Below are 115,343 nucleotides of genomic sequence, written 5' to 3' on the forward strand. Positions count from 1 at the left end.
AAAAGGAAACTCTAAAGGCTTACAAAGCAGAGCATTGGAAAGATCTTTTCCCTAAGGAAGAGGAATTCCAGCCAAGAGCTTACGGTGCAGCTTACACCATGCCACTGGCAAACGATGATCCTGCTGTTATACTAGGAGCCAAAATGAAGGATATTACTTGGAAACGCATCCCGGAAGCGGTTATGTCCAAGCCGGAGCAATTCGATAAGATTTGGGACGCCTATATGGCGGAGCTGGATAAGGCAGGAGTTAAAGAAATGGAAGAGTCCTATACCAAGCACATCCAAGACCGGATTAAGCTCTGGTCCACTAACTAGGAGTATCGATCAATGAATAAGCTTATTAACCCGGCACCCTGCAATCATAAAGCGAGTGATGAAGTAAAAGCCGTTCTTCGCTATTTAAGCGAACTGTCCGGCAAGGGGATGATTACCGGACAACATACGCAAACCACCGTACAGAAGGAACTGCGATATATCGAAGAGGTAACTGGCAAACTCCCTGCCTTATGCGGCTTTGAGCTTCTCGCGTATTCCCCTAACATCAACTACGGCGATGCCAGTGAAGCTTGTTTAATAGAGGTAGAGGAAAATAAAAATACGTTAGACAATGCATGGGAGTGGGCGTTATACATGCGGGGGCTAATTACATTCACCTGGCACTGGTTCTCACCGTTCGGCAGCCGGGACAAAGGATTCTACAATGAGCACACCACTTTTGATGCCTCCCTGGCAATTATAGGAGGGACGGAAGAGAACAAGCGGCTAATTGCCGATATGGATCATATGGCGGAATTGCTTAAACCTTTTTGCGAGAAGTCTATCCCGATTTTGTGGCGTCCATTCCACGAATCCGAAGGTGACTGGTTCTGGTGGGGAGCTAAAGGGCCGGAAGTTGCCAAACAGCTGTATCGCATGATGTATGAGCGGTATACGGTTTATCATGGCTTGAACAACTTAATTTGGGTCTGGAATTCACCTAACCCGGAAGGTTATGTCGGAGACGATTACTGCGATGTGATCTCGCTGGATGTGTATCCTCCTAAGCATACCCATACTGACTTAGAGAAAGAATATAAGGAGTTGGTGGCGATTACGCCGGCCAATAAGCTCACTGCACTGGGTGAAATTGGTGTGGTCCCGAGCCTCCCTATGCTATCTGAGACACGTATTCCGTGGGTTTGGTATATGACGTGGTCCAATGATTTCGGCGCTTCCGAGGAATGGACAACGAAAGAGGAGCTTCGGCGTGCTTATGACCATCCCTATGCAGTTACATTAGACAAGCTGCCCCGACTTTATTAAGGTGAATGAAAAATTGTCCAATCCATTCTACTAGGGGCATCTTAACCCCAATAATATCAGCAGATGAGCATTCAGCAGCTTCAGCTTGTAGACGCGAGTCTACAAGCTTTTTTTTGTTAAATTTTTTCAAGGGGACAAGCTTGCGATAGAGGAATCTGTGAAGTACACTTTCTGTATCCAGTAAAAAAGGAAGTGTTAAACAATGAATGCAGAGATGGTCATGCAGGAGCTTGAGGCGCTAGGCAAGGAACGAACTAAGAAAATATACAGCTCGAATGGCGCGCAGGAACCGCTTTTTGGCGTGGCCACCGGAGAAATGAAGCCTATCTTTAAGAAAACCAAAATAAATCAGCCGCTGGCTGAGCAGCTATACGCGACAGGGAACTACGATGCTATGTATTTTGCCGGCATCATTGCCGACCCTAATGCAATGACGGAAGCCGATTATGACCGGTGGATGGATGCGGCTTATTTTTATATGTTGTCCGATTTTGTAGTTGCAGTAACATTGGCAGAAGCGGATATTGCGCAAGAGGTTGCCGATAAATGGATCGCGAGCGGTGAGGAGCTGAGAATGTCAGGGGGCTGGAACTGTTATTGCTGGCTGCTCGGCAACCGGCCGGACGATGAATTTTCCGAAAGTAAAATTGCCGGCATGCTTGAGCTTGTGAAAAAAACGATTCATAAATCTCCGGAACGCACCAAATACGCGATGAACAACTTTTTATACACCGTGGCGGTATCCTATCTGCCGCTTCATGATCAGGCGTGTGAGACAGCAAAGGCTGTAGGCCCGATAGAAGTCAATAAGGATAAGGCCAAAAGCAAATTTATTCACGCTTATGAAAATATTCAAAAGGCAGTCGGCAAAGGTCGGGTTGGGTTTAAACGCAAGCATGTAAGATGCTGACGTTAAAAGCGACTTGTCTGCGGATGAGTTGCTTTTTTTTGTGTTCAGCATTGTTCACAAAAAAGCGGCCAAAGCGGCCGCCTCAATATGCTCATCTGACGATATTATAGTTTAGGAATGACCGTTCAATCGACGTGTCCGCGGCACATGTTGCCTGAACCTTCTTCTTCTCCGGCTATTTCAGTGAGGCGGGCAGTTTAATCCCGTGCAGCTTGCCGCCGGATTGAATCAGCAGCATGCCGCCGGTCTTCAGCAGGGAGCCGAATTCACGTGATCCGGTATGGACGGTGAATACGGGTTTCGAGCTTATAAGGTCATAGGCATGCAGCAGTCCGTCGGACTGTCCGACATAAACCCCCTTGCCGAATATAGCGGCTTGTACCGTAGCGTTCTCTCCTTGATCGAAGTGTATATATTGTCCGGTATTCAGTTTCATGGCAATCAGACCATGGCTGTTGTTATCGGTGAAATAGATCCGCTCCTTATGCACCAGACCCAGCGGCGATCGCTGATCATAACTCTCCTGTGCCCATTTCTTCACCGGCTCTGCGCCGGGTACATAGTTATTGAAATCGTATAGAGCGAGGCGCTGCCCTTGGTGAATGTACAGATCGTTCCCGTTAAGAAATGCGGAGCCATAAGAGCCGCCCCCGTGATATATTCCGTCCGTTACGGCATGGTCCGTCCAGCTGTAGGTCCGCTCTCCCTTGAGTGCTCCGGTTCGGAGATTGAAGGCGGCGATTTTGATTTTGCGGTTCACCGGGTCATCATCCAGCATGAATAATTCACACACTGAATAAAGAATGCCATCCTTTATGGCCAGCGGGGAGAACTGCCTGGAAGCCTCCCATAGCTTGGTGCCGGTCAATTTATCGTATACGGCGATCAGAGGCATGGTGAGTGCGCCGGATACGGAATAGTTTCTAACAACAACCCCCTCCGCCTCCAGGACTTTTAAATCATCATTGTAATAGTTCGAATCTTCGGCAATCTGCCATTTGGTTTTGCCGGTTGCGGCATCTACGGCCGCCATTTTTTGCCCCTGGATTACATACACCGTTCCTCCGGTTACCGTAAGGCTGTCAGCAGCCGAGTAGCCGAGTGTGGCGGACCAAACTTTGCCTCCATTTTCTTCTTTCACCTTATAAAGCGTCCCCGCTTGGGTCATTCCGTAAATGGCGCCATTGTTGTACACCATTCGCTGAGCCAACTGGCTGCCATATTCCCATAGCTTGCTGCCGGTTGCTGCCTTCAATGCGGCCAGCTTGCCGTTTGGTTGCAGCATAAATACCTTGCCGTTCTCTGCGATGGCTGTCACCGGGTCAGGGTTATCTGCCACTTTGGGCTTTGCGATCGACAGGGACCAAGCAGGTTGTACCGCCGGTGCCTCAATTTGCTGGTAATAGATGTTGCTTGTGCTTACTGCCGCCTTTTCTGCCTGAGCTGTTCCACCACCCGCTCCGAGTGGCAGCATCAGTGCAGCACAGATGGCACAGCTGAGTTTCTTGAAATATTGTTCCTTACTCATTGTGAATCCTCCATCCTCAAGTGTATTGTAACCGATGCATATTCTGGAACTTCTATTATATAGACTTATTATTTGTGAAAAAGTTACATTGAAATAGAGGGGAATTGAATTTGAATTCTGCAGGGAGCAGAGATCCAATTGGAACAACGGACCGAAAAAAAAGCTTATTTTTCAAATATTAAAATATTCATATATATGTACAGGAACTTTAAATACATATATACTTGAGTCAGCTAAAATGAAGCTCTTGAGATCATTTTTAAAAAAGAAATAGAATCTTGTCTTCATATAATTATTAAGATAGGAGGCAAGTTTGTTTGAGTACTGTAAGCATCCTTGTACAGACATATCTGGGGATCGAAAAACGTTATGAAGAACTTGTTAACCAATACTCGGGATTAACTTTTCTTGAAGGTTCAACTGCAGTTGTTGAAGGAGGAGCTTATTCTTGGAGTCCCCTAAGTGCAGATGCAGCATCCATCCGAGAGCGCCTATATGCTGATTACATAGACTTAATTGAAATGGCACGAGAGACCCTGCAAAGTAAGGATAGTCCTTATTTTATAACGTATGAAGAGAGCATAAAAGTAACACTAGCTTATTTCGCTCAAGAAGATTTAGTGTTTGTCTCATCGCTGGAAGAAGTTTTTAAGATTGTAAAAAGAGAATTAGACCTTCAACGTTCTATCATCTGCTCTTTGATGTATGATAGTTGATTTTATTTTATCGGATATAAAAAATAAAACCAGCGCGCACGGATCGCATCCGTGCGCGCTGGTTGTTTATATTCTACCCTACACAAATACCTCAGCCCACTCTGCTGCCTGTTCTCTAGCGAGAATGGTAAACTGCTTGGTCAGTAGATTCGCTGTAAGCTTTGCCTCACTAGCTTGATGTTTCCACGTGATTTCCAGCTCATGACTGCTTTTCTCTTGAACTGCAATATCGCCACTGAAGGCAGGGCAGCTGTTTCTGAATTTCAGCAACTGGAACAACTTTTGCACAACGGGGCGTTTGGTCTCAGCCTCAATTTCCTCTTTGGTATAATAGTGCCGGTTAATATTGCGTCCTTCCTTCGTGCTCTCCAGCAGTTCAATATCATTCTCTCCGGCCAATAAGCCTACATAATAGATTTGCGGGATACCCGGTGCAAAACACTGAAGAGCCCTCGCCAGTAGATAGGCCTGATCGTCGTTTCCGAGTGCAGAATAATAAGTGCAATTAATCTGATAAATATCGAGATTGTTGTATGCTTCCGTACTGTAAATCTTCTTAACATTGGCGCCTTGACTGTAGAGATGTTCACGGGTCATTTCCGCTTCCTCATCTGATAATAAGTCCTTCACATCAACGACTCCGATGCCGTCATGAGTATCCAGGGTGGTGAATTGTTTGCGCGGACAAATCTGCAGCCAGTGGGCCAGTCGATGGGCCTTCCCGCTGAACAGCGCATGCAGCACAAGCATCGGGAGCGCAAAATCGTAGACATAATAACCCTGCTCGGCAATCTTCAGCTGAATGCTGTAATGTTCGTGAATTTCCGGCAGCACGGTGATACCGGTAGGATTTACAATATCTTCGGAATACTTGAGCATTTCCCAGATCTCCGGCTCTACAAAAAAGCAGTTCGTTCCAATCTTTTTGTTAGCATAAGCAAAAGCATCCAGGCGGATAATCGAGGCTCCCTTTCCGGCGAGAAAAGTCAGATTGTCCCGGACAAACTTCTTCGTGGTTTCTGTTGTCACATCCAGGTCAATTTGCTGCTCATCAAAGGTACACCAGACTTTCTCCGTAGTGCCGTCTTTAAATGTAACTTCAACGTACGGAGCACGGGGTTTGCGTTTATAGATCAGATCGACATCCGCATCTGTGGGTTCGCCGCCGGGCCAGAAGTCCTTATAGCGGATGAACAGATCAGCATATTCCGAATCCTCCTTTTTATCCAGGAAATCCCGGAAATAAGGCGACTGTCTGGAAATGTGATTGATCATAAAGTCGTACATCATATAGAATTTCCTGCTCATCTCTTCAACCTCAGACCATGATCCAAAGGATTCATCCACTTGGGTATAATCCATGGGGGCAAATCCGCGGTCGCCGGACGAAGGATAGAAGGGCAGTAAATGGACCCCGCCGACCACTCCTTTTAAATGCTTGTCTAATATTTCATTCAATTCTTGTAAATTGCGTCCCAAGCTATCGGCATAGGTGATCAGCATGGCTTCATTTTTGATTTGCATAATAAAATGTTCCTCTCTGCCCTGTAGGTATTATTAGTGGGTGATGTCAGTTTCTCGTGTTAATTTCCACATGATGCTTTCATAATCGCCTTTCCATAGTGCAGGAACGGCAAGTCCGCTGTTCATCAATTCGTCCGCGCCATAGACGCCGCCTTTGTCGCAGGAGTAATCGCTGCCTTCATCCAGACCTTGCAGTCGAACCGAGCTCACCCGGCTGTTTGCCTCCGCTCCGGTTCTAAAATAAAAGACTAGCGCTTCGCTCTGGTCGGCGGAAACAAACATCCATGCGGTTTCATTACCTTCAAACGGGCTGAGCAGCCGGTAAAAACCGCCAAATTGGATTAACATCCGGTTTGTTTTATAAAGCTCAATCTGCCTCCGAATCTCAGCCTTTTCTTCTTCGCTTAACGCGGTTACGTCAAGCTCGTATCCGAAGTTCCCGCTCATGGCGACATGCCCGCGGATGTCCAGTGAAGTGCTGCGGTGCACTTGATGATTCGGAACAGCGGAGACATGGGCACCCATGGAGATGATCGGATAGACAAGGCTTGTTCCATATTGAATCTTCAAGCGGGACACGGCATCCGTGTTATCGCTTGTCCAGGTCTGAGGCATATAATACAGCATGCCTGGATCAAAACGCCCGCCTCCGCCTGAACAGCTTTCGAATAGGACATGCGGGAACGTTGTCGTCAGTTCCTCCATTACTCTATACAAGCCAAGGATATAGCGGTGAGCGGTTTCGCGTTGTCTCACCGGCGGAAGGGTCGCCGAGCCGATCTCTGTCATATGTCTATTCATGTCCCATTTGACATAGGTAATCGGGGCGGACGACAGGATGCCCGAAACCATGGAGATGATTTCGTCGCATACTTCCGTCCGCGAGAAGTCAAGAACCAGCTGGTTGCGTCCCTCGGAACGGTTGCGGCCGGGAACATGCAGACACCAATCAGGATGCTTGCGGTACAGCTCACTTTCCTGTGAGACCATCTCCGGCTCGAACCATAAGCCGAATTGCATCTCCTTGTCTACGATTCGCCCGGCCAGCCTGTTCAATCCGCCCTCCAGCTTGTTCTCATTGACAAACCAGTCTCCGAGCGAAGATTTATCATCATCGCGTTTGCCAAACCAGCCGTCATCCAAGACAAACAGCTCCATGCCAAGTGAACTGCCTGCTTCTGCGATCCGTTCGATACTGTCTGCATTAAAGTCAAAGTAGGTTCCTTCCCAGTTGTTAATCAGAATGGGGCGGACCTGGTCGCGGTATTCCCCGCGGCATAAACGTTCTCTGAACAATCCGTGAAACGTCCGGGACATTTCTCCCAACCCATTCGCCGAGTAGACAAGGATTGCTTCAGGACATTGAAGTACCCCGCCAGGCTCAAGACTCCAGCTGAAGTCAAAATCATTGATCCCCATAGAGACCCTCGTGGTCGAGAACTGATCCACTTCCGCTGAGGCTGTAAAGCTTCCGCTGTACACCAGGCTGAATGCAAAGATCTCACCGCATTCTTCTGTAGCTCCTTTTCGTGCCAAGGCAAGAAAGGGATTGTGCTGGTGGCTGCTGGCGCCTCTGCGGCTCTCGATAGACTGGATTCCCTTATGCAGCGGTTGGCGTTCAATATGCCGTTCTCTGGCCCAGGCGCCGGGAAGATGTACCATGTCAAAATTGTCATCGCGGAAATCGACATTGGCGCTGAAAGCCCGCAGGACCTGCAAGGGCTCGGCTCCTTTATTCAGCAGGCGGACGGAGCGGGCAATTACATTTCGTCTTTCGTAAACGGTATAAGACAACGTAACGGAGAGACCGAGGAGGGAATCCAATAGATGGATTTGCAGGGTCTGCGCTTCGTGTTCGTCTTCCACGTAAGTAGCGGGAAGATCGTCTATGGACGGTTTTCCCTGTACGATTTGATGGGAGACCACCCGCAGATCGGAGATAGTTGTTCCATCTGCGCGCTGGATTTGGTAGGCCGGATTGCGGAAATCAGTGCCTCCATAAGCCGGATATTCCTGCGGCAGTGTGTCAAGAGAGAACGTGCGGTCATCCGGGTTGGGGTTAGGGGAGAATCCCCGGTCCAAATATTGCAGCGGATTGCTGCCATCATATCGGCGGAGACGTTTGCCCCAATAGAGATGGGCCAGGTAACCCCCATCAATAATTCGCAGGATGTAGCTGGTCTCACCCGCTGTTAAATGGAACGTACGGGATTCGGCATCAAATTGTATACTCATCTGGGCTCATTCCTTTAACGGTTAATTGACAAGCTTCAGCTTTTTACAGCCCCGGCGGATAAACCGGCAATGAAAAAACGCTGGAGGAAAAGATACAACAGCGTAAGCGGCAGCATGGACATCAGAGATCCGGCGGCTACCCAGCTCAGATTGCTGGTAAACTGGGAGAAGAATGCGGATAAGGCAACTGTTAGCGTATGCATGCTGGACGATTGCAGGAAGAAAAGAGAGAACTGATAGTCATTCCAGATCGAAACCCCTGACAAAATAATCGCCGTCACCGTTACGGGCTGCAGCAGCGGCAAAATGATTTTGAAGAATAGTCCTACTCTGGAGGTTCCGTCAATCATCCCGGCTTCATCCAGTTCTTTGGGGATGGTGCTGATAAAACCGGTGTACAAGAAAATGGTCATCGGAAGATTGAAGGTTACATTAAGCAGGATCACACCCCAATACGTATTCAGACCGTTCAAGTCCACGATGAACTGGTATAACGGCACTAATACGGTCAAGGGGGGGACGATCAGCGCGGAAATGAACAGAATATAAACGAATTTATTCAAGCGTGTCTGAAAACGGGACAACGGATAGGAAGCAAGCGAACCGACGACCAGAATAAGGAGAACGGCAAAAAACGTGATGATTATATTATTAATAAAGGCACGGTCCAGATTGGCATATTGCCAAGCATTCTTGAAATTGTCCAGATTGAAATAACCCGGAAGAACCCACTTCGAACTTAAATCACTTTCCTTTTTGAACGCGGTGCTGACTAATAGGTACAGCGGAACAATATGAACTACGCCAATCAGCGCCATTAACGCGATTTGCCACTTATTTATTTTGGGGGTTGCCATTATGCATTCTCCTTTCTCCGCAGCAGAATCAATGCAGCTATGCCGATAATGCTAGTAATAAAGAACATTAGGTTACCCATAGATGCTGCGTATCCAGCGTCCTGTCTGGCAAAATACATTTGGTACATCATCGTCGACAGAGACTGTGAGGCGTAGCCGGGGCCTCCGTTGGTCAGAGCGATGATTACGTCAAACAGCTTCAGTCCGCCAATGATATTAATGACCACATTGATAGTGATTGACGGGGCTAGCAGAGGGAAGGTGACATTCTTGAAACGCTGCCAAGCGGATGCGCCATCCAATGAAGCTGCTTCATAATAATCGGGAGAAATGGACTGCAGGCCTGCCAAATAAATAATCATGGCCGTACCGACAAATTGAAAAGTGTTGACCAGCGTAATCAGCCAGACATTCAGCTGCGGATTGGCCAGGAAATTAACCGGATCTCCGCCAAACAGCTTAACCAGATCGTTCAAGGCGCCGCCGTTCATCTGGAAGATGAAATACCAAATGTAACCCATGATCAAAGGGCTGATAATAACCGGCAAATAGATGATTGTTCTAACAATTCCTCTGCCTTTAATGCTCTGGTTCAGCAAAAGCGCGTACAGCAAGCCAAACAAGTTTTGCAGAATTGTGCTGCCCAAACCGTAGGTTAATGTATTTTTGACAACCGTTCCTATATTCGGATCTGTAAACAAGCGTTTATAGTTGGCTAAGCCAACCCAGGCGGAATTTTGCGAATAGCCGTCCCAGTTTGTAAAAGAGATCCGTATGCCGTTCATAAACGGGTAAAAAATAAATGCGGCAAACAAAATCAGTGCCGGCACATACATCATATTGATTCCGAGTAATGATTTCTTCACACAATTCCCTCCTCTATGAGGAACAGAGAGCCCTCTCTTCAGTGAGGACTCTCTGTTCCTGCTCTATATCTATTTCTGCTGAGCTTTTAGCCGTTCTACTTCTGACTTCATATTCTCGCTGTATTTCTTAGCGGTAATATTTCCGGCCAACAATTCCTGGGCGTTCGTAATCATTACATCCCACATGCCGTTAGGAAGGTATATCCGGTCAAAATAAGGCAGTACTTTAGTATCCTTATATTGATCATAGTAATCACTGAAAGCGCCACCGCCGGATACATCCTTGAGGGCGGCTGGAGAAAGGGTTGCATCGGATACTTTCTTGACATTATCCGGCTGCGCCATATAATTCAGGAAATCTTTCGTTTGTTCAGGATAATTGGTGTCCTTCCATACTCCGAGTGCAAGCCGCTCGCCTCCGGCAAAGGTAGGCTCGTCGCCTGCAACAATAGCTGGCAGCGGAGCGATTCCCATTTTCACATCAGGATTGATCTTTTGGATATCTGCATAGGACGAAGGAGTATGGAACGCAAATGCCAGCTTGTCTTCAGCGAAAAGACGGGCTTCGTCCGCATATTTTGCCGTCAGCAAATCGTTGTTCGTATAGCCCTTATCATATATTTCCTTGAATTTCTCAGGCAGATAGGTCCATTTATTCCAGTCGAAGGTGCCATCAAGAAGTGCCTGTGCTTCATTCTGCGGCGGAGTAATCAGAAGCGGATTTGCCATCATATCAAAGAACTGGCCGATGGTCCAAGGATCAAGCCCGGAGAAGAACATCGGAATGACTTCGCCTTTGCTTTCTGTTTTGATTTTTTCGGCGGAAGCCAGCAGCTCATCCAGGGTAGCCGGCGGCGTCACACCGTATTTCTCAAGTACTTTAACATTATAGAAAAGGCCGTCTTTCGCTTCGTTGAGCGGCAGTGCGTAGACTTTACCGCTTTCATCAGTAAGCGTCGGTTTGATCGTGTCCGACATTTTTGCTGCCCAAGGTTCGTTTTTCAGATCCATGGTGTAATCACCGTAACGGAGCTTGGCCCAGCCATGGGTATCGAAAATATCCGGCAATTCGTTGGAGGCCATTTTCATTTTCATAATACTTTCATAGTTGGAGCCTGGAAACTGAACCTCAATTTGTGTCTCCGGATGTTCCGTTTGATAGTTCGCTACAATTTCCTGAATGACATCCCGCACTCCCTGTTCACCTACGGTCAGCATCATGGTCAGCTTGACGTTCTCTGCAGCACCTTCCACATTCTTGTTTTCGTTATTGTTGCTGCAGGCAGCAAGTCCAAGACAGAGACTGGCGGCCAGTACAGAACTTAGATATTTCTTTTTCATTTTGTCATCCCCCAATTATTAATTAACGCGCTTACATACAAAAGAATAGCATTTATAAAAGCGCTATCAAATGACACCATTCTACGATTTATGCGCTCATTTCTCGAATTGACTTCTGGGTGTACTTTCCTTATTCTTGTTGTAGTAAAGGAGGGGCTTCCAATGAAACTGCATACGCTGCGATCCAAACTTACCCTTTCTTACGCATTGATCATAGCCATACCCGTGGCGATTATTATGGTTTGCATGCCGGCTTATTATCAGTATCTTTTGGAACGGGAGACCGAAGCGCTGACCCGGAACACGCTTACCTCCATGACCGAACATATTGTGACCTATCTGGAACAGTTAGAGCAAATCACTTATCTTCCCTATTTTAGCCCGGAATTAATGCAAGCATTGATTACTAAGAATACTTCTGATTATTCTTCCAACACCGAATTCGTCAAATACCCGGTGGAGCTGTCCTTAAATACCTTCCTGCCGGCATTTCTGCTGACCTACGGCAACAATTTATCAGCCGCCTTGCTGCTGACTCAAAATGGTGACGTCTACAGTCAGACCAACGGCCTGTCGGATGTCGTTGAAGATTATCCGTTTTTTGATCAGCCGTGGTATCTTCAAACGGTACAGGCCGATGGCAAAGCAACCTTTATAAGCACCCACCATCAGGATTATTTTACAGCCCCGCTGACCAAACGTGTATTTTCCGTAGCCCGCGTTATTAAAGATCCTGAATCCCTTCGTCCGCTGGCTGTCATTATGGCTGATGCGGAGACAAGCTTGCTGGACGAGATTGTGATCAAGGATTTTGGCGTACGGTCCATTAGTGCGATCCTCAATGAAAAGGGAGAGGTCTTTTATTCCACGGCTCCTTTGTCAGAGCATATTCTCCAAGAGATCTCCAGTGCGGGGGTAACTCAGGTTAAAGATTCCGGAGAATCTTATGTCGTCATCTCCAAACCGATTCGCCAGGCCAATTGGAAAATGGTTGCCCTGCTTTCGAAATCAGAGCTGAGGGAAAAGGTAGAATGGATGTATATTGTAGGGCTGCTATTCGCCTTTATCGGCCTGCTGCTCACATTGCTGCTGTTGCGTTATGTTTCGCGCTGGATTGTGGGTCCCTTTCTTCAAATGAAACAGGCCATGAAGCAGGTGGAGAGAGGGAATTTCCAGGTCCGGCTGGAGCCCGTCGGCAAAGACGAAATCGCCAGTCTGGGATACTCCTTCAACCATATGATTGATACCATCAACGAGCTGATCCAAAAAGAATACGTCGCCGTCTTAAATGAAAAGGAGATGAGATTCCGGGCGTTGCAAGCCCAGATTGAGCCTCATTTTCTGTTCAATACGTTAAATGGATTTTTCGCGCTGAACAGGATCGGCGAAAAGAAAAAACTGGAGGAGGCCATCCTTTCTCTCAGCTCGCTGCTGCGATATACGCTTGTTCAGGAGAATTGGACTACCATAGGGGAAACCTTTACTTTTCTGCGCAAATATTGCGGTTTGCAGCAATTGCGTTTTGATGAACGTTTGGAGTTCAGCCTGCAGTTTGATCCCCGAATTTCAGAATTTAAAATTCCCAAGCTGCTGCTCCAGCCACTGGTCGAGAATGCGATTATTCACGGGATTGAACCTTCAGGAGTGCCCTGCCGTCTTGTTGTCAATGCGTTTCTTGAACAGAAGGGCGAAGATTGCTTAATCATAAAAATAGAAGATAGCGGAGTCGGGTTCCTGGAACCAGCCGCTGAATTAGAGGATAGCATTGGACTGCGTAATGTGCAGGAGCGATTGAAATTCGCTTATCCGTCCGCTGCCTTTGATATTCACAGCTCGCCCGGAATGGGGACCACCGTGACCATTCGAATACCGCTTAAGGATGTGGAGAAATGAGAGTGCTTGTTGCAGATGATGAGAAGCTATCCAGAGTCTCATTGATCAGCATGCTGGAGGAATCGGAGCGCGACATTTCAATTGCCGGTGAGGCAACCAACGGGGAGGACCTGCTGAATGCTTTGTCAAAAATGCAGCCCGATGTAGCATTTGTCGATATCCGAATGCCCAAAATGAACGGACTGGAAGCGATTGAACGCGGCCGCAAGCTTTCTCCCCATACCCAATGGGTCATTTTGTCGGGTTTTTCCGAGTTTGATTATGCCCGCAAGGCGCTTAGCCTGGGAGCCTTTATGTATTTATTAAAGCCTCTGGGGATGGAGGAGCTGGGATCGGTCCTGGATTCACTTTTTACTAAGCTTGATCAGACCTACCAAAGGCTTGACGACGAATTTGAGCATTACATACTGGCAGCTTTGAATAACGGGCAGTCCCCCGGCCTGGCAGAATTCGTCTCCGAAGCCCGTTATACGAAATATAAGGTATTACTGATTGCGACAGATACGCATGTATTCCCGGGACAAATGGAACAAGCCAAGCGCTGTTTATACAGGGCAATACAGGAAGCTGTCAGTGGAGGGTCCTCTTTAACTTGCCGTGTGGCAATATTTACGCTGACTAGCGGGGAAACAGCGGTGGCGATGTGTTGGCAGGAGGGGGAGCCGAAGGACGATCTGCAGATGGAAGTTATGACGGACAGCATATATCACCGAATAAACCGTCTGACAGACCAAAGGATTGCCTATACTCAGGTTGATAGCAGCATATATACAAATATTGGCGGCATGCTGGCAGGTCTGCAGGACATTCGCCGGTTGCTGCCGCTGCGTGCCGTTATAGGAATTAACCAGAGATTTTCGCTTGAAGAACTTCAGAAGCAGCCTCCTGCGGCAGCTCATATGGGACTTGTAATGACCAAGCTGGTCGATGATTACCATCACCATCTCTATATGGATTACTGCAGGGAGTTGGAAGAAATTACGACCCTGTTAAGGACGGAACAACACTCCAAGCAACAAATAAAGCATATGCGGAGTTTTATTCAATATGGAATGAATGATAGTGCTGAGCTTGAAACCGTTGAGCTGACGGTCCTACTTACCCGCCATGCGGATAAGCTGTTAACTGACAAGAAAAAACTGGAGGGCGAGCCTCCGGATATGATCTCAGAAGTGATCTATTCTATTGAACAACATTATGCCAGCAATATCTCCATTGCCCAGTTGGCGGAGAGGCTGAGAATCACACCTAATTATCTGAGCTCTACCTTCCACAAAAAAACAGGGACCACATTTACGAAATATTTAACTCGTCTGCGGATTCACCGGGCCAAGGAACTTTTAAGTACGACCAACCTTCCGGTAAAAGATATCGCCCTGCAAGTGGGATATTACAGCACCAGGCATTTCGTCAAATTATTTATAGAATCCGAAGGCTGCTATCCGACAGAATACAAGAAGCAGGCTCGTCTATAGGTTAGCATTACACACCATCACGCCGCTGAACTGAAATGAACAGGTAATGTTTTGTGCTTTCTGGGTAATAATTGATATGCATTTGGATAACCTATCCATAACCCGGAAGAAACGAGGCGATAAGCATGTCCAATTTGAACAACAGTCATCAGGAAGCAGTCGAGACGGTTAGAGATCTGATCAAAGGCATTGATACGGCCATGTTAACAACGATTTCGGCCGAAGGACTGGTATCCCGTCCCATGAAGACACAGGAAGTCGAGTTCGACGGAGATTTATGGTTTCTTACCAAGAAGGATACCAGCAAATTCGAGGAAATTCTTCATGACCCGAGGGTTAATGTCATATACGCTGATAAATCCTATGTCTCCATCCGTGGTACGGCCAAGCTCGTGCAGGATGTGGAGAAGAAAAAAGAATTTTGGAATCCCGGCTACGATGCTTTTCTGCAGACCAGCTATGATGACCCCGACGTGATTCTAATCCGGGTCCAAGCCGAAGCGGCGGAATATTGGAAAAGCGGCAACCTGGCCGAGAAAGTGACTTACCTGTTTAAACGGCTAACGAAGCAGGATACGGAGCAATCGAATCTTAATGAGACGATTGATTTGAAGTAGGAATCTGCAACGATAATTACACAATGCATAAATAGCCTGATCTGCAAGTAAAGCCGCCGGGAATTTCCCGGCGGCTTTTTGCCGGATTATTCGGCCTTTTCCTTTCCTTGAGCGAGAAGCTTGTCGGCCGCCTGCTGCTGCCGGTATTGTCCGGGAGTCAGCCCCGTCCGGGTCTTAAACATCTTATTGAAATAGCTTACGTTCGCATATCCGATTTCCCGGCAGATCTCCTCAATGGAAAGGTCTAGCTGCTTCAATAGCTCCATAGCCCGCTTCATGCGAAGCTGGATCAAATAATCGTTGACGGTCATCCCTGTGGACTCCTTGAAGATGCGGCTTAAGTAGGATGAGCTGCGCTGAACATATTCGGCTACCGTGTCCACAGAAATATTATTATTGAAGTTCGCATCCATATAGTCCGTCGCCAGCTGCAGGGTCACATCCGTCATCTTGGAACGTTTCTCCTTGTGGTAGGTGATGATCCTGCCGCACATGTCCAGCAGGCACTCTTCCATATCGGACAGGGTCTCGGCACGCGCCAGCACATCTGCGTAAGCCGGTCTGTCCCCGAACACTGCGGACATATCGCCCCGGGTCTGGACAAGCGTCTTCATAATTTCCCCGCTCAGCTGGAAGAACAGCTGCTGGATATTGGCCTTTCCCAGCTTCTTGTCAATCACAGTCCGGGTGATCTGGCGAATGGCATTGAAGCATTCCTCTCTATCCGTCTGCAGCAGCGCCTGCAGCAGTTTTGTTTCCAGCTCGTACGGATAATAATAAGCCTCCTCTTCTGATTTCCAGTCGGCGAGAATGTCATAGGACAGAATTTCTCCTTTGCCGATGTACATTTTCAGATTCAGAGCTTCCAAAGTATTCTCGTACGCCAAACGTACCTTTTCTTCCCCCTTGTAAATTGGACTGACTGCGAAGGTCGCGTTCATGCTGTACCGGGTCAGCAGAAGCTGCTTCAGCTTCTTGGCTTGCTCCAGCGGGAATTCGTCGTCGCCCGGAGGAACGGTCAGGAGAATCACCGTCCGCTTCTCATCCTTGGCGAAGATTTCACCATTGATATCGCCTCCCAGCTCTTCCATCAGTCCGTAGCGGAACAGGTGAAATTGGAGGTTGCCATCCGGTCCGTTCAACGGATAAGGCTCCTCCAGCTCAAGGGTCAGCACAGCAAACCGGGTAAAGTCCAGCCGGAGCCCCAGCAGCTCCGCTGCCTGATCTGTACTGCCGCCCTGGATGAGGTCGTTCAAATACTTCTCCTTGATCGCTGTCCGGTTATCGGTAAGAAGGGAATCAACCTTTCCCTTCTCCGTCATCAGCGTCTCCCAGTTGCGGGCCAGCTGATCGAAGATATGACGGATGAAGCCGGCTTCGTCACCGGCAGGCAGTTGGGAGGCTTCTCCGTCTTTCTGACCGGCTTGGGAGCCGCCAATATAGGAAATTACACTTTGGAGCGGCCGATACAATCTTCTGGACAGGAAAAAGGATAAGGTGAACGCGGCTATCAGATATGCCGCCGCAACCGTGATGACAATGACCTTGATGCGGTCCATTCCTTGCAGAAGAGCGGAACGTTTGGTAATGTCTACGAATCTCCAGCCGGTCAGCTCCGAGGTTGTATAGGAGACGATCCGGTCGGAATCATCAATGTAGAAGCCGCTGGCCCCGGTCAGCCGGCCGGGGTCCAGCTGTTGAAGGAGGGATTCCCCGGCAGCAGCATCAGAATAGAGCAGCTCAGAATCCGGCCCTAAGACAAGGGTATTGCCCTTTTTATTATGATAATGGCTTAAATAGTCGTCGAATAGCAGCTGAAGCTTCAAATTCATGACGATGGCACCGTCGACTTGACCGATTAAAGGCATTTTTTGAAGCAGACTGGCGGCAGGATGATCCGGTGAGAAACCGTCTTGCCGTCCGGTAACCCAGATTGTGCGGCTGTCAGAAGGCTGATTCCAGACCTCAATCCAGGAGGTGTCCACGAAGGTGGAGATGGGTGATGCCTTGATCTCGGGACGCGAGGTCAGGATAAGCTCCAAGGGGGCGTAATATAAATAGATGGAATCGATGTAGGGGCTGACCTTCTTCTGTTCTTCCACGAAGCCGGTGAGATCAATGAGGGAGCTGACGCTTAACTTGCTGCTGTTTGTATGATACAGGTAGGATTGGGTCGTAATCATGCCGGTGGCGGCATATTTGATGGCGGTCAGTTCCTTGTGGATGAGCTCCTGCTGCTGTGTCAATATGGATTCGTTGTACGCAATGGCGTTCTGAATGTTATTGTCCGCCGAAATGGAGTAAGTAATGGTGGAAATGAGAATGACGGTGATCACGGCAATGGCAGTGAAGGATAGAAGCAGCTTGACGAACATTGTATTATGTTTGATCGAGCGGTTTCTCAGCAAGGGACTCACTCCACTTCTCTAAGATGATTACGCTTACATATTTAACCAGCGACACAGCGAGGTACAGGGGGATTATATCACAGATGGGTTTTCCGGCAAGGGGAAGACCGAAAAACATATAAAAAAAAGAAAAACATAATCCGATTTCCGGGACAGAAATGGCCAAAAACATAAAAAGAAGCGAAAGAGAGGATTGTGTACTTGGTCAGAGCAGGCTATCTTAAATGTTGTAACCGCTACCACAACCCCGGCCGGGAGCTATCGTGAGGATGCGGTCTAATACAGTTTCGATTAGGGGGACATTCTTGTGCAGACTAAACTTAAGAAACTAGGCAATGCCATTATGCCGGTGATCGTTGTGGCAGGCCTGCTTGCCGGGTGCGGCAATGGCGGAGATAACGGGAACAACGCGAACAACGGAAAAAACGCGGCTTCGCCCGAAGCAAGCAAGAGCGCAAATACTGCAAACACTGAAAAGGCGGCAGCAAAGCCGGTGGAGATTACATGGGGTATTCACTTTCAGGCTCAGGGAGTTGTAGAGGACTCCGCCGTTCAGAAGTGGCTTGAAGAGAAATTCAATGTAAAGATCAAACCGGTGAAAGTGACCGATGCCAGCATCGCATCCGGAGAGATTCCTGACATCTTCATGCTGGGCGATCCCTCCAACGTGTCAGCGTATATGAATCAGGGTGTTCTGATGGATATTGATCCGAACATGCTGAAGGAAAAAATGCCGGAGTATTCCAAAGATATTGAAAAAAACAACGCGCTATTTCAAACCGTTACTGTAGACGACAAGTTATGGGCCATCCCCATGTTTATTGATCTGAAGCCATATGATCTGGCGATGCTCTGGCGCAAGGATTGGCTGGATAAGGTAGGTATCACAAAGGCACCGGAGACACTGGATGAGTTCGAGAAGGCAGTCTATGCATTTGCTGAGAAGGATCCGGACGGAAATGGCAAAAAAGATACCTACGGGTTGACCGGTACGGCGACGTCCACCTGGTCATCCGGCTTCTATTCCATCTTCGGTGCGTTCGGCGTGGAACCGACCATGTGGCACGAGAAGAACGGAGAACTGATGAACGGCTCCGTGATGCCGGAAACGAAGGAAGCGCTGGCCAAACTTCGGCAGTGGTATGCCGACGGGGTCATTGACCCTGAGTTTATCACGGATACACAGGATTCCTACCGCAAGAAGCTTTACAATAACCGGATTGGTGTCATTGAGGAGCAGATTGCCAAGGGTGCGCTCCCGACTTCGGGAACCGTGACGGAGATGAAGTCTTTGAATCCTAATTCGGAGCTGGTCTTTGCTAAGAATCCTAAGGGACCTGGTGGTGACGGCTCCTGGGACTGGGGAGTGAAGAGCAACTTTGTCGTCATCAGCAACAAAGTGAAGGATCAACCGGAAAAGCTTGAGAAGCTGTTCGAAATACTGAGAGCAGAAAGCAGTGACGAAGAAACCATCAACATGACGAGCCTCGGGGTGAAGGGCACTCATTGGGACTTCGTTGAGAGCGGAGCCACCTCTGGAGCCACTACGTTCCTGACTGGTTTCGAGAAGCAGGAAGCACGCGATCAGATCGGCGTTAGACTCTTCTCATTCGGTAACATCACGACGCAGGCCTACCGTGAGAAATACTCTAATCCGGATTTGAATGAAGCCATCAAAACCTATTCCTCCGCTCCAAATATGACCGATGCGCTGCTCTTCTCGGCGCTGCCTTCCGATGGCAAATACAAGAATGACCTGACTTCGCTGATGCAAAAATATTTCGCCCAAATCATCAGTGGTGAAATTCCACTCGATGATTTCGATAAGTTCGTTACAGAGTGGAAATCCAGAGGCGGCGATGAGTTGACCAAGGAAGCTAATGAGATGTACCAGGCTCAATTTAAAAAATAAATAAATCCGGTTACGGTGGTTCCGCAAGGGCAAAAAAGGGTTCTTGCGGAAATGAGCCGGTCGGGGTTTCAGGGGAGTGCAGTATGAAAACCATAAGAAAGCATGGAGAACTAATGGCGTTGTTTCTGTTTGCCTTTATCTTCTTCGTCATCTTTAAATATGGTCCGCTCTACGGCGTGATCATTGCCTTCAAGGATTTCCGGGTTGTGGATGGAATATGGGGAAGTCCCTGGGTGGGCTTCCATCACTTTCAGGAATTGTTTCATAGCAGCGATTTTTACCGTCTGCTTAAAAATACGCTCCTTCTGAACATGTACCAGCTGATCTTTGCTTTTCCTGCACCAATCATTCTGGCAATACTCCTGAACGAAGTCCGCTCCCGCGGCTTCCAGAGATTTGTTCAGACGACTATGTATCTGCCCCATTTCGTATCTTGGGTAATCATGTCGGGCCTTCTTATCTATTTTCTATCGCCAACTACCGGAGTTGTAGCTCAAATCGTAGGCTGGTTCGGAATGGAGCCCGTCTTCTTCATGGGCAAGAAGGAATACTTCCGGAGCATCATCGTAGGTTCCTCCATCCTGAAGGATCTGGGCTGGGGTTCAATCATTTATTTTGCAGCTTTATCGGGGATCAATCCCGAAATTCAGGAATCAGCCATTATTGACGGAGCGAACCGCTGGCAGCGGATCATCCGGATCAATATTCCTTCGATCATGCCTACCATTTCTATCATGTTCATCTTGAGTCTCGGCGGGTTCTTAAGTGCAAATTTCGAACAAATCATTAACCTGCTGAATCCGGTCACTTTCGAAACCGGCGATGTCATCGACACTTATGTCTATCGGGTGGGGCTGCAGCAGTTCCAATACAGCTACACGGCGGCTATCGGTCTGTTCAAATCATTTGTGGGGCTGCTGCTCATTCTGGGCGCCAATCTGACCGTGAGGAAAATGAGCCAAGGGGAGAACGGATTATGGTAGAAGCAGGAGGAAGTCAGTCATGAAGGTGAAAAAATGGCAGGATCTTATTGCCCCGGCAATTATCTACTTTGTATTATCACTACTCGCGCTTATCGTCGTTTACCCGTTCATCCATGTTATCGCAGTATCCTTCAGCGGCCGCGGGGAGGCACTCCGCAGCGGATTCCATTTCATCCCAAGGGACTTTGAATGGAGAGCTTATAAGGAATTGCTGGAGTATCCATTCATCTGGTCGGGCTATGCGAATACTATATTCCGCATGATCGTAGGCACCTTCCTGACGCTGCTGGTCACCGTCTGCGCTGCTTATCCGCTGTCGCGCCCGGATTTTCCGATGAAGCGTGTCCTGGTTATGCTCCTGCTGTTCACCATGATCTTCGACGGGGGTATTGTGCCGAATTATCTGCTCATTAAGGAGCTGCATCTGCTGAACTCACGCTGGGTGTATGTGCTGCCTTCGGCAGCTAACGCCTTTCAGGTTCTGGTCATGCTCTCGTTCTTCCGCTCCATTCCGGATGCGCTGATTGAAGCGGCCCGTATCGACGGAGCCAGAGACATTAGGATCTTGTTCCGTATCGTGCTGCCACTCTCCATTCCGTCCCTCGTGACGATCGGGCTGTGGTCGCTGGTTCATCATATCAACGCGTTCATGGACAATCTGCTATATGTTACCGACCAGTCGAAATTTGTCCTGCAGCAAGTCATAAGGCAAATCCTCATTGAGAATAAGCTCGATCCGTTCACTACGGCAACCAATCTGATGCCTCCTGCACCAGAGAGCCTGAAGATGGCGTCAGTAATCGTATGTTCTTTACCTGTGCTCATCATTTATCCTTTTTTGCTTAAGTACTTTGAGAAAGGAACAATGATCGGGTCGGTGAAAGGGTAAGCTCCGGGGAACCTCACGGTTCCCTTTCGAATTAAAACCGATAACAAGGAGGCCTGTACGGACATGAAGAGAAAAGCGGTCATTGTCTTTTGGATTATTGCCTTGATAATAGGTTTAACCCCGGGGTTTGTACGGGGTACGGAGATTCAAGCGGAGGAAGCCCCAAGTCCCGGAGCAGTCTATTTCGTAGCGGAAAATGGAAGCGATTCCAACTCAGGTGCGGAGGCGGCTCCTTTCCGTACCCTGGAGAAGGCCAGGGACACCATCCGCCAGCTGAAGCAGGGCACGGGTCTGCCTGACGGCGGCGTTACGGTTTATTTGAGAGGCGGCACATACAGCCGTACCGCAAGCTTCCTGCTGGAGGAGCAGGATTCGGGGACGGCAGACAAACCGGTCACCTACAAGGCATATCCGGGTGAATCCGTGCGGCTGAGCGGCGGCCGGCAATTGGAGAAGTCATGGTTCGCCCCGGTAACAGATCCGGCGGTTCTGAACCGGATCATCAGTCCCGATGCAAGATCCAAGGTTCTGCAGGTCGAGCTGCCGGGGCATGGCATTACCGATTACGGAGTCATGAGCCGTCATGGCTACTACAAAGCCAATGACGTAAGCCAGACTCCCCCCATGGAGCTGTACATTGAAGGCGAAGGGATGACTCTGGCGAGATGGCCCAATAAGGGCACGGTCCAAATGGGCAATATTCTTGATCCGGGACCCACCCGCAAGGATGCCGATCTGCAGACCCGGGGAGGCACGTTCACCTATACCTATGATCGGCCAGAGCTCTGGACCCAGGCGGATGATATATGGCTTGACGGGATTTTCGGCTACAGCTGGGAATGGTCGTACAATAAAATTGCTTCTATTGATACAGACAATAAGTCGATCACATTAGCTTACGGGGAAATGAGCGGCCTCTTTAAAAACTGGTATCCGGACTTCCATTTCGCCCAGAACCTGCTGGAAGAAATCGACATGCCAGGGGAGTACTACATTGACCGGAGCCAAGGCATCCTGTATTTCATGCCGACAGCCGCCTTCCAGGCGAACAATCCGGAGATCACTGTATCCATGCTGAAGACACCCATGATCAATACGGCCAATACGTCGTATGTAACCTTCGAGGACCTGATCCTGGAGATCGGCAGGGATTCCGGAGCGGTCATCATGGGCGGCAGCCATATCCGGCTGGTGCACTCTGAGATCCGCAATTTCACCGAAGGAGGCGTACGGATCAATACCCAGAGCCGCTGGTTGTACAATGACTTTGCCAAGGGCTCAGGGGTTAACCATGCCATCGTGAATACGCATATCCATCATGTGGGGGGAACTGGAGTCATTCTGAACGGCGGCGACAGGCTGACGCTTGAGCCGGGCAACAATGTGGTGGAGAACAGCCACATCCATGACTTTGCTTATTATCATAAAGCGTATAACCCTGCTGTAATTCTGACAGGAGCAGGGAACCGCATATCACACAGTGAAATTCATGATGCCCCGCATCCGGGGATTCTGATCTTCGGCAACGACCATGTCGTGGAATACAACAACATCTATGATGTGTGCAAGACGTTCTCGGATCTCGGAGCTATCTACATGAATCTGGGTGCTGCACCGCAGGAGCGGGGAACGGTCATCCGGAGGAATTATTTCCATAACATTGGAGAAGGCAAAGCCGGGGTTCAGGGGATCTATCCGGATAACTTCACCATGGGAATCACAATTGAAGAAAATCTCTTCTACAAGATGGGCAATTCAGCCATTCTGAACAACGGGGGCGCTCATGTCCGCACGAAGAACAACATTTTTGTCGACGCCAAGGTTCCGTATGATTATGCGGATCTGTATTTGGGCGACGGCCCGGAGCAGCAAATCTCCAAAAACTATATGCAGCCGTGGCACGCTTTGTTCGAAAAATACAATAACTTCGCCGGCATGCCGCATCTGGTCAAATACCCGGAGCTGGCGGACTTCTTCACAGAGAACCGGTATTATCCGGACACGAACACGTACCAGAACAATGTGATCTACAATCCGACAAAAACGATAAGCAGCACGACGAATGTGAATGGTGCTTATGATAAGTTCAATCTGGTCCAATACGCAAACAACTGGGTAACGAAACAGGATCCCGGCTTCGTGAATCTGGCGGGCGGCGATCTGAACCTGAAAGCGGATGCAGCGGTGTTTGAGCAGATACCGGGCTTCCAGGCGATCCCCTTCAGTGAGATGGGAATCTCAGGTAAGGCAGGCCCTTATCTCGCACCGGATAATATTCCCGTCCAAGCTGTCGTACTGTATGACGATAGCCTTACCCTCGGCATCGGGAAAACACATACCCTGTACTCGGCGGTTCTTCCCTGGAACGCCACCAACAATAAACTGCAGTATACCTCCAGTGATCCTTCCGTGGTGACCGTAGATGCCACCGGCAAGCTGAGAGGGGTCAACCTGGGGACCGCAGTTGTTACAGCGGTCTCCGCCGACAACCCGCTCTTAAAGGATGAGGTTCAGGTGATGGTCGAAGTCGGTGACGGGATTATAGATGATACGAATTTCGAGAACGGCCGGAATGGCTGGCCGGCCGATGCCAACCGGAGTATCGTGGAGGCCGACGGCGGCAATCACATGTATAAGCTGCTCAAAGGCGCGACCACGCTGAATGAGAACGACTTCAATAATTACGAGTTGAGCTTCAAGCTGAAGACGCCTCCAGTGATTCCGGAATCGGCCACATTCTATATATTCGACCGGCTGAATCCGGGCGGCAACGGAGGAAGAATCGGATACCGGAAGTATGCTGACGGAACTTCTTCCTGGATTCTCTACAATGCAGCCTGGGGAACCGTTAAGCAGAACGCACTGTCTGCCCCGGACCTGCTGCCGGATACCGTCTACAACATGAAGATCATCGTCAAGGGTTCGGAAATTAGCGTCTATGCTGACGGCAAGCTTAAGCTGAAGGCCACTGATCCGACCTTTAATCCTTCCGGCAAAGTCGGGTTCTACGCCGGCGGCTTTGACTATCTCTTGTTCGATGACATCAAATTTATGGTCCCGACAAAAAATGTCTCCGGGCTTATGCTCAACAAAAGCAGCGTCAATATGGTAATCGATGAACAGACGCCACTGCAGGTCCAGTTCGATCCGTCGGATGCCGAGAATCGTTCCGTCGTCTGGCAGTCTCTTAACCCGGAAATTGCCTCTGTCGATGAGAACGGAACAGTCACCGCCCACGCCAAAGGGGAGACTGTTGTCAAGGTAGCCTCCGTTGCCAAACCGGAGGCCACCGCCTCTGCCCGGATCATCGTGTCGGATATTCTTGACTACACAGATTACGATTCGGGAGCGAACGGGTGGCCGGTGGATCCGAACCGCAGCATGGTAACGGTGAACGGAAACAAGATGTACAAAATTCTGAAGGGCGCCTCTGCGCTTCATCCGAAGCTGTTCACGGATTATGACCTGACCTTCAAACTGAAAACGCCTGCTGTAATGCCGGATCTTGGGACCCTCTATGTGTATGACCGTTCTGTCGCCAGCAATTCAGGCAAGATCGCATACAAGAAATTGGCGGACGGCACTTCACAGTGGATTCTCTACGGTCCAACCTGGACAGTGCTTCAGACGAAGAATCTTCCAACCCAAGACTTGCAGCCGGATACCGGCTATAATCTTCGTATTCTGGTGGATGGCGCCAGCATCCGCGTCTATGTGAACGGAGAAGTGAGACTAGATGGTTCCGATCCCAAACATAATGCTTCGGGAACGGTAGGTTTCTATGTGGGCGGTTTCAGTGAAATGTGGTTCGACGACGTGAAATTTACGAGGATTGACAAGACCGCACCTGTTAGCACAGCCGTCTTGACTCCGGCGCTGCCTGATGGTGCGGACGGCTGGTATACTCAGCCCGTTACGGTCCAATTGAATACTGCAGATACGGGTACCAGTGTAACGGACACCGTATACAGCATAAATAGCGGAGACACATGGCTGCCTTACCAGGGACCGCTCACCTTTAGCCAAGACGGCCAGTATTCACTGCTTTACCGCTCGGTTGATTACGCCGGAAACAGCGAGGAATCAAAAACCTTGAGCTTTAAGCTGGATAGCAGTGCCCCTGAGTTAACTGTGGCAGAGCCGGCCCCGAAAGCCTATGCGGGAACAGAATCGCTGACCTTGTCTTGGGCGGCCATCGATGCGATGTCCGGGGTGGATTCCGCTAAGACCGTTGCACGGCTGGATGAGCAAGCCGTAGAGCCGGGAACGCAGGTTCCACTGTACACGCTGGATATCGGCCCGCACACGTTCGCGGTATCCGTCAGCGACAGCGCGGGGAACAGGCAGGAGAGCACGGTGACTTTCTCAACGTATGCCGACGTAAGCTCGCTGAAAGCACTCGTTGGCCTGTTCAAAGAGAAGTCTTGGATAGACAATCACGGGATTGCGAACAGTCTGCTCGTGAAACTGGTACAAGGTCAAGTGGAAGCGTTCGTTCATCAGGTTCAAGCCCAAAGCGGCAAGCATATCCAGGCTGAAGCGGCCTCCTATCTGCTGCGGGATGCCAACCATATCCTTCAAGGGATGGGAGCGCAAGATAAACTACAGGATGGGATTCCCGGCTAAAGGGAATTAAACAAAATAAAGCCTTGGACGAAGTTGTCCAAGGCTTTTGTTCGAATATAAGAATAATTATCCTTTTATTTCTCGCTATCTATTTCCCGGGAGCCGAGCGCTTGTACGGGGCGGTTGTCATGCGGGAAAATGCCTTCGAATTTGCCGATTTGCTCATCAGACCATTGAACGGGATTTTCCAGGACGATCCACTGTACCCCTTCGGTACATGGTGGTGTGGTGAGTGATCCTTGATAGCGGAACGAATCAAGGTCTGTTGGAAGCAGCTGGTTCATGTCGAAGACACCCTCAACCGGGACTTCCTGTTCGCTCTCCTCGGAGGGGAGCACGGACCAAAGCTTTTTCAGCTCAACATTTTCGGAGCCTTTAGTGATTAGGACACTCAGTACAGCAAGCGTCTCGTCTTCACTTTTATGGACAAAATGAAGCTCCATATCGGCATGTTTGCCATCTACCTCATGTTCGCTGGGCAGATGGAAATGAAACTGCTGCAAGATATACGTCTTTCCTTCAAGGGTGATACGGTTGTCCTGATTTTTTAGGTTAACCTGGATCGTGTGGCCGTTGTTAATGATAGACACCGGGGACGGCGCATACTCAACCTTGATAGGGGACAGGCTCTCATCATCCTGCACTTTCTCATGAAGAATGTTAATCGGCGACTGGGCCGTACCTGTACTGCAGGTTGTGAACAGTTTATCCAGTTCAGCCCAGTGTTCCGGGGATGTTTCACCTTCATAGGACCAATGCGTTGGGTGGGCGCTTACTGTGGTAGCGGGTTCCTTATTCGTGTCTGCCTCGTTCTTCTGTTCGTTGCTTCCGCATCCCGCCATCACAGACAAGACCATGATGGGAAACAGTATTCGGGACACCTTTTTGTTGATACGCATACGTCATCCTTCTTCCTTTTGGATAGTGGAACATTTTAATTTATATTGTAAATATTGGCACGTTCAGCATCAAGTGAAAAAAGGCTCAAAGTTTTCAAAATGGTTCTAACTATCTAGGCCGCCAGCGAATCCAAGAACTTGCTATCCGAATCGAATATAAATATAACCAGATATTCTAATCCAGTTCGAAGAGGTGGTTTTCAAGTGAGAAGGCAGGCAGGGACAGTTAAGAAACGGAACCTTTCACCCAGACCCCGACCCAAAGACAGCTTGAAGCTTAAGGTGCAGGCACAGATCATTAACTTTGCCGTGATCGGAGATAGTCATGTGGGGTATGGGAACAGCTCGGCCATTTTTAGAAAGCTTTTGCCAAAAGCAGTGAGCAGCGGGAGTAAGAAGTTTGTGATTTTTGGCGGGGATAATGCCCAGGCAGGAGCCAATCATGGAAATAATGCCGATGCCCTCTACAAGGACTTCAAGGATACGGTTACCAGCACACTCGGGAGCATTCCTTATAAAGCATCGATAGGAAATTGGGAGGCAAGTACTCAGTCCTTGTTCAAACAATATTTAGGTGCGGTTGCCGGGCAAATGAATTTTCCGGGGACGCAGGCAAAGGTGAAGTATGTATGGCTGGATTGTGCGCTAGGGGCGTTCACACCGGAAAGCCTAAATATTCTGAAAAATTTAGATGACCGCCATTATTATATTATTGATTTTCATTGGCCATTGAAAGTGAGCGGGATTACGGTTGCTCCCAGTCATGTGTTAAGCGGGGCGGAGACGAATAAGTTTTTTACGGCGATTCCAGCGAAAGTGAGAGATAAAGTGCTGGCCATATTTACACACCACGGGCATTTGTTTTATCGGAAGCTGGCCAATATTTATCCGGGGTTCCCTACAACTAAATTCTTCGTGTGCGGATGTTCAGGGGATTATAAATGCAAGCCAAACGGTGACCGGGGGTATTACAACGCCATATTGACCATTAATGGGTCTGCTGTCAATGTGAATGCTTATAAGGTGCCGGTTATGTAGCTTGCTTTGGTTTAAAATTCTAAAATCCGAACCCTCTCAAGTTCAGGTCGAGACGCATTCTATTGTACTTTCTACAACAGAATCTTTTTAAAATAGCCGGAAAGCAGATTCTATTGCACTCTATACAGCGGAATTTTGCGGGAAAGGTGGTTTTGACTAAAAACCAATAATTCTATTGCACGAAATACAGCAGAATGCGATTTACCGGAGAATAATGAGCATTCTGCTGTATAAAGTGCACTCATATGAAAAAAGTCCTCATGCAATTACTGCACACTCAGATTATCCCAATTGATCTGGAACTCCTTCAGCATGCCTTCTTTAGTCAGCTTGCCGCCGAGATAACCTTGAATGCTGCTGGATAACTCCTGCGGCATTCCGTTCGGCAGACGCGACCAGTTCCAAGTCAGCGCCTGATCCTTGTCAGTATAGTCCAGCACCTCAGCGCCAAGTGCCCCGAGATCCTTTTCGGTTCCCTTGATGCTGTCGAGCGCAGGGATGAACTGGAATTCCTTGGTGATATATTGCTTGCCGGTCTCCGAGGTAACGAGCCAATCCAGGAAGACCTTAGCTTCCTCTTTAACCGGGGAGAACTTGTTGACGACCCAGTTGCTTGGCACCCCTACATAGAGCTTATCGTTATCTTCCGGGGTATCTTCAATAGGCATTGGCAGGATGCCCAGGTTCAGATCCGGGTCAATCCCGTCAATCTGGCCTTGGGTCCAGTTGCCCTGCTGCATCATCGCGGCTTCCCCGCTGGCCACCATGGTGACCTGGGTATTATAGTCGGTCGAGAGCGGGTTCTTGTTCCCGTATTCCACCGTCAGGTCAAGCAGGTCGATCCACTTGGAGAAAACCGGGTCTCCGGCGAAGGACTTGGAGCCGTCCGTCAGACCGGCGATGAATGTTTCGGGATCGGGCTGCTGGGCGAAGGCTACGTTCACATTGTGGTTACCGAGCACGAACCATTCCTGATAGCCGTTGGCAAAAGGTGTGATCCCTGCGGCCTTCAGCTTTTCGGCAGCCTCGCGCAGAGCGGCCAGAGTCAGCGGCTTTCCGGTAATTCCGGCCTGCTTGAACAGATCCTTATTATAAATGAAGCCGTACCCTTCCAGATTCATGGGCATGCCGTAGAGCTTGCCATCTACAGTCATTTGTTCGGCAGCCAGCGGCTTCACATCCTTAGCCCAGGCTTCTCCGCTTAAGTCCTCCAGATATTCCAGCCACATGTCGCGCTCATTGTTGCCGCCGATAGTGAAGATGTCCGGCTCATCCCCGGATGAGAACTTCGCCCTTAGGGAAGCGCCATAGTCGCTGCCGCCGCCGACGCTCTGAATCTCCAGCCGGATGTCCGGGTGTTCCTTCTCGAATTCAGTCTTGAGCGAAGCTAGTGCTTCGGAGATTTCGACCTTGAACTGGTAGATATGCACAGTTTTGATTCCACCCGTATTGTCGCTGCCGCGTCCACAGCCGGCCGTTAGCAGGGCCAGCAGCAGGGAGCATGCGAGGAGAACTCCACGTTTTTTATTCATATTGATTCATCCTCTCTGCCTGAAAAGTCACATGTATCGTCAGCCCTTGACGGAGCCCTGGGCAATCCCTTCAATAATATACTTCTGCATAAGCAGGAAAAAGATGACCACAGGTGTAATCCCGAGCACGAGACCCGGAAGCGCCAAATCCCACTGCTTCGTGTATTGCCCGAAGAAGCTGTAAGTGGCGATGGGAATGGTGCGGAGGGATGGGGCCTGCAGAATGAGTGAAGGCATCAGGTAATCGTTCCAGATCCACAGGGTGTTCAGAATTATGACGGTGACGATGATCGGCTGCATCAGCGGCAGTACGATCCGGAAAAAGGTACCGTAGGGGCTGCTGCCATCCACCCGCGAAGCCTCTTCAATGTCGATGGGTACCGATTTGACGAAGCCGTGGAAAAGAAAAACGGTCATTGGCGCACCAAACCCCAAATACGCCAAAATCAGACCGGTCGTCGAATCCATTACGCCCAGGCCGCTGACGATCTGCACCAGCGGAATCATGATCGCCTGGAAAGGAATAACCATGGCCGCTACGAGCGCGATATAGAGGAATCGGTTGTATCTGCTGTTGTTGCGGACCATTTTATAGGCACACATGGAGCAGAGGAAAGCCAGCAGGATATTGCTGATCACCGTGACAACAAAAGAGTTCAGGAAAGCACGCGGGAAATCGGTAGCTTTCCACGCTTCGGCATAGTTGCTCCACTGGAACACGGAGGGGAGCGCAGCGGAATCCGAAAGAATCTCGCTGTAGCTTTTGACCGAATTGGCCAGCAGGAAGTAAAACGGAACCAGAAAAGCAAGCGCCAGCACAATCATCAGTAACTCGGCAAGCAGCAGGGGGACACTGAATTTTTTGGCGGTAGTCTCCATTACAGCTCCACCTCTCTTTTCTTGGTTGCACTAACCTGCAGCAGGGAGATGACGGCCACAATGACGAAGAAGACCATTGCTTTGGCCGATCCCATGCCGAACCGGCTGATCGTGTAGGCCTCATTGTAAATATTAAGCGCGACCGATTCGGTAGCCTTGAAAGGGCCGCCTTTGGTCAGCGACAGGTTCAGGTCGAACAGCTTGAAGGACCAGGAGATGGACAAGAATAAACAAACGGTTACCGCCGGCATCACCAGCGGAATGGTGACATGGCGCAAGGTTTGCATACGTCCGGCCCCGTCCACTTTGGACGCTTCGATCAGGCTCTGCGGCACGTTGTTGATGGCCGAAATGTAGATCACCATCAGATAACCCGCATTTTGCCACACGAAGACGATTACAATAGCCCAGAAGGCAGTGGCTTCCGTACCGAGCCAAGGCAGATTAAAGAAGGACCAGCCGGTGGCCTGTCCCATGGAGGCAAACCCTCTAACAAAAATAAACTGCCAGATAAATCCGAGCAGCAAACCGCCAATGACATGGGGGACAAAAAATACCGTTCTCAGCACATTACGCGTAAATATCTTGCGGGTCAGCACATAAGCGAGTGTGAATCCGAGCAGATTCGTCAGCACCAGTCCAAACAAAGTGAACTTCGCGGTGAACCAGAACGAATGCAGAAACGAAGGGTCTTTGGTGAAAATATGTAAATAGTTCCGCAGCCCGGTCCACTCGACATGCCGTGAGATTCCGTTCCAACTGGTAAACGAATAATAAAGGCCCAAAAAGAATGGAATCAGCACAATAACAAAGAAAAACAGGGAAGTTGGCCCGACAAAAATAAACTGCTGCATCAGGCGTGATCTTTTTTTATGGTCCATCGTTCCTCACCCCTCTGTATAAAGTAAATATTTCATTAAATAACCGGATCACCGATTAACCAAACAAGAAAAACTAGAATTTACCAGATTTTACTCGCTGGGGTGTCAGACAATGGCATTCATGATGGACGGGCTCAAGTGGATAAACAGGGGGAACAGCCGGTGTTTAGCGGGGGTGAATTAGCGAGAAAACTATAAGCTCTATAATCTAAAAAAACGGACGAAGAACGTCCCGTACTCCATGGCATATTGGGGTGCGGGATTTTTTTATGCAGAGGAGGAAGATAGGAATGGGTTTTGCTGAAGAACACCAAAAGTGGCTGGATTCTCATAAGAACCATAGAACAGGAGAACGACTTGACCGGTTGGTGCGAGGGCACGGGCATGGTGAGAAAATGTTTGGGGAGCGGGTCTGGTGGCCGATTTTTGGACATATGGATGATCTTCATCCGGAGTACGAGGTCTCGGATTGGCGGGGACGGCCTTATTTTGTTGATCTGGTCTGGAAACCGGGACAGGTTAAGTTTGCCATTGAGATCAAAGGGTACGGGCCACATGTGCAGCAGACCGATCGGACCAGGTACCGGCAGGAATTAAATAGAGAAACTTATCTGCAAATTGCAGGGTATCGTGTAGTCGCGGTTCCCTATGATGATTTGGAATCTGTACCGGAGCTGACAATTTCTCTATTTAAATCTTTATTGGCGCCAAGCTTGTTGAAGATTGCGGATGGGGAGAGTCGTCCGTACAGCAGGCTGGAGAGGGACATTCTACGGATGGCGACACGTTGGAATGGGTTCATCCGGCCTGTTGATCTAGTGAACGAGCTTGGAGTGAATCCACGTACAGTCAAGAAATCTCGTGGAGAGTACGGAGGTTTGTACGCGGATTCCCTCACCAGATACGATTTTAGCTCAGGCTTGACAGCCCTTTCATAGTGTGGGTATGGTAGATTGGTCACACTAGAAGGAGGTTGAGGCACATGTCAGGAGTTCTCGGCAATCATTTCGTTACGCAGATTGGAATTTTGGTGAATGATATAGAGAAGGTAAGCCGGGCGTATGCGGACTTTTTTGGACTGGCGGTGCCGGAAATCATCATTACCGATACGGCAGATATTGCCCAGACCCGGTATAACGGCGGGGCGACGGAGGCGCGGGCCAGGCTCGCTTTTTTTGACATGGGCTCCTTGCAGCTGGAACTGATTGAGCCGGATCATCAGCCGAGTACTTGGCGCGATTACTTGAATGAGCATGGAGAAGGGCCTCATCATATCGCTTTTGTAATCGAAGGAATGCAGGAAAAGATTATGCTGCTCGAAGGCAGAGGGTTCCCGCTGCAGCAGAAGGGCGAGTATGACGGTGGACGTTATGCTTATATGGATACGTTCAAGGAATTAAAGGTGCTCGTGGAGCTGCTGGAGAACGATAAGCAATAAATCAGCAACAGAGTGCATTAGCAGAATACCCCCATACAAATGGATATTCTCCCGCCGTGAATTCTGCCTATTCATGAACAGAACAGCGGCGCTTGAGGAAATTATGCAATAGAGGAGGAGCAAAAGATGAACATTCTAATTACCGGTGCGGGACGCGGGCTAGGCGTTGAGCTGGCGGCCGAAGCACTGAAACGCGGGCATGGAGTGATTGCCGGAGTTCGCCATCCCGATCAGGAACAGGCCGCGCTGTCGCAGCTTGCTGCAGCCTATGGAGCCAAGCTGACCGTGGTTGCGCTGGATGTGACGAACGAAGAGGGAATCGCGGAGCTGGCTGCTGGTCTGAAAGGGCAAGGGCGGACGCTCGGTGCCATCATCAACAATGCGGCGATCCTGACCGCCCGGAATACGCCGGTTGAAGAGCTGGATCTGAAGGACATGCTGACAACGATGGATATTAATTTGTACGGGCCGATACGGGTGGTCAAGCATTTCCTGCCGCTGCTCACCGGGCCGGACCGTTCAATCATTAACATCTCGTCGGAAGCGGGCAGCATTACCAATGCTTATCCGGGCGATTATCCTTATGCCATCTCCAAAACAGCACTCAATATGTTCTCGCAGCAGCTGCATGTGTATTTGCAAGAACGCGGCGTACAGGTGCTGAGCGTACATCCCGGCTGGATGCATACGGATATGGGCGGGGAAGAGGCGCCGACGAACCCGCGCAGCAGTGCCGAGGGCATTATCAGCCTGATCGAGCAACGCCGCGCTCCGGAAGGGCATTTCAGGTTCGTGGATTATACCGGCAAAGATATGAAGATATAATCAGCCGCAGCCAGGTGCCGCGGTCCCAGAAGTCTGTGCGGATGAGGCTGTATTTTTGAGTTTTATAAGGCGGAAGATAATTGAGGAAGGTAAAGCTGATTTTCCGGAAAATCCGGGATGTACTCCAGAAAACAGAGATGTTAATATATTCACATAGTACTTAACACATATATTAACGAGTGCTTAATGGAGGAATATCTATGGAAAAACTATCATTGGGTTCATTAGAACAGGCGGGGGTTTCAGCTTGCGGTGTTCAACGCATTCAGACAGCTGCAGCGCAAATGGTTGAGGACAACATTACGCCCGCACAAGTGATTGTGGCCGCGAGAAAGGGAATTGTAATTGTCCATCAAGCGAATGGAACCCTCGGACCTGAGCCAGACGCAGCCGAATTAGCTGTTGACGCGTTATTTCCACTCTGCTCCATAACGAAGCTGTTTACCGCAACAGCGGTTATGATGTTGATGGAACAAGGGAAGATAGGACTGAATAGACCTGTTTCGGATTATATCCCCGAGTTTACAGGAGAAGGAAAATCAAAGGTTTGCGTGCATCATTTGTTGACACACACCTCTGGTCTGGATGTTGAGGTGATCCGGTTGAATGGAACTGCGAAACTGGCGAAAGAAGAGTTCCCTGCAAGCGAACCCAATCAGGATCCGGAAATTCATCAATACTTGTACGGCGGATATGATGCACCGCTTAGCTTCGAGCCAGGGACTGTCATGTCTTATTGCGGGTATGGTTATGAGCTGTTGGGTGAAATTATCCGGCGTACCACAGGTCAAGCTTATGATGAGTTCGTAAAGGAAAGCATTTTTGAACCGCTTGGAATGGAAAATACATATTATCGGGTTCCGCAGGAAGCACGCAGCAGAGTCGTTAGACGTATACCGGAGGCAGCTTGTGCAGAGTGGATAGAAACCGAAAATCAATTAAATTCTGTATCGGCCGGGGGCGGTGCTTACTCCACTGCCCCCGATCTGGCTGTATTTGGGCAAATGTTTCTGAACGGCGGAATTTATAACGGGACAAGGCTGCTCAGTCCGGTAACTGTAAAAGAAATGACACGTAATCAAATTCCCGGTGTATCCTCGCAATATCGGGATGAAGTATTTCCTGAAGCGTATTGGGGATACGGCTGGGCGATTAACGGGACAAAACGTGATGGCGGAGACCTATTCTCACCGGAAGCCTATTCGCATTGGGGGGCAGCGGGTCCTTTTCTCTGCGTCGATCCGGTCTATCAGACAGTAACCGTTCATTTTTCTGTGGAGCTTGATCACCGGAAGCCATTTAAAAATATGTACGTTGATTACTTCAACAATACCGTTCTTGCGGCAATAACAGACCTGTAATGGTAGTCGTTTCGGCAACTCGTCAAATTGAAGCTTGTATGTAGCTTGTCTAAGGACAGGCTGCTTTTTTTGCGTGACCGGTAAAAAATTTCAATTTCAAAATATTGACAATGATCCCGGTACTGCGTAAGATGAGAATAACTAAAACGACAATGTGTCGTTATTTTGAGTGAGGGGGGACATTGTATTCCAAAGGTTAGCGAGGCATATACAGAGAATAGAATCAATGAAATTTTGGATGCAGCGCTGGAGGTTAGTGCGCGTAAACCGCTGCATAAAGTAACTATGAAGGATATCGTGAGGCAGACCGGACTAAGCCAAGGGGGCGTATATAAGTATTTTGCCAATATTGAAGAGGTGTGGTTTGCGTTGTCCGACCGTTTTGATCTTGAGATAGATTTCAAAGGTTTTTTAACGCAGCTTTTTGCGGCCAGCCTTTCACCTGACCAGACGCTTCGCGCAATCTTTACCTTCATCGGGCAAGAGATTACGGCTTCTATAGAGAGTGGCTACAGCAAATTGGCCTTTGAGCTAAATGCAATCTATGCCAGTCAGCCGGAGCTGGTTAAGAAGCAGCTTGCTGAGCAGGCTGCGGAAGCAGAAGCCGAGTCCGGGCACGGCTACAATTATTTCTTTCAGCAATTGATGAATTATTGTGCAGAAGGTGAAGCTAAAGGCCAGTTCCGGCCCCTTGTTCCCTTAACCGACATTCTGATGCTCATTCAGGTAACTGTGGATGGAATCATCCGCGATGCCACGCTGGAGCTGTGTTTTGCCGGTGATGAGCTCCCTGCTGAATTAAGTGTTCGGCAGAGTGTGGATCGGCTGATGGATAGCTTGTACATTTCTACAATGACCTTATTAGGAGGCTTTTAATTATGCGTAAACCAAGCGCGCTAAAGTCCTGGCTCCTGCTCATCCTGTCCCTTCCGAAGGGGATTGCAGCGTTTGTAATTGCCGTTACAGGCATATGTGCCGGCTTGCCGCTGCTTATTGTAGGGATTGGACTGCCTTTGCTGGCTGCAACATTTACCCTATGCCGCTGGATGATGGCCAAAGAAGAGCAGGCGGTTACAGGGTGGATGCAGGGAGAAGAGCAACCGCTCCAAACTGAGGACTCCCGATCCATTGTAGATTGGAAGGATTGGCGTTCCATGCTGTCTATCCTTATAAATCGTAAGAGCTGGCGGGGGATCCTCTACAGTATAGCCCAGCTTCCCGTAGGCATTGCCGGGTTTACCCTTGCTGTCACGCTTCCCGCCGTTGTTATTGCGATTATATTGTCACCGGCAGCTTACAAGTTAAGCAAGGTTTTATCCCTTTCTTTTGATCTGTATTCCTTTGACGGGACGATGAATCTGTTCTTGCCGTGGCTCAATGTATATCAGCGTTCCTGGGTAGCGGCTGCAATCGGCCTAGTGCTGGCCCTGTTGCTGCCTATGACCATAAGAGGGTTGGGGAGAGTATATTCCGTCTGGATTCGGGGGATAGCCGGTGATTTCACCTATGGAGTGAAACCGGCGTCTATTAACAAGGATGCAGGATCGAGAGTATAGCAGGCCAGTGTAATCTCTAATAAAAAGAGACACGATACCCTAGGGATATCCGTGTCTCTTTTAAATGCAACGGCTCCCCTCAAAGGGGGAGCTGCCGTTTCTTTTTGCACCCTCTGCTATTAGCGGAGTGACTTGGTAATCAGGAACGGAATGACGCTTCTTGCAACGCCTGTCGGGTTTTCAAGGATGATAACCCACTCCGAGTCGCTGTTCGGGAAGCTGTCAGTTGGCCAGGCGGAAGTCAAATTGGAAATTGTCCATCCCGCACTAACGACAGCTCTGCCTCTTCCAGCAGATAAAAAGAGGAAAAGAAAGTCGTTGGCTTCGATGGTTACAGCAGGAAACTCGATACGGCGGAAACCATTCCCAAGGTTTTGCGTGGAGCGGGCTCTGTTTGGCCGCAGGGTGACTCTTTTACCTTTACCTTTGGCCTTATTTCTAAGTGATAGTTTTTTTATTGCCATTTGCTGCTCGCCTCTTTCTTCGTAGGATAGATTATCTTACGAAAAGAGAGGGTTGTGAGCTTGTATGAATGTACATGGAAATTAATCCAAATTATTCTAGGGCTTCTTATTTAGACTTTGGCCGGATTACCTTAAGCATGGAAAGCTCTTTCGGAGTGAGGCGGCGGGTATAAGCAGCATTGCCGTTGTGGGTATCTACAACCTTTACCTTGCCCGCTCTTTGTCCCGCTGGACGTGCTACACGCACCCGGAGTGCCCGGAGTGCCCAATCGACGGGAAAGGCAACCGAAGTCTTTCCATCCTCTGTACCGGCGTAATTTACAGCCGCCGCGAAATTATCCGCGCTCCTTAGCCAGACAGAACCGGAGTCTCCAGGAAGTGATACCGGTGTCTCACCCAGAATTATCGATTGATTGCGGAAGGTTAGCACGCCTACATCCGGACCATAATCCACCTGTACATCCGTATTCACCGAATCGACTCTTCCCCTGGTCAGACCTGTTGTCCGCCCTACCTTTTTGAAACGCTCCCCTACACGGTAGGAAGTGACATGACCGGGAATGTTGCCTACCGTTGCATATTTCGGACTGAGAATGCTGTTTCTTACAGGGCGGGACAAGGCCGCATCTATGCGGTTAGTACCATTTGTCTTCAAAGTTACAAAACGCGATAAATACCCGACCCGATCCCTTACGGTCCGCCCTTCATCCGCACCGCCCGGCTGCAGCGTTTCCGCCCGGTTGTTGGAGTTGGTCGGATTGGTAAGCACGTGGTTATTGCTAAGCACATACAGCTGATTGCCGCTGCTGACAATTAAGCCTGCGGTTCCTGAGCCACCGGTAGTACCAATACTGTAGCCTGCTACGACTGGACGAATCCGGTCCCGATAACTTGCATTGCTGCGTATTTTTTTGGTCTTTACTACCCGGATGGGGACATTTATAGGTTTGCCTTTGACCTGCGAGGAGAATTTTGGGCCCAAACCCAGGGCGTTGCTGCTTACGGCATTGGCGTAGAGGATCACGGCTGCGCCTTTTTTGGGATGTTTGGGGTCGTAATACCCTATCCCGACTCCATGAATTTTCCGGTTCTTGAGCACGGTACTTGCTATGTTTTCCTTTATCACAAGAGCTTCAGCAAATGTTGCCACTGTTCATCACCTAACCTCATTAGAATAAGATAGTATATTATCCTGAGGTGTAAAAGGCATGGGCGATTATCCGCTCTTTTATGAAGTCCAGAGGCGATTTATTTATTTTGTCTTACATGCCGTACAATTACTGGAATGACAATATGCCCTATTTGTCTAATAATAAACTATTGTCCAGCCCCTTTATTCACTATTTTCATATGATGCAGGGTAAGGAAAAAAGTGAAGAAGGGAATGAAGACAATGGGGCTTAGATTTCGCAACAGTACAAGTGAGACGATATTTGTTGCCTATGCTTACCCGAATTTCAACTGTACTCCAATTAACTACGCCACAATTGGCTGGTACCGGATCCAACCTGGCCAGACGAGAGAAGTATGGAGAGGGCATGCCGGAGGCAACACATTCTTTTACTATGCAGAGAGTGACAGCTATACCTGGTCAGGGGGATACTATACAGAGATCCCTAATGAAGCCTTCCATCAGTGCTGGAACAGCGACTGTGACGACTGCAGAGAACTTGGCTTCCGTAGAATTCCTGTTGGATCCAGCGTCCGCAACTACACAGTTGTGTTAATCTCCAGCAGCAGCCGAAGCAAAAAAGGATTACCCCATCTTCGGACAGCATTGCCTACAAAGTCTGGAAAACCGATTGTGCGCAGAGTTCCGCTGAAGGCCAGAAAGCTGACCCCGGGAAGACCGGTTTCAGTCAACCGCAGAGCCGTGCCTAAAAAACGGAGAAGATAGTGGATGAATGCAATAAGAGTGCACCTATCATTGGATAGGGCACTCTTTTTTTCTAAATCAAAGATGTATTATCCGGTGACGGCAAAGGCTCTCATTAACGCGCCTTCCAGCTCGCCTGTATCAATAGGCTTCAACAGGGAAACAATGCCCCCTTTGCTGAAAGCTTCGAGGACAAACGGATGGCTGCTGGTGACAATAATTGTACTCTGCGGATATTGGGCAGTGGCAAGGCGTTCAGATAAAGGCGCTTCTCCGAGCAGCAGCAGTTTGGCATCGGTCACAATAATTTCCGGTTCATGTTCGGTAATCAGCCGAATGGCTTCCTGATCGCAATTAGCCTCAAGAATAACATCCTCTTTAAAATGAAGCTGTTTCAGTATCAGCTTCAGGTGACTGCGTACATGAGGTTTGTCGTCAACAAGCATAATTTTCATAATATGGCCTCCTGTCTGGTTGCGTTTAGGATTCATACACCTTTTGTGCGGAGTAGCGCTGGGGAAGCAACATAAGTGCAAGGGAGAATACAACAAGCAGCAAGCAGCCCCAGTAAGCATTCCGGTATCCGACCCACTCGGCAGCGGCCCCTCCGGCCAGACTTCCGGCCAGCCGTCCGATGGTAGTGGCATTGGTATATAACGTTGAAGCATATCCGGGCAGATCAGGGAGCAAATCCTGAATGTAGCTGATTCCGATGGCCGAAATCACGGCAACAAAGAAAGCCAGCAGCACCTGTCCGGCCAAGATATGCCACAATTGTGTCGAGGCAAGCACCAAAATATAATAAGCCGCTCCCAGTAGTATCCCCCAGAACATCAGTACCCGATTGGAGGTTTTGGCAGACAGTACCCCTAATATGAGCATGAATGGAATCTCCAGCAGCGCACAAATACTCGAGACTGTAGCTACATTCTGCGTACTGCCGCCCAAGGTGTTAATGATAAACAATGAGATATTCAGATTGTTAAGCCAGTGCCCGGCATATAACAGGGTCAGCACCAGAAACGGGATAAGCACTCTGGCGTTCTGATGCAGCTTCAGCTGCGTTGCTGCTTGGATACCGGCTGGCTTCTTTAATACAGGACGTTTCACGAAGAAGCAGACCAGCAAGGCATTAAGCAGGAAGATCAGTGAGGTGCTCATGAAAATGCCCTGAAACCCCAAGTGATTAAGGAGGATCGAGCCGATCAGCGGGCCGGTAATAAACCCCAGGGAGAACATCGAGCGCAGACTGGAATTGGCAAAGGCATGATCGGCGGACGGACTGGCATTTACCGCTTCCCGCGCACTGGCGAACAATTGCGGCATGGCCGGAGCGCCAATAGCAGTGAAGACCGTCATGTACAGCAGCAGCGCATAAAATTCGTGGATGAATAAATAACCGGCAAAAGCCAGCGCGTTGAACAGCATGGCTGTGACCATGAGTGTTTTACGGTTCAGTCCGGAATCGGAGCGTTTGGCAATGATCGAGCTGAGCCAGACCCCGCTGATTAAGGTCACTGCGGTAAAGATTCCGAAGGTTCCTGCGGAGACCCCCAGCTTTGTTGTGAAATAAACGGCCAAAAAGGGAGAGCTGATGGAAATGGCCATCCCCTGCAGCATCATGCAGATCATAAACAGGGAGTAGCTTGGAATTAGGAAAAGCTGGCGGGTTCGCGTCAACATGTACGTAAAGTTTCTCCTTCACTTTCTAGCCTTGCGGCTTTCTCTTTGATTTGGTTATAGTATAGATAATGGCTTGCGATTATTGAATGTTTAATCTGATTGAAAAGCTCTACTATTTGGCTGAGGCGGTGAACGATATGGACTTGAGGCTGCATGCCTGCGCCTATTCTTTTCATACACTTCCGTTTAAATCTTCCTTTACGCCGCCACCGTTTTTCCTGTTCCGGCTGCAGGTGGTGGGCAGCTGCAGGGCGCTTGTAGGCGGCAAAATGAGTCTTGTCCAGCCAGGTGACCTATTAATCTATCGTCCTGGAGAGCCTTATCATTTAGCGGTGGATACGATTGACGGAAAAATCGAAAGCGGCGACTATTATTTACTGTGTGAAGGTTCTTGGATCGAAGAGTGGTGGGAATCCCAGCCCCGGCTGACTCAGCAGAGAGTTCATCTGGATGAAGGCATGCTCTCGTTATGGCAGCAGCTCAGCATCGAGCAGCACCGTATTGCACAAGGCAACCCCGAGCTCATCCGGCATTTATTGTGTGCTTTATGCCTATCTTTTGACCGTTTGTCGGGTGAAGCTGTCTCGGGGCATAACCCGCAGGGACGCTCGAATGAACTGGTTTTGCGGATGAGACGCTATATTAACAAAAATGCGCTGAATCCGCTAAGAGTGGAGGAAGTTGCCAGGTTTGCCGGACTGAGTGTATCCAGAGCCGTACATCTTTTTAAAGAGCTGACGGGTTATACCATTATCCAGTATACACAGGAAATCCGTCTGTCCAACGCCCTGGAGCGGATCCGGTTTACCGACTTAAGTCTGGAGAATATTGCCGGGAGCTGCGGCTTCGGGACGTATTCCTATTTTCACAAGGTATTCAAAGCCAGGTACGGCCTTTCTCCCAAGGAAATCCGCAGCCGGCCGGCTTCGGCAGAGCTGAACTACCAGGACAGCAGGTTTGTTATCTATCACCCGGATGGTAATCTGTCAGGCATCTCCCCTGATGCCCGGCGTTTTCTCAGTTCATGATTAGAATCTCTAATTATGAACTGATTTTTATTATAATTGTTAAGGTGTTGCTGCTCACGGTAATCTTTTATGATGGTGAAGGAGAGTCCTGTGGAAGCGCCTTAATCAGCTATCCATGAGCTACGATGAAACCGTTATCACAAAGATTGAAGGAGTGAACTACTAATGGAAACAGCTACATACCCATATCAGCATACGGATTTACCTGTAAATGAACGCGTGCAAGATCTGATCTCCAGATTGACTCTGGATGAAAAGGTAAACCTGATGCCGCAATATCAAGCCGCTGTAGAGCGCTTGGGCGTAGGAGCCTATAAACATGGTACGGAAGGGGCTCACGGAATTTCGTGGCTGGGCAAGGCAACTGCTTTTCCTCAGGTCAGCGGATTGGCCTGTACCTGGAATCCGGAACTCTTGAAAAAGATCGGCTCAGCCATCGGTGACGAGGCGAGAGCGTTCTACAAGAAGAATCCGACGGTTAACGGCTTGACACTATGGGCACCTACGGTGGATATGGAACGTGATCCGCGCTGGGGCCGCACGGAAGAGGCATACGGCGAAGATCCGGAATTAACGGGACGCCTCAGTACCTCACTGGTGCAGGGGATCCAAGGCGATCATCCCAAGTATTTGAAAGCGGTAGCAACACTGAAGCATTTTCTTGGCAACAATAATGAGATTAACCGCGGCGTTGACTCGTCGAGCATTGATCCGAGAAATATGCGTGAATATTATCTGGAAGCCTTTAAGCCTGCCTTCAAGGAAGGCGGCGCCAAGTCCATGATGACCGCCTACAACTCGCTTAATGGCGTACCGGTCATCCTGCATCCTGCGGTGACGGATATTGTCAAAGGCGAATGGGAAATGGACGGCTTTATTGTAAGCGATGCCGGGGATTTGTTCGGTATTGTGAAGGATCATAAATATTATGAGTCATTCGCCCAGTCAATGGCTGAATCGATCAAAAACGGGATAGACAGCGTGACAGAAGAAACGGCGGAGACGATCAAGGTTATTCATGAAGCACTGGCTGAAGGGCTGCTTGCCGAGGAAGATCTGAACCGTGCGCTGTTCAACACATTCCGTGTCCGTTTCCTTCTGGGTGAGTTCGATCCTGAAGAAGGCAATCCGTATGCGGCAATCGACGATTCCGTCATCCTCAGCAAGGAGCATGGCGAGTTGTCGCTGGAAGCTGCGAAGCAGTCTATTGTACTGCTGAAGAATGAGAACAGTACGCTTCCGCTGAACCCGAAAGAGTTGTCCAAAGTTGCGGTCATCGGTCCGCTCGGGGACGAAGCTTTTAGAGACTGGTATTCCGGCACCCAGCCTTATGCTGTCACACCTCTGCAGGGAGTGACCAAGAAGCTTGCAGGCAAACAGGTATCGTTCGAAAGCGGCGATGACCGGATCATCCTGACTTCGGCGGCAACAGGCCAAGCCGTAGGAATCACCGGCGAGGACGGCAGACTGGCAGTGCAACATGAGACTAAGGAGCGCGGAGAATTGTTCCGCCATACGGCCTGGGGCTGGACGAGCAACACTCTTGAAGCTACAAGCCGGGGACAATATGTCACCCTTAGCGACGCCGATACATTGACGGCTTCCGCTGATGAAATCTATGGCTGGTATGTGAAGGAAGCGCTGAATATTGTACCGGAAGCCGAAGGTACAGTCAGCCTGCGGACCTGGAATGACAAGCCGATCTCAATCCATGCCGAAGACGGAACCCTCCGTGTAGCCGATCAGGATACTGTTGCGCTGGACAACACATTCCGTAAAAATATCGTGGTAAACGGTGTAGAAGCTGCGGTTGAAGCGGCGAAAGCCGCAGAAGTTGCTGTTGTATTCGTCGGCAATCATCCGCTCCTGAACGGCAAGGAAGAGATCGACAGACCGGATATCGTCCTGCCGGAAGAGCAGGAGAATCTGGTTAAGGCTGTGTATGAAGCCAACCCTAATACAGTGGTGGTTATTGTCGGAAGTTATCCGATCACCTCCACATGGATTGATGAGCATATCCCGGCGGTCCTCTACACTTCCCACAGCGGGCAAGAGCTAGGCAACGCGGTAGCCGATGTTCTATTTGGCGACTACAGCCCGTCCGGCAAGCTGAATATGACCTGGTACCGGTCGGTGGATCAGCTTCCTCCGCTGATGGATTACGACATTATTAAAGGCAAAAGAACGTACATGTACTTCGACGGTGAGCCGCTGTATCCGTTCGGCCATGGCCTGAGCTACGCACAGGTATCTTATAACAGCCTGTCGCTGGCTGCCGGGGAACTGGAGCAGGACGGAACGATCAGCCTGTCCGTTCAGCTTGAGAATACCGGTACCGTGGATGGCGACGAGGTCGTTCAATTATACGTGCAGTCCTTGTCTTCCCGAGTCAAACGTCCACTGAAGCAGCTGAAGGGGTTCCAAAAGATCCGGCTTGCCGCAGGACAACCGCAAACGGTGGAATTCACGTTGCCGGTTGCCGAGCTGGCTTTCTGGGATGTAACGCGTGAACAATATTGTGTTGAAAACGGCGATTATGCCGTGATGATCGGCCGCTCTTCAAGTGATATTCAATTGACCGCCCAGATCAAAGTGCATGGCGAAACGATTCCGGCCCGCAATCTCTATGCGACGGTCAAAGCCGAGAACTACGACGACTACGAAGCGGTATACCTGGATGAATGCAAGGCGGGCGGCGCTTCTGTCCATCCGGCAGGTGAAGGAGCATGGATCGCCTTCAAAGATGTGGAGTTCGGTCAAGGCACCGCAACGTTCCACGCGCTCGTATCCTCCGTGACCGGCGGCAGCATCGAGGTCAGAACAGAAGGCCCGGCAGGACAACTGGCGGCGACCCTTGAGGTTCCGGCGGGCGAAAGCCTGCAACAGTGGCAGACATTGTCTGTTCAAGCTGAAATTGAAGCTGGCGGAAAGAATGTATATCTGGTCTTTAAAGGCGAGACACTGCTCAGCCGCTTCCATTTTTCCGTGTAGCTCCAGCTAACTAACGCGTAATAAGGTATAATTTCATATCGAGTATGCAAAAGCCCCGTGTTTCTGGACGTAAGAAATACGGCCTCAAAGCAGCACGTCGCGCTCACAGTTCTCGAAACGTTAATATCCCTTGTATATCAAGGATTTTCAGCCCTTGGCCTTCATGGCCAGGGGCTTTAATTTTGCGAGTTGGCGGTTAAAACCAAGAGAATAAGTTGCATGCTATAAATTGTAAATATCGTCGAAAGTTGAGGACTTATCGTTAGAAATGAATATGGGGTATTATGGAGATTCAGATGGCATGTTATGAACCGAATATTATAACAAAATCATTTTGAAAGAAATTCAATTATCTTCAGATGTGGAGGAGATAGTGTGACCTTTTTTACTCCAAGGTCTTAAACTAGTTTTCTGTAATTACTTTAAGAATTAGAAGACATCCTCAAGATGTTAATTGTATTTTTTGTAAAATAATATCTATTTAATGTTAAATTTAGTAAAAAGTATTGCGAGGTGAGTTTTCTTGTTGTATGCTCATATGTTTACAAATTACATTTATGGGAGATAATTGAGCGAAAAAGCGTCGGGAATCTATGTTTGTTTTATCTTTAGTTTCAGCAGCAATGTTAGTAATTCCAGCAATCCGTGCATCTGCCGCCGTTAACTATGGTTCGTATGGTTTCAAATGGCCGACACCCAATACAACGGTCACGGGAGTTTATGCTGAGAGTAGAGATAGCGGATTGAATCTCATCTCCCGATACTTACATTTGAGTGCAAGAAATTATTCTATTGTAACCTATGTTTCTAAGGTTCTTTGATTGCTACTTCAGGAACCTCTGGAGGTGTGCCTCCTCATTTACACTTTGATATTAACGATGAAAAAGAAAAGCAACTAAATGATATTGAAATCGAGAATGCTAAACAGAAGTATAAAGATAATCCAAAAGCAATGTCCATTCTTAACGGTTTATTATAATTTATCAAAGTCGATTTATTTCAAAATCATCTTCGTTGTTCCCCAGAAGGAGAATGTTTTATGAAATTCCGGAAATATTGGTTCCTTGGCTGTTTTGGAGTGATAGCCGTAATGTTCTGTTTTTCACAGACTGTCACCCATGCCCAATCCAAGTCGGCAACAACTCTAGAGCGGAAAATTAAAATTTTAGAAAAAGTCCAAATCCAAGAGAGCTACACCCAAGTACTGATTGGGAAATTGGAATCTGATTGGCCTAAGCTGTTTACTGCAAAATCCGTTGATGATCTTTTCAATAAATATGCTTTTATCACTTGGTACATTGACGATGATGCACGGACACGTTTAAAGTCTCAACTTAAAAATCACACCTACTATCTTGAGTATGAACAGCTTCTTAAAAAAGGGTTGCTGCCAGCTAAAAAAGCGAATTTGAAGAATTTGAAGATCGACTCCTACTCTAGTGACATTATTGCAGTTTCAGGAATGTATGATGTAATACTTCGTGATGGAACCAGCAAATCATTTGATGTGACGTTAAAAGCTAAGAAGGAGTCCCTCAGTTATTTCTCACCAATGTTTAACATAGAAGAGGGAAGGGGAATCTCAACGGATTCAAAGGAAGAGGCATCGGAATAATCATTCCCGTTAGAATTCCTGTAAACTGTATAATTTGAAATTCAGAGGAACAACTCAAACTAAAATAAAACCTGCCTTTTTTCGACTACCGTAGATTTTGCCTGGCTAAAAGTTTAGTAGATATTCGCTTTTGGCGGAACATTGGTGTGGCACTCTTATCATTATCTTGATTATGACCGGATCGGATTTCAGCTAGCTTCCACAGTTTTATGGTTACATCGCCATGTGAGGTTGGGAAGTTGAGAAGGTGTATTTATATCCTGGTAGTCATACTCTCTATGTTTGTGGGGTCGAGTGTCAGTGTGCCAGATATAAAGGTTCAGGCTGCATCCAGTCAGGTCGCCGCCTCATCTGGAGGTCACTGGCTTCCGCAGGGCCTACACCTACAGCCTCCCCGCCAGTGGAGCGGGAGACGAACTGGTATATTCCCGATTGGGTAGATGACATGATTCAAAAAGTCGATGATATGATTCAATCGTTCAAAGACCTCATGTCACCGCTCTATGATGCCTTTGCCAAGAGCTACTTGTTTATTCCGCAGATTGCCGAAATCGATAAGGTTCGTTTTTTAGAAATATGGAGTGTAGAGAGTTTGGATAGTTGTCTTGGATTTGTGTCATGGTCACAATTAGAGTGGAATAATTCTAATCTTTCCTTTGACCACATGCATGATTAGAATTAGAATAAGATGCAAAGAGGTGATCCTATGATACATGTAAGACCATTGGAACAAAAGGAATATGATTTTCTTATGGATATGCATTATGAGTCCATAAATATTTTACAAGGGAAGCCACCCAAACATGAGCTTCTAAATTCTCCACATATCGTGAAGTATAGTGAGAATTGGGGAAGAAAAGGTGATATGGCTTTAATAGCTCTAATTGAGAATATACCTGTAGGTGCCGCATGGTATAGATTATTTGGCGAGATGAATAAAGGATATGGGTTTATTGATTGTGAAACCCCAGAACTAGGTATTGCTATACTAGCTAACTATAGACAACAGGGTTTAGGAATGAGACTCATGCAAGACATCATTCAACAAGCAATATCCGATGGTTATAAATCACTTTCTTTAAGCGTTGATCCAGAGAATCAAGCGGCAGTTCGGTTATATGAAAAACTTGGATTTGAGTATTTTGGGGTATCTGGAACCTCTTGGACTATGAAGTTAAACATCAGGATCGATTAAACTAACAGGAAACGTTAATTCAGCAACACAGCGGCAGTCTATGACTTTATTTTGTCGTTAAGATCTGCCGTCGATTAAAATTTTAAGGGCCAATGTTTTTTTAAGCACCTTTCTATTTAGCGAAAATGGTTTCGTTCGCAAAGTGCTACTGTCTCCATCCCAGCCCAATGAGCTCCTAAGTCAATAACGCCTATACCGGAGAATAGGCTGAGTTTTATCACCGTACAATCCCTCCCTTACTGCGCCGTTTGCGTCTACTACTTTTTACTTCTCAGCCTGTAAGTCAGACCGAGTAAACATCCTATAAAATAGCCGGGATAGCACAAGCTGCCTGTCAGCATCAAATCCTACTGACTGGTAGTAAACATATCCGTCTACCTTCGTATAAAGCAAACACTGTCTCACCTTCAGAATCATCGTAAAAACGCTCTATTCGCCGTTTGAGGTGGATGGTTGCCAAGCTCTGGTCGCCTCCTTATAAGGGCCTTGCCCTTAGGGTATGTATCTTCGTACTGTGCATCATCTAAATGGCAAGTTAGTACAATAACCTCATAATCAAAATGTAAAAACAATATGACATAAATGCTCAGGTGTTTTATCATTGAAAATGTAAATAGTATTTTACATTATAGAAAAGGTGATAACTTATTGAAGAATAAGATTAAGGATATTAGAAAAAATATGAAGCTTTTTCAAGGAGATCTTTCTACTAGATGTGGCGTCACAAGACAAACAATTAATGCTATAGAAAATGAAAAAATATGACCCTACCTTAACCTTAGTATTTAAATTATCAATTCAACTCGATACTACAATTGACCAATTATTTTCCTACGAGGAGGACTTAAAATGAAACTGCAGAGAGCTGATGAAATGGAACAATTTCAAAATGATAAATCTGCTAGAAACACTTACATATTTTTCACTTTAGCGTTGTTGGTTTGGTCATTAATCAACATGTTTTCAAAAGGTGAAACGGGCTGGGAGTTTACTATATTGCTGATAGGAAATGTAATTTTCTTTTGGTCAAGAATCTTCTACAGAAGAAAAATGAAATAAACAAGTAGATGGAGGATTCTAAGCTAACAGCAAACGATAGCTCAATAAAAACCAACAGTAGTCTAGGACTTTATTTTGAGTTTAAGACAGCTGTTGGTTTTTATATTGGAACCCTCAAAACGAGCTTCTATGGAATTCGCTAGTGAGCAGTATGCGTCTACAATTCTTCACACACAGTTTTATCGAAACATCTGTTTATAATCCTTGGAATCGAATTTCCCCCTGCTAAGAACCAAAGTGTCCATGGGTAGCGGTGAAATTCATTCATACGGGATTATGACGAGAAATTCTAAAAAAACAATTAGAAGTAACACAAGTATATTAAAAAAAAACGCGAGAAATCTTTCTCGGGCTTTTTTTAGTTTTTCAACGAAGTCGCTGCAGAACGATGCGCCGGCCGGGTACCGCTGCTGGCCGGCATCCAGAAGTGCGCCAACATGGGCGGTAGCAAGTCAGGATGCGCTCCCCGGAACACTTGACCAAGTAAGTTGGCTCAGGCGGACGCCCTGTAGCCTGGCTTTCTTCAGCGCATGGCTGTAGCAGGCTGCAGATCGATGCGCAAGCCTGGTGCCATAGTTAGCTGGCTTGGTTTTTATAACGAGCTGAAGGTAACGGCTAAATTCAAGCCCCTTCACATGTCGGAAGATTATTTTTAATGGTAAAAAAATGATAAAATCTAAAATCGTTACATTGTTTGAACGGGTTTTGGAAATAAATCTTATTTAGGATTTGTTGTTCCTTAATTTTTTTAACAGTCGATCTAAAATGAAACCAACAAGATACCAGAAAGCTAATGTGGTGAGATAAACTCCCGTTATTGGAATGTCTGCTTTTCGTACAAAATGAGATGATTCGTATATCCAGACCAACGGACTAGTTATGGCCAACAGTATGTTATAGTCGTCATTTCCTGAAACATTTACAGCAATAGCAACAAATGAAATTAAAACTAACCAAAATCGAAATGATTTCATTAAAGAACGAAATAGTTTCATTAACCACACCTCCAATTTTTACATTTGAAATAACATCCAATCGTCTGACTAGCTATACTCAATTAATTATACATCTACTTCTTGAATTGTATGAGTTATCTCCAATAAGAGCGAAATCGGTTAGGCCGGGACTATGACGGTATCATTGCGGAGTGGAAGCATATCACACGCGAGATTTGTGCGGACATTGTATGTCTGGGTAACGAAACATTGTTCGATTCCCGGAAGTTTAAGACGATGGGGGACTTTGGAAAAGTGATGGAGGATCAATTTCTAAGCCTGCTGGCATATGTAGCTGAGCAGGAACGGAAGAAGAATCATTCAAGGCAGGCTGAAGGCATTGAGGTGGCTCGGACTGAAGGGGTTACCTTTGGTCGACCCAAACATGAAATTGATAACACATTCATTGAAGTATATGAGGCGTGGAAATCTGGTGAGTTTACTGCAACGGAAGCCATGAGAAGGGGGGATGAAGAAGCTACTCAATGAAAGTATAATATAGCCTCCTTTGCGAAAAAATTGTTAAAAATCAACTTACCCAAACCATGTATAAGGTTTGTCCATCTCTATACTCTTTATCAGCATATATATTGTGAAAGCGTTGGTTTAGTGTGTTTTCTCTTACTAGGTTATAAAGTAATGCATATGCTAATTTAGGATCGCCAGTAGTATAGCCTTCAAATTCAGTCCCTATTTTATTAAAAGCATCGCCATTATAAACCCATTCTTCTGCTTCACGTAAAGTATCAAAATTCATCATTTCTCTGAACCAGCGTATATCTTTTTTGTGTGTTCTTTGATTTTCATCTTTGATGAAGTGAGAAGAGTATTCATCTGTGTTTTGTCCCTCGACCACGGCAATACCTCCCTTACTCAATGAAAAAGGCTAAAATTTATATTTGGTTATATCTTATGGACCAAGCATGAAACTAACACTATCCCTCCCGCGCGTGAGCTATCAATCTTAAAATTAACACCTACAATATCACCTGATTCTAGGTATGAATTTCCCCTAAAATTGGTACGGTAAGTCGATATACTCCCGTGAAATAAATAGTTAGAGGACATTGAGGGGCGTAAATATTTGCTCCATTTAAAAAATGTGTGAGCCCAGACGCTGTAGTAACAGTACCATTCGTTGCTGAGACTGTGACTTGCGGTCCAAAAGCAGCAATTCCTGCTGGTGTAAGTGTCAATCCCAAAGCTAAAACCCTATCAAATGAATAGCAAGTACCAGTGTCAAAAGTAGTGAAAGAAAATATTTTGTTCTTTTTATGTCATACCACCAATGTTTTTATTAATTTCTTTGTTATGGAAACACAATGGCATATAATATTCTAATTTTCAACTATTTTTGATATAAATAGGACATTTGTCACATGAGAATTCGCTAGTAAGTTTTTTTATAAAAAAGATATTACGGGAACATTTGTCCCCCCCTGATCCGTACATACATTTGGAACCAAATGCACCAAAGGGGGGCTTAAAATGTTATATTTGGATAGTTGTATAGAAGGTGCTCGTGGATTTATTCGCTGGAAGCGGTGTTGTTCCAAAGGCTGCAGAGAACTTAAACCGCAAATGGGATGCATTTGAACTTGATCCAGGTTGGGCTCAGGTCTCGTCGAAGCGATTGAACCGCGAATCTACATAAGGCATACTTTTTACGAACATTCATAGCACGTTTTAATTGCTTTGGAATGCCAATCTAATAAAGTACCTCTACTAGAGATGCCGTTTGGCGGCGCTTTTTCATTGATTGATAAGGAATTTATCGCCACTCTTTAAGCATATCGACATAATCTTTGTTTTTCTCCTATTGATAAAATTGCAACAAGTGTTGAGTTCGCACAAAAAAAGCCAATTTTCCTCGATCAAGAAATTGGCGTAGCTGCAGGAGAAATAAATTGGCTGTATTAAAAAGAACCCACAGGGCTAAAAATGCCTGTGAGTTCAAATTGCACTATATAAGTTGGAGGCAAGCTTAATCGCCCCCACCACCACCGCCGCCGGAATCGCCGCCCCCACCGCCGGAATCGCCACCGCTGCTATGGCCGCCGCCATCCCAGCCGCCATGCCCGCCATGATGACTGTCCCAGCTGCTGCCGCCATGACTTTGACCGTGATTACCGCCGTTCCCGCTGTTTCCGTCATGGTGATTGCGGGTGTGATTGTTGTTGTCGTTATCGCCCGTAAAGAGATTTGGATCCGCGCCGGGGAAGAAATAATTGTCAGCCGAGTTGTTTCGGTTCCGCAGCCGGTTGCTGCCGCCGTGTTTCCTGCCGTTATCACGGATAACCGCCTGGACGACGATATACACTAACACACCAATAAAAACAATGCCGATGCCCAAAGTAATCGCTCCTTCAAGGTTTCTTACCAAGATTGTACCATATTATTGCAGCTCTGCACCTTAATTGCACAGGAGAATGACGCATCTAGTAGATAATTCAGCGGTCATGCCGGAACTGCCTGGGTGTTACTCCGGTATATTTCTTAAAGACTTTCGTGAAATAGCTCTGGTCGTTGAAATGAAGCCGGGTGGCGATATCCGACAACGTGACCCCGGGCAGTTCGATCAGCCGCTTGGCCTCCTCAATCCGCTCCCGCTGGATATAATCGCTGACAGAAATTCCATTCTCCTTCTTGAACAGCTGAGAGAGATAGCTGGCATTCAGCCCGGCCACCTCAGCCAATTTGTTCAGAGTAAGCTCCTCGTACATGTGGTTGAAAATATAGTTCTGGCATAGTGCAGAAGTGCGGGACAGCTTTGATCGGCGATTGTCGCGCGCATGATCGGCAAAATCGCACAAAGCCGCGAGCTGGGCTTTGTCAACGGCGGGAATATCCTTCAGTTCTTCGATATGCTGAATGTGGAAGTCGCTCAGCGTATAGGCGATTTCCCAGAACAGGCCCCCGTCGATCGCGGCCCGGGTTGCCAGTGTGATGGAGGAGATGGCCAGATTCTTTTTGCTGCGCAGCTGGCTTTTCTTGGAGAGCCGCCCGAAGCTTTCCTCGGAGAAGGAGGCTTGGGACCGCAGGAGTCCTGCTTTGTCTCCGATTACGATATGGCGGAACATCTCCCGTTCGAGCATCGGCTCATGATGCAGCCAGGTGTTCTCGCGCCGGTAGGAGTGATCGAGATCCGAACGGCTTTCCGTATGCTGCACAGGCTCATGATGAGTGGAGGCAAGCAGCAGCTCCGTGACCGAAAGGGCTTGTCCGTTAACCAGTGAGTACAGCAGCAGGGCGGCATGGTACCATCTCGTCCGGCTCAGCACCGGCAGGCCGCAGTAATACTGAAGCCACTTTTCCACATGGCCAAGCGGGAGGTTGTGGTCATTTATCAGGCTGGCTACAGTAGTCTCGGTCATTGAAGCGGCCAGTGAAGGGCCGAGTATTATCGTTCCGCCAGTCCCAAGCTCTGCAGGCAGCTTGAGCATAATGAAATTTTCCAGAAAACCGGTAGTGTGCAGATACGGCAAAAAGGAAGTCCCTCCGGTGTTTCGGGGATGGTTGTTTTCAAGTCCAGAGACGAACTCCGCAATTTCGGCCAGCATCCCGGCGTGGGTGGGCGCAGCCGGCCGCTCTTCCATAGAAGGAGGGAGCGCCAGTTGAAGGTTGCCTGCAGTGTCCAGCCAGCAGACCGGAATCCGGTAAGCTTCGTAGATTAATTTGCAGATGTATTGCAATCCCTCTGTTTCCTCCATGTAGTCTAACATCTTCATCCATCCACCTCCTGATCCAATGAAAATACCAATAATACAATAGTAATACCATAAATGCAGGTTGAAGTATATTAGAATGAGAGTAGAAAAACCTATTTCGAGGAGGCATATGATGACAACTCACATTTCAAACCTCATTTCGCAAATGACACTGGAAGAAAAGGCCGGACTTTGCTCCGGGCTGGATTTTTGGCACACGAAAGGCATCGGGCGGCTGGGCATTCCCTCTTTGATGCTAACCGACGGTCCCCATGGACTGCGGAAGCAACAAGGGAGCGCCGACCATCTCGGACTCCATAATAGTGTACCGGCAACCTGTTTTCCATCCGCAGCCGGGCTTGCATCTTCCTGGGACCGTGAGCTGATTCATGAGGTCGGCAAGGCGCTCGGCGAGGAATGCCAGGCGGAGGATGTAGCGGTCCTGCTTGGACCGGGAACCAATATTAAACGTTCCCCGCTGAACGGGCGGAACTTCGAATACTTCTCGGAAGATCCTTATCTATCCTCGGAAATGGGCGCCAGCCACATCCAGGGGGTGCAAAGCCAGGGCGTGGGCACCTCGCTGAAGCATTTTGCCGCCAACAACCAGGAACACCGCAGAATGTCTACGAATGCTATCATTGATGAGCGGACGCTTCGGGAAATTTATCTGGCCAGCTTCGAAGGCGCAGTGACACAAAGCCAGCCCTGGAGTGTAATGTGCTCTTATAATCAGCTGAATGGTGAATACGCTTCCGAAAGTGAAACACTGCTGACGAAGGTGCTTAGAGAGGAATGGGGCTTTGAGGGCTTCGTCGTGTCCGATTGGGGAGCGGTCAATGAACGGGTGAAGGCGCTGCAGGCCGGGCTTGAGCTGGAGATGCCGTCAAGCGGAGGCATTGGTGATGCCAAAATCGTGGCCGCAGTGAACAGCGGTGAGCTGTCCATGGAAACGCTGGATAAAAATGTGGAGCGGCTGCTGTCCTTTATTTTCAAAAGAGTGGAGAACCGCAAGGAGAATGCAACGTTCGATCTGGAGCAGCATCATGCGCTGGCGCGGAAGGTGGCCCGGGAAAGTATGGTGCTGCTGAGAAACGAAGACAATATTCTGCCGCTTGCCAAGAGCGGAACGCTTGCCATTATCGGTGAATTCGCCAAAAAGCCGCGTTACCAGGGCGGAGGCAGCTCGCATGTCAATCCAACGAAGCTGGATGATGCTTTTGCCGAAATGCAGGCGGTGGCGGGCGATTCCGCAAGCTTCCTGTATGCACAGGGCTATGACTTGAACAGCGATGAAATCAACAGTGCGCTGCTCAAGGAAGCACAGGAAACAGCACAAGGCGCAGATGCTGCGGTGTTGTTCCTTGGACTGCCTGACAGCTATGAATCGGAGGGGTATGACCGCAGCCATCTGTCGCTGCCTGAGAGTCATAAGGCGCTGATCAAGGCGGTGGCTGAAGTTCAAGACCAAATTATCGTGGTGCTGAGCAACGGCTCCCCGATTGAGATGCCTTGGCTGAATCATACGAAGGCCGTTCTGGAAGGTTATCTGGGCGGTCAGGCTTTTGGCGGCGCGATTGCCGATCTGCTCTTTGGTGAAGTAAGCCCAAGCGGCAAACTGGCCGAGACCTTCCCGCAGAAGCTGAGTGACAATCCCTCCTTCCTCAATTTCCCCGGCGAAGGCGATATGGTGGAATATAAGGAAGGCCTGTTCGTCGGCTACCGCTATTATGATAAAAAAGAAATCGAGCCGCTGTTCCCGTTCGGCTTTGGACTCAGCTATACGCAATTCGAGTACAGCGGTCTGAAACTGGACAAGAGCAGTATCAGGGATACAGATGCTGTTCAGGTGACAGTGAATGTCAAAAATACCGGCAGCCGGACAGGCAAAGAGGTGGTTCAGCTCTACGTCAGTGACGAAGAGAGCAGTGTCATCCGGCCGCTGCAGGAGCTTAAAGGCTTCCAGAAGCTGGAGCTGCGGCCGGGGGAACAGCGTGAAGTCTCCTTTACCCTGAATAAGCGTGCTTTTGCTTACTACAACGTGAAGCTGGCGGACTGGCATGTGGAAAGCGGAACGTTCAACATTGCCGTAGGCTCTTCATCGCGGGATATCCGGCTATCCGCTCCACTTACGGTAACTTCGACAACGAAGATTGCGGTAAATTTCCACCGCAACACCACGGTAGGCGATTTGCTGGCAAATCCGTTGACTGCGGAAAAAGCAAAGAATTACAGCAGTATCTTTGGCCTGGAAGATGCAATGGATGATAATCCGGAAATGTTCCTTGCCATGATGAAATATATGCCGCTGCGTGCGATGATCGGCTTTGGCCAAGGGAAATATACTGAGGCCGATTTGGCCGAAGATTTGCGGGAATTGAACGCGCTGGTTGCAGAGCAATAATCGCCGTCTGCCGAATCACTGGCAGGAGGGCATAACTGTTAGGAATTAGGAAAGGCAGCGTCCCGTTATGAGGCCGCTGCCTTTTGACAGGTTAAAATAATCCAATCCGTGATTGCCGGATTATCCAATTCCATTATGAATGACCCGGGATATAATGAAAGCGCAAACATTAAAATCAAATACAGCTTCAAACTACACCTATGGAGGAACTTATAATATGGCTGATACAATTCAGAAATGGTTTGCCAGCACGGAAAAAGCACCTTGGATAGCCCAAAACATCCCTGGTCCAGAACAAGCCGGGACGGCCGCTAATCTGACCGTTACCGCAGAGACGTTCCAGACGCTGGAAGGCTTCGGCGGCTGCTTTAACGAATTGGGCTTTGTGGCGTTGGGCCACCTGCCGGAGGAAGAACGGGCGGGGCTGATGCATGAGCTGTTCCATCCCGAAGGGGAGCAGCGGTTCAGCATCTGCCGCCTGCCGATTGGAGCCAGCGATTATGCGCTGGAATGGTACAGCCTGAACGAGAATGACGGGGACTACGCCATGGAGCATTTCTCCATTGAGCGTGACCGGCAGATGCTGATTCCCTACATCAAGGAAGCCCTGCAGCTGAACCCGGACCTTAAGCTGTTCGCGTCCCCCTGGAGTCCGCCGACATGGATGAAGTTCCCCAAAGCGTATAACTATGGAACACTACGCTGGGAACCGCAAGTTCTTGAAGCATACGCCCTTTACTTCGTGAAGTTCGTGGAAGCCTACCGTGCAGAAGGTATAACGATTCATCAGGTGCATGTGCAGAATGAGGTGGTTGCCGACCAGAAGTTTCCTTCCTGCGTCTGGACCGGGGAGCAGCTGAGGATCTTCATCCGCGACTACCTTGGCCCGGCATTCGAGAAGCATGGGCTGGAGACGGAAATTTGGCTGGGGACGATCAATGCCCCGGAGCCATGGGATGAATGGCTTAAAGCTAAATCAAGCGATCATGATGCCTTCGCCGGGGTGGTGCTCGGGGATCCCGAAGCCTATAAATATATTAAGGGAGTAGGCTATCAATGGGCCGGCAAATATGCCATCCAACGCACCGTGCAGAGCTACCCGGAGCTGCGGTATATGCAGACCGAAAATGAATGCGGCGATGGCAAAAATACGTGGTTTTATGCGAGATATGTATTTAACCTGTATCAGCATTACTTCATGAATGGTGTGAACGCTTATATCTATTGGAACATGGTGCTTGAGCCCAAGGGAAGGAGCACTTGGGGCTGGGAGCAGAATTCCCTGCTGACCATTGACCCCGGCCAAAGACAAGCGACCGTGAATCCGGAGTATTACGTGATGAAGCATTTCTCCCGCTTTGCCGTCCCAGGTTCCGTAAGAGTAGGGCTTAAAGGTCCGTGGAGCGGCCATGCCGTTGCTTTCCGGACACCGCTGGGCGGGATCACGCTCGTTCTGGCCAATCCATTCAAGGAACGGCGGATGCTTCACTTGCATAGTGGTTCCTCGTCGTACTCCCTGGAGCTTGAACCGGAATCCTTCCATACGTTTGTCCTTAGTTAACAAGGCATTCTCCTTAAACTAACGTCCATTCTTCGCGGGGCGTTAGTTTTTTGTTAAGATAAAATAATTTAAAGCATTCCACACTTAACATGAATTGTTAAACCCAAGAAAATTCCATTCTGACTTGGGCAAACTATGGCAAGTGAAACTTGGAGGTTGGTGCAGCAATGAGGGTTGCCGGTTGGATTATGAAACTTACTGAGCCTTTCCGCCGCAGTATCCGCAATAAGCTTATTCTGACTATGATTATCCTCGCTGTTGTGCCAATTGTGACGATTACAGCACTGGCAGCCGAGAACAGCCGCCGGTCAATGGAGGCCGAGGTCATCAGCACGAATCTTTCCAATATGAAATGGACCGGTGTCTATCTGGGGGACCAGTTCGCCCAGCTTAATAATCTGATCTATACCGTGCTGATCAGCCCCCACCTGAGCGAATACCTCGCGAATGTAGAGGAGTCCAGCCTGTCCAGCCAATTTGCCGCACAGCGGAACATTATTGATACGCTGACGAATCTGTTCTACTCTGCGGGCAATCATGTGGTGGGGGTGGAATTGTATCTGAAAGAATATAACAAGCTGTTTACTATCAACGCCTCGCAGAGTGACATTGCCTCAACAGCCGGAATTCCTGCTCCGTATAAGCTGCTTTTTGAGCAAAACAAGGATTTCACAATAGCCGTTGGCGGCAACGACAACGGGAAATTCCAGCTGATCCGCAGCATTAACCGGTTTGAGAATCAGGAGAAGCTCGGAGGCATCTCCCTGGAAATCCGCTGGGGTGTACTGGATCAGACGCTGAATCTATTAGGCCGGGGCAACGATCATACGGTATTTATCGCTAGTAGCGACGGCAAGGTGCTGTACCAGCCCTGGGGAGTGACTCCTTCGGAAGCCATTCTGGACCGGGTTGCTGGTACCGGTGAGGCACAGAGTTATTTCCGCGGTGACCAGGCCTATGTGTTCTACAATACGATTGATCCAGTGGGTCTCAAGCTAGTCACCGTTATTCCGAACAGCTTTATTAACCAGAGTGCGCTGGCGACCATGAACTTCGGATTGATAGTAGGCGCCATTACCGTGGTCGTGGCGATATTGCTCGCCGTCATTCTGGCCTGGAGGCTGGCGACGCCAATCGTCAGCCTGGCCCGGTCCATCCAGGGCTTCGGCTTAATGAAGCAGCGTGAAGTGCGGCTCAGCAACCGGGTCGATGAAATTGGTCTTCTGGAGACGAAGCTGTATCAGATGTCGTACCGCATCCGCGAGCATATCCGGACGGAATATGTCATCGGCCTGGAGAAAAAGAGTGCCGAGCTTAAAGCACTGCAGGCGCAGATTAATCCGCATTTCCTGCAGAACACCTTGCAGATGATCGGCAGCATGCTGTTCAAGAACAGCCCGGCGGAAAGCTACGGGGTGCTGAGATCGCTCAGCGACATGTTCCGCTATATCATCCGCGAGCCGGAGGACTTGGCCCCGTTGCGGGCGGAGCTGAACCATCTGAACAATTATATGCAGATCCAGCAGCAGCGTTTCGCGGCCCGGCTCAGCTATGCAATCGAAGTGGATGAGCAGGCGACCGACAGTCTGATTCCGAAGCTGAGCCTGCAGCCGATTGTCGAGAATGCTTTTTTTCATGGGCTGGAACAGCAGTCGGGCCCTTGGGTGCTGGAGGTCAAGGTAACTTGTGAAGGGGAGGACACGGTCATTACCATCTGCGACAACGGGATCGGGCTGCAGCCGGATAAGCTGGCGGAGCTGCGGGGAAGACTGGAGCGGCGCAGCGGCGATTTATGGACGCATGGGGAGCGGATTGGCCTAAGCAATGTTGCTTCACGGATTCAGATGCATTTTGGCGGGAAATATGGGATTGGTCTAGATAGCATTCAGGGGCAAGGCACAAAGGTAACTGTAACAATACCACTGGAAAGGGACGGTGCAAACCATGCTTAAAGTGCTGCTGGTGGATGATGAAAGCTGGAACCGTGACATTGTGCGGACGTTTGGCTTGTGGGATGAACTGGGCATGGAGATTGCCGGAGAAGCAGAAGACGGGAGTGAGGCGCTGCGCCTGGCCGGTGAGCTGTCCCCGCAGATTGTCATCACCGACATGCGAATGCCTGGTGCGGACGGTGTTAAGCTGATGAATCAGCTTCATGAGAGTTATCCAGAGATTAAAGTGATTGTTGTGAGCGGCTACGACGATTTCAAATATGCCCAGAATGCCATCCGCTACGGTGCGGTGGATTATTTGCTGAAGCCGATTGATCCGGGGGAACTGAATGACGTGCTGCGCAAATGCCGGAAGGAGCTGGAGGAGAGCTCCCGTGCCCGGGAGCCGTTCGCCCTCGATATTGAGGTATCCTTCTCGCTGTCTTCGTACAAGCAGCTGATGAGGGTGCATTTCAATGAGCTGAATCCCGAAGGGGTCAATGCTGTTCTTGAAGGCATAGAGAAGGAACTGGTGCAGGGAGGCTCTGGCAGAACGGGAATGCTGCGGCAGGCGGCAAGTGAAATGCTGCTGCTGCTCAAGGAGCTCATGCGGAGCAACGCACTGGAGGAGGATGTCCTGAAAGCGGAGATCCCCCGTGAGGTATTGTCGTCCGGGAGCAGCACCGCCGCGTATCTGAAACAGCTCTACGGGACAAGTCTGGAACAGCTGATCGGACAGCGCAAGTTCAAGAATAAGCTGAATCTGGATGAGGTCCGGCAGTATATCAATCTCCACTTTGCCGAAGCGGTAACGCTGGAAGGGCTGGCCAGAGCTTTTTTCGTCAGCAAGGAATATCTAAGCAAGGTGTTCAAGCTGGAGTATGGCTGCAATGTTACAGATTATATCCTGCAGCTGCGGATGGAGAAGGCGAAGGAATGGCTGGCTGAGGAGAGCATTCCGATCAAGACGGTGGCAGAGCTGGCCGGATATGAGGATGTCGGCTATTTCTACAGAGTGTTCAAGAAGCATTACGGCGTTGCCCCCGGTGAAATGCGCAAGCAAGCAGCCGGTTTAAAAATGTCCAATCCGAAAGGGTAATTCCGTCCAATTAACCGCTTTCATAATAAAGATACAATGAAAGCGTAAACAAAACATAGACATTGGGAGGTCTTACAACATGAACAAGATGACCAAAGGTGTACTCTGTACATTCCTCACCGCCACACTGCTGGCCGGCTGCGGCAGCAATAACGGGACAAACAACAGCAATGCTGCAGAAGAAGGAAATACAGGCAGCGGTACAGCCAAAAGCGTTACCCTGAAGATGTTCATCGCGCAGCCGCGCTTTAAGGAACAATATGATAATTATATTGCCGAGTTCGTGAAGAAAGAGAAAGCGGACAAAAATATCGATGTTTCCGTACAGCTCGAAATGCCGACGGCGGACAATGCCTCGCAAATTCTGAAGACGCGCCTGGCCTCCAATGATGCACCGGATATATTCGCTATCCACGCTGTGAACGAAATTCCATCCTATTACAAGGCCGGATACCTTGAAGACCTGACAGATCAGCCCTTTGTCGGCAAGCTGCTGGACAGCGTGAAGCCCTCTGTAACCACTACGGACGGCAAGGTTGTGGCGCTGCCGCTGGAAACCCTGTCCTGGGGTTACCTCTATAACAAGACCATATTTGCCGAGAATGGCCTGACCCCGCCGACAACACTGACAGAGATGAAGGCCGTCACCGAGAAGCTGAAGGCGAAGAACGTGACGCCGTTCGTGCTCTCTTATAAAGAATCATGGATTCCACAGCTGGTGCTTCCGCTGGCTGTAGGGGGGATGATGAAAACTGCGGACCCTGAATTCGTGAACAAGATGAACAAGGATGAGGGCTCCTTTACCGAGATGAAATCCGCGATCTTTGATGTGTTTGATCTCATCAACGAAAACGGCACGGCGAAGGCCACCGAAGTCGGCGGCGATGACGGTGCGGCGGTATTTGCCGCTGGCAAGGGAGCCATGTGGCTGATGGGACCGTGGTATGCGGAAACCATCCTGAAGTCGAACCCGGATCTGGATTTCGGTGTTGCTCCGCTGCCGATCAGCGACAATGCGGATGCGACCCTGATCAACCTCAGCGCCTCGACTTCGCTCGCGGTATCGCCGACCAGCAAGAACAAGGAGGTTGCGCTTGATTTCCTGAATTATGTGCTGGATGATCAAGCCTCCAACGGCTTATTCCAGGCAATGAAATTCAATCCGGTGTCCACGGTGCACACCTATGAGAGTTATCCTTGGATCGCCGAAGCGACCACCTATGTCAAAGCTGGCAAGTCGGTGCAGGACCCGGCGATTCCGCAATCTGTCAAGGATGAGGTGGGCAAAGGACTGCAGGCATATTATGCCGGACAAATGAGTCAGGATGATGTGCTCAAGGCGCTCGACAAAGCCTGGAAATCCTACAACAAGGTAAACAAATAAGCAACAGCTTTACAGTCCGGGATGGAAGAAACTGGGGGCGCTGGCCCTCCTTCCTCCATCCTGTTTGCTTTGCACACCACAGAGGGAGAGGGGCGGATACTATGCCGGTCAAGCGCTATAAAAGTGTTGTTTCGCTGCTTGCTTTCGTTGCACCCGCATTTATCATTTATTCATTGTTTCTGCTGATTCCGACCATCGGCGGCATGTACTACAGCTTCACGGACTGGAACGGGCTGAACCGCGACTATTCTTTTATCGGCCTCGGCAATTTCATTGAAGCGCTGCGCGAGGACCCGGATTTCGTACACGCCTTGCTCTTTACACTGAAATACGTGCTGTTCATGATCGTATTGCAAAATGTATTCGCACTTGTGCTTGCCGTGTTCATTGAGACAAAAACAAGAACCAAAGGTTTTTTCCGGACGATCTTCTTCATGCCGAATATGATCAGCACCATCATCAGCGCTTTTATGTGGACCTTCGTGTTCTCCCAAGTGCTGCAACAGCTTGCCGAGAAGACGGCAGCGTCCTTCCTGGACCAGCTGTGGATCGGAGATCCCAGCGTTTCTTTCTATTCGATCATTATCGTATCGCTGTGGAATGGCGTCGGCTATATGATGATTATATATTTGGCCGCCCTGCAGGGGGTGCCGCAAAGCCTGAAGGAAGCTGCCGTCATTGACGGGGCCAGCCCGTTCCAGACGTTCCGCAAGGTGACGATGCCGATGATTACGCATGCGGTTACGATCTGTTTTTTCCTTACGCTGAACGGGGCATTCAAGGTATTTGAGGTAGTATACGGGCTTACCGGCGGCGGTCCGGGACGCAGTACACAGGTCATTACGATGAATATCTACGAAGAGGCGTTCTCCAACAACTTCCGTTACGGGTATGCCAGCGCCAAATCGGTGATTCTGTTCGTAATTATCCTGCTCTTCACCTTTATCCAGATCGGTGTCATGAAGAGAAAAGAGGTGGAAGCATGAGACTGAGAAAGGGAGCCAACCTATTCATCACGCTGTTTCTCGGTATCGGCGCTGTCATGTCCTTTTTCCCGATTTATCTGGCGATTATCAATTCCGTGAAAACCCAAGGCGAGATGTTCGCTTCCTTCACGGCGCTGCCGACCAAGCTGCACTTTGAGAACTACAGCCAGGCTTTTAGCAAAATCAACCTGCTGAGCAGCACCCTGAACTCGGTTATTGTCTCGGTCATCGGTATTGGAGGCATCATTTTCTGCGCTGCCCTGGCCGGCTACAAGCTGTCCCGGACCTCCGGCAGACTTAGCGCGGCGCTCTTCTCGCTATTCATTGCTTCCATGCTGGTACCGTTTCATTCGATTATGATTCCGCTTACACGGATGGCCAAAGCACTGCATGTCAGCGGCAGCACCTACGGCCTTGCTGTGATCTACATTGGTCTTGGAGTGAACATGGCGATCTTCCTGTACCACGGCTTTGTGAAGTCGATCCCCCGCGAGCTGGAGGAAGCGGCACGGATTGACGGCTGCGGCGAGTTCCAGACCTTCTTCCGCATCATCTTTCCGCTCTTGCTGCCGATTACGGTAACCATTGCGATTCTGGACTTCCTGTGGATCTGGAATGACTTCCTGCTGCCGCTGCTGATGCTCACCGACTCTACCAAATATACGCTGATTCTATCGACCAACACTCTGTTCGGAGAGTACAATAAGGAGTGGTCGCTGATTCTGGCGGCGCTGGTGCTGACTGCGCTTCCTGTGATCGTTATCTATGGATTCTTCCAAAAGTTTATTATGCAGGGCATTGCCGAAGGGGCAATAAAAGGCTAAAGCGAGAGGAGCAACAGAGTAATGAGTCAATTACGTTACGGCGTCGCCTACTACGATGAATATATGCCTTATGAGAGGCTGAATGAGGATATTGCTATGATGCTGGAGGCCGGGATCAATACCGTCCGCATCGCCGAATCGACCTGGAGCACGCATGAGCCGCAGAACGGGATATTCGACTTCACTTCCGTCGACCGGGTGCTGGATGCGATGCATGCCGCAGGAATCTCCGTGATTGTCGGGACCCCAACCTATGCCGTTCCCACATGGCTGGTCAAGGAGCATCCCGGAGTGCTGGCTGTAACGGCGGACGGTCCCGGCCGGTATGGCGCACGGCAGATCATGGATATAACGAACCCGGTCTACCTGTTCCATGCGGAGCGGATCATCCGCAAGCTGATCGGCAGGGTCAGCAAGCATCCGGCGGTGATTGGCTACCAGACGGACAACGAGACGAAGCACTACGGGACAGCCGGAGAGAATGTGCAGCTGCTGTTTGTTAAGCATATGCGGCAGAAGTATGGAACACTGGATGAGATCAATGACCGGTTCGGGCTGGATTACTGGAGCAACCGGATTAACAGCTGGGAGGACTTTCCGTCCGCTGTCGGTACGATCAACGGCAGCCTGGGTGCGGAATTCGCCCGTTTCCAGCGCGGTCTGGTGACGGCATTTCTTGCCTGGCAGGTGTCGCTGGTGAACGAGTACAAGCAGCCGGGACAATTCGTCACACAGAATTTTGATTTTGAATGGCGCGGCTATTCGTATGGCGTACAGCCATCCGTGGATCATTTTGCCGCAGCTGAAGCCTTCGACATCGCCGGAGTGGATATTTACCATCCCTCGCAGCAAGAGCTGACCGGAACGGAAATCTCCTTCGGAGGGGATATCGCCCGTTCCCTGAAGCGCAGCAATTATCTTGTGCTGGAGACACAGGCCCAAGCGTTTCCCCACTGGACACCCTATCCGGGCCAGCTGCAGCTCCAGGCCTTCAGCCATCTCGCCTCCGGGGCAAATATGGTGGCTTACTGGCATTGGCATTCCATTCATAATTCGTTTGAGACCTACTGGAAGGGGCTGCTCAGCCACGACTTCAAGCCGAATCCGGTATACAACGAGGCCAAGACTATCGGCCGGGATTTTGCCCGCTTAAGTCAGGCGCTGGTGGACCTGCGCAAGGATAACAAGGTCGCGGTAATGGTCAGCAATGAAGCCCTGACTGCGATGGAATGGTTCAAGCTGCCGGATGGCAGGAACTACAATGATGTGGTTCGCTGGCTTTACGATGAGCTGTACCGGATGAATATCGAATGCGACTTCATTCAGCCCGGCTGTACCGGGCTTTCAAGATATAGTCTCATCATTGTTCCCGCACTTTATGCCGTTCCGGATGAAGCGCTGCTGCGCTTAAATGAATATGTGCGCGAGGGAGGCCACGCCGTCTATTCCTTCAAATCCGGCTTCGCGGATGAAGATCTCAAAGTGCGCACGGCAGAGCAGCCCGGGATCATCAGCGAGGCCTGCGGAATCAGCTACAGCATGTTTGTGACTCCGCATGAGGTGACACTGCGCAGCGAAGCTCTGGATACCGGTGCGGCAGATCCTGCGGTGAATACATGGATGGAGCTGATTACACCGGATACGGCGGAGGTGCTGCTCCGCTATGAGCATCCCCATTGGGGCGAATATGCGGCCGTCACCCGCAACAGGTTCGGAAACGGTACGGCAACCTATATCGGCTGCATGACAAGCAGCGGGCTGGCGGGCAGCATCCTGAAATCCGCTGCCCAGGAGGCCGGATTATGGGGGCCCGATCAGGAGCTGGCTTTTCCGCTGATTGTGAAGACTGGAGTGAACCGGCAGCAGCAGAGGGTGCGCTATTATTTCAATTACAGCGATGAACCGGTATCTATGGTGTACCGGCATGGTGCGGCGGCAGAGCTTTTGTCGGGAAGAGAGGTTCAACCTGAGGGGAAACTTGAGCTTGAGCCTTGGGGTGTGCGCATCCTGCTGGAGCATTCAAGCGGACAATGAGACCGGAAGCGGCCCCGGGAATAATAGAGGGTTGCTTTTATCGGCGGTATTTGCTAACATACAATGTAACTTAATCAGTTGTTCTGTTTTCTAGGGTTCCGCAGCTGCTACAGGCTGGTCTGGTCCGAGGGAAAACGCATGTACTGCGATGTACATGTCTACACGGAGGGATAAAAGCCCGGGAGGTATCGTCAATTAGACGATGACCTTCCGGGCTTATTTTGTTTCCGCGGTCAAGAGGTTTGTACCATAACTTATTTAGGGGAAGAGGAGGGAATGGCAGTGAATAACAGTATGGCATGGGTTAAGATCGCAGGCGCTGCCTGCTTCGAGGTCGTGTGGGTCATCGGGCTCAAGCACGCTTCGGCTCCGTGGGAGTGGCTCGTTACGGTAGTGGCCATTATCATCAGTTTTTATACGATCATCTCGGCGAGCAGCAAGCTGCCCGTAGGTACGGTCTATTCTGTATTTGTGGGACTCGGCACAGCCGGGACCGTCCTGGCGGATATCCTCTGGTTCGGTGAGCCGTTCAAGCCGCTGAAGCTGGTGCTGGTCTTGATTCTGCTGGCGGGTGTTATCGGGCTGAAGCTTGTGAGCGGTGAATCTAAAGAGAAGGGAGTGTCCTAAAATGGCCTGGTTAATGCTGATTGCTGCCGGCTGCTGTGAAATGTTCGGGGTGGCGATGATAGGCAAGCTGCACCGGGACCGCAATTGGCAGGCGATTGCCCTGCTGGTCCTCGGATTCGGAGGCAGCTTTCTGCTGCTGTCGCTCGCCATGGAAAGTCTCCCGATGGGCACGGCCTATGCGGTATGGACAGGAATTGGTGCTTCCGGAGGTGCGATACTGGGCATGCTCCTGTATGGTGAAGCCCGGGATCTGCGGCGGATCATCTGTATTGTGGTGATTCTCGGAGCTGCCGTCGGTTTGAAAATGGTAGGCTGACGACGCTGAGATGTTAAAGAAATAGACACCTGTACGATGTTTCGAATGATGTAACATGGTAAGTATAGTAAGTAGTACTTAATCCATCGTATAAGGAGACTTCCACTATGAATGAAAATATCCCCGGGCGGATTAAACTTCCGGACGGAACAGACTTGCCGAGAATCGGACAGGGAACCTGGTGTATGGGTGATGATGCTTCCAGACGTTCCGAGGAGATAGCTGCCCTGAGGCATGGGGTAGAGTTGGGCCTTAGTGTGATAGATACGGCAGAAATGTACGGGGACGGCCGCTCGGAAGAGCTTGTCGGCGAAGCGATCCGGGGAATCCGCGACAGCGTATTTCTGGTCTCCAAGGTCTATCCGCAAAACGCAGGCAAGAATCAGCTGGCCCGCAGCTGTGAGGACAGTCTGAAGCGGCTCGGTACGGATCATCTGGATCTATATCTGCTGCACTGGCGCGGGAAGATTCCGCTGGAGGAGACGGTGGAAGGCATGGAGGAACTGGTGGCCGCCGGAAAAATAGCCCGCTGGGGCGTGTCCAATCTGGACACGGACGATATGCGGGAATTGCTGCGCATCCCCGGAGGCAACCGCTGCGCTGTTAATCAGGTCCTCTACCACCTGGGCTCCAGAGGTATTGAGCATGAGCTGCTGTCCTGGCAGCGGAGCCACAAAATACCCGTAATGGCCTACTCTCCGCTGGCACAGGCAGGCACCTTGAGAAAAGGGCTGACGGAGAATGCTGCAGTGCAGGAGGTTGCCCTTAGACATGGAGCGACACCGCTGCAAATTCTGCTGGCCTGGAGCATCCGGGAAGGCGACGTAATCGCTATTCCCAAAGCATCGACTCCGCGGCATGTGGCCGAGAACGCGGCAGCAGGGGAAATCAAGCTCAGTACCGATGAGCTGTGGCAGCTGGATGAGGCTTTTCCGCAGCCCGCCTGGAGAGTTCCGCTGGATATGATCTGAAACTTTTAAAGGTTAGAAATAACGGAGTGGAAATTTAAATAAAGCACACCCTAAACGGGAGTCTTGCAGCCAATGCAGACTTCCGTTTTTTTGTAAATATAAGGATGTTTAGGATTCGCGCCATAAATTATTTTTGTTTTTGCTAAAGAAACGGACCTCATCCCATAGGGATGGGAGGGCCGTTTTTTCTTGTGTCCATAAGCCGGATGCATGTCCAAAAGCCTGTGGCAACAGCTCTTAAATGTTGTCAACAACGTTCATGACGAAACCGTGTTTTCAATTTAATGACAAAGAAAGCGCTTTGATTTACGCTGTGTGCATAAGGGATATCCTTTAAAGAAAGCTTAAACAAAGGCATCCCATTTAATTTCATTAAGGGGGCATTTTAAATGGCCACAACGGCAACAACGCAAACTTCATCCGGGGGTACAAGGGTGAGAGTTCAACAATTCGGCCGCATGCTCAGCGGTATGGTTATGCCGAATATCGGCGCTTTTATCGCATGGGGTTTAATCACGGCTTTATTCATTCCAAAGGGCTGGTTTCCAAATGAAAGCCTTGCAGCTTTAGTAGATCCAATGATCAAATTTCTGCTTCCGCTGCTCATCGGGTATACAGGCGGACAGATGGTACACGGCAAACGCGGCGGTGTTATCGGGGCAGTAGTCACAATGGGGGTTATCGTCGGTTCTTCTATTCCGATGTTCCTCGGCGCCATGATTGTCGGACCGCTGGCCGGCTGGGTCCTGAAGCAATTCGACCGTGCGGTTGACGGCAAGATCAAAGCCGGGTTCGAAATGCTAGTCAACAACTTCTCGCTCGGCATCATCGGCGGCGGCTTGTCCATTGCTGCGCTGAAGGGAATCGGACCTCTGGTCGAAGGCTTGACCAACATCCTTTCGAGTGGTGTGGAGTTTCTGGTCAATCATAACCTGCTGCCGCTCGTCAACCTCATCATTGAGCCTGCAAAAGTATTGTTCCTGAACAATGCAATCAACCACGGCGTACTCGGACCGATTGCGCTGGAAGAATCACAGAGACTGGGACAATCGGTACTGTTCATGCTGGAATCGAATCCGGGACCAGGGCTGGGTATCCTGCTTGCTTACTGGCTGGTAGGACGCGGTTCGGCGAAGGCTTCCGCACCGGGAGCGGTTATCATTCACTTCCTGGGGGGTATTCATGAAATTTACTTCCCGTACATTCTGATGAATCCACGTCTGATCCTGGCTGTTATCGGTGGCGGCATGTCTGGAACGTTCACATTGCAATTGCTGGGCGCAGGTCTGGTAGCTTCTCCATCGCCAGGCAGTATCTTTGCTTACTTCGCCATGACACCTAAGGGTGGGTATGTGCCAATGCTTGCCGGTGTCATTGTTGCCACAGCCGTATCCTTCGTGCTGGCTACACTGCTCCTTAAGACCGTGAAGAAGAACAACGAAGAAGAGATGGATCTGGAAGAAGCTGCGGCAAAATTGAAAAACATGAAGTCGGCAGGGACTGCAGCGCAAACTGCTGCTGCTGCCGCAACTGTAACTACAGCGGCAAATGTCCGCGGCAAGGCTGATGTGAACAAAATCGTCTTCGCTTGTGATGCAGGTATGGGGTCCAGCGCGATGGGCGCATCCGTGCTAAGAAAAAAACTGCAGGCTGCCGGAGTCAATATTACGGTTGTCAATTCCGCAGTCAGCGAAATTCCTGCGGATGCTGATATCGTGGTTACCCAGAAAACGCTGACGGACCGGGCGATTGCCAGCAATCCGAAAGCAGAGCATATCTCCATCGACAATTTCCTGAAGAGCCCTAAATATGACGAGCTTGTGGAACGTTTAAAGTAAGTGGAACAAGCACAGAAAGGATGTATAACGCTAACTCAGGAGACGCTGGCCCGCAAAGCCGGCGTTTGTCTCCATTTAGGGCGGGGGTACACGGTTATGAGAAAAGTTACCGCGAGGCAGCGTCAAATCATCTGGCTTCTCTTAGGGGTCAGTGAAGAGATTACTGCCGCCGAAATCGCCGAGAGCACCGGTGTGAGTGTAAGAACGGTTCACCGGGAGATGGAGGACATCGAGATCACCCTGGCGGATTTCGGTCTGGATTTGATCCGGAAATCAGGAAAAGGGATTCAGCTGAGCGGCCCGGCGGCCGGTCTTGCCGAGCTGCGCCTGTTTTTGCGGGAAGAGAAGCCAGCGGAACATTCCAGCGAGGACCGCAAGGTGTATGAGCTCTGCTCCTTGCTGGAGGCAGAAGAGCCGGTGAAGCTGTTCACACTGGCCCACTGGCTCAAAGTTACGGTGGCTACTGTGAGTTATGACTTGGATGAACTGGAGCCCTGGGTCCGCAAGTTCGGCCTGCAGCTGGTCCGCAGGCGGGGTTACGGCGTTGAGATTACCGGCAGCGAGATTGACAAGCGCAGGGCGATTGGCCGGCTGGCCGCCGAGCATCTGGATCTTTCAGATCTAGTGGGGCATAATCCGCAGCCCGCGAGCAGTCCGGTCTTCCGGATTCTACTGGATACGGTAGGCAAAACCAATCTGATGGACGTGGAGAACACGCTATGGGATATGGAATGGAAATGGACGGCGGAGCTGCCGGAGATCGTTTATATGGAAATGCTGCTTGGCCTCGCTGTAACCACCAGACGGATTGAGATTAGCCGGAGTATCGACAACGGCGGTGAAGCGGGATATCCCCGTATGCCCAACCATCGCCATATTGCCGCCGCCGAGCAATTTGGGCAGCGGCTGGGTCAGGCGCTGGGAGCTGAGATTCCGCGGGCAGAGATTCTATATATAGCCGGTCTGTTCGACAGGGTCCAGGAATCATTCTCTTCAGCCGGATTCGCCTCCGGTGACATTGAGCTGATGGAGATTGTATATAAGCTGACGGAAAGCGTTGTCAAACGGACCGGAGTTCCGTTTCAAAGCGACCGCTCCCTGCGGGAAGGGTTGCTGGAGCATATGGATCCGGCCTTCAAGCGGCTCCGGGAGGGAACCCGTATCCGCAATCCGCTGCTGGGTCCCATCCGTAAGGATTATGAATATTTGTTCCAGATTGTGAGGGCCGCGGTGGAGGAGCTGGAGCTGGAACTGGACATCCCCGATGAGGAAATCGGATTTCTGGTCATGCATTTCGGCGCTTCTGTCGAACGTCTGAATCAGCTCAGGCGGGGCGTCCGGGCAATTCTGGTCTGCGCCAGCGGTCTCAGTTCTTCCCGGCTGCTGGCTACCCGGCTGGCCAAAGAAATGCCGCAGATTGAAATTCTCGGCAATATTTCCTGGTACGAAGCGGCGAGGCTGCCTGAGGTTGACTACGATCTGATTATTTCAACGATTGATCTGCCGCTCGACAAAGACCGCTATATCAAAATCAGTCCTCTGTTGACGGGGGAAGAAATAGAAAAACTGCTGAGTTATATCCAGAACACCACGCTGAGAGAACGGGAGGACGTTCCGCAAGGCGAATACGACAGAACAGCGCGTGAAGAGCATTCCCTGGAGCGGTTGAAAAGCTACCAGGGCATGCTGGATGAAACGGTCAGCCTGCTGGAGCGGTTCCGCTTCTATCCGCTTGATAACAGCGGGATAACGCTGCCCGCAACGATTTCGGCGATGCTCGATTTTCTGGATGGCAGCGGGGTGGTCGGCGATGCAGATATCCTGCTGGAGCGGCTGCTGGAACGGGAAAGGATGGCCAGCCAGGTCATTCCGGACACTGGGCTTGCGCTGTTTCATGCAAGAAGCAGCCACATCCTGATGTCTTCCCTGACACTGTACCGTCTGCGCCAGCCGGTTGTTCTGGATGGGGATACCGAGGTCAGGGTCATTCTGCTGATGCTTGCACCGCGCAAGCTGTCCAAGGAAAGCCTGGAAGTGCTGAGTGAAATCAGTGCAATGCTGCTTAATTCCGAGCTGGTGAAGCTGCTAGAGGAGCGTACGGAGTCCGAGATCAGGCGATATCTGTCGTCAGAGCTGCTGCGTTTTTTCGAAAATAAAATGTGAAAGCGAGAGAAACCATATGAGTATACTGTCAGAGAATAAAGTGATTATGAACGGTGCTGCCAAAGATAAATACGAGGCGATCACCATGGCCGGAAAGCTGCTTGTGGATGCCGGACATGTAACGGAAGAATATGTGCCGAAGATGCTGGAGCGCGAAGAGGTCGTTTCCACTTATATGGGCGAAGGACTGGCCATTCCCCACGGAACCAAAGAAGCCAGACCCTTCATTAAATCTACCGGATTATCCATTATCCGCTTTCCAGAGGGTGTTGATTTTGGCGGTGATGAGCCGGCCTTTGTTGTGATTGGCATTGCAGCGGCAGGTGACGGGCACATGGAGATATTGACGAATGTGGCAATGATCTTCTCGGAAGAGGATGCCATTGGGCGGGTCATGAATGCGCCAACCCCGGCCGATGTGATCGCCATCTTTGAAGGAGGCCTGGAATGATGAAGGCTGTTCATTTCGGTGCCGGCAATATCGGCAGAGGTTTTATCGGTCTGCTTCTGTCGCAGGCAGGTTATGAGGTCACCTTTGTCGATGTGAATGAAACCTTCGTCACACAGCTTCAAGAACGCGGGGAATATCCGGTGACGCTGGCAAGCGAGGGTCAGGAAACGGTGATCGTGAAGAACGTGACTGCATTAAGCAGTGTAACCCATGCCGAAGAAGTTGCGGCGGCCATTGCCGGAGCGGATCTTGTTACGACAGCGATCGGAGTATCCATCCTGAAGCATATTGCAGGGGTGCTGGCTGAGGGGATCGGCAGACGGCTTGCGGGTTCCACCGCTCCGCTGCATGTCATCGCCTGCGAGAATGCCATCGGCGGCAGTGCGCAATTGAAAGAGCTCGTATATGCCAAGCTGGATTCAGAAGTCCGGGTCAAAGCGGATATATCCGTAGCTTTTCCGAACGCGGCTGTAGACCGGATTGTTCCCTTGCAGCAGCATGAGGATATCCTCAAGGTAGTGGTAGAGCCATTCTATGAGTGGGTGGTAGACGCTTCTCAGATGCTTCCGGGTTACCGTCCGGTAGAAGGTATTCACTATGTAGATAATCTTGAACCTTATATTGAACGCAAATTGTTCACGGTGAATACCGGGCACTGCTCGGCAGCATATCTCGGGTACCTGCGCGGTTACGGGACGATCCAGCAAGCTATGGCGGATGAGGGTTTGACCGGGCTTGTCCGCGAAGTGCTGGAGGAGACAGGGACGGTGCTGGCTCAGAAGCACGGGTTCGACGCGGAGCAGCACAGCAAGTATATCGACAAAATACTGGAACGCTTCCGTAATCCGGCCCTGACGGATGAAGTTATCCGTGTAGGACGTTCACCGATCCGCAAGCTGTCGCCGAATGACCGGCTGGTATCGCCGGCGCTCCAGGCTTTTGACAGAGGGCTTGGATTCACGGCCCTGACCCGCTCTATGGCGGCAGCACTGCTGTTCAACGTGAGCGATGATCCGGAAGCGGTTGAGCTTCAGGCGGCTGTTATGGAGCTTGGTGCTGCAGCAGCCGTTACGAAATATACCGGCCTGGCTGCAGATCATGCGGTGCACCGGTCGGTGATGGCAGAGTATGACAAACTGAAATAACGATGCAGGGCATCATAAAGAGCCGCAGGGGAGATTCTATCCCCTGCGGCTCTTCGAGCATCATAGCTTAGCTGTTCTCAATAATGGTCTGCAGCGTCGTGCGGTCCAGTCCTTCTACGAGCTTGATCAGCAGCTCTTTGGCGGCATCATAATCATCACTGTGAATGATGGAAGAGGATGTGTGGATGTAGCGCGAGCAGATTCCAATTACTGTGGACGGCACGCCAATTCCGCTGACATGCACCTGCCCGGCATCGGTTCCGCCTTGGGAGACAAAATACTGGTATTTGATCCGGTGGGTATCTGCCGTATCCTGAACGTATTCGAGCAGGCCGCGGTGGGTAATCATCGTCGGATCGTAAATGCGCAGCAGCGCTCCTTGGCCCAACTGGCCGAAGGCCTGGCGGTCGCCGGTCATGTCGGCGGCGGCACTGGCATCCAGGCCGAAGAAGATGTCCGGCGACAGCAGGTTAGCTGCTGTGCGGGCACCGCGCAGGCCGACCTCTTCTTGAACTGTAGCGCCGGCAAATACGGTGTTTGGCAGTTTTTTGCCGTGCAGCGCTTTGACCAGCTCAATGGCAAGGCCTAAGCCATAGCGGTTGTCCCACGCTTTGGCCATGATTTTCTTCGGATTGGCCAGCGGGGTGAACGGGCAGATCGGCAGAATCTGCTGTCCCGGAGCTACGCCGTAGCTCTGTGCTTCTTCCCGGCTGTCCGCACCGATATCTATGTACATTCTGCGGATATCACCGGTTTTGTTACGTTCGTCTTCACTCAGCAGATGGATCGGCGTACTGCCGACAACACCCGTCAATGTACCCTTCGGGGTAATGATCTGCAGCCGCTGTGAGGCTACAGCGGAAGCCAGCCAGCCGCCGAGCGGCTGAAAGCGGATCATTCCGTTGTCGGTGATGCCGGTGACCATAAAGCCCACCTCGTCAAAATGACCGGCTACCATAATCTTGGGGCCGTTCTCTTCGCCGCGCAGCACACCGAACAGGCTGCCTAGCCGGTCCTGGACGAACTCTTCGGTATACGGTGTCATAGCATCCTGGACATAGGCACGCAACTCGCGCTCAAAGCCCGGAGCTGCGGGGAATTCAGTCAATGTTTTGAACAGATTAGTCGTTTCTTGATTCATATACATATCGCTCCTTTACTATTGTCTAGTATGAACATTGTCGCGCTACTTGTCCATGTCTGCAAAGGGGGAAATGAACACTGGGCGCCGCCTTTGCGAATATTATGCAGTAGTGGCTCTGCAGGCAGGAGCCGGGAAAGGAAGCGAGGAAGATGAGGGTGGCTGGGAGCAGGTCCGCGGACAACCCGCAGGGCTACTGCGGTAAAGTGAATGCCCGTGGGGTGCCGAAAAGATACCTCCGCCGGTATGGGCCGGAGCGTAATGCAGTGCTGATTTTGATTCTGTTTATACTGCTGATTGTAATACTGTTGTATTTTACCTGAGCTGGGGAGACATAACGAAGCCGCTTACGGCGAACAATAAGGAAAAACTTCTAAGCGAAGAAAAGTCCGAGGGGAAATGTCCGCACTCACTGGTCCAGCCCTCCCCTCGCATACATTCCAGGAGGTGTCCTCATTTGCCGGCCAAAACTAGAAAGTCCGGTGTCAAGCTTCGGCTTGACACCATGACCCCACAGGATTATGAGAAATTGTCCAAGCCGTATGTGCCCAGCCGCCCTGTGTTCAAAAACTGCATCCGGGCTTTTCTGTCCGGAGGGTTGATCTGCGTAATCGGACAAGGCATCCAGGAGGCTTTTATGGCGATATTCGATATGACCTCCAGGGAAGCCTCAAGCCCTACCGTTGCGGTTCTGATCCTTATCTCCGTCATCCTGACAAGCTTCGGTGTATATGACAAATTGGCCCAATGGTCAGGAGCAGGCACTGCTGTTCCCGTCACGGGTTTTGCCAACAGTATGTGCTCCGCAGCGCTTGAACACCGTGCCGAAGGTCTTGTGCTCGGAGTTGGCGGCAATATGTTCAAGCTGGCCGGTTCCGTCATTGTATTCGGTGTCGTCGCGGCCTTTGTGATCGGGGTAGTTTATGCCATTATGGGCTGGGGAGGTTCTCACTTATGAAGCAGCTTGGCAGCCAGACCTGGCAATTTACTACCCGTCCTGTCATTCTCGGTTCTTCCGCAGTAGTAGGGCCGGAAGAAGGGGAAGGCCCTTTGGTTTCCGATTTTGATTTTATCTATGACTCGCTCAAAATGGGCGAACAGACATGGGAGAAGGCAGAGCGAGCCCTTTTCGAAAAAGCATCCAAGCTGGCACTGATGCATGCGGGACTCGAGCAGGAGAAGCTGGAGTTTTTCGTCGGCGGGGATTTAATGAATCAGATTATCAGCAGCTCGTTTGCGGCGAGAAAGCTGGGTGTGCCTTATCTTGGCGTCTTTGGCGCATGTTCCACTTCCATGGAGAGTCTCGCCATCGCTTCGATGATTGTGGATTCCGGCGGGGGTAAATACGCGCTCGCGGGAACCTCCAGCCATAACTGTACCGTGGAGAAGCAATTCCGCTATCCAGTCGAATACGGCTCCCAAAAGCCGCCGACTGCCCAGTATACCGTAACCGGTTCGGGCTGTGCCATTGTCGGCCGCAATGACGGCTCCGCCGCAGGCCCCTATGTTGTGGCGGCAACCCTCGGACGCATTATGGATATGGGACTGACGGACCCTTTTAATATGGGCACAGCCATGGCTCCGGCCGCCGCGGATACGATAACTGCACATTTCCGCGATACGGGCTTGTCCCCCGGCCATTACGATTTAATTGTAACCGGCGATCTGGCTTCCGTCGGCCTGCCCATTGCCAAAGATCTCCTGGCCAAAGAAGGCATTCCCATGGAGCAGACGACATTTGATGACTGCGGGATGCTCATTTATAATCTCGACAAGCAGAAATATGTCATCGCCGGAGGGAGCGGTTGCGGCTGTTCGGCGGTTGTCACCTATGGACATATTCTCAAACGGATGAAAAAAGGCGAGCTGAAGCGGGTGCTGATTGTGGCAACCGGAGCGCTGCTTTCGCCGCTGTCCTATCAGCAGGGAGAAAGCATACCGTGCGTGGCTCATGCTGTAGCGCTGGAGAGCGGAGGTGAAGGAGCATGATGATTTATGTATGGGCATTTTTGATTGGAGGCGCCATCTGTGTCATCGGGCAGCTTATGTTCGATGTGCTGAAGCTGACACCCGCTCACACGATGAGTACGCTTGTCGTGTCTGGAGCGATCGCTGACGCGTTTGGACTGTATGACCCGCTGGTGAAATTTGCCGGAGCGGGGGCTAGCGTCCCTATTACCAGCTTTGGTAACTCGCTGGTGCACGGAGCACTAACGGAACTGGAGCGTGACGGCTGGATCGGCGTGGTGACGGGGATTTTCGATGTGACCAGTGCGGGGATTTCATCAGCTATTGTATTCTCATTTCTGGCAGCCGTGCTTGTACGGCCTAAGGGGACGCATTGATCAGCTGAAAACTATAGGTTTTCTTTTCAGGCCGCCACATTGGCGGTCTTTTTTTCGTCTGTCTGAATAGACAAACGGACTCGGTTTATAATCATTTCTATAGGAACAAAAATTTTCCTTCTATATAATAGAGAGATTTCCTTGTCCGTTGTTTGGTGTATCTTTAATTTCACGGGCTGCAATAATGTACTTTGGGACCCATAATCATGTAAAATATATGTATTACGCTTATTCTGACATAGGAGGTTTACTATATATGCCCGTACGTCAAGAATCAATTCACATCATGAAGGCTGTTCGCCATAATTTGGAATCCTGTATACTCGGCAAAACATTTGAAATAGAGCTGCTGCTTACGGCGCTGCTGGCCGGTGGGCATGTCCTGATCGAGGATGTTCCGGGAACGGGCAAAACCCAGCTCATTCGGGCGCTCTCCAGATCCATGTCCGGGGAGTACCGCCGGATTCAGTGCAATCCCGATATTCTCCCTAGTGATATAACGGGGGTATCGGTCTATCATCCGCGCGATGAGATGTTCCATTTCCGTCCTGGTCCCGTGATGACGAATATTCTGCTCGCCGACGAGATCAACCGTGCGACAACCAAGACGCAATCTGCGCTGCTTGAAGTAATGGAAGAACGGAATGTAACCGTCGACGGAGAGACGTATCCGCTGCCGCATCCGTTTATGCTCTGTGCGACTCAGAACCCGATTGATTTCGAAGGCACCTACACGCTGCCTGAAGCACAGCTTGACCGTTTCATGCTGCGTATCAGCCTTGGCTATCCCGATGCGGTTACCGAGAAGAATCTTCTGATGAGCCATCAGGAGGGACAGCCGGTGGACAGGCTTACCCCGGTAACAGGCATGGAACAAATTGCGGCTATCCAGGAAGAAATCCGCGAGATTTATATCAGCGATCCTGTCCTGAACTATTTGCTGGATATTGTCCGCCAGACCAGAGAGCATCCGCTAGTCCTGCTTGGTGCCAGCCCCCGTGCTTCGCTTTCATTCATGATGGCCTGCAAAGCCTATGCTTTCCTGCAGGAGCGCGATTATGTTCTTCCGGATGATGTGAAGATACTTGCCCCGTATGCGCTGGGACACCGCATTCTGCTGCGTCCGGAGTCGCGGCTGGACAATATCAGTGTAGATTCCTTGCTTCAGAAGCTGCTCCAGAGCATACATGTGCCTGTGACGATGAGGCAATAATGATGAAAAGGTATTTGTCCGGAGCGGCAGCTGTCATTCAGCCGGGGAAATTCGCCGGCATCCTTGCGATCTGGGGCATCACGCTGCTCTACGTACTGTTTCAGGGCGGCAAAACATCATTCATGCTGTTTATAATGGTATCTGTACTAATGATATATCTGATGATTGGAGGCTTAGGCGGAGTACGGCGGGCCAAAGGCACGCGCAGCCTGTATTCCGAACTGGACAAGCCTGATCTGCTCTATGCGGGCGGTTTTCTGCGGGTGAAACTGGACGTTACAATTCCGGGCTTTTTGCCTCTGCCGTATGTGGTGGTGAGAGAAATTCTGAAGCGCCATAACGGCGAATCCTGGGTATTTGAGGAGAGCATGGTTCCCAGCCTGAGAGGGCAGGGGGAACTGCTGTTTCAGACGCCGGCACTGGAGCGCGGCCGCTATACGTTCGAAGGAACGGATATCCTGAGTGAGGATATCTTTGGCCTGGTGGAGCATAAGGGCACCTTTATGGCCGAAGGGCAGTTCCGCGTATTGCCCCGTGCGGTATTCGTGCCGCGCTGGCAGCTCTATGAGCGGAAGTCACGGCTGGCGGGGCAGCAAGCCTCGCTGCTCCATTCCCGGAGAGAGACAACGCAGATCAACGGGGTTCGCGATTACGTCTATGGCGACCGGTTGACGAGAATCCACTGGAATGCCACCGCCAAGACGGGCAACTGGAAATCCAAGGAATTTGAGCATGAATCTGTACCCAAGACGATGATTGTGCTGGACGGCAGCGCCATGGTATATGCCGGCTCGAACCAGTTTGAGCTGGCGGTGTCCATTGCCGCCTCCCTGCTCGGCTTTGGGATCCGCGACCGGATCGGCATCGGGTTATGCTGTCTGGACAAGAACACCAAGATATTCATGCCTGCCGAGGGCGCTGCGGAGCGGCAGAAGATGATCCAATATTTGATTGACATTAATGCCGAAGGCCGGGGGCCGCTGGTTCCCAGGCTGGAAAAAGGACACCGTCTGTTTCCCAAAGGCTCCTATCTGGTGTTGATCAGTCCGCAGAGCGGACAGCCTGTACTGGATGTGATGCGCTGGGCGGAGAGCCGGGGAATGACGCCTTCCCATATTCATGTGCGCAATCCGGCAGCGGTCAACCGCGGCGGAGAATGGATAGATGTGCTGAAATCCCGCGGGGCAACCGGCTATAGCGTAAGTTCGCTTCATGAGCTGCCCTCAGTGCTCGGAGGTGATAAAGTATGATGAGACGCTGGTGGAGCGGGATGAAGTCCTCATGGCATTACTCCTTCAGCCTGCTGTGGCTGATGGTTATCGCCCTGCAATGGCTCACGTATACAGAACCCTTCTGGCTGAAGGCGACCACTGCCGCCGTACTGCTGACCTTGGCTGCGGCGGGGGTTATTGAAATTCTTTTACCTGTTAAACGGGGATACCGGCTGATTCTTGAAGTTTGCGCCATGCTATATTTCGTGTACAGGGTGATTCTGCGCTACGAACTCTATGTTCCTGATCCGTTGCTGCCTTCACTGCGCGACCGTCTGCCTGACATCGCCATAAATATGGTTCCATATCTATGGTTTGCTGCGGGTGCGCTGACCTTGCTGCTCCTGTCATCGTGGTGGGTCTCCTCCAAGACGCGGATTCTGCTGTTTATCACCACGAACATTGTAGCCTTTGCGGCACTGGATTCCTTCACTTCGGCCATACTCTGGCAGGAGGTCGCCTGGACGGTGTTCGCGGGGATGGGCTGGCTTGTTACCCAGCATTTGAGAAGCTTTCAATTGCATTATCCCCGCGGCTGGACCTATCTGCTGAAATGTCCTTTCAAGATCTTCATAAATATCGCCATTATTTTCTCCTTTGTCATTATTACAGGTGTGAACATGCCAGAGGTGCGGCCGACACTGACAGATCCTTATACCGCCTGGCATAAATGGAACGGCACCGGATTATCGGCAAGCTCCGGCACATCGGGAACAACAAATGCCGGAACCAGTGATGCTTCTGCAGGAAGGACTACTTCGGGTTATAGTATGAACGACGATAATCTGGGCGGGGGCTTTAACTATGATTATTCGCCAGTCATGACGGTGACCTCGGATATACGGTCCTACATGCGGGGGGAAACCCGCAGCGTATATTCCGGAAAAGGATGGAGTGATGACGACCGGCTTACACGCGGTCCGCTGTCCGGGGCAGCGGTAGGCAAAGAGCTGGACAGGGAACCCGGCTCCAAGGTGGAGACGCAGCCCCTGAAGCAGACGGTAAAGCTGCTTGGGAACATTGATTATCCGGTATTGTTCGGAGCCTATTCCATTGCGAAGGTTGATTCCATAGACGGCAAGGAACAGAGCAGCCGTTTATTATGGAGAAGCGCAGACAGCGAAATGCTGTGGGATACGGATGGGAACAGCGGAAACTATCCCCAGACTTACGTGCTTACTTCGGAGGTCCCTGTCGTATCCGTGCAGGAGCTGAGCAAACAGACCTTCGAGCAGCTGTACACCGGCCAGAATAATACGCAATACCTGCAACTGCCCGACAATTTTCCAGAGCGGGTCACAGAGCTGGCAGAGACAATAACCGCAAGCGCGAAGACCCCTTATGACAAAATTGTGCTGCTCCAGCAATATCTGCAGCAAACCTATCCATACTCGAATCAGCCGGATCTGTCACGCGGCAAAAGCAAGGATTTCGTGGAGAGCTTCCTGTTCGAGATTATGGAAGGCTACTGCGACTACTATTCCACCGCACTCGTGACCATGGCGCGTTCGCTGGATATTCCGGCACGCTGGGTCAAGGGATATGCACCCGGTGAACAGGCCCAGCTGCCGGACAGTCTGGCCCAGCAGGGATTATCCAATAATAATTATACGATTACGAATGCCGATGCCCATTCCTGGGCGGAAATCTATTACGGTGAATACGGCTGGATTCCGGTTGAAGCGACACCGGGCTTTAATGTGCCTCTTCTGACACAGAGCGAAGAGCCTGAGAGTAAGGAAGATATACAGCCGGAAGAGGATAAACCTGAGCCTGAACAAGAGGTGGCAGCTCCCGGCAAAACCGGTGGAAGCCTTCATGTAGGCGTCTGGGCCGTATCGGCCGCTGCGGCAGTGCTGCTGCTGTGGGGAGGTTATCTGCTCTGGCATTACCGCTTCAGTCTCCGGTTCCTGCTTGGGCGGCTGCGCAACGGCAAACCATTGTCTCCGGTGCAAAAAGTTGTGGCTGAAACCGAGCGGTGGGTAAAGTATGCCCGCAGAAAGGGCATGCTTAAAGAAGAGCACGAAACGCTTCGTGAATCGGTGGCCCGCTGGAGCCGTGAACGTCCGGCGGCTGCAGAAAGTCTGGCGTTGCTGCTGCAGATGTTTGAGAAGGCGAAGTACAGCCCGGATGTTATAGAAGACAAAGATTGGCGCAGCGTGTATACTGAAGCTTTGCGGCTGCACAGTCTCTTGAAATCAGATAAATAAACGTGGCAGTCCTAACATCGTCGCAGATTCATTTGCGAAGCGCAAAGAGTATGATATAGTTTTTCGTATGAAATCGAGGTGAACGTATTGTTTGAAAGGTTGGTTCCAAAACTCCGGGTGAATACGGTATTTGATATTGGGCTGGAAGAGCTGTACAGCCGGGGATACCGCGGTATCATTACGGATCTGGATAACACGCTAGTCGGCGCCAAAGCGCCTCTGGCCACTCCGGAGCTGCTGTTATGGTTCGAGAAGGTGAAAGAGCTGGGCTTCAAGCTGATCATTGTGTCGAACAATAACATGGACCGGGTGTCACGCTTTGCAACGCCGCTTAATATTGAATTTGTACATCAGGCCCGCAAGCCGATCAATACGCCTTTCGTGAAGGCGATGAAGCTGATGGATCTGAAGCCGGAACAGACGATCGTAGTTGGCGATCAGATGCTTACGGATGTATTCGGCGGCAACCGGCTCGGCCTGTATACGGTATTGGTGCTGCCCATCTCCGTGAAGGATGAAGGCATTGGAACAAGAATTAACCGCCGGATCGAGCAGATTGCCCTGACACGGCTTCGCAAGCAAGGATTGTGGCATGAGGAGGATAAACCCCAATGAATCAACAGAATGAAACACAGCGCCCTGTAAAATGCAGCGGCTGCGGTATTAAGCTGCAGACCGAAAAGAAGGATCTCCCGGGTTATATTCCGGAGGTTGCATTTGAACGGGAACCGGTTATCTGCCAGCGCTGTTTCCGCATCAAAAACTATAATGAAGCTTCTTCGGTATCCGTCGACCAGGATGAATTTCTTCACCTGCTCAGCGGAGTGGGCGAGAAGAACGCGCTTGTAGTGCATATTGTCGATCTCTTCGATTTCGAAGGCAGCCTGATTTCCGGCCTGCAGCGTTTCGTCGGCAATAATCCGGTTATTCTTGCAGTGAACAAATGTGATTTGCTGCCCAAGGTAACGAACTGGAACAAGCTGCGCAACTGGATGCAGCAGCGCTGCAAGGAGCATGGACTGCGGACTGCGGAGATTATACTCTGCAGCGCGAAGCGCAATCAAGGGTTCGAACGTCTGCTGGAAGCGGTGAATGAGCTTCGCGGACAGCGTGATGTCTATGTCGTAGGGGCAACCAACGTAGGTAAGTCTACGCTGATTAACCGGCTTATTTCCGATTACAGCGATCTCGAGCAGGAACTGACGACCTCGCGATATCCGGGAACGACTCTCGATACGGTCAAAATCCCGCTGGATGACGGTCACTATATCATTGATACTCCGGGAATTGTATATCCTTGGCGGTACAGTGAACTGGTGGAGCGCAAGGACCTCGGTGCCGTTATGCCGGAGAATCCGCTCAAACCTGCGGTATATCAGCTGAATGAAGGCCAGACGCTGTTCTTCGGCGGTCTGGGGCGTTTTGATTTCATTCAGGGTGCCCGGCAATCCTTCACCTGCTTCATCAGCACTACGCTCAAGATTCACCGTACGAAGCTGGAACGTGCGGATTCCCTGTATCAGGATCACCGCGGTGTGATGCTGGCTCCGCCGGTAACTGCCGACATGGACAAGCTGCCGCAGTGGCAGCGTCATGAATTCCGGATCAGCCGGGGCAGCCAGACCGATCTGTTCATCTCCGGCTTGGGCTGGATCAAGGTGAACGGAACCGAAGGTGCCGTTGTGGCAGTTCACGTTCCGCGCGGCGTGAAGGTGGTTACCCGCCCTTCGCTGATCTGACGAAGGGAGGGGCATTGCCTGTGACAATTGCAAACGGAAATGACAGAAATACGGATCTGCTGCTGGGGGTTATGGGTGATCCGATTGCCCAGTCCAAATCCCCGGTCATGCACGGGGCCGCGCTGAAAGCGCTGGGCATACAAGGGGCTTATGTCCCGCTGCATATTACCGGAGATCAGCTTGGCGATGCGGTGCAGGCCATCAAGACCCTCGGCTTTCGCGGAGTCAACGTAACCATACCGCATAAGGTTGCGGTGATGGAGTATCTGGACAAGCTGGATGAAAGTGCGGTTGCTGTCGGTGCAGTGAATACGATTGTTAATGACAACGGGGTGCTTACCGGATTCAATACGGACGGCATCGGTTATGTCCGTTCGCTGAAGGCGGAAGCGGTCCCTGATCTGTCCGGAACCCGTATTCTGGTAATCGGTGCCGGTGGTGCAGCGAGAGGAATTGTCAGCGCTTTGCTGGCAGAGAAGCCATATTCGGTTAAGATCGCTAACCGTACTGCCGGGAAGGCCGGGGAACTGGCGGCATTATTCCAGGGCCGGGGCAAGGTTGCCGGAGTGGGCATGGATGAAATCGCGGAAGCGGCTAAGGATGCGGGTATTATAATCAATACCACATCTGTCGGAATGTTTCCCCATCCGGATGACCTGCCGATGGATCCCGGACTGCTGCGTGAAGGAATGGTCGTAAGCGATCTTATCTACAATCCGCTGCGTACCCGGCTGCTGCTCGAGGGCTTGAAGCGGGGCTGCACAATCCATGGGGGTCTGGGAATGTTCGTATATCAGGGCGCCTATGCGCTGGAGTATTGGACAGGGCAGGCTGCACCTGTGGATATTATGCGGCAGACGATTATCGACTGCCTCGGCGGCAGTGCCAGTGAAATGGATCCGCAAGTTTAGGGTAATAATATATGTTAATTAAGGGGTTTGTTCATTTATGTTAACTGGAAAACAAAAACGCTATCTCCGCTCTTTGGCTCATCATCTTGACGCTGTCTTTCAGGTCGGCAAAGGCGGTGTGAACGACCACCTGGTCCGTCACATTGAAGAAGCTATTGAAAAACGCGAGCTGATGAAGATCAGCGTGCTTAACAATAATGCGGATGACCCGAAGGAAATCGGTGCAGCTCTGGCTGAGCAGTCCGGCTCTGAGCTGGTGCAGGTTATCGGCAAAACCATCGTTCTTTACAAAGAGTCACGCGACAACAAAACGATTGAGCTTCCACGCTAGAAAAGCTGCGCCTTGCGGCTGCCTTGCAGTCACATGGAGTCATTTCGCAGGAAGATAAGAGGAGGTAGGCCTCTCTTGAAAATTGGAATAATGGGAGGAACCTTTGATCCTCTTCACATAGGACATATGATGGCGGCGGAAGCTGCGAGGGACACCTATTTCCTGGAAGAGGTCTGGTTTATGCCTTCGCATATCCCGCCCCATAAACATGAAGCCGGAGCTTCGGGTACAGACCGGCTGGCGATGGTGCAGTGTGCGGTCGAGGACAATGAGTCTTTTCGCACGCTGGATTGGGAAGTCCTCAGAGGCGGCGTTTCCTATACATTGGAGACCGTGCGCAGCCTGCAGCAGGAATACCCGGACCATGAGTTTTATTTCATCATCGGTGCGGATATGGTGCAATATTTGCCGAAATGGCAGGGGATTGAAGAACTTGTGCAGCGTCTGACCTTTATCGGTGTGGGCCGTCCTGGCACTCCGCTGGATCTGGCAGCGCTGCCCGGCTATATCGCCGACAAGGTGCTGCTGGCGGACATGCCGCTGGTGGATATTTCGTCCACGATGCTCCGGGCGCGCTCCGCTGAAGGGAAATCAATCCGTTATATGGTACCGGACAAGGTTTTCGATTATGTGCAAAGGAGTGGATTGTATGGCCTACAGCCGGGAAGCGCTGATTGAAGCGGTCTCTTCGCAGATGCCTGATAAGCGCTGGCAGCATACCCTTGGCGTAATGGAGTCCTCAGTGAAGCTGGCTGAGCGTTATGGTGCCGATCCTGCCCGTGCGGAGACAGCGGCGATTCTGCATGATGTGGCCAAATATTGGCCTGTGGAGAGAATGAAGGAAATTATGGAGCAGAATGGTCTGCCCTCCGAGCTGTTATCCTACGATAAGCAGCTGTGGCATGCGGAAGTGGGGGCATTTGTAGCGGAACGGGATTATGAAATTACCGATGCAGAAGTGCTGGGAGCCATACGCTATCATACTTCGGGCCGTGAAGGCATGAGCCTGCTGGAGAAGATTGTCTGCCTGGCCGATTATATCGAGCCCGGACGGGATTTTCCCGGTGTGGACGAAATCCGCAGGCTTTCCAAAATAAGTCTGGAGGAAGGGCTGATAGCCGGATTTGATTCAACGATCAGCCTGCTGCTGCAGAAGCGCCGGATTGTGTTTCCGTTAACGGTGCTGGCGCGTAATGATTTAGTAAGAATACTGGAGGATAAATAATGAGTGTACAATCAAGCAAGCTGCTAGAACTGACTTTAAAAGCTGTGGAAGATAAAAAAGCGATGAATGTTGTCGCGCTGGATCTGCGCAATGTTTCCCCAATCAGTGATTATTTCGTGATCTGTCACGGTAATTCCGATACCCAGGTGCAGGCGATTGCCACCGAAGTACGCAAGGTTGTTCATGAAGCAGGCGGTATGATCCGCGGAATCGAAGGCATGGACGCAGCACGCTGGGTTTTGATGGATCTTGGTGATGTCGTTGTGCATGTGTTCCACCGCGATGAACGCGAATATTACAACATTGAGCGCCTGTGGTCTGACGCCAAGATTGTGGAGAACGTATGAGTCTGATTGCCGGAACTGTAGTTAAACTGGATGTACTCCGGGAAGTATCGCCTTACGGCTACTTCCTGGGTGCCGGTGATCAGGATGTTATGCTGCATTATACGGAACTTGTCGGCAGCAAGCCCAAGCCGGGCGATAAAGTGGAAGTATTCATCTTCTTCGATACGGAAGACCGGCTCGCGGCAACAATGAAGAAGCCTTTTCTGACACTTGGTGAAATGGCATTGCTGGAAGTCGCAGATATTCATCCCCGTCTCGGCTGCTTTCTGGAAATGGGACTTGGCCGCCAGCTCCTGCTGCCGATCCGCGAGCTTCCTGAACTGATCGAGCTGCGCCCGCAGGTTGGTGACAAAGTATTTGTCATGATGGAGCACGATAAGCAGGGGCGTCTCCGTGCCAAGCTGGCCGGTGAACAGGAGCTTGCTCCGCTGGCACTTCCTGCACCAACCTCATGGATGGGGCAAATGGTGACCGCAAGAGTGTACAAACCGCTGCAAATGGGCACCTTCGTGCTTGTGGACGGCGGAGTGCTGGGCTTCGGCATTATCGGAATGGTTCATTCCTCGGAACGCAGCCGTCTGCTGCGTCTGGGCGAGCAGTTTGAAGCCCGGGTCTCACATATCCGCGAGGATGGCCGGGTCAACCTTTCCATGACCCACCGCAAGGAAGTGGGACGTGATGTGGATTCCGCTGCTTTGCTGGACTTTCTGAATTCCCGACCGGGCGGTGCCATGCCGTATTCGGATTCCACGCCTCCGGATATTATCAAGCAGCGCTTCGGCATCAGCAAGTCGGCCTTCAAACGGGCGATGGGCAAGCTGATGAAGGAAGGCCTCATTACCCAGAAGGAGAATTGGACCTACCTTGCAGGCAAGGAAGACACAGCTCCGGATGAGAATCAGGGCGATGAAGGAACAACGGAGAATTAAGCGGTTGTGACAGCATTTGATTACAGGTAATTATAGAAAGCGGTGTGCGCAGTGTCTTCCTATGGGAAATTTGCATATGTATACGACGAGCTTATGGCCGATATGCCATATCCGGATTGGCTGGAGTTTGCGGAAACCGCCTGGAAGCTGCACGGAAAGCCGCTCACCGTGGCTGAACTCGGCTGCGGAACCGGCAGCATTACCATTCCGCTTGCCGCATCAGGGTATCATATGACGGGCATTGACCTCTCTTCCGACATGCTGTCTGTGGCGCAAAAGAAGCTGGAGGAGCATCCGCAGGGCCGCAGGTTGTTGCGGGAGGGCAGTGTGCGCTGGGTAAGGCAAAATATGAAGGAATGGGAGCTGCCGGAACCGGTGGATTCCGTTATTTCTTTCTGTGATTGCCTCAACTATGTGCTGGAAGAGCAGGACATTCAGGCGGTTTTCGCCAGTACCTTTGCCGGTCTTAAGCCGGGAGGAACCTTCCTGTTTGACGTGCATCATCCCAATACATTGATCCGTTACGAGGAAGAGCAGCCCTTTTTCATGAATGAGCCCTCCATATCGTATATTTGGACCAGTGAGCTGGATGTGCCGCGGCGGGAAATTGAGCATCATCTGTCTATCTTTGTTCGTGAAGAGGAACGGGGTGATCTTTACCGCCGCTTTGAGGAGACGCATGTGCAGCGGGCTTATGATCCGGAGTGGATGACAGCGGAACTGCTGAAAGCCGGGTTCAGTGATGTGAAGACCTATGCCGACTTCGAATGGGTAGAGGCGGATGACAGTGCCCAGCGGCTGTTTTATGTAGCAGTGAAATAAATCATATGCTTATGTGGGTCCTTGCCCGGAGGGTAAGGGCCTTTTTGCGTCTAATCCGATTGTTCCAATAAGGAACCGGCCCGTACTTAGGCAAGGGCCGGCATCTTCCAACCTTTTACCGGTGCTCAAACAAATCGATCGCGCCTAAGACAATATGCGCCAGACCAAAGCCAAGCACGCCGGTTGCGGCCAGCTTGTATTTGCTTCCCAGAAAAGCTGCGCCGGAAGCGGAGACTACGGTACCAAGAACGGCAGGGATCAGACCTTCACGCATATGAAACACTCCTTCTCGGTGGTATGGGAGACATCGTTTAGTGTGGGTTAAGCCGATGACAATTATACAGGCAGGAAATGTTTCACATAGACATGAAAAAAAGACCATCTTCTGGGCTAGCCGCCTGGGATGGTCCTTGTGTGATTACTCGGTTGTTGTCATGGAAACAGAGCTGCCAACTTCTTCAACCTCATGTACATTATAAAGCACCCGCGCCATCAGATCCTGGCTGTAATTGCCGAAATGCTTGCCGTAAATGGTCAGTCCGCGTTTGTTGACCGGCTTGTCGGTAACGGCAATGCGGAAGGTCAGCTCGCTTTTGTAGTCCAGCTTAATATCATCAAGGGTAATGTCCGAAATGCGGCAGCCGTCGATAAAGCTTCCTTCATTGTTGATCCGGATCAGTTTGAGCATGCCGTATTGATTCAGGTGAGGAGGCCACCAGTCTGGATTAAAGGTACCGCGCTGATCCCCGAAGTCTCCGGGACTGGTCCAGTAACCGATTTCGATGCCGTTTACATAAAAGTAGAGGTCTGAAGGATAGTTATCGCTGAAACCGGGAGCCTCCGAGCCAATTTCCATGGAGAACTGAATTTCACGGAAGGTCTGATTGGCCTTAAGATAGTTCGGAATGCGGTATTCCAGGAATCCTTCAGCCATCCAGATAATCTCCGAATCAATCCGCTGGGGATCAGCGAAATAGCGCGGCTCGTCGAAGTCACCGATAATGCTGTCCTTGGTGGCCAGCCCGCAGGTAGGAACAGCCTGATAGTTGCTGTAATGGCCAACCTGAATCTCAACTTCATAAAGGTTGTCGACATCCTTGCTGCGTAGATCAACCATCAGCTTATCTTTATTAAGGTAACAGACTTTCTGAATGCCATGTTTGCCTACAGAAGTATTAATTTCGATCAGGCCGCTTTCTTCCAGCTTCTTGATATGCATCGTGATGGCGCCATTGCTGAGATTCAGCTTCTTGGCGATTTCATTCAGGTTGAGTGCCTGATTGGTGGCAAGCAGCTCAAGGATCTGGATGCGAATCTCGGAGCTCAGTGCCTTGAAAATATCAATGCCACTCATTAAATCTTTAATATAAATCATTGTACAATACCTTCCTCCGCGGACGTCATGAAAGACTATTTTATAAAATTATAAACTAATTGAGGTAAAAAGGAAAGACTTCTTCCTTTATTTGTGTAATACAATTAAATTTAAGTCATTTTTTAAGCTAATAAGTCCTTTGATTCATATATTTATAAAGATACTTTAGTGAAATGAGATGAAAAAGACCTATTATTTTCTGAAAACAGCCTTAAACTCATTTTGTTTTGAATACATATAAAAAGGTTTATACTTTTATGTTTACATGAAGGCTTATATATGTTATTTTATATCTGTAAGCGAATACATTCAAATGTTTTTTAATTAATTAATAAAAACGTGAAATGGAAGTGATGAGATTGTCGGCAGACACATTAAGAGCGACGCTTATCGCCGATAAGTCCTTTGTTATCGCTGAAGTGGATAAACGGATTTACGGCTCCTTTATTGAACATTTAGGCCGTGCAGTATATGGCGGAATTTATGAGCCTGGTCATCCCAGCTCCAATTCTCTTGGCTTCAGAGGTGATGTGAAATCACTTGTCCAGGAACTGGGTGTGCCGATTATCCGTTATCCCGGAGGGAATTTTGTATCCGGCTACAATTGGGAAGATGGCGTAGGTCCGGTAGAACAGCGTCCGAAGCGGCTGGAGCTGGCCTGGAGAACTATTGAACCTAATGAGGTAGGTACAAATGAATTCATGAGCTGGGCTAAGGAAGTAGGCTCAGAGGTGATGATGGCTGTCAATTTGGGTACGAGAGGTATTGATGCCGCACGTAACTTGCTGGAGTACTGCAATCATCCCGGCGGAACCTACTGGAGTGATTTGCGCCGCAATCATGGCGTGGAGCAGCCGCATAAGATCAGAACCTGGTGCCTCGGCAATGAAATGGATGGACCCTGGCAGATCGGCCAGAAGACAGCTGCCGAATATGGCAGACTGGCTTATGAAACCGGCAAGGCGATGCGTCTGGTAGATCCAGAGATAGAGCTGGTTTCCTGTGGAAGCTCAAGCTCAGCGATGCCGACTTTTCCTGAATGGGAAGCGGTAACTCTAGAACATACTTATGATGTTGCCGATTATGTTTCCCTTCATCAATATTATGGAAACCGGGACAACGATTCTGCCAATTTCCTGGCACGCAGCATGGACCTGGAGCATTTCATCCGCACCGTAACGGCCACCTGCGATTACATCAAAGCCAAGAAGCGCAGCAAGAAAACGATGTATCTCAGCTTTGACGAATGGAATGTCTGGTACCACTCCAATGAGTCGGATACGAAGATTGAGCCTTGGACAGTAGGTCCGCCTCAGCTTGAGGATCATTATAATTTTGAAGATGCCCTGCTGATCGGCAGTATGCTCATTACCTTCCTCAGACATGCGGACCGTGTGAAGATGGCTTGTCTGGCACAGCTTGTAAACGTAATTGCGCCTATTATGACAGAAGCGGGTGGAGCAGCCTGGAAGCAGACAATCTTCTATCCATACCTGCATACCTCCAAATACGGGCGCGGCGTTTCGCTTCAGCCGATTGTCAATTCGCCGAAATATGACGCTCAGGACTATACCGATGTTCCTTATCTCGACAGTGCCCTTGTGTATAATGAGGAAGCCGATGAGCTTACGATCTTCGCCATTAACCGGCATTTGGAAGAAGCACTGCATTTAAAATGCGATGTGCGCGGATTTGAGGGCTACCGGTTAATCGAACATATTGAGCTCCATCACGAGGATCTGAAAGCGGTTAATACAGCCAAGGAAGAACATGTGAAACCAAGACAAGCAACCGGAACCGAATGCAAGGATGGTTTTGTAGAGACTATGCTGTCCAAGGCCTCATGGAATGTGATTCGTTTAGGCAAGGTGAACTGATTTTGGGTTCCCTGGCAGGCAACAAACTGAGTTCATTGTTTGCAAAAACATTTTTGTAGATGATTTACTAATTTAATTATTAGGAGGAGAAAGTGTTGAAGAAAAAGTGGGGTTTTTCGGCATTAGCACTTGTTCTATCATTATCGACGGTATTGGCAGGCTGCGGGAAAGATGATTCAAAGACAATAACCTTCTGGACGCCGCTGACCGGTGATGACGGTGCCTATATGGACCAGCTTGTTAAAGATTACAATGCTACCAATCCAGAGATAAAGGTGAAGCATGTAATTACCGCGGATATGTATACCAAAATTTCGACGGTTCTGAACTCCGGCAAAGGCGTGCCTGACTTGGCCATTATCCACGCTGACCGTGTACCGGGTTATGTGAAGCAAGGAACACTGGAGCCAATGACTGCAGTAACAACTGCTCAGCCTGAAATTAAACAAGACAATTACCTGCCGCAAGCGTGGTCAACAGGTACAATAGATGGAACTCAATATACAGTGCCTCTCGATATTCACAGTAATGTTATGTACTACAATAAAGATTTGCTTAAGAAATATGGTGCGGAATCCTTCCTCGACGACAATGTGGTGACGATAGATGAAATGCTGTCGCTGAAAGGTAAATTGGCTGAAGGCGACTTTGTGGTCAACGATGCCCTGCTGGGCTGGGTTATCCTCGGGCAAGTTCAGAACCTTGGCGGAGATATCCAGGAGAATGGAAAACCTGCTGTAAACACACCGGTGATGAAACAAGCTTTTGAAAATGTTAAAAAGATCAACGATGCCGGTCTGATGACACCGTTTGGTGAAGACGGATACCTGATGTTCCAATCGGGCAATGTATTGTTCTCCACAGACGGCACTTGGAGCTCCACAGCGCATGCCGGAGTTGAAGGCCTCAATTTCGGAGTAACCAACGTATATTCCAGCACGGCTGACAAGTTCACGAACAGATCCTCTTCGCACTTGTTCTCCATGTTCAAGAATAAAGACAGATCTGAAGAAAAGGTAGCCGGAATCGGCAATTTCCTGGAGTTCATCCGTCAGAATTCCATTGAATGGGCCAAAGCCGGACAGACCGTAGCAAGTAAAAAAGTTATTGAGAGCCCTGAGTATAAGGATTACATGCAGTCCTTCTTTACTTCGAATGAGAAAGAGATTGAATCTCTCTACATCTACACTTATGAATACTACCCATATATTGCAGAAGCAGTGGATACGTATTGCGGAGATATCGTCCGCGGCAACGTAGATATTGATGAAACTCTTCAGACAATGCAGAAATTTGTAGAAGATAAAATCGCTGAAGGCACAAGCGGAGCAGCGAAGTAATAGAAGGAAGCGGAAATGATTGCATAAAGCAATGTGCCGGATTACGGCACATTGCTTTATGCCAAAGGAGAAAAGAATGCCTATGAAAAAGAAACTTAATTTGGCGCCTGTTTTCTTTGTAGGTCCACATGTCATCTTATTTGCTGTATTTATTTTACTGCCCACGATCTACGGGATTTACGCTTCCTTTACCAGATGGAATCTGATGAATGATCCGGTCTGGGTAGGTTTAGACAACTACAAGACCATTTTGTTTGACAACAGTTCCACCTTTCATACCCAATTTAACAACGGGCTTAAGAACACATTGATTTTTGTGCTGCTCAGTGTTCCGCTGTTGATTGTGATTCCGCTGCTTGTTGCCGTTGCACTGGAACATAAGAAAGTCAAAGGGAAAAGCCTGATCCAGTCCATCATCTACATTCCGGGCCTTATTTCCATATCTGCAGGCGCGCTGATTTGGCTGCTGCTCTTTAACAAGCAGCTCGGAATGGCGGGAAATGTGTTCGGCTCAGACGTATCCTGGCCGGCCAATCAGCCATATGCGTGGATTATCATTATTATTATTACAGTCTGGGGCGGCGTCGGGGGCAATATGATTATTTACCGTGCCTCCATAAGCGGTGTGGCACAGGATCTGTATGAATCGGCGGAAATAGACGGGGCAGGACCCGTCCGCAGATTTACGAGTATTACTTTGCCTTCCATTCGTTTTCCGCTCATCTATACCTTTGTCATGACTACTGCCGGAGCCTTTAACGTATTCGGGCAGCCGCTCATGATGACCGACGGCGGACCACGGCAGAGCACGCATGTACTCATGATGTATATTCGTCAACTGGCGTTCGGCAACGGGGAATCCATTGCGGGAATGGCATCGGCGATGGCGGTGTTGCTGGGACTAATAATCCTGGTCATCTCGGCTCTGCAATATTATGTGATGAACCGGAATGCAGCTTAACACTCGATAAGACAATGGACCAGCAATGGAAATTGAAAAGGCAGGTGTACCCGTATGTCAAACCAAGCGGCACAACAAATGGATAATAGTCCGCTTCTTAATGGACAAAACGCAGGGAAAAGAAAAGGTTCCGGCATCAGTATCTCTAAATATCTTTCCTATCTCTTCTTAATTATTCTCTGCATTATTTGGATCGTTCCTGTTATCTTCGGAATCACAACCTCCTTCCGGTCGCAAACCGAGGTGGTCAGCTCCGGGTTCAGAATGTTCCCGAAAGAGTGGATTTTTGACAACTATATTGCGATTTTGGAAAACACCTCTACCGCACCAATCTTGCGCTGGCTGATGAACTCACTGCTTATTGCCACAATGCATACTCTTTTGGTGGTTGTGGTAATCTCCATTACCGGTTACGGCTATTCGCGGATGAAATTTAAAGGCAGAGACACGCTCTTTTTCACCCTGCTCGGTATTTCGTTCTTCCCGGGCGTCGTGAATCTGATTCCTTCCTACAAAATTATTGATGCTCTGGGCTGGGTTAATACCTCCTGGGCAATGGTAATCCCCGGACTCGCGGGTATGGGGAATATCTTTTTGGTCAGACAGTTTATGAACGGTATTCCGAAGGAACTCGACGAATCGGCCCATGTCGATGGTGCGAGTCATTACAGAATTTACATGTCGATTATCGTGCCGCTGATCAAGCCGGTATTGATCGTGTGTGCCCTGTTCTCGTTCACCGGATCATGGAATGACTTCCTGTGGCCGGTAATCGTATTCACGGATGTTGACAAAATGCCGGTTACTGCCGGACTGTTGTTGCTGCAGGATATTTATGGAAATTACCGGATGATCGGACAGCTCATGGGTTCGGCGATTCTCGCTATTATTCCTACGCTGCTGCTGTTCGTGTTCGCGCAGAAATACTTTGTACAATCGATTAATTTGAATTCAGGGATAAAGGGCTAAATAAAAAAACATTAGCCAAGGAGAGAGAAACTATGACTGCAAAGCTTGTGATTCACGCTGACCTGCCCAAAAGCAAAATCAACAAAAATATATATGGGCATTTCGCAGAACATTTGGGCAGATGCATTTACGAAGGTCTGTGGGTAGGCGAGGATTCGCCGATTCCCAATACGGATGGCATCCGCAATGACGTCATCGAAGCGCTGAAGAAACTGGACATTCCGGTGCTGCGCTGGCCGGGTGGCTGTTTTGCTGATGAATATCACTGGAAAGACGGAATTGGACCGAGGGAAGGCCGCAAGCGGATGGTTAATACGCACTGGGGCGGTGTAGTGGAGAATAATCATTTCGGCACCCATGAATTTTTCCGCCTGTGTGAGCTGCTGGAATGCGAACCGTACATTTGCGGCAACGTAGGCAGCGGTACAGTTCAGGAAATGTCGGAATGGGTCGAGTATATGACCTTTGACGGCGAATCGCCTATGGCGGACTGGCGCAGGGAGAACGGAAGAGAACAGCCCTGGAAGCTTAAATACTTCGGTGTCGGCAATGAGAATTGGGGCTGCGGCGGCAATATGCGTCCCGAATATTATGCGGACCTGTACCGGCGCTATCAGACCTATTCCAGAAATTACGGGGATAACCGGCTGTACAAAATTGCCGGTGGAGCGAATGTGGACGACTACAACTGGACGGAAGTATTAATGCGGGAAGCCGGCCGTTTCATGGATGGCCTCAGCCTGCATTCCTATACCATTCCCGGCAGTTGGGAAGAGAAACGCCAGGCGCTCGGGTTCGACGAAGCTGAATGGTTCGAAACGATGCAGAAGTCACTTCATATGGATGAGCTCATTACCCGACATTCGGCCATTATGGATCAGTATGACCCGGAGAAGCGGGTAGGATTAATTATAGATGAGTGGGGGACCTGGTTCCTGAGCGAGCCCGGAACGAACCCGGGGTTCCTGTACCAGCAGAACACTTTGAGAGATGCGCTGGTAGCAGGCATCCATCTCAATATTTTTCAGAATCACAGCAGCCGGGTGCAGATGGCCAATATTGCGCAGATGGTAAATGTCCTGCAGGCGCTGGTCCTGACCGAAGGCGATAAATTACTGCTAACCCCTACGTATCATGTGTTTGAGATGTATAAGGTGCATCAGGATAATGAATTGCTCGAGGTTGCCTTTGAGAGTCCGCAATACACCAGCGGCGGGGTTGCTATTTCGCAGCTTAGCGTATCTGCTTCACGTGACGGGGAAGGCAAGATCTATGTGTCGATCTGCAACTTGAGCCATGAGGACGGTGCAACTCTCAGCTTTGGTATCGGTGGCGCAGCGCCAACCCGGGTAACCGGGCAAATTCTGACGCATACGGAGCTTGGTGCACATAACACGTTCCAGACGCCAGACAAGGTAGCGCCGTCTGTCTATGAAGCTGCAGCTTTGGAGGATGGACTGCTGAACTGTGTCCTTCCGCCTGCGTCTGTAGTTGTGCTTACTTTGGAGTAGAGAAGCAGCGAATTCATTCTTTATATTTACTGATCAGATCAAAGGAGAAACCATTATGAACACAAATAGAGAATACAGCAATCCGCTTGTGGAACAGCGCGCTGATCCATGGGTGTATAAACATGCTGATGGCTATTATTACTTCACCGCTTCCGTGCCGGAATATGACCGGATCGAGGTGCGCCGGTCAGAGACCATTGAAGGACTTACTGAAGCCGTGCCGGTTGTAGCCTGGCGGAAATATGAGACGGGACCGCTAAGCGCGAATATATGGGCACCTGAAATTCATTATATTGACGGGAAATGGTACATTTATTTCGCCGCTGCCCGCACAACCGAAACGAACGAGGGCTTGTTCGATCACCGTATGTTTGCCCTGGAGAACGAATCGGCCAATCCGCTCGAAGGCACATGGGTAGAGAAAGGCCAGGTAAAAACAGCCTGGGAGTCCTTTGCCCTGGACGCGACTACGTTCCAGCACAAGGGAGTGCTGTATTATGTATGGGCGCAGAAGGACCCTGAAATTCCAGGGAACTCCAACCTGTACATTTCCGAAATGAGCAACCCCTGGACCTTGACCGGCCCCCAGACCATGATTGCGACACCTGAGTATTCCTGGGAGAAAATTGGCTTCAGTGTAAATGAAGGCGCAGCGGTACTGAGACGCAACGGCCGCATATTCATGAGCTTCTCGGCCAGTGCTACCGATTACAATTACTGCATGGGCCTGCTGTATGCCGATGAAGACAGCGATCTTCTGGATGCTGCATCTTGGACTAAACATCCCGAGCCTGTGTTCAAGACCAGTGAAGAGAACGGACAATACGGTCCGGGACACAACAGCTTCACTGTGAATGAACAAGGTGAAGATGTGCTGATCTACCATGCCCGCAATTATAAAGAAATTACCGGCGATCCGCTTTATGACCCGAACCGTCATACCCGTGCACAGGTGCTGTATTGGAACGAAGACGGCACACCAAACTTCGGCCTGCCCGTGAAGGACAGCAGTAAGTAAGGTTCTGAACTGAGCAACTGCAAACCAACAAAGAGTCCAGGAATCTCCCGTATAACAATGGGGGCCTGGACTCTTTGCTGTTGGTATATTCACTCATAAAAAAGCAGCCGTTTGGCGTAGGCATTCCGGAAATCCGTGGGCGTTAAGCCTACGATCTTCTTGAAGGACTTCATGAAGTTATGACAGTCCTTGTAGCCAAGCTGCTGTGAGACCTCGCTTACATTCTGGTTGGTGTCCGACAGGAGGAATTTGGCCAGCTCCATCTTTTGCTGCAAAATATACTGCTTCAGGGAGATGCCCGAAATCCGGGTGAAGAGATGGGATAAATACTTTTCGTTATAACCGAAGTAGGTGGCGATCTGCGATACCTTAATATGCTCGCTTCTGCTCCACTTGATATAGTCCACGATGTCATTGTACAGCTGTTCCTGCTTGTTTTTTTTGGCAGGATTATGTTCACTGTGAAAGACCTGGTTGTACAGCTCGCACAAAATGACCGTGGACATATAGTTATTGAGTGTCTTTTGATTGTAGCCGCGGACCGAATCCTGAAGCTGCTTCATCATGACAATGATTTTCTCGAGACTTTTCAAGGTTCCATACTGGGGAAGCAGCAGTTTGTTGTCCTCCCTGTTTCGGGGATGGGTGGAGCTGTCGGTAATGCTGATCCCGTCCTGTGACTTGAAGTGAAGCCAGTAAAAGCTGCATTCCGAAGCCTTATATCCGTACTGTTTGGTAGAGGGGGGCAGAAGCAGATACTCTCCCTTGGAGACAACAAAATGCTGCTGGTCTCCCGCCAGGTACAACACCCCCTCGGTCATGACAATAAGCTCGTAATCCTGCAAAATTCTGCTTAAGTGAATCCAATCGGAGGAGGGGGCGATAAATTTTCCTGTGATCTCCAAATCGACCGGCGTATCTACGATCAGCTCGAAAGCAATCATCCGCTTGTCCCCTTTAATCTGACTTTTGTACACTCTTGCGTACTCTTATTATTAAGGAAAGCAGCCCCGAAGTAAAGCGCTTACCACTTAAAAATGTTTAGGTAATTGATAACCTTTTCACACATATTCGAACTTTAAACTATTTATCCAAATTTAAAACAAGCGTAAGCTAGAGATAACAAAACGACGTTCCAAAGGAAGGAGAAGGATGAAAAGGCTCATAAATCCGCTTAGATTCCCGGAGATTATGATCTCTATTTTTTAAACTGCATTTGAAAGCGGATACAATCTGATGATGTGTGTATTTGTATTTCAGTTTCATTTGGTTAATTTTAGATATTCATGAAGTATATCATCTTTTTCCTGCTACGATCGAACAGAAAAAGGGAGGATACAAAATGAGGAAATTTCTAGTGGGTCTGCTCGTGCTGGTGTTTAGCGCAGCAACGGTGTCCGGGTGCTCGGGCGGCAACAATACAAATACAAATACAGAGGCTGCCGGCGCAGGCAACACAGGCAAGAAGGTTAAGCTTACCGCCATCATGACCAAACATCCGTTAACTCAGGAATTCTCTAAAATGAAATGGCTGCAGGAAGCCCAAGAACGGGCCGGGGTTGAAATTGAGTGGCAGGAGGTCACGGCGGACTGGGATCAGAAAAAAGGTACGCTGCTGGCCAGCGGAGATATTCCTGACCTGATTGTAGGCGTCAACTCCATCACCGATGCCGATTTCTCGCAGTTCCCGGGGTTGTTCGAGGATATGACCGGGCTGATCAAAGAGTACGGCCCTAACGTGCAGGCCATGTTCGACGCCAAGCCGGAGACCAAGGTAATTGCTACACAGCTCGATGGTAAAATCTACGGCCTGCCTAAATATCAAAGATTCTGGCCGGAAACGACCACACGCCAGTTCATCAACCAAAAGTGGCTGGATAAGCTGGGACTGCAAATGCCGACCAACTGGGATGAATTATACGATGTGTTGAAAGCGTTCAAGGATGAAGATGCCAACGGAAACGGCGATCCGGGCGACGAAATTCCTATGGACTTTGCGCCTACAGGAACTGTAGCGTTTGGTGCTTTCATGCCTACGGTATTGCTGGGCAGCGAAGGTATTACACTGACGGACAACAGCGGGCTCGGCTATTTTGTGGAGGACGGACAGGTGAAGAACTTCTTCACGGATGAACGCTACAAAACGCTGGTAACTTTCCTGAATAAATGCTTCAGCGCAGGACTTATCAATCCTGAGGTGTTCACCCAGGACTATACCAAATTCCAATCCGTCGCCCGGGGCAACGGGGTCACGGCGGCTGTCGGCTTCACCTGGGGCTGGGAAGTGACCGACAGAGTCGGCAATGCGCTGGCTCCGCAGTATACTTCGATGTCACCTCTGAAAGTGTCAGCCGATTCAACCAGCAGGATTTCCTGGAGTTATGACTATAATTCGCTGAACTATGGGGTCAACACCGTGCAAATGTCCGCCAAATCCAAACACAAGGAAGCGGCCATGAAGTTCATTAATGAGCTGTATGATCCTACAGTAAGTATGCAGGTACTGTTCGGCTCGCTTGGCACTAACATTGGCGACAACGGGGACGGAACCTATACTATTTTGCCTCCTACAGACACGGCGATGGACCCGGGCACCTGGAAGTGGACCTCATCCTGGGCGGATAACGGGGCAATGTACATTGCGGATTCCCTGAAGCTGACGCTAGGGACGGATATGCAGTCCGTCGGTAAACAGACCGAACCGCTTAAGGCGGCCCTGGACGCCATCAACAAGGATACGGATGTGCTGCCAAGCATGTTTATCAAATACAGTGCAGCGGACAACAACGCGATGAGTCTTAACAATACGAGCATGATGTCTCTGGCCCTCTCGAAGTGGTCGCAATGGATCACCAAGGGCGGAATTGATTCGGAATGGGATGCTTATGTGAAAAACATTGAGAAGACCGGCGTCTCCAAAAATATCGAGATCATACAGAAATATTACGACGATTACAAGAGCAATCAATAAGCAGCAAGCGCAGACCCTAAGAGAAACTGAGTCCGGAAGAAGTTATGCTAGGGGACTTAAGGCATCCTTTCTTCCGGCTCCTTAATGGGAGTGATGGTTCTGATGAAATCGGCTCATAAAAAGCCTACCGTGGTGAATACCTTCAGACGGGATTATCAGCTGTGGATTATGATTTTTCCGGCAATCGTTGTGATCTTTATCTTCAACTACATTCCGATGTACGGTATCCAGCTGGCGTTCCGTGATTATGACTTCTCCAAGGGGCTGACGGGGGGCGCATGGAGAGGGCTGTTTTATTTCCGGCAGTTTTTCGACAGCTATATGTTTGCGGACCTGATGAAGAATACGATAGCCATCAGTCTGGCAACCGTGATCCTGAGTTTTCCCGCACCGATTATTCTTGCCCTGCTGATTAACCAGGTGCGCTGGAAGCGGGCGAAAAAAACGCTCCAGACGACCGTTTATCTGCCCCATTTTATCTCCATTGTCGTGATGGTGGGGCTGCTGAATGTGCTGCTCTCCCCGAACTCCGGGGTTATCGGCCATATCCTGAGTTCGATCGGTCTGGGTGATATCAATCTGCTGGGCTCAACCCAAACTTTTGTTCCCGTGTATGTGTTATCGGAGATTTGGCAGCATTGCGGCTGGAACAGCATCATTTATTTGGCCGCACTTTCCACGGTGGACCCGCAGCTCTACGACTCTTCCAAAATTGATGGAGCCAGCCGCTGGCAGACGATCAAGCATGTCGATATTCCGGCGCTGATCCCTACGATTATCATTTTATTCGTGCTTAGTATGGGGAACGTGCTTAGTACCGGCTTCGAGAAGGTTTTCCTGATGCAGAACGCCCTCAACCTTCCGGTATCTGAGGTCATTGCCACCTATGTCTACAAAATCGGGATTATCAGCAATCAGTTCAGCTATTCAGCGGCCATTGGCCTGTTCAATACCGTGATCAACTTTATTTTCTTGTATGCGATGAATCTGGTTGCCCGGAAATCCTCAGACATCAGCCTGTGGTAGCAGCACTTAGGGAAGGAGTGGAGTGTTCATGCAGCTTATTAACCAAAAGGGTAAAAAGTTGACGGATGTCCTCTTTGATGCCGTCGTATATGCAGTGTGCCTGCTTATCTTTCTGAGCATCGTGTACCCGCTGTATTTTGTAATTATCGCCTCCGTCAGTGACTCCACGCTGGTGTCGACGGGGCAGGTAACGATTTTCCCGAAAAATATCAGCTTCTTTGGCTATAGTGAAATCTTCAAGGACTCGCGGATTTGGACGGGGTACGGAAATACCCTGCTGTATACGGTTCTCGGAACGGCGGTGAACCTGCTGTTCACGCTGCCTGCGGCTTATGTGCTGTCCAGACAGGAATTCCGGGCCAGACGATTCCTGATGCTGACATTTGTAATCACCCTCTTTTTTAACGGCGGACTGATTCCGACTTATCTGTTGATGAAGGATCTGCATATGACCAATACGATGTGGGTCTTTATTTTTCCGTTTTGCGTGAACGTCTACAATTTGATCATTGCCCGTTCGTTCTTTGAGAATTCCATCCCCAAGGAGCTGTTCGAGGCTGCTTCCATGGACGGGTGCACGCATTTCAAATTTTTTCTTAAGGTAGCCTTGCCTTTGTCGAAGGCGGTAGTATCGGTCATCGGTCTATATTATCTGGTTGCACACTGGAATGATTTCTTCACTGGCCTGATTTACATCCGCAGCAACAACCTGCAGCCGCTGCAGATTGTGTTAAGAGATATCCTGCTGTCCAATCAGGTGTTCTCGCAAGGCGCAGGTGCGGGTGGTTCGGCCGGAGGTTATGCCCAGCAGTATGCGGATCAGGTCAAGTATGGGGTCATTATCGTTTCCACGCTGCCGATTCTGATTGTGTATCCGTTTATCCAGAAATATTTCGATAAAGGGGTCATGATCGGTTCAGTCAAAGGGTAATGATGTTGTCCAATTTCATGCTTGATTCATCCGGTCTCCACCCCTTATTACAAGGTAGATTATATGTGCAAGCAAAAATCCAGCCGCAACTGCGGCTGGATTTTTGCTTGGGATGGGGTTGAGCATTATTTCTTTAATACAGTAACCTTGTATTCTTGAACCGTGGAATGATCTTCCGCTTTGACAGTGAGGGTCAGTTCTGTACGGCTGTCTTCCAGTGCAATTTCCCTTGGTGACGTATCCTCGACCAGAATATCGCCCATATAGACCAGCGCGTTCTTGTGCTTCGGCACCGCCTTCATCTCAAGAAGCTCTGTCCCCTGCGGAACTGTCAGCGTGTAGGAAGTGGTATTGCTGCTGAACGGATCGGATAAGACCCCTCTGCTAAAGCTCAGCTCCTGCAGCCGGGCATCGGCGTCAAAGCCTGTCATCATACGCAGCAGGTCGAAGATGCCGTTCTCCTGACCCGGGATCACGAACTTGATTTCCGCTTCTGTCTTGTCCTGTACACTTGCGGCCGGGATGAGATACCGCTTGTTATAGAAGCTGCGCGGCTTATCCGTGTGCAGCGTCTCGCTGGCCAGCAGCTCGCCGTCCACATAAATAGCGATCTCCTTGCCGTTGCTGCCGGAGAAGTACGTAACGGACAAGTAGTTGTCGGTCTGCGGCACAAGCTTCAGTCTATAGCTGAACCAGCCGTTATTCTCCGATTTGCGGATGTTATATCCGTCCCAGGTGGCTACAGAGGTGTTCTCGCCTTGTATCCCATGCTCCAGCTCGTACTGGTCATTGCCGACCGGCAGGCTGTCGATGGTGGCATCCTGCACTCTCTGATGCAGCTTGGCCTGCAGAATATGGGCCTGCAGCTCCGCAGAGTCTGCTTCAACAAGGCGCCAATAGATTCCGTAACGTTCACTATGTTGCTTATAGTGAGGAGTGAATACCAGGCGCTTGTCTTCGTCAGTACCACGCAGGGCAAAGGCCAGGCCATCCTCCAGAGACTCAAAATGGTCAGCAAAACCGTTCAGCCATTCCTCAGGGCTGGCGTTAACCGTAGTAATGAAATCCTTGACCAGCATGTTTCGGGTCGGCACACTGACGGCTACTCCTGTCGCCGACTGTGACATATCGTCCTGTCCCAAGGCAGCGCTCAGCACCACCGGGCCATATTTGAAGGCAACCACATGCTGTGCATCCGGCAGGTTGAAATAGTTAAGCTTCATGGGCACTTTAAGCTTCAGGATATCCCTGTCCGCCCAAACCCTATCCAGTACGGCATACCCCTCTTCAGTCACAAAGCTGACGGGTTTTCCGTTCAGGCTCAGCACGGGTTCAGCGGCAATCCAGTCCGGCAGCCGCAGCTTGAGCGATAGAGCGATATCTTTATTCTGCAGGGTCTGCAACGTGAACTGCACGGTATCGCTGTACGGAAGGGCGGCGGTTTGCGTCAGCTTAAGGCCATGTTCTTCAGAAAGCAGCGTCGAGCTTAAATATTGGTTCACATAAATGCTGCCGGAATTGTGGAAGTAAATGCTGTCATTCAGCTTGGTGAAGCTCTCCATGCCCGTTCCGGTGCAGCACCAGAAATGCTCAAAGGGCGAGCTATATACCTTGAAGTAGCCTGTAGCCATCGGCTGAAAATACATCGTCATCCCGGTATCCGGGTGCTGTGAAGAGACAATCGCGTTTAAAAAGGTGTTTTCATAAAAATCGGCATATTTGACGTCACCGGTAATCTTAAACAACTCGCGCGAGAGCTTCAGCATATTGTAGCTGTTGCAGGTCTCCGCAGTGAAATTGGAGCGTTCCCGGTCCAGCATATCCGGATCGCCGAAATGCTCCCATTCGCTGTTGCCTCCGGTAATATAGCTATGGTGATGCACAACCATTTCCCAGAACTGTGCGGCAGCCTCCAGGTAAAATTGTTCGCTTGCGCCGAGCGCCAGATAGCGGTTCAAGGCCCCGAGGAATTTCGGAATGGTAGTATTGGCATGTTTGCCTTTGAGAATATCCTTGCCTTCACGGACCGGTGTGAATAAGGTCAGCTCATCGAATTGATGGGCTGCGCTCAAATGATGCTCATCTCCGGTAATTTTGTACAGCTCATACAGGCAATCGTTCATTCCCCCGTATTCCACGGATAAGACAATCTGCTGGATCCCGGGAGACCAGGAGGAGGTGCGGCGGTACACCCATTCGCCCAGTTTTGTTACAACGGCATAAGCTGTTTCATTTCCGGTGGCGGAGTAAACAGCTGTCAAACCGGAGATAATCTTGTGCATGGTGTACCAAGGTACCCAGGCGGGTTGTTTATTCTCCACATTGTCAAACAGCTGCTCGGAAAAAGCCGAAAGATATCCGCTCTCCAGCTGGCAGAGTGCAAGCTCCGAGACAATATACTTCAGTCTAAGGCCGATTTCATCATCTTTGGTGCTCTGATAAGCTTGGGCCAAGGCGGCAAGGTAATGCCCGAGCGTGTGGCCGCGAATCTCTGTATTTTCCCAGCCGGGATATTTATCGGCTTTGGGGGCCAGTCCCTTGTTCTCCCGGAAGCCTGCGAGCAGCCGGTCGGGATCGTAGCTTTTGAGATATTGGATTTCTTTAGCGGACGCATTCATGAAATAGGGATCGGTAATGCTGACCTGATCCATCCGGAAATCGTGTAGTACAGGTTTATTTGCCGCAGTGTGCGGTGTTGTTCCAACAGTCATATTTATCACCAATCCTATAATCTATAAAGTATGATACACGAAGCTTGATTCATAAATAAGCTTATAGGTATAGTGTTTTCGGGTAAATAGTACAACGTTCGAATATGTGTGAAAAGGTTAGATTTATTGGATGTCTAAGGGGAATAAAGTATTGGACTGTCGTTGCTTCATGAAGCTAACGGGCAGTTTAGATTTTTATGAAGAAAAGAGGTGTTTGTGGTATTATATGTAATTATGGGTTGTGAAATAAATGGATTATTTGAAAATGGGGGAGTCAAAATATGGAACGTAAAATTCAACTAATGGAAACCTACGTAAATATCGACTTTGGAAACTCACCCTTTTTAAAATTAGATAAAGGGTTGCAAATTCCATACTCTTCAATCACAGGAATAACAACAGGTAGACCGATACCAAATGCTTTTAAACTATATGGTGCTTTATTAGGAGGAATGAGAAATGGGTTATTTAGATCAAATGGTGGTTATCAACTGCACTTTTTTGAAAATGAGCTTGAAACTCTTCATTTAGATTTGAATAGCTTTAAAGTTGGTAAGTTCAAAATATCAAAGTTGATCATTGGTGTTGAAAATCCTGAAGAAATAAGTAAAAATATTTCCGAAAGAGTGAAGTGATAATTTGTTGATGAACTGTTCTTTTAACTACTATGAAAATTCATTGCGCCAAAGTGTGGAAAAAGGCAGCACTAAAGAAGACGCAACTCGTTCGTTTTTTTAAAGGGGAGAGCGCCTGAATAGCTTTTTATTGCAGCTTTATATAGATCAAGAGCCTTCTGGTTTAGTGATGGTAATGGAGTAGCCTAGTACAGTATCAGATTTAAAATAGTCAACATTTGGTATATATGATATAGTCGAGAGAAAAAGAGGTATCGACTATGAAACTACGTGCATATGCGGTTATCTTGAGTCCGGATCAACAGAAAGAATTACAAGAGCTGTGCTCCAAAGGAAAAGTGGCTGCACGTTCACTCCGGCGAGCACAAATTCTACTGTGGGCGGACGAGAATCGGGCAGGTAATAAGCTTTCGGATACCACCATTGCGCAGCAACTACATATCCACACCAACACGGTGTATTTGGTCCGTAAGACCTTTGTAGAGAAGGGATTGCAGGCTGCTGTTATACGAAAAAAAAGACTGACACCCCCGAATCCTCCTAAGGTCACCGGCGAACTAGAAACGAAAATCATCGCGCTCAGTTGCAGTACTCCGCCCGCTGGAAGAAGTCGGTGGACCCTTCGACTTTTAGCAAACAAGACCGTTGAACTGGGTTACATTGACAGCATTTCATACGACACGGTGGACCGCATTTTAAAAAAACGAACTCAAACCCCATCTTCGTAAGTGTTGGTGCATTCCACCGAAGCAGAATGCAGCGTTTGTGGCTGCCATGGAAGATGTATTAGAGGTCTACCATTTGCCCTACGACAGCGAATGTCCGGTAATATGCATGGATGAGAAACCGTTCCAACTGCTGGATGACGCTCGAAAACCGATCCCGATGAAGCCCGCCAAGCCACTGCGTGAAGACTCCGAATATGTACGTCACGGGACCTGCAGTATCTTTATCTTCACCGAACCGCTTGCGGGCTGGAGATACGTTAGCGTTCGTCCTCGCCGTACAAAAATCGAATGGGCGGAGCAAGTTCGAGAAATGTTAGACGTACATTACCCGAGTGCACCCAAAATTCGTTTAGTGATGGATAATTTAAACACGCATTCGATCGCCTCGTTGTATGAAGCCTTTGAACCGGAAACCGCCTTGCGTCTAGCCAAACGGCTCGAAATCCATTACACCCCCAAACATGGCAGTTGGCTGAACATTGCTGAAATTGAGCTAAGCGTAATGACGCGTCAATGTTTAGCAAGACGGATTCCGTCGATGGAAGAATTAGCAAGTGAACTGACCGAATGGGAATCTGCTCGTAACGCTTCTCAAAGAGGTATAGATTGGCAATTCACTACTGAAGATGCGCGAATAAAACTTAAAAGGCTTTATCCACAATTTAAGGACTGATACTGTACTAGTCCTTCAAGTCTGCGTAAAACATGTCGCACCATGGACTGTTCCCTTTGCTTATCGAAGTAGTCTTCCCCTAGATCAACATACATTTCTTTACGAGTTAGAAGGTAATAGGAGATTCTCAACATGGCATGAGCGACTACAATTCCTGCTCGTTTCCTTCCTTTTCGCGCTGCTGTACGCCTATACAGGGCGCCAAGGTAATTCTTAGATCCTTTTACGGAATGAGCTGCTTCGGTTAAGCCTGATCTCAAATATTTATTGCCCTTTTTGGTTTTAGCCGATTTCCTTTTGCCCGCACTTTCGTTATGGCCAGGAACAAGTCCTGCCCAGGAACACATATGAGCTGCGCTTGGAAACTGGTTTTTAATATCAGTACCGATTTCAGCCAGGATTTGTTCGGCCATTCGTGTTGATATGCCTGGAATTGAGTCTAATCGTTCAATATCTTCTTGGTAAGGATTTACTCGCCGTGCAACTTCTTGATCCAGCATATCAATTTGTTGAGTTAGAAAGTCGATGTGAGTTAGAATGGTTTTTATCATTAGGCGTTGATGGGGGCTTACGTATCCTTGGAGGGCAAGTTCGAGTTCGTCTTTTTTTCGTTTTAGTGTCCGAAGGGCCATGTTGGCCAGTTGCTCAGGATCATCTATACCTTCAGCAATCGCATAAAGCATGTTTTTAGAGGAAACTCCCATAATATCTGAGACAACGGAACCAAGCTTAATATTAGCTCCCTCTAATACTTTTTGGATTCGATTATGCTGTCTGGCACGTTCTTCGATGATACTCCGACGATAACGAACAAGCTCTCTTAACTCACGTTGATTACGGTCTGGAATGAAACTGGCTTTAATCAGTCCGTGGCGAAGGAGTTGGCAAATCCATTCTGCATCTTTAACATCGGTTTTGCGTCCAGGCACAGCTTTCATATGCTGGGCATTAACAACCAGAAATTCGATCTCCTCAGCCTCAATTAAATTTACAATAGGTTTCCAATAAACACTTGTGCTTTCCATGGCGACATGAGTACAGCTGTGCTCCTTAATCCAGTCCACTAACTTAAGAAGAAATACAGTTTTAGTTGAAAATGTTTGAATCTCCTTTCCTTCAGGTGTCATGATGCATGCAGTAATATTGTCTTTATGGACATCCATACCGCACGCCCGTTCAATAATTACATCCACGCCATTCAACCTTTCTACGGCATCATGATTGGAGACTGGTGCAACAACCAGAATAGGATTAATCTACTATGAGTGCTTCCCAGTGGGAGCAACATTCAGTGGTGCACCGTGGTCGTTGGAGTCAGACTAACGGATGGGCTCTAATCGCACCATAGTTCATCGACCTTCCTCTCCCAGCCGTACTTCCAGTATAAAATACCAAGCGAAAATTTTCATTCTCTGTGGTGCAGCGCTGATTTTGCGCTGCATGGTTGGCTAACGGGAAACGATAGTTCAATAAACACACCAAGACAAGGCTGCCGCGCATAATCGGCGGCCTTGTTACACTAAAGGGCAGGATAGCTTAATGATTTCGCGAATACTCTACATATGGAGTTATTTACAAAGTTGTAAATAAGACGTTAGCTGAAATGTCCTAACCATAATAAATAAACACATCTAAAAAATGAAGAAAGTTTTGTGTAGAGTTCATTTGCTGATTGAAATTAATGTCCTGTCTATGAGATTTGATAGATATTGAAAGACAAAAAAACAAAAGATCTGAGTAACTCGGGATAAGATCCTATAATTGTAGTTATGCTTTTTATAAATTTAAAACTTTATTCTGGGGGTTAAGATGGACACAAAAGATAATTGTAAATGCTGTAATTACCTCACAAATTTTCAGTATGTTTTATTTGAGTATGAATCAGTTGTCTGCGTCGCTGATGATAACGATATACTAATAGGATCATGTTATATAATACCGAAAGCACATAAAGAAACACCATTTGATTTATCAGAAAGAGAATGGATAGACACAAAAAAACTGATTGATATAACCAAAAATTACTTAGACACAAAATATAAGCCAAATGGTTACAATCTAGGTTGGAACATCGGAGAAGTAGGCGGTCAGTTTGTTTTTCATTCTCATTTACATATTGTACCGAGATATAAAGATGAACCGTTTGCTGGTAAGGGAATAAGGTATTGGCTTATGCAAGAAGAAAATAGACGCAGAAATATTTAATACGTAACAAGAGCAATGAAACAAAAAAACACGAACAAACAAGTCATTAACAAAAGCATAAGACCTTTGAATGGGGTTCGAGGAAGAGGGCATATCAGCTAACACCATATTCACGCGGCAGACCTTACGGTTTTTGGTCTGCATGAGGGTTTTCTAGGAAGCGCAATCACCAGACAACCCTGCACCGTTTAAGCCCGTCGGCCCCGGCAGCTTATGCCCAGTAATGGTTCGTGAATGCGGGAACGTTACTCATATGGGCTTTTTCAAGTCATTAAGCTAACGGCAAACGTTAGTTCAGCGATCCAGGAGCAGTTTGCCGCCGCCGCAACTACTCCTTCTGTCGTTAAGTTATTGAGCATGACGGTGTAGGAACTCGACCCTTAGTATATGACTGTTTTAAGAACTCTTTATAAGGGGATATTTCCATGAAGCAGATGAAAATTGGGGATTGGAATCTTGAAGTAGATGTTGAGAAAACTAAAGATTTTTACCAAGCCTATCATCAAATCACTGAAAGTTGTGATTGTATCTTCTGTAAGAATTTTGTAAGTGCTATTGAACTAATACCTAAGCCAGTTTTAGATTTTTTTCGAAGTTTAGGAATAGACCCAACCAAAGAAGGTGAGGTCTCGGAATATTGTGAAATAAAAGATGGTATGCATTTATACGGCGGTTTTTTTCATATAGTAGGAGAGTTAATAAGCGGTCCTGATTGTTGGATTGAAACGAGTGAAGAAGTCAGTCATTTAGCCACGAATAATATGATAGAGATCAATGGTTTTAAATTTGGATTCACCAATGGAGTCCGTTCACTCCCTGATGGGTTCCCTAACCCTACTCTGCAATTAGAGTTTGAGGGCACTATTCCTTGGGCGCTTAAAGAAAGCTATAAATAAGTCTTTCAATTCAGCTAAAGGAAAACGATAGCTCAGTAAACAGCGGCAGTCTAGAACTTTATTTTAAGGCTTACCGCTGTTTTTATTGTTGGGCCAGTCTAGTACTTATTTCATGGACACTGCGGTATTATTTTTGAAAGCTGCTTAGCAGCAGCATTTCTAGTCTAATGCTTTAGTTTTTCCACCCTTGGCAACTCTCAACTTAAAACTATGGGGCGCGCGCTAAGAAGGCGTACCAAAAAGACGGTGTTTGCCCGGATGGGCAGACACCGTCTTAATTTGTACGACTATAACAATGCTTATGGAATGTATTGCTGCACGATTGAAGTTACTTGACCGTCTTTGATGGTGAGATGGTATGGAAATTGGCTTAAGTCGATAATATCGGTCTTGGCGAATTCCTTCTGGAACTGAGGTAGAGAAATTCCCTCGTTCCAGTTGATATCCAGATCCTCGATCGTTCCGGTATGATCATAGATTTGCATGGTTACACCGGCATTATCGGCAACCGGATAAGTGGTTAGCAAATCGCTGTCGTTAACGATATAATATCCGTCCGGTGCGCCTCCCAGCTCTGCAGCGCCATCCGGGTCCCGCTCGGCAAACACCCGGTTGGCATCCGCGCCTTCAAACCATTCGATATCGTCTGCATTAAGCATCAGCTTGCCGTCTACGATTTGTAGATCGTGAATATATGCTGTGAGATGCTGAATCTGCCCGCCGCTTTGCGCTTCCGCACGTGTTCCCGCTGTGCTTGCCGTTGTTGCGAGGGAAAGAAACAGCAGGACCAGCAAAGGCAGTACATACTTGGAGTTTTTCAATAACATCTTTTTATTTCCCCCTTGGCTTAAATATGGCTTGTGAATAGCCTATATACCTCTTTACCCTTACCTATAGTTCTCAAACGGGGTATGTACCTCTATTAACGTAAATTAGCAAGAAATGTTGCAAAAATTTTGCTGAGGTCTACCAGAACTGCCGAAGATGTGATAAACGGCAGCTGATTTGTAAAAAGCTTCATGCCGGGGCATATTAAAATATCCAAATAACGGCTTGGGGGTGACTGGCGGATGGCGCAAATATGGCGGATCTATTTAAACGATTGGCGCAACCTGTTCAGGATTCCGGTGGCGGTGCTGCTGATTGCAGCGCTTATTGTGCTGCCCTCTGTGTATGATTGGGTAAATGTGGCCGCAGTATGGGATCCATACAGCAACACCTCCGGCATCAAAATCGCCGTGGCCAGTCTGGACAAAGGGGCGGAGCTGAAGGGAAAAAGCTTCAATATCGGTGACCAGGTGCTGGACAGCCTGCATAACAATAAGACGCTGGGCTGGACCTTTACGGATGCCCGGGCCGCTGAAATTGGGGTTCGGCGCGGAGACTATTATGCGAGCATCGTCATTCCCGCAGAGTTCTCGCAGCGGATGGCCGGAATCGTTGAGGGCAACCTGGTGAAGCCTGAGGTAGAATATACCGTTAACGAAAAGATCAATGCCATTGCGCCCAAAATCACTGCGAAGGGTGCTTCGACGATCACGACGCAAATCAGTGAGCATTTTATCGAAACACTCAGCAGCACGGTGCTTAACGCCCTCCGCCATATTGATGAGGAATTTCAATCCGAGCTGCCGGTAATCCGCAAGGTGGAGCAGGGGCTGTTCAAGCTGGAGGCCAGCTTGCCGGAAATAGACAAGGCGGGCAAGCTGGTGCTCAAGCTGCAGCAGAACTGGCCGGAGATCTCCTCTTCCGCCGGGAGGATCGCTTCTCTTACCAGCAAGCTGCCGGAGGTGGAACAGGCTGGAGCGGCGGCGGAGACGATCGACGAGCACTGGTCCCAGATCAGTGAAGCCGCCGGGCAGCTGCAGACGCTGAGCAGCAAGCTTCCTGAGCTGGAGCGGGCCGCTCTTCTGGTCAGCGGGCTGGATGCCAATTTCGGCAAGGTGGACGAGGTGCTGGACCGGGCTTCCGGGCGGTTGTCGGAAGCCGGAGCAGTGGTAAATGCCGCGGCCAAGGCATTGCCGCAGGCGGACCGGCTGGCTGCGGCCGGAAGCAGCTTTGGGCAGGAGCTGCAGCAGTTTCTGGAACAGAACGGCGCGGCCTTCGAGAGCATTCCCCTGATTATGCAGCAGAATTTCTATCTGCTGCAGCAGACCGGGGATGCCGCCGTGCAGCTTGCCGCAGAGCTGCAGAACAGCAAGGAACAGCAGCCGGCGGAAGCCCGGCAGCTGCAGCTCGCTTCAGCCCGGCTGTCGGCTGGAAGCGGGACACTGGGCCACACCGCGGCTTTGCTTGGCGCGGTGAACAGCCTGTCGCCCGGGGCGGTGCGTACCGGCGACATCCATGCTTTAAGTGAAGTGCAGGAGCAATTCACATCCGCTGCTTCCCGGGCGGACAAGCTTGCGGCGGCGCTGCAGGCCGGAGGCGGCCCGGACGCCGGCGTGCTTGAGCAGTTTAGTCTGGCCGCGGGGCAGAGCCAAACGGCGCTGAATAGAATTGTTGCGCGCTACAATGCAGAAGGCATGCCGGTGGTAACGGACTCCATGAAGCAGCTAACCAGCACCGCAGGGACTGCCGCCAAGGCACTGCAGAATGTTCCACAGCGCCTTGACGCACTGAATACAGTTCTGGATGAGGCAGCGGCGGCAATCGGATACGGAGAGTCGGGCCTTGCTTCGCTGCGGCAGAACCTGCCTGCAATCCGCGAAAATGTGCATGCGGCAGCCAGCGGCCTTGAGGACAAGATGGCTACGTTCAATCATTTCGTCACGGATGTTCTTCCGCAGATCGAGAGCGGACTCCCCGCTGCCGGAGAAGCGATCCATGGAGCCGCTGAATTTGCCCGCAGTGATCTGCCTGCCGCAGAGGAGAAATTCCGCAGGGCAGCGGCGCTGATCACCACCGGACTTCCACGTGCTGATCAGGGCGTGGAGCGCGCTGCACAGCTGGTGCGTGAGGATCTTCCTACGCTTGAAGCCGCCGTCCGCAAAGCGGCGGTGACCATCCGGCAAATTAAAAGTGAAGTGAATCTGGAAGATATCGCGCAGCTCTTGGGCGGAGATATCAAGAGCAAAAGCGATTTTCTCGCCAGTCCGGTCGTCCTGAAGGAGAAGACGCTCTACCCGATTCCGAATTACGGCTCGGCGATGACTCCTTTTTATGTCGTGCTCTCCTTATGGGTGGGGGGAACCCTGATGATTTCCCTGCTGCGAACGGGAGTCGACACAGGAGGAATCATATATACCGGCCACCAGCTGTATTTCGGGCGGCTGCTGACCTTTCTGACCATCGGAATCCTTCAGGCGCTGGTAGCGGTATTTGGCAATATTTATATCCTGAACTGTTATGTCGCGGATAAAGGCTGGTTTGTGCTGTTTGCTGTGTTAATCAGCATCGTATTTGTGACGATTGTGTTCACCCTCGTTTCGGTCTTCGGCAATCTGGGAAAAGGAATTGCCATTGTATTTATGGTGCTGCAGTTCTCCAGCTCCGGAGGCACATTTCCCATCAGTACCACCGGGCATTTCTTTCAGATCCTGAATCCTTTTATGCCGTTCACCTATGCGATCAGTCTGCTGCGGGAAGCGGTAGGGGGGATTCTGCCGGAGGTGGTCTTCCGCGATGCGTTGGCTCTGCTGCTTTTCGGCGTGCTGGCGCTGCTGCTGGGGCTTACGCTGCAGAAACCGCTTGAACGCTTCATCCGCAAAGCCGCAGAACAGGCTGAGAAGTCCAAGCTGATCTCTTGATGTAAGGAATTAGAAGATAAGAGCTTTTATTTCCATCTGTCAACCACTTTTGAACGTGCCAATGGATGTTGACCTGTGTAATATTTACACCTATTATGTAGGAATATCTGGATTATTGTTCAAATATTTGGATTTGAGAGGTGGAGTTTGTTTGGAGCCTAAGACTACGATCCAAGGGGAACTGGACGCTTTTCTCAAAAGGGAAGGCAAAACCATTAATCAATTTGCTGGAATATCCGCTGTCAACTCCGGAACGCTCAGCAGCATTATCAATGGCAACCGCCCGATTGCAATGCAGCAGCTGGACCGGATAACCGCCGGAATGGGGCTGCCTGAAGGTGCGTTTTATGAAATGTATATAGATGAATGCATTATTCACTCCACGCCGGACTGGCGGCGGCTGGGCCCGTTTCTGCACCGCTGCGCCGAGCTGGACAAGCTGGAATGCATCCGGCAAGTGGTACATAATCTGATGGATAATATCTCCTATGCTCAAGCGCTGTTTGACACGGCGGAGGAGTTTTACAGGAATGACAAAAAAGAAGCTGCGGCGCTGCTGTATGAAGGCGTAGCGGAGAGTGAGAAGTATCAGCATTCCGAACGGCTGGCGCTCTGCCAATACCGCTTGTTCACGATCGCTTTGGGTGATAATCAGGATATCAACCTGCAGGCTGCCACGCAATTTGAATATTTTGTCGAACGGCTGGATGAGGCCGATCAGCTTGATGCGCTGCACGCGCTGGCGAATATTTACATTTCCCTGCACCGCTGGAGCAAAGTGAATATTCTGGCTGAAGAAATGGAGCGTAAAGCCTCCATCCAATACCAGAATCAGTACCTGGTGACCAAACAGCGTGAGACGCGTAAGGAACCGGCAAGACCAATCTGCTTCTACATCCTTTACGCTTATCTGCTCCGTTCGGCGGTATGCCATGAACGTGGCGAATACGAACGGGCTTTGCATTATGCTTCACTCTACGCGGACTCCGGCTGGGTGCGTGAGGACACGGAGAAGATCCGGGAGGTGAAGGCGCAGTTTCAGGAATGGGCGATTGCCAATTCCTATCTCCATCGGTTAATGGCCGGTCAAATGGATGTGCTTACAGAGTATGTCGAGTTCATTGCGGACCGGGAAAATGAAATTCTTCCGGCTTTAATGAAAATTATGCAGGCTGCCAACCGCTATCAGTTCAATGTGGATGGAATTATTGAACGTTTTCAGGATCAGCTGGATTTCAAAGAGCAGCGGAGCCGAATCGGCATCATTAATTCACGGGTTACCTGGGGTGAATATACAGACCTTCTCTGTGAGGTGGCCGCCTATTACTTTAATGCACAACGATATGAGGCTGCTATTCATTATACGTTAAAGGCATTGGAGTATTCCGCCAAAATAAATGGTGATGCATGTGTACTCCGGTGCGTGAGATTATTTGAAGAATGCAGGCATCTGGCCACTATAGAGGACCAAAAGAAGTATAAAACACTAATCGGCGGGGCAGGGCGGATGAGTGAAAAGAAAGACAGCCTGATGCCTGGCCATTATTAGTATGGAAAGGACCGTCTCACCCGTAGAGAACCTCTGCGGGTAAGACAGTCCTTTTTGTAAAGATAAGTATTTATATGCTTCCCTATCTCGCCGGTGCGAAATCGGCCACCTGGCGGAGCAGGCCGTCGATGGTCTCCAGCGTTTCCTGCTGGAGAAGAATGCCGGAGGCCTGTGCATTCTCTTCAACCTGGCCGGGCTTGCTGGCTCCGATCAGTGCAGAGCTGACACCTGGCTGGCGGAGTACCCAGGCCAGCGCCAGCTGTGAGAGCTTCAGGCCGAGGCTGGCCGCCAGGTCATCCAACTGGGCAACGACGCCGAGGACATCGTCGCGCAGATAGCTGCGGATGACGCCGTTCACTGAATCGTCTGCGCCGCGTGTCCCGGCCGGAGGCTGTTGTCCCGGCTTGTATTTGCCGGTCAGAATGCCCTGGGCGAGCGGCGAGAAGACGACTTGTCCCAGTCCTTCCTGCCCCGATACCTCAAGCACCTCTTCTTCGATATAACGCTCGAACATATTGTAGATCGGCTGATTGGAGGCCAGCGGGCGGAGATTCAGCCTGCGGCTGATGCCTCCGGCACGGGCGATTTGCGCCGCGCTCCATTCGCTGACTGCGGAATAGAGGATTTTACCTTGGGCTGTAAGGTCATCCAGCGCGCGCAAGGTTTCTTCCACCGGCGTATCCTTGTCAAAGCGGTGGCAGAAATACACATCAATGTAATCGGTTCTGAGACGCTTCAGGCTGGCCTCGCATTGCTCCATAATATGCTTGCGGGAAAGCCCCCGGTCGTTCACCCCGTCTCCCATCGGGAAAAACACCTTGGTACTGAGCACATAATCCGACCGCTGGTAGGAGCGGAGAGCTGCGCCAATCGCCTTCTCGCCTTCCCCGCGGTTGT

General features: G+C 49.7%; 97 protein-coding genes, 2 pseudogenes and 1 riboswitch (2 of these 100 only partly in view). Of the genes and pseudogenes, 73 read left to right on the plus strand and 26 right to left on the minus strand.

The window, feature by feature from the left end; all coding sequences use genetic code 11:
* The 3 genes from NSS79_RS07750 to NSS79_RS07760 form a co-directional block, all read left to right on the plus strand.
* On the plus strand, positions 1–317 hold the 3' portion of the coding sequence (locus tag NSS79_RS07750; protein WP_342438896.1) for an ABC transporter substrate-binding protein. It extends 1,396 nt beyond the left edge of the window; the window shows 317 of its 1,713 coding nt (coding positions 1,397–1,713); the start codon falls outside the window, past its left edge; its stop codon occupies positions 315–317.
* 12 nt (positions 318–329) lie between these two features.
* Positions 330–1,304, plus strand: a complete 975-nt coding sequence (locus NSS79_RS07755; protein WP_342438897.1) for a glycosyl hydrolase — start codon at positions 330–332, stop codon at positions 1,302–1,304.
* 202 nt (positions 1,305–1,506) lie between these two features.
* A complete protein-coding gene (locus NSS79_RS07760) occupies positions 1,507–2,214 on the plus strand; it encodes a DNA alkylation repair protein (protein ID WP_342438898.1) in 708 nt (235 codons plus the stop codon).
* Positions 2,215–2,389: 175 nt separating this feature from the next.
* On the opposite strand, the gene NSS79_RS07765 is transcribed toward NSS79_RS07760, so the two are convergent.
* Positions 2,390–3,742 (minus strand): PQQ-binding-like beta-propeller repeat protein, encoded by a 1,353-nt coding sequence (locus NSS79_RS07765; RefSeq protein WP_342438899.1) that lies wholly within the window; start codon positions 3,740–3,742, stop codon positions 2,390–2,392.
* A 317-nt stretch (positions 3,743–4,059) separates the two neighbouring features.
* Here NSS79_RS07765 and NSS79_RS07770 point away from each other — a divergent pair, with 317 nt between their 5' ends.
* Positions 4,060–4,458, plus strand: a complete 399-nt coding sequence (locus tag NSS79_RS07770) for a hypothetical protein (RefSeq protein ID WP_342438900.1) — start codon at positions 4,060–4,062, stop codon at positions 4,456–4,458.
* A gap of 78 nt (positions 4,459–4,536) precedes the next feature.
* Here NSS79_RS07770 and gtfA read toward each other — a convergent pair whose 3' ends face one another.
* The 5 genes from gtfA to NSS79_RS07795 form a co-directional block, all read right to left on the minus strand.
* A complete protein-coding gene (gene gtfA, locus NSS79_RS07775; protein WP_342438901.1) occupies positions 4,537–5,982 on the minus strand; it encodes a sucrose phosphorylase in 1,446 nt (481 codons plus the stop codon).
* A 33-nt stretch (positions 5,983–6,015) separates the two neighbouring features.
* Positions 6,016–8,217 (minus strand): alpha-galactosidase, encoded by a 2,202-nt coding sequence (locus tag NSS79_RS07780; RefSeq protein WP_342438902.1) that lies wholly within the window; start codon positions 8,215–8,217, stop codon positions 6,016–6,018.
* Between the two features lie 35 nt (positions 8,218–8,252).
* Entirely contained in the window at positions 8,253–9,074 is an 822-nt protein-coding gene (locus tag NSS79_RS07785; protein ID WP_342438903.1) for a carbohydrate ABC transporter permease, read from the minus strand.
* Positions 9,074–9,913, minus strand: coding sequence for a sugar ABC transporter permease (locus tag NSS79_RS07790; protein ID WP_342440318.1), 840 nt, complete (start codon positions 9,911–9,913; stop codon positions 9,074–9,076). Before NSS79_RS07790 ends, NSS79_RS07785 begins: the two co-directional genes overlap by 1 nt.
* Before the next feature lie 96 nt (positions 9,914–10,009).
* On the minus strand, positions 10,010–11,281 hold the full coding sequence (locus tag NSS79_RS07795) for an ABC transporter substrate-binding protein (RefSeq protein WP_342438904.1): 1,272 nt from the start codon (positions 11,279–11,281) through the stop codon (positions 10,010–10,012).
* Between the two features lie 162 nt (positions 11,282–11,443).
* Between NSS79_RS07795 and NSS79_RS07800 the strand changes: the two genes are divergently transcribed.
* The 3 genes from NSS79_RS07800 (at position 11,444) to NSS79_RS07810 (ending at position 15,266) form a co-directional block, all read left to right on the plus strand.
* Positions 11,444–13,174, plus strand: a complete 1,731-nt coding sequence (locus NSS79_RS07800; protein ID WP_342438905.1) for a sensor histidine kinase — start codon at positions 11,444–11,446, stop codon at positions 13,172–13,174.
* On the plus strand, positions 13,171–14,649 hold the full coding sequence (locus NSS79_RS07805; RefSeq protein ID WP_342438906.1) for a response regulator: 1,479 nt from the start codon (positions 13,171–13,173) through the stop codon (positions 14,647–14,649). Before NSS79_RS07800 ends, NSS79_RS07805 begins: the two co-directional genes overlap by 4 nt.
* Before the next feature lie 125 nt (positions 14,650–14,774).
* The gene (locus NSS79_RS07810) at positions 14,775–15,266 is read left to right on the plus strand and encodes a pyridoxamine 5'-phosphate oxidase family protein (protein ID WP_076110475.1); all 492 of its coding nucleotides are present in this window, start codon (positions 14,775–14,777) and stop codon (positions 15,264–15,266) included.
* An 86-nt stretch (positions 15,267–15,352) separates the two neighbouring features.
* Here NSS79_RS07810 and NSS79_RS07815 read toward each other — a convergent pair whose 3' ends face one another.
* Entirely contained in the window at positions 15,353–17,674 is a 2,322-nt protein-coding gene (locus tag NSS79_RS07815) for a helix-turn-helix domain-containing protein (protein WP_342438907.1), read from the minus strand.
* A 307-nt stretch (positions 17,675–17,981) separates the two neighbouring features.
* Between NSS79_RS07815 and NSS79_RS07820 the strand changes: the two genes are divergently transcribed.
* The 4 genes from NSS79_RS07820 (at position 17,982) to NSS79_RS07835 (ending at position 26,084) form a co-directional block, all read left to right on the plus strand.
* Complete coding sequence (locus NSS79_RS07820; protein ID WP_342438908.1) at positions 17,982–19,586, plus strand: extracellular solute-binding protein; 1,605 nt, start codon at positions 17,982–17,984, stop codon at positions 19,584–19,586.
* Positions 19,587–19,669: 83 nt separating this feature from the next.
* Entirely contained in the window at positions 19,670–20,569 is a 900-nt protein-coding gene (locus NSS79_RS07825; RefSeq protein WP_038587726.1) for an ABC transporter permease subunit, read from the plus strand.
* A 19-nt stretch (positions 20,570–20,588) separates the two neighbouring features.
* Complete coding sequence (locus NSS79_RS07830) at positions 20,589–21,458, plus strand: carbohydrate ABC transporter permease (RefSeq protein ID WP_342438909.1); 870 nt, start codon at positions 20,589–20,591, stop codon at positions 21,456–21,458.
* A 63-nt stretch (positions 21,459–21,521) separates the two neighbouring features.
* Positions 21,522–26,084, plus strand: coding sequence for an Ig-like domain-containing protein (locus NSS79_RS07835; protein ID WP_342438910.1), 4,563 nt, complete (start codon positions 21,522–21,524; stop codon positions 26,082–26,084).
* A gap of 74 nt (positions 26,085–26,158) precedes the next feature.
* Here the strand turns inward: NSS79_RS07835 and NSS79_RS07840 are convergent, their stop codons facing one another.
* The gene (locus NSS79_RS07840; RefSeq protein WP_342438911.1) at positions 26,159–26,983 is read right to left on the minus strand and encodes a carbonic anhydrase; all 825 of its coding nucleotides are present in this window, start codon (positions 26,981–26,983) and stop codon (positions 26,159–26,161) included.
* A 204-nt stretch (positions 26,984–27,187) separates the two neighbouring features.
* Between NSS79_RS07840 and NSS79_RS07845 the strand changes: the two genes are divergently transcribed.
* Complete coding sequence (locus tag NSS79_RS07845; protein WP_342438912.1) at positions 27,188–28,021, plus strand: metallophosphoesterase; 834 nt, start codon at positions 27,188–27,190, stop codon at positions 28,019–28,021.
* Between the two features lie 266 nt (positions 28,022–28,287).
* On the opposite strand, the gene NSS79_RS07850 is transcribed toward NSS79_RS07845, so the two are convergent.
* The 3 genes from NSS79_RS07850 to NSS79_RS07860 are packed head-to-tail and all read right to left on the minus strand — an operon-like array spanning position 28,288 to position 31,313.
* Positions 28,288–29,553, minus strand: a complete 1,266-nt coding sequence (locus tag NSS79_RS07850; RefSeq protein ID WP_342438913.1) for an ABC transporter substrate-binding protein — start codon at positions 29,551–29,553, stop codon at positions 28,288–28,290.
* A gap of 39 nt (positions 29,554–29,592) precedes the next feature.
* Positions 29,593–30,432, minus strand: a complete 840-nt coding sequence (locus NSS79_RS07855; protein ID WP_342438914.1) for a carbohydrate ABC transporter permease — start codon at positions 30,430–30,432, stop codon at positions 29,593–29,595.
* Positions 30,432–31,313, minus strand: coding sequence for a sugar ABC transporter permease (locus tag NSS79_RS07860; protein WP_342438915.1), 882 nt, complete (start codon positions 31,311–31,313; stop codon positions 30,432–30,434). The genes NSS79_RS07855 and NSS79_RS07860 overlap by 1 nt, the downstream gene beginning before the upstream one ends.
* Positions 31,314–31,603: 290 nt before the next feature.
* Here NSS79_RS07860 and NSS79_RS07865 point away from each other — a divergent pair, with 290 nt between their 5' ends.
* From NSS79_RS07865 to NSS79_RS07890, 6 genes are all read left to right on the plus strand, one after another.
* Positions 31,604–32,251, plus strand: a complete 648-nt coding sequence (locus tag NSS79_RS07865) for a hypothetical protein (protein ID WP_342438916.1) — start codon at positions 31,604–31,606, stop codon at positions 32,249–32,251.
* 44 nt (positions 32,252–32,295) lie between these two features.
* Positions 32,296–32,751 carry a VOC family protein gene (locus NSS79_RS07870; protein ID WP_342438917.1) on the plus strand — a complete coding sequence of 152 codons (456 nt, stop codon included), beginning with the start codon at positions 32,296–32,298 and terminating at the stop codon, positions 32,749–32,751.
* A gap of 126 nt (positions 32,752–32,877) precedes the next feature.
* Complete coding sequence (locus tag NSS79_RS07875) at positions 32,878–33,576, plus strand: SDR family oxidoreductase (RefSeq protein WP_342438918.1); 699 nt, start codon at positions 32,878–32,880, stop codon at positions 33,574–33,576.
* 200 nt (positions 33,577–33,776) lie between these two features.
* Positions 33,777–34,937 carry a serine hydrolase domain-containing protein gene (locus tag NSS79_RS07880; RefSeq protein WP_342438919.1) on the plus strand — a complete coding sequence of 387 codons (1,161 nt, stop codon included), beginning with the start codon at positions 33,777–33,779 and terminating at the stop codon, positions 34,935–34,937.
* Positions 34,938–35,102: 165 nt separating this feature from the next.
* On the plus strand, positions 35,103–35,813 hold the full coding sequence (locus tag NSS79_RS07885) for a helix-turn-helix domain-containing protein (RefSeq protein WP_342438920.1): 711 nt from the start codon (positions 35,103–35,105) through the stop codon (positions 35,811–35,813).
* A 2-nt stretch (positions 35,814–35,815) separates the two neighbouring features.
* Positions 35,816–36,493 (plus strand): sensor domain-containing protein, encoded by a 678-nt coding sequence (locus NSS79_RS07890; RefSeq protein ID WP_342438921.1) that lies wholly within the window; start codon positions 35,816–35,818, stop codon positions 36,491–36,493.
* A 119-nt stretch (positions 36,494–36,612) separates the two neighbouring features.
* On the opposite strand, the gene NSS79_RS07895 is transcribed toward NSS79_RS07890, so the two are convergent.
* A complete protein-coding gene (locus NSS79_RS07895) occupies positions 36,613–36,957 on the minus strand; it encodes a hypothetical protein (RefSeq protein ID WP_342438922.1) in 345 nt (114 codons plus the stop codon).
* A 106-nt stretch (positions 36,958–37,063) separates the two neighbouring features.
* Entirely contained in the window at positions 37,064–38,107 is a 1,044-nt protein-coding gene (locus NSS79_RS07900) for a hypothetical protein (protein ID WP_342438923.1), read from the minus strand.
* Positions 38,108–38,350: 243 nt separating this feature from the next.
* Here NSS79_RS07900 and NSS79_RS07905 point away from each other — a divergent pair, with 243 nt between their 5' ends.
* Positions 38,351–38,854 (plus strand): DUF1036 domain-containing protein, encoded by a 504-nt coding sequence (locus tag NSS79_RS07905; RefSeq protein WP_342438924.1) that lies wholly within the window; start codon positions 38,351–38,353, stop codon positions 38,852–38,854.
* A gap of 68 nt (positions 38,855–38,922) precedes the next feature.
* Here NSS79_RS07905 and NSS79_RS07910 read toward each other — a convergent pair whose 3' ends face one another.
* Both NSS79_RS07910 and NSS79_RS07915 read right to left on the minus strand, forming a co-directional pair.
* Positions 38,923–39,288 (minus strand): response regulator, encoded by a 366-nt coding sequence (locus tag NSS79_RS07910; protein WP_342438925.1) that lies wholly within the window; start codon positions 39,286–39,288, stop codon positions 38,923–38,925.
* 25 nt (positions 39,289–39,313) lie between these two features.
* A complete protein-coding gene (locus NSS79_RS07915) occupies positions 39,314–40,516 on the minus strand; it encodes a sugar efflux transporter (protein ID WP_342438926.1) in 1,203 nt (400 codons plus the stop codon).
* 86 nt (positions 40,517–40,602) lie between these two features.
* On the opposite strand from NSS79_RS07915, the gene NSS79_RS07920 reads away from it, so the two are divergent.
* The 8 genes and pseudogenes from NSS79_RS07920 to NSS79_RS07955 form a co-directional block, all read left to right on the plus strand.
* Entirely contained in the window at positions 40,603–41,544 is a 942-nt protein-coding gene (locus tag NSS79_RS07920) for an AraC family transcriptional regulator (protein ID WP_342438927.1), read from the plus strand.
* 165 nt (positions 41,545–41,709) lie between these two features.
* A complete protein-coding gene (locus NSS79_RS07925; protein ID WP_342438928.1) occupies positions 41,710–44,535 on the plus strand; it encodes a glycoside hydrolase family 3 C-terminal domain-containing protein in 2,826 nt (941 codons plus the stop codon).
* 1,039 nt (positions 44,536–45,574) lie between these two features.
* Positions 45,575–46,150: a hypothetical protein gene (locus NSS79_RS07930; protein WP_342438929.1), complete on the plus strand. Its 576-nt coding sequence runs from the start codon at positions 45,575–45,577 to the stop codon at positions 46,148–46,150.
* Between the two features lie 247 nt (positions 46,151–46,397).
* Complete coding sequence (locus NSS79_RS07935) at positions 46,398–46,826, plus strand: hypothetical protein (RefSeq protein WP_342438930.1); 429 nt, start codon at positions 46,398–46,400, stop codon at positions 46,824–46,826.
* Positions 46,827–46,856: 30 nt separating this feature from the next.
* Entirely contained in the window at positions 46,857–47,345 is a 489-nt protein-coding gene (locus tag NSS79_RS07940; protein ID WP_342438931.1) for a GNAT family N-acetyltransferase, read from the plus strand.
* A 648-nt stretch (positions 47,346–47,993) separates the two neighbouring features.
* Positions 47,994–48,198 (plus strand): annotated as a pseudogene (locus NSS79_RS07945) (helix-turn-helix transcriptional regulator).
* Positions 48,195–48,404, plus strand: coding sequence for a hypothetical protein (locus NSS79_RS07950; RefSeq protein ID WP_342438932.1), 210 nt, complete (start codon positions 48,195–48,197; stop codon positions 48,402–48,404). The pseudogene NSS79_RS07945 and the gene NSS79_RS07950 overlap by 4 nt, the downstream one beginning before the upstream one ends.
* 1,109 nt (positions 48,405–49,513) lie before the next feature.
* A pseudogene (locus tag NSS79_RS07955) lies at positions 49,514–49,888 on the plus strand (recombinase family protein); the annotation flags it as partial.
* A gap of 40 nt (positions 49,889–49,928) precedes the next feature.
* Here the strand turns inward: NSS79_RS07955 and NSS79_RS07960 are convergent.
* From NSS79_RS07960 to NSS79_RS07970, 3 genes are all read right to left on the minus strand, one after another.
* On the minus strand, positions 49,929–50,255 hold the full coding sequence (locus NSS79_RS07960) for a hypothetical protein (RefSeq protein ID WP_342438933.1): 327 nt from the start codon (positions 50,253–50,255) through the stop codon (positions 49,929–49,931).
* Positions 50,256–51,383: 1,128 nt separating this feature from the next.
* The gene (locus NSS79_RS07965) at positions 51,384–51,782 is read right to left on the minus strand and encodes a hypothetical protein (protein WP_342438934.1); all 399 of its coding nucleotides are present in this window, start codon (positions 51,780–51,782) and stop codon (positions 51,384–51,386) included.
* Between the two features lie 67 nt (positions 51,783–51,849).
* A complete protein-coding gene (locus tag NSS79_RS07970; protein ID WP_342438936.1) occupies positions 51,850–53,127 on the minus strand; it encodes a helix-turn-helix transcriptional regulator in 1,278 nt (425 codons plus the stop codon).
* 112 nt (positions 53,128–53,239) lie between these two features.
* Between NSS79_RS07970 and NSS79_RS07975 the strand changes: the two genes are divergently transcribed.
* The 15 genes from NSS79_RS07975 to NSS79_RS08045 all read left to right on the plus strand — a co-directional run bounded on the left by NSS79_RS07975 (position 53,240) and on the right by NSS79_RS08045 (position 72,840).
* Positions 53,240–55,510, plus strand: coding sequence for a glycoside hydrolase family 3 C-terminal domain-containing protein (locus NSS79_RS07975; RefSeq protein WP_342440319.1), 2,271 nt, complete (start codon positions 53,240–53,242; stop codon positions 55,508–55,510).
* A gap of 217 nt (positions 55,511–55,727) precedes the next feature.
* A complete protein-coding gene (locus NSS79_RS07980) occupies positions 55,728–57,071 on the plus strand; it encodes a glycoside hydrolase family 30 protein (protein WP_342438937.1) in 1,344 nt (447 codons plus the stop codon).
* Between the two features lie 167 nt (positions 57,072–57,238).
* Positions 57,239–59,023: a histidine kinase gene (locus NSS79_RS07985; RefSeq protein WP_342438938.1), complete on the plus strand. Its 1,785-nt coding sequence runs from the start codon at positions 57,239–57,241 to the stop codon at positions 59,021–59,023.
* Complete coding sequence (locus tag NSS79_RS07990) at positions 59,016–60,101, plus strand: response regulator (protein ID WP_342438939.1); 1,086 nt, start codon at positions 59,016–59,018, stop codon at positions 60,099–60,101. Before NSS79_RS07985 ends, NSS79_RS07990 begins: the two co-directional genes overlap by 8 nt.
* 79 nt (positions 60,102–60,180) lie before the next feature.
* Positions 60,181–61,485: an extracellular solute-binding protein gene (locus NSS79_RS07995; protein WP_342438940.1), complete on the plus strand. Its 1,305-nt coding sequence runs from the start codon at positions 60,181–60,183 to the stop codon at positions 61,483–61,485.
* A 101-nt stretch (positions 61,486–61,586) separates the two neighbouring features.
* Positions 61,587–62,471 (plus strand): sugar ABC transporter permease, encoded by an 885-nt coding sequence (locus NSS79_RS08000; RefSeq protein ID WP_342438941.1) that lies wholly within the window; start codon positions 61,587–61,589, stop codon positions 62,469–62,471.
* Positions 62,468–63,295 (plus strand): carbohydrate ABC transporter permease, encoded by an 828-nt coding sequence (locus NSS79_RS08005; protein WP_342438942.1) that lies wholly within the window; start codon positions 62,468–62,470, stop codon positions 63,293–63,295. The genes NSS79_RS08000 and NSS79_RS08005 overlap by 4 nt, the downstream gene beginning before the upstream one ends.
* 21 nt (positions 63,296–63,316) lie before the next feature.
* Positions 63,317–65,329 (plus strand): beta-galactosidase, encoded by a 2,013-nt coding sequence (locus NSS79_RS08010; RefSeq protein ID WP_342438943.1) that lies wholly within the window; start codon positions 63,317–63,319, stop codon positions 65,327–65,329.
* A gap of 79 nt (positions 65,330–65,408) precedes the next feature.
* A riboswitch (guanidine-I (ykkC/yxkD leader) is annotated at positions 65,409–65,516 on the plus strand.
* 89 nt (positions 65,517–65,605) lie between these two features.
* Positions 65,606–65,956, plus strand: coding sequence for a multidrug efflux SMR transporter (locus NSS79_RS08015; RefSeq protein ID WP_342438944.1), 351 nt, complete (start codon positions 65,606–65,608; stop codon positions 65,954–65,956).
* A 1-nt stretch (position 65,957) separates the two neighbouring features.
* Positions 65,958–66,272 (plus strand): multidrug efflux SMR transporter, encoded by a 315-nt coding sequence (locus NSS79_RS08020; RefSeq protein ID WP_038587851.1) that lies wholly within the window; start codon positions 65,958–65,960, stop codon positions 66,270–66,272.
* Positions 66,273–66,379: 107 nt separating this feature from the next.
* Positions 66,380–67,243 (plus strand): aldo/keto reductase, encoded by an 864-nt coding sequence (locus NSS79_RS08025; RefSeq protein ID WP_342438945.1) that lies wholly within the window; start codon positions 66,380–66,382, stop codon positions 67,241–67,243.
* A 389-nt stretch (positions 67,244–67,632) separates the two neighbouring features.
* Positions 67,633–69,081 (plus strand): PTS mannitol transporter subunit IICBA, encoded by a 1,449-nt coding sequence (locus NSS79_RS08030; protein WP_342438946.1) that lies wholly within the window; start codon positions 67,633–67,635, stop codon positions 69,079–69,081.
* A 96-nt stretch (positions 69,082–69,177) separates the two neighbouring features.
* Positions 69,178–71,244 (plus strand): BglG family transcription antiterminator, encoded by a 2,067-nt coding sequence (locus NSS79_RS08035; protein ID WP_342438947.1) that lies wholly within the window; start codon positions 69,178–69,180, stop codon positions 71,242–71,244.
* Between the two features lie 16 nt (positions 71,245–71,260).
* Complete coding sequence (locus tag NSS79_RS08040) at positions 71,261–71,695, plus strand: PTS sugar transporter subunit IIA (RefSeq protein WP_342438948.1); 435 nt, start codon at positions 71,261–71,263, stop codon at positions 71,693–71,695.
* Positions 71,695–72,840, plus strand: a complete 1,146-nt coding sequence (locus tag NSS79_RS08045) for a mannitol-1-phosphate 5-dehydrogenase (RefSeq protein ID WP_342440320.1) — start codon at positions 71,695–71,697, stop codon at positions 72,838–72,840. The genes NSS79_RS08040 and NSS79_RS08045 overlap by 1 nt, the downstream gene beginning before the upstream one ends.
* Before the next feature lie 67 nt (positions 72,841–72,907).
* On the opposite strand, the gene NSS79_RS08050 is transcribed toward NSS79_RS08045, so the two are convergent.
* Entirely contained in the window at positions 72,908–73,981 is a 1,074-nt protein-coding gene (locus NSS79_RS08050; RefSeq protein WP_342438949.1) for a M42 family metallopeptidase, read from the minus strand.
* Positions 73,982–74,054: 73 nt separating this feature from the next.
* On the opposite strand from NSS79_RS08050, the gene NSS79_RS08055 reads away from it, so the two are divergent.
* From NSS79_RS08055 to NSS79_RS08130, 16 genes are all read left to right on the plus strand, one after another.
* Entirely contained in the window at positions 74,055–74,186 is a 132-nt protein-coding gene (locus tag NSS79_RS08055; RefSeq protein WP_342438950.1) for a hypothetical protein, read from the plus strand.
* Between the two features lie 300 nt (positions 74,187–74,486).
* On the plus strand, positions 74,487–74,939 hold the full coding sequence (gene spoVAC, locus NSS79_RS08060; RefSeq protein WP_342440321.1) for a stage V sporulation protein AC: 453 nt from the start codon (positions 74,487–74,489) through the stop codon (positions 74,937–74,939).
* Positions 74,936–75,970, plus strand: coding sequence for a stage V sporulation protein AD (spoVAD, locus tag NSS79_RS08065; protein ID WP_342438951.1), 1,035 nt, complete (start codon positions 74,936–74,938; stop codon positions 75,968–75,970). Before spoVAC ends, spoVAD begins: the two co-directional genes overlap by 4 nt.
* Positions 75,970–76,326 carry a stage V sporulation protein AE gene (spoVAE, locus tag NSS79_RS08070; protein WP_342440322.1) on the plus strand — a complete coding sequence of 119 codons (357 nt, stop codon included), beginning with the start codon at positions 75,970–75,972 and terminating at the stop codon, positions 76,324–76,326. The genes spoVAD and spoVAE overlap by 1 nt, the downstream gene beginning before the upstream one ends.
* Before the next feature lie 256 nt (positions 76,327–76,582).
* Complete coding sequence (locus NSS79_RS08075) at positions 76,583–77,539, plus strand: MoxR family ATPase (protein ID WP_038587881.1); 957 nt, start codon at positions 76,583–76,585, stop codon at positions 77,537–77,539.
* A 2-nt stretch (positions 77,540–77,541) separates the two neighbouring features.
* A complete protein-coding gene (locus NSS79_RS08080; protein ID WP_342440323.1) occupies positions 77,542–78,789 on the plus strand; it encodes a DUF58 domain-containing protein in 1,248 nt (415 codons plus the stop codon).
* Positions 78,786–81,020 carry a transglutaminase-like domain-containing protein gene (locus tag NSS79_RS08085; RefSeq protein ID WP_342438952.1) on the plus strand — a complete coding sequence of 745 codons (2,235 nt, stop codon included), beginning with the start codon at positions 78,786–78,788 and terminating at the stop codon, positions 81,018–81,020. Before NSS79_RS08080 ends, NSS79_RS08085 begins: the two co-directional genes overlap by 4 nt.
* Before the next feature lie 87 nt (positions 81,021–81,107).
* A complete protein-coding gene (locus NSS79_RS08090) occupies positions 81,108–81,635 on the plus strand; it encodes a YqeG family HAD IIIA-type phosphatase (protein ID WP_038587886.1) in 528 nt (175 codons plus the stop codon).
* The gene (gene yqeH, locus NSS79_RS08095) at positions 81,632–82,759 is read left to right on the plus strand and encodes a ribosome biogenesis GTPase YqeH (RefSeq protein ID WP_038587889.1); all 1,128 of its coding nucleotides are present in this window, start codon (positions 81,632–81,634) and stop codon (positions 82,757–82,759) included. Before NSS79_RS08090 ends, yqeH begins: the two co-directional genes overlap by 4 nt.
* 20 nt (positions 82,760–82,779) lie before the next feature.
* Positions 82,780–83,670: a shikimate dehydrogenase gene (aroE, locus tag NSS79_RS08100; protein ID WP_342438953.1), complete on the plus strand. Its 891-nt coding sequence runs from the start codon at positions 82,780–82,782 to the stop codon at positions 83,668–83,670.
* 37 nt (positions 83,671–83,707) lie between these two features.
* On the plus strand, positions 83,708–84,001 hold the full coding sequence (gene yhbY / locus NSS79_RS08105) for a ribosome assembly RNA-binding protein YhbY (protein ID WP_038587894.1): 294 nt from the start codon (positions 83,708–83,710) through the stop codon (positions 83,999–84,001).
* A gap of 75 nt (positions 84,002–84,076) precedes the next feature.
* The gene (locus tag NSS79_RS08110; RefSeq protein ID WP_342438954.1) at positions 84,077–84,679 is read left to right on the plus strand and encodes a nicotinate-nucleotide adenylyltransferase; all 603 of its coding nucleotides are present in this window, start codon (positions 84,077–84,079) and stop codon (positions 84,677–84,679) included.
* Positions 84,651–85,226, plus strand: coding sequence for a bis(5'-nucleosyl)-tetraphosphatase (symmetrical) YqeK (gene yqeK, locus NSS79_RS08115; RefSeq protein ID WP_342438955.1), 576 nt, complete (start codon positions 84,651–84,653; stop codon positions 85,224–85,226). The genes NSS79_RS08110 and yqeK overlap by 29 nt, the downstream gene beginning before the upstream one ends.
* The gene (gene rsfS / locus NSS79_RS08120; protein ID WP_038587902.1) at positions 85,226–85,573 is read left to right on the plus strand and encodes a ribosome silencing factor; all 348 of its coding nucleotides are present in this window, start codon (positions 85,226–85,228) and stop codon (positions 85,571–85,573) included. Before yqeK ends, rsfS begins: the two co-directional genes overlap by 1 nt.
* The gene (locus NSS79_RS08125) at positions 85,570–86,502 is read left to right on the plus strand and encodes a S1-like domain-containing RNA-binding protein (RefSeq protein ID WP_342438956.1); all 933 of its coding nucleotides are present in this window, start codon (positions 85,570–85,572) and stop codon (positions 86,500–86,502) included. Before rsfS ends, NSS79_RS08125 begins: the two co-directional genes overlap by 4 nt.
* 51 nt (positions 86,503–86,553) lie before the next feature.
* Positions 86,554–87,324 carry a class I SAM-dependent methyltransferase gene (locus NSS79_RS08130; protein WP_342438957.1) on the plus strand — a complete coding sequence of 257 codons (771 nt, stop codon included), beginning with the start codon at positions 86,554–86,556 and terminating at the stop codon, positions 87,322–87,324.
* Between the two features lie 115 nt (positions 87,325–87,439).
* Here NSS79_RS08130 and NSS79_RS08135 read toward each other — a convergent pair whose 3' ends face one another.
* Positions 87,440–87,598, minus strand: a complete 159-nt coding sequence (locus NSS79_RS08135; RefSeq protein ID WP_038587909.1) for a hypothetical protein — start codon at positions 87,596–87,598, stop codon at positions 87,440–87,442.
* 144 nt (positions 87,599–87,742) lie between these two features.
* A complete protein-coding gene (locus NSS79_RS08140; protein WP_342438958.1) occupies positions 87,743–88,699 on the minus strand; it encodes a winged helix-turn-helix transcriptional regulator in 957 nt (318 codons plus the stop codon).
* A gap of 353 nt (positions 88,700–89,052) precedes the next feature.
* Between NSS79_RS08140 and NSS79_RS08145 the strand changes: the two genes are divergently transcribed.
* The 6 genes from NSS79_RS08145 to NSS79_RS08170 all read left to right on the plus strand — a co-directional run bounded on the left by NSS79_RS08145 (position 89,053) and on the right by NSS79_RS08170 (position 96,375).
* The gene (locus NSS79_RS08145) at positions 89,053–90,576 is read left to right on the plus strand and encodes an alpha-N-arabinofuranosidase (protein ID WP_342440324.1); all 1,524 of its coding nucleotides are present in this window, start codon (positions 89,053–89,055) and stop codon (positions 90,574–90,576) included.
* 95 nt (positions 90,577–90,671) lie between these two features.
* A complete protein-coding gene (locus NSS79_RS08150) occupies positions 90,672–91,916 on the plus strand; it encodes an extracellular solute-binding protein (protein ID WP_342438959.1) in 1,245 nt (414 codons plus the stop codon).
* 82 nt (positions 91,917–91,998) lie between these two features.
* Entirely contained in the window at positions 91,999–92,877 is an 879-nt protein-coding gene (locus NSS79_RS08155) for a sugar ABC transporter permease (protein ID WP_342438960.1), read from the plus strand.
* A gap of 78 nt (positions 92,878–92,955) precedes the next feature.
* Complete coding sequence (locus tag NSS79_RS08160; protein WP_144024305.1) at positions 92,956–93,846, plus strand: carbohydrate ABC transporter permease; 891 nt, start codon at positions 92,956–92,958, stop codon at positions 93,844–93,846.
* Between the two features lie 32 nt (positions 93,847–93,878).
* On the plus strand, positions 93,879–95,357 hold the full coding sequence (locus NSS79_RS08165; RefSeq protein ID WP_342438961.1) for an alpha-N-arabinofuranosidase: 1,479 nt from the start codon (positions 93,879–93,881) through the stop codon (positions 95,355–95,357).
* Positions 95,358–95,412: 55 nt separating this feature from the next.
* A complete protein-coding gene (locus NSS79_RS08170) occupies positions 95,413–96,375 on the plus strand; it encodes a family 43 glycosylhydrolase (protein ID WP_342438962.1) in 963 nt (320 codons plus the stop codon).
* An 89-nt stretch (positions 96,376–96,464) separates the two neighbouring features.
* Here the strand turns inward: NSS79_RS08170 and NSS79_RS08175 are convergent, their stop codons facing one another.
* Positions 96,465–97,352, minus strand: coding sequence for an AraC family transcriptional regulator (locus NSS79_RS08175; RefSeq protein WP_342438963.1), 888 nt, complete (start codon positions 97,350–97,352; stop codon positions 96,465–96,467).
* A gap of 365 nt (positions 97,353–97,717) precedes the next feature.
* Here NSS79_RS08175 and NSS79_RS08180 point away from each other — a divergent pair, with 365 nt between their 5' ends.
* The 3 genes from NSS79_RS08180 to NSS79_RS08190 all read left to right on the plus strand — a co-directional run bounded on the left by NSS79_RS08180 (position 97,718) and on the right by NSS79_RS08190 (position 101,303).
* A complete protein-coding gene (locus NSS79_RS08180; RefSeq protein WP_342438964.1) occupies positions 97,718–99,346 on the plus strand; it encodes an extracellular solute-binding protein in 1,629 nt (542 codons plus the stop codon).
* Between the two features lie 102 nt (positions 99,347–99,448).
* Positions 99,449–100,372 carry an ABC transporter permease subunit gene (locus NSS79_RS08185; RefSeq protein WP_342438965.1) on the plus strand — a complete coding sequence of 308 codons (924 nt, stop codon included), beginning with the start codon at positions 99,449–99,451 and terminating at the stop codon, positions 100,370–100,372.
* Positions 100,373–100,400: 28 nt separating this feature from the next.
* Positions 100,401–101,303, plus strand: a complete 903-nt coding sequence (locus NSS79_RS08190) for a carbohydrate ABC transporter permease (protein ID WP_038587935.1) — start codon at positions 100,401–100,403, stop codon at positions 101,301–101,303.
* A gap of 125 nt (positions 101,304–101,428) precedes the next feature.
* Here the strand turns inward: NSS79_RS08190 and NSS79_RS08195 are convergent, their stop codons facing one another.
* Entirely contained in the window at positions 101,429–104,014 is a 2,586-nt protein-coding gene (locus NSS79_RS08195; protein WP_342438966.1) for a beta-L-arabinofuranosidase domain-containing protein, read from the minus strand.
* Positions 104,015–104,295: 281 nt separating this feature from the next.
* Here NSS79_RS08195 and NSS79_RS08200 point away from each other — a divergent pair, with 281 nt between their 5' ends.
* Both NSS79_RS08200 and NSS79_RS08205 read left to right on the plus strand, forming a co-directional pair.
* Positions 104,296–104,649 carry a hypothetical protein gene (locus NSS79_RS08200; protein ID WP_054941127.1) on the plus strand — a complete coding sequence of 118 codons (354 nt, stop codon included), beginning with the start codon at positions 104,296–104,298 and terminating at the stop codon, positions 104,647–104,649.
* Positions 104,650–104,909: 260 nt separating this feature from the next.
* A protein-coding gene (locus NSS79_RS08205) for an IS630 family transposase (RefSeq protein ID WP_342438967.1) occupies positions 104,910–106,050 on the plus strand; the annotation gives its coding sequence in 2 pieces (ribosomal slippage) (positions 104,910–105,358 and positions 105,357–106,050; 1,143 coding nt in all).
* Here NSS79_RS08205 and NSS79_RS08210 read toward each other — a convergent pair.
* Entirely contained in the window at positions 106,029–107,243 is a 1,215-nt protein-coding gene (locus tag NSS79_RS08210; protein ID WP_342438968.1) for an IS110 family transposase, read from the minus strand. The two genes, NSS79_RS08205 and NSS79_RS08210, sit on opposite strands and share 22 nt — an antisense overlap.
* 616 nt (positions 107,244–107,859) lie before the next feature.
* On the opposite strand from NSS79_RS08210, the gene NSS79_RS08215 reads away from it, so the two are divergent.
* The gene (locus NSS79_RS08215) at positions 107,860–108,255 is read left to right on the plus strand and encodes an HIT family protein (protein WP_342438969.1); all 396 of its coding nucleotides are present in this window, start codon (positions 107,860–107,862) and stop codon (positions 108,253–108,255) included.
* A gap of 425 nt (positions 108,256–108,680) precedes the next feature.
* Entirely contained in the window at positions 108,681–109,151 is a 471-nt protein-coding gene (locus NSS79_RS08220; protein WP_342438970.1) for a hypothetical protein, read from the plus strand.
* A gap of 299 nt (positions 109,152–109,450) precedes the next feature.
* Here NSS79_RS08220 and NSS79_RS08225 read toward each other — a convergent pair whose 3' ends face one another.
* Complete coding sequence (locus tag NSS79_RS08225; protein WP_342438971.1) at positions 109,451–109,978, minus strand: hypothetical protein; 528 nt, start codon at positions 109,976–109,978, stop codon at positions 109,451–109,453.
* Between the two features lie 243 nt (positions 109,979–110,221).
* On the opposite strand from NSS79_RS08225, the gene NSS79_RS08230 reads away from it, so the two are divergent.
* Together NSS79_RS08230 and NSS79_RS08235 are read left to right on the plus strand one after the other, a co-directional pair.
* Positions 110,222–112,897: a YhgE/Pip domain-containing protein gene (locus NSS79_RS08230; RefSeq protein WP_342438972.1), complete on the plus strand. Its 2,676-nt coding sequence runs from the start codon at positions 110,222–110,224 to the stop codon at positions 112,895–112,897.
* A gap of 151 nt (positions 112,898–113,048) precedes the next feature.
* Entirely contained in the window at positions 113,049–114,446 is a 1,398-nt protein-coding gene (locus NSS79_RS08235) for a transcriptional regulator (protein ID WP_342438973.1), read from the plus strand.
* Positions 114,447–114,528: 82 nt separating this feature from the next.
* Here NSS79_RS08235 and NSS79_RS08240 read toward each other — a convergent pair whose 3' ends face one another.
* A protein-coding gene (locus tag NSS79_RS08240; protein WP_342438974.1) for an aldo/keto reductase family protein crosses the window boundary here: on the minus strand, positions 114,529–115,343 show its 3' portion. The gene runs 160 nt beyond the window's last position; the window shows 815 of its 975 coding nt (coding positions 161–975); the start codon falls outside the window, past its right edge; its stop codon occupies positions 114,529–114,531.

The sequence above is a fragment of the Paenibacillus sp. FSL L8-0436 genome (assembly GCF_038593025.1).
In the GTDB taxonomy this organism is placed as follows: Bacteria; Bacillota; Bacilli; order Paenibacillales; family Paenibacillaceae; genus Paenibacillus_AQ.

What these genes read in the sequence shown, in the direction of transcription:
- NSS79_RS07755 (WP_342438897.1), top strand. Translation starts at nt 330, where the DNA reads ATGAATAAGCTTATTAACCCGGCACCCTGCAATCATAAAGCGAGTGAT.
- NSS79_RS07760 (WP_342438898.1), top strand. Translation starts at nt 1,507, where the DNA reads ATGAATGCAGAGATGGTCATGCAGGAGCTTGAGGCGCTAGGCAAGGAA.
- NSS79_RS07765 (WP_342438899.1), bottom strand. Translation starts at nt 3,742, where the DNA reads ATGAGTAAGGAACAATATTTCAAGAAACTCAGCTGTGCCATCTGTGCT.
- gtfA (WP_342438901.1), bottom strand. Translation starts at nt 5,982, where the DNA reads ATGCAAATCAAAAATGAAGCCATGCTGATCACCTATGCCGATAGCTTG.
- NSS79_RS07780 (WP_342438902.1), bottom strand. Translation starts at nt 8,217, where the DNA reads ATGAGTATACAATTTGATGCCGAATCCCGTACGTTCCATTTAACAGCG.
- NSS79_RS07785 (WP_342438903.1), bottom strand. Translation starts at nt 9,074, where the DNA reads ATGGCAACCCCCAAAATAAATAAGTGGCAAATCGCGTTAATGGCGCTG.
- NSS79_RS07790 (WP_342440318.1), bottom strand. Translation starts at nt 9,913, where the DNA reads ATGATGTATGTGCCGGCACTGATTTTGTTTGCCGCATTTATTTTTTAC.
- NSS79_RS07795 (WP_342438904.1), bottom strand. Translation starts at nt 11,281, where the DNA reads ATGAAAAAGAAATATCTAAGTTCTGTACTGGCCGCCAGTCTCTGTCTT.
- NSS79_RS07800 (WP_342438905.1), top strand. Translation starts at nt 11,444, where the DNA reads ATGAAACTGCATACGCTGCGATCCAAACTTACCCTTTCTTACGCATTG.
- NSS79_RS07805 (WP_342438906.1), top strand. Translation starts at nt 13,171, where the DNA reads ATGAGAGTGCTTGTTGCAGATGATGAGAAGCTATCCAGAGTCTCATTG.
- NSS79_RS07810 (WP_076110475.1), top strand. Translation starts at nt 14,775, where the DNA reads ATGTCCAATTTGAACAACAGTCATCAGGAAGCAGTCGAGACGGTTAGA.
- NSS79_RS07825 (WP_038587726.1), top strand. Translation starts at nt 19,670, where the DNA reads ATGAAAACCATAAGAAAGCATGGAGAACTAATGGCGTTGTTTCTGTTT.
- NSS79_RS07830 (WP_342438909.1), top strand. Translation starts at nt 20,589, where the DNA reads ATGAAGGTGAAAAAATGGCAGGATCTTATTGCCCCGGCAATTATCTAC.
- NSS79_RS07835 (WP_342438910.1), top strand. Translation starts at nt 21,522, where the DNA reads ATGAAGAGAAAAGCGGTCATTGTCTTTTGGATTATTGCCTTGATAATA.
- NSS79_RS07840 (WP_342438911.1), bottom strand. Translation starts at nt 26,983, where the DNA reads ATGCGTATCAACAAAAAGGTGTCCCGAATACTGTTTCCCATCATGGTC.
- NSS79_RS07850 (WP_342438913.1), bottom strand. Translation starts at nt 29,553, where the DNA reads ATGAATAAAAAACGTGGAGTTCTCCTCGCATGCTCCCTGCTGCTGGCC.
- NSS79_RS07855 (WP_342438914.1), bottom strand. Translation starts at nt 30,432, where the DNA reads ATGGAGACTACCGCCAAAAAATTCAGTGTCCCCCTGCTGCTTGCCGAG.
- NSS79_RS07860 (WP_342438915.1), bottom strand. Translation starts at nt 31,313, where the DNA reads ATGGACCATAAAAAAAGATCACGCCTGATGCAGCAGTTTATTTTTGTC.
- NSS79_RS07865 (WP_342438916.1), top strand. Translation starts at nt 31,604, where the DNA reads ATGGGTTTTGCTGAAGAACACCAAAAGTGGCTGGATTCTCATAAGAAC.
- NSS79_RS07870 (WP_342438917.1), top strand. Translation starts at nt 32,296, where the DNA reads ATGTCAGGAGTTCTCGGCAATCATTTCGTTACGCAGATTGGAATTTTG.
- NSS79_RS07875 (WP_342438918.1), top strand. Translation starts at nt 32,878, where the DNA reads ATGAACATTCTAATTACCGGTGCGGGACGCGGGCTAGGCGTTGAGCTG.
- NSS79_RS07880 (WP_342438919.1), top strand. Translation starts at nt 33,777, where the DNA reads ATGGAAAAACTATCATTGGGTTCATTAGAACAGGCGGGGGTTTCAGCT.
- NSS79_RS07890 (WP_342438921.1), top strand. Translation starts at nt 35,816, where the DNA reads ATGCGTAAACCAAGCGCGCTAAAGTCCTGGCTCCTGCTCATCCTGTCC.
- NSS79_RS07895 (WP_342438922.1), bottom strand. Translation starts at nt 36,957, where the DNA reads ATGGCAATAAAAAAACTATCACTTAGAAATAAGGCCAAAGGTAAAGGT.
- NSS79_RS07905 (WP_342438924.1), top strand. Translation starts at nt 38,351, where the DNA reads ATGGGGCTTAGATTTCGCAACAGTACAAGTGAGACGATATTTGTTGCC.
- NSS79_RS07910 (WP_342438925.1), bottom strand. Translation starts at nt 39,288, where the DNA reads ATGAAAATTATGCTTGTTGACGACAAACCTCATGTACGCAGTCACCTG.
- NSS79_RS07915 (WP_342438926.1), bottom strand. Translation starts at nt 40,516, where the DNA reads ATGTTGACGCGAACCCGCCAGCTTTTCCTAATTCCAAGCTACTCCCTG.
- NSS79_RS07920 (WP_342438927.1), top strand. Translation starts at nt 40,603, where the DNA reads ATGTTTAATCTGATTGAAAAGCTCTACTATTTGGCTGAGGCGGTGAAC.
- NSS79_RS07925 (WP_342438928.1), top strand. Translation starts at nt 41,710, where the DNA reads ATGGAAACAGCTACATACCCATATCAGCATACGGATTTACCTGTAAAT.
- NSS79_RS07930 (WP_342438929.1), top strand. Translation starts at nt 45,575, where the DNA reads ATGAAATTCCGGAAATATTGGTTCCTTGGCTGTTTTGGAGTGATAGCC.
- NSS79_RS07940 (WP_342438931.1), top strand. Translation starts at nt 46,857, where the DNA reads ATGATACATGTAAGACCATTGGAACAAAAGGAATATGATTTTCTTATG.
- NSS79_RS07950 (WP_342438932.1), top strand. Translation starts at nt 48,195, where the DNA reads ATGAAACTGCAGAGAGCTGATGAAATGGAACAATTTCAAAATGATAAA.
- NSS79_RS07970 (WP_342438936.1), bottom strand. Translation starts at nt 53,127, where the DNA reads ATGAAGATGTTAGACTACATGGAGGAAACAGAGGGATTGCAATACATC.
- NSS79_RS07975 (WP_342440319.1), top strand. Translation starts at nt 53,240, where the DNA reads ATGACAACTCACATTTCAAACCTCATTTCGCAAATGACACTGGAAGAA.
- NSS79_RS07980 (WP_342438937.1), top strand. Translation starts at nt 55,728, where the DNA reads ATGGCTGATACAATTCAGAAATGGTTTGCCAGCACGGAAAAAGCACCT.
- NSS79_RS07985 (WP_342438938.1), top strand. Translation starts at nt 57,239, where the DNA reads ATGAGGGTTGCCGGTTGGATTATGAAACTTACTGAGCCTTTCCGCCGC.
- NSS79_RS07990 (WP_342438939.1), top strand. Translation starts at nt 59,016, where the DNA reads ATGCTTAAAGTGCTGCTGGTGGATGATGAAAGCTGGAACCGTGACATT.
- NSS79_RS07995 (WP_342438940.1), top strand. Translation starts at nt 60,181, where the DNA reads ATGAACAAGATGACCAAAGGTGTACTCTGTACATTCCTCACCGCCACA.
- NSS79_RS08000 (WP_342438941.1), top strand. Translation starts at nt 61,587, where the DNA reads ATGCCGGTCAAGCGCTATAAAAGTGTTGTTTCGCTGCTTGCTTTCGTT.
- NSS79_RS08005 (WP_342438942.1), top strand. Translation starts at nt 62,468, where the DNA reads ATGAGACTGAGAAAGGGAGCCAACCTATTCATCACGCTGTTTCTCGGT.
- NSS79_RS08010 (WP_342438943.1), top strand. Translation starts at nt 63,317, where the DNA reads ATGAGTCAATTACGTTACGGCGTCGCCTACTACGATGAATATATGCCT.
- NSS79_RS08015 (WP_342438944.1), top strand. Translation starts at nt 65,606, where the DNA reads ATGGCAGTGAATAACAGTATGGCATGGGTTAAGATCGCAGGCGCTGCC.
- NSS79_RS08020 (WP_038587851.1), top strand. Translation starts at nt 65,958, where the DNA reads ATGGCCTGGTTAATGCTGATTGCTGCCGGCTGCTGTGAAATGTTCGGG.
- NSS79_RS08025 (WP_342438945.1), top strand. Translation starts at nt 66,380, where the DNA reads ATGAATGAAAATATCCCCGGGCGGATTAAACTTCCGGACGGAACAGAC.
- NSS79_RS08030 (WP_342438946.1), top strand. Translation starts at nt 67,633, where the DNA reads ATGGCCACAACGGCAACAACGCAAACTTCATCCGGGGGTACAAGGGTG.
- NSS79_RS08035 (WP_342438947.1), top strand. Translation starts at nt 69,178, where the DNA reads ATGAGAAAAGTTACCGCGAGGCAGCGTCAAATCATCTGGCTTCTCTTA.
- NSS79_RS08040 (WP_342438948.1), top strand. Translation starts at nt 71,261, where the DNA reads ATGAGTATACTGTCAGAGAATAAAGTGATTATGAACGGTGCTGCCAAA.
- NSS79_RS08045 (WP_342440320.1), top strand. Translation starts at nt 71,695, where the DNA reads ATGAAGGCTGTTCATTTCGGTGCCGGCAATATCGGCAGAGGTTTTATC.
- NSS79_RS08050 (WP_342438949.1), bottom strand. Translation starts at nt 73,981, where the DNA reads ATGAATCAAGAAACGACTAATCTGTTCAAAACATTGACTGAATTCCCC.
- NSS79_RS08055 (WP_342438950.1), top strand. Translation starts at nt 74,055, where the DNA reads ATGAACACTGGGCGCCGCCTTTGCGAATATTATGCAGTAGTGGCTCTG.
- spoVAC (WP_342440321.1), top strand. Translation starts at nt 74,487, where the DNA reads ATGACCCCACAGGATTATGAGAAATTGTCCAAGCCGTATGTGCCCAGC.
- spoVAD (WP_342438951.1), top strand. Translation starts at nt 74,936, where the DNA reads ATGAAGCAGCTTGGCAGCCAGACCTGGCAATTTACTACCCGTCCTGTC.
- spoVAE (WP_342440322.1), top strand. Translation starts at nt 75,970, where the DNA reads ATGATTTATGTATGGGCATTTTTGATTGGAGGCGCCATCTGTGTCATC.
- NSS79_RS08075 (WP_038587881.1), top strand. Translation starts at nt 76,583, where the DNA reads ATGCCCGTACGTCAAGAATCAATTCACATCATGAAGGCTGTTCGCCAT.
- NSS79_RS08080 (WP_342440323.1), top strand. Translation starts at nt 77,542, where the DNA reads ATGAAAAGGTATTTGTCCGGAGCGGCAGCTGTCATTCAGCCGGGGAAA.
- NSS79_RS08085 (WP_342438952.1), top strand. Translation starts at nt 78,786, where the DNA reads ATGATGAGACGCTGGTGGAGCGGGATGAAGTCCTCATGGCATTACTCC.
- yqeH (WP_038587889.1), top strand. Translation starts at nt 81,632, where the DNA reads ATGAATCAACAGAATGAAACACAGCGCCCTGTAAAATGCAGCGGCTGC.
- yhbY (WP_038587894.1), top strand. Translation starts at nt 83,708, where the DNA reads ATGTTAACTGGAAAACAAAAACGCTATCTCCGCTCTTTGGCTCATCAT.
- yqeK (WP_342438955.1), top strand. Translation starts at nt 84,651, where the DNA reads ATGGCCTACAGCCGGGAAGCGCTGATTGAAGCGGTCTCTTCGCAGATG.
- rsfS (WP_038587902.1), top strand. Translation starts at nt 85,226, where the DNA reads ATGAGTGTACAATCAAGCAAGCTGCTAGAACTGACTTTAAAAGCTGTG.
- NSS79_RS08125 (WP_342438956.1), top strand. Translation starts at nt 85,570, where the DNA reads ATGAGTCTGATTGCCGGAACTGTAGTTAAACTGGATGTACTCCGGGAA.
- NSS79_RS08135 (WP_038587909.1), bottom strand. Translation starts at nt 87,598, where the DNA reads ATGCGTGAAGGTCTGATCCCTGCCGTTCTTGGTACCGTAGTCTCCGCT.
- NSS79_RS08140 (WP_342438958.1), bottom strand. Translation starts at nt 88,699, where the DNA reads ATGATTTATATTAAAGATTTAATGAGTGGCATTGATATTTTCAAGGCA.
- NSS79_RS08145 (WP_342440324.1), top strand. Translation starts at nt 89,053, where the DNA reads ATGAGATTGTCGGCAGACACATTAAGAGCGACGCTTATCGCCGATAAG.
- NSS79_RS08155 (WP_342438960.1), top strand. Translation starts at nt 91,999, where the DNA reads ATGAAAAAGAAACTTAATTTGGCGCCTGTTTTCTTTGTAGGTCCACAT.
- NSS79_RS08160 (WP_144024305.1), top strand. Translation starts at nt 92,956, where the DNA reads ATGGATAATAGTCCGCTTCTTAATGGACAAAACGCAGGGAAAAGAAAA.
- NSS79_RS08165 (WP_342438961.1), top strand. Translation starts at nt 93,879, where the DNA reads ATGACTGCAAAGCTTGTGATTCACGCTGACCTGCCCAAAAGCAAAATC.
- NSS79_RS08170 (WP_342438962.1), top strand. Translation starts at nt 95,413, where the DNA reads ATGAACACAAATAGAGAATACAGCAATCCGCTTGTGGAACAGCGCGCT.
- NSS79_RS08180 (WP_342438964.1), top strand. Translation starts at nt 97,718, where the DNA reads ATGAGGAAATTTCTAGTGGGTCTGCTCGTGCTGGTGTTTAGCGCAGCA.
- NSS79_RS08185 (WP_342438965.1), top strand. Translation starts at nt 99,449, where the DNA reads ATGAAATCGGCTCATAAAAAGCCTACCGTGGTGAATACCTTCAGACGG.
- NSS79_RS08190 (WP_038587935.1), top strand. Translation starts at nt 100,401, where the DNA reads ATGCAGCTTATTAACCAAAAGGGTAAAAAGTTGACGGATGTCCTCTTT.
- NSS79_RS08195 (WP_342438966.1), bottom strand. Translation starts at nt 104,014, where the DNA reads ATGACTGTTGGAACAACACCGCACACTGCGGCAAATAAACCTGTACTA.
- NSS79_RS08200 (WP_054941127.1), top strand. Translation starts at nt 104,296, where the DNA reads ATGGAACGTAAAATTCAACTAATGGAAACCTACGTAAATATCGACTTT.
- NSS79_RS08215 (WP_342438969.1), top strand. Translation starts at nt 107,860, where the DNA reads ATGGACACAAAAGATAATTGTAAATGCTGTAATTACCTCACAAATTTT.
- NSS79_RS08220 (WP_342438970.1), top strand. Translation starts at nt 108,681, where the DNA reads ATGAAGCAGATGAAAATTGGGGATTGGAATCTTGAAGTAGATGTTGAG.
- NSS79_RS08225 (WP_342438971.1), bottom strand. Translation starts at nt 109,978, where the DNA reads ATGTTATTGAAAAACTCCAAGTATGTACTGCCTTTGCTGGTCCTGCTG.
- NSS79_RS08230 (WP_342438972.1), top strand. Translation starts at nt 110,222, where the DNA reads ATGGCGCAAATATGGCGGATCTATTTAAACGATTGGCGCAACCTGTTC.